The sequence below is a fragment of the Hymenobacter aerophilus DSM 13606 genome, assembly GCF_000382225.1.
GTDB lineage: Bacteria > Bacteroidota > Bacteroidia > Cytophagales > Hymenobacteraceae > Hymenobacter > Hymenobacter aerophilus.
In genome coordinates this window covers 226,105-334,888 of the sequence record NZ_KB907800.1, presented here as the reverse complement: position 1 = coordinate 334,888, position 108,784 = coordinate 226,105, and the positions used below count along the sequence as shown (strand labels likewise).

Sequence of the window (108,784 nt, the reverse complement as noted above, 5' to 3'; positions counted from 1 at the left end):
CGTGCTGGCCCACGTAGGCCACGAGCCAGGCCTGGTCGTCGGCCGAGAGTAGGCGCGCAGGCCCCCCGCTAGCGGGTTTAGGAGCCAGCGAGCCGGTTTCCCGCTCACGTCGTAACAGGTCGCGCACGAACGAGCGGCTCACGCCGAAGCGTTGGGCGACCTGCGTCTGGCGAGCTTTCGGTTCGCGGCAGGCGGCGGCCACCCGGGTGCGTAAATCAAGCGAGTAAGGTTGCATAATAGGGCATACGGCTAGATACCCAGAAAGGCCTAACCGTTCACGAATCCGCTATAAGGCTAGTAGCCGTTAAGCTTCAGAAAAGTAGTACGCTTGAGGATCCACCAAATAAAGTGGCACCCCATCGCTATGAAATACCGCCTCGGCCGTACGCACTGTACGGGGCCGGAGCAAGGTGTAGGCAGTCTACCGGCTCAGCGTAACTACGGGCGTGGTGCCTTCCAGCAGCGTCAGGCCCTCGGCGCTAAGCTGGTAGGTGAGGGTTTTAGAACCCAGCGCCGCCAGCAGGCCGGCCTCGGGGCTGTTGGGCGGGCAGGCCATGCGGGTAGTGGCCAGCGGGCCAAACGTGAGGCCCGCGCCGCTCGTGGCGTAAGTGCCCATCAGGCGGTTGCAGCCCGTCGAGCCCGAAACTTTGTTGGTGGCCGTATCGAAGTTGAGCGAGGCTTCGGCGGCAGCCTCCGGGGGCAGCGCCGTGCCGTTGAGGGTGAGAATCCGCCATTGGCCGGCCAGCGCGGCCGGGTCGGGCGCGGCAGTGGTGGCGGCCTGGGCAGCCGGGTCAGAAGTCATACCGGTATTCGAGTCAGCGCAGCCCGCCAGGAGCAGGGCCGTTAGTAAAGTGCCGAAAGTGGAGCGAATCAGGAACATAACAGAGGGGAAAGGGATGAATGGCTGGCGGCGCCAGGGTCGAACCGGCGGCTTCGGAAGCCTGCTTGGCTAGTACTTTACCGGGCCGCCGGGCGCCATACTACATTTTCTGTACCGGAAACTCGTCGAGAATATCCTTGGCGACGCGGCTGAACTCGCTGCCCAGGCGGGCGGGGTTGTTCACGGCGTCGGCCACCGAGCCGCGCCACACGAGGTTGTTGGTGCGGGCATCGATGAAGTCCAGAATCATGGTGCCTTCCTGATAGGTTTCGGTGCGGTAGCCGGTGCGGTAGCCGGTGCGGTAGTAGGGCGTGGTGTACCAGTAGCCGTAGTTGATGGGCAGGTAGCCGCCGCGGTACGACACGGCGTAGGGAAAGGCGTAGCCGCGAACCGGCGGGTTAGCTACCGTGCGCTCGGCCTCATCAATGTAGAGGTGGTAGGTGAGGTAGAAATCGGGTTTGGTATCGGCCGCCGCCTGGCGAATGCCGCGCTTGGCCAGCTCCGAGCTGATGGCCTGCTGAATCTGGGCATCGTTGAGGGAGCTGCGGTAAATCGGGTTTTGCGAGTCGGCCGACTTTACGTCCGTCTGGGCCCAGTCGTAGGTGCGGTACTGGCTGAAATCGGTGCCGGGTTTCTGCTGCACCGTCACGCTGGGCGAGCAGCCGGCTACCAGGGCCACGAGGGCCAGTAGCAGCGGTAAAAGAGTGGTTTTCATGGTGATTGGTTATTTCGAGAAAGGAAAGCGTATACTCGTTTTACTGCTTCGGGCGCGGGCGGGTTGTTGGTTTTGGTGGGCGACACCCGGCGGCGGCCCCGACCACGGGCGCTGCCGGGACAATTTCTGGCACGAAATCGGCGGCCAAGCCAGCGCTGCGCTGGTTGGCTGGGCTCTCTATTCATTACCTGTTTGTTTATGACTACTCTCCTACGCCTTACGCTGCTGGCGGCCCTGCTGCTGCCCGCCGCCTGCGCCCCGCGCCAGTACGCCGGCCGCACCCTCGATGCACCCGCGCTGGCCGCCCACCGCACGGTGGCTGTGTTGCCCTTCGAAGTCAGCCAGGACCGGATTCGGCTGCGCGACATTCGCTACGGGGGCACCGACACCACCGCGGCCACCGAGCAGCGCATTGTAGGCGAGTGGACCGCCGCACAGCAACGCGAGGCCAAAGCCGTGGCCTACCAGCTCCAGCAGCAGCTGCTCAGCCAGCTGCAGGCCCAGCGGCCCGCCGCCGGCTACTCGGTGCAGTTTCAGCCGGTGGCCGAAACCAACCGCCGCCTGCAGCAGGCCGGCATCCGCTACGAAACCCTGCCCCAGCAGTCGATGGCCGAGCTGCAGCGGGTGCTCGGGGTCGATGCCCTGCTTTCGGGCCAGACTGAGCTGTACCAGCCCCTACCCGCCGGCCTGGGGCTGGCGGCCAAAGTGCTGCTCAACGAGCCCGTGGTAGGCCCCTCGGTGATTCCCAGCAGCCAGTCGACCACCAACCTGACGCTGCACGACTGCCGCACGGGCCAGTTGGTGTGGCGCTTCGACTTTGCCAACTCGGGCCAGGCCGCCCTGCGCCCCGACCGCCTGACCCAGCGCCTGGTGAAAGCCGCCGCCCCCGTTTTCCCCTACCGCAACAAGTAGCCCGTAATACGCCAAAAGCCCCCGGAACTCGCGTAGCGGGGGCTTTTAATGTAGGCGGGTACAAACGGCTTCCCGCGCGGCTGGTAGGGCTAGCAGTTGCTGCCGTCGAGGCGACAGGCGGCACCGTCGGCGCCGGCAATGGCTTCGTGGCGGGGCTGGGTTTCGCCCCAGGCCTTCTCCAGCACCTCGGCAAATAGCTCGGCCGGCTGGGCGCCCGATACGGCATATTTGTCGGCAAACACAAAGTAAGGCACGCCGCGCACGCCAATCTGCCGGGCCTCGTATTCGTCGTGGCGCACCTCCTGCTCAAACTGGTCTGAACTCAACAGGGCGGCTACTTCCGGCTCGGGCAAACCCAAATCGGCGCCGAGGCGGGTCAGAACCGCGTGGTCGTTGATGTCGAGGCCTTGTTCCAGATAGGCTTTAAACAGGCGCTCTTCGGCGGCATCCTGGCGGCCGTGGCGGGTAGCCAGGTGAATGAGGCGGTGGGCATCGAGCGAGTTGGCAGGCACCAGCTTGTCGAAGTCGAAGGCCAGGCCTTCCTCAGCGGCCATCTGGGCCATGTTGGCGCTCATCTGGCGGGCCCAGTCTTCGGTGTTGCCGTATTTGCGGGCCAGGCGCACGTACTGGTTTTCGCCGGGCGTGGGGTCGGCGTTGGGGTCGAGCTCGAAGCTGCGCCACTCCACCTGCACCTGGTCGGCGTGGGCAAACTTAGCCAGCGCCCCCTCGAGGCGGCGCTTACCGATGTAGCAGAAAGGGCAGAGAATGTCGGACCAGATTTCGATTTTCATATCAGCAAAAAGTAAAGCGAGGTAGTCAGCTATAAGCCGCCGCTGCCCCGAAAGGTTTAGGCGCCGCATCTCATCGGGCCGGTGGCGGGCTGCCCGGGCTACTTGCCCAGCAGCCGGATGCTGACCACCTGCCCGGGCTCGCGCACCGTAAACTTGCAGTCGTCGAAGGCGGGCGGGGCCAGGCGGGGGCGCACGTTGTTGGAGAAGGCGAAGGGCTCGGTTGGAATGCCCAGCAGGTTCTTGTCCACCTTGTCGTTGTTGTTCAGGTCCTGGGTGATGACCACGGCCCACTCGCCGGCCGGCAGCTGCACCGGCAGGCGCACTTGCCGCTGCCCGGCGGGCTTCACCACCCGCATAAACGCGTAGCCCTTGGGTACCAGAAAGGTTTCGCGCACATTGTAGAAGTACACCTTCACGGCCGAACTCTCCGAAGCCAGCGCCGACACTACTACCGTAACCGCCAGGGCGTCTGCCGGCAGTCCGGCGGTTTCGCGCACCACCGGCGGTGCAGCAGTCGGCAGCGGCGGGGCGGCGCAGAGTAAGTTCAGGAGCGGCAACAAAAACAGCATAGCGCAACAGGTAAGAAGTGAGGGCACGGAGGGTGCGGCCCTAACACGCGGCCCGGCAAAAACATTCGGGCGGCTCGCCGCCCAGCCCTACGGCTGGCCGGCCACCGTCAGGGTAGCCTCGGCCGTGGCGGGCTGTCCGGCCAGGCTCACGCCTTCCACCGAAGCGCGGAAGGTGCCGGCCTGATCGGCCGTGTAGAAGCTGACGCGGGCCCGGCCCGAGGCAGGTACCGTCAGGCGGGGCTGCCAGTAGAGGGTAGTGGCGCGCGGGTCGGGCTTATCGGCCCGGCGGCTGGTTTCGTAGCGCGGGGCGTAGAACTCGCGGGCCCGGTGGTAGGCCGGCAACTGGCGCACGGCTACCCCGGCGGCGGGCACATCGGCGTAGTCTTGCGGGCCTCGTTTTGTGTACACGGCGATTACGCCCCCGCCGCCGTTCATGCCGTAAATGGCGGCCGAGGCGCCCTTCAGCACGTCGACGCGCTCTACTTCCGTCACCGGAATGCTCAGCAGCGCGTCGGCATCCATCAGCTGCATGCCATCAAGCAAATAAAGCGGCTGGTTGCTGCCCTGAATGGAGGTGGCTCCCCGGATCTGGACGCTGTACGACTGCCCGCTGCCGCTGACCTGCACGCCCGCCACGCGCCCCCGGATCAAGCTCAAACACGTTGAGAAAACTCTGCGAGCCCGAAATCTTGTCCGGGCGCAGCACCGCGTCGGCCGAGTTGCCGTGCAGAGCCCGGGTGGGGTCGTCGGCGGGGCGCTGGCCGGTAATGGTGACGTTGCGCAGCACGATGCCGCTGGTTTTGTCGGGCCGGAACTCCTGCTCGAGCACTTGCTGGCGGCGGCTGCGCTGGCCGTAGGCCACCACCGGGGCCGAGGCCAGTACCAGAGGCGAAAGCGGGGCCGGCGGGCGCCAATCGGCCGGGGTGGGGCGGGGCCACCACTCGTTCAGGCGCAAGAGCGCGTTGCGGCTGCCCTTGGCCCCGCGGGCCTGCAGTAGCACGCTGGTTGTATCGAGGCCAGGAAAGCCCAGAAACAGGAAGTCGCCGTTGGCGTTGGCCTTGCTGATGACCACGTCTTTCTGCTTACCCAGCAGCAGGGTCAGCTCGCCTTCGGGCAGGGGCTTGCCGTTGGGGCGCACCAGCTGCCCGCTCAGCGAAAGGCTGCGCTCAAGTGGAAACTGGTAGTCGGCCGCCATTGCCTCGGAGCCGCCCAGCACCTGCTGCCAGCTGAAGCGGCTCCAGCCCTGGGTGAGCAGCAAATCGTTGAGGGCGCGCTGCTGCTCGGGCGTGTGGGCCGCGAAGTACTGGGCGGGGTTCTCCACGTAGCCGCGCAGCTCGGACGTGAGCAGTAGGTGGGCCCGCACGGTGGTGGCGTCGCCGCCCGCGGTGGGCAGGCCGGCTGCCCCGGCCACGGCCAGCGACAGCTCGGCCGGGGCGGGCTGGCCCTCGGCGGTGCTCACTTCCACCTCCAGCGTTACCAGCTCGTGGGGGCCGTAGGTGGGCTTGTCGGGGCGCAGGCGCACTTGCAGGGGCCGGGCTTCGGGCACGAACACCAGCCGCTCGGCCCGGGCCACCTGCTGGCCGTCGAAGAGCGTGAGGTGCAGCACCCCGGCGGGCAGGCCGGCCTTGGCAATGGTAGCCTGGAAGGTCTGGCCGGGCTGAATCTGGCCCTGGCCGGCGTACACGGGCTGGCCCCGCACGTGGCCCAGCAGCTGCAGCGGGGCGGGCGGGGCGGCCGCCCCGGGGGCGGGCTGGTAGCGCACAAACACCCGGAAATCGTCGCCTACTTCGCGCACGTTCAGCAGCCAGCCGGCGGCCTGCACGGCCGGCAGCGGGTAGCTGGCGGTGGAGTTGTCGGGCAGCGTGACGCGGGCCTGGTACTTCTGCCCGGCCTGGGGCGTAAAGCTGAACGAGGCCATGCCCTGGGCCGGCGTCCGGAAGCGCACCACTTCCTGGCCGGCGCCATCCACCACCACGCCGGCCAGCGCCAGGCCGTGGCCGCCGGCCTCGGCGGCCTTCACGCCCACCGTGGTTTGCAAACCGGCCACGTAGTCGCCGCCCTCGGGGAAGAACTGCACGTCGGGCTGGCTGGCCGCTTCCAGGGCGCGGGCAGTCCGCCGGGCCAGCTGATTGCGGCGGGCCGCCGAAGGCTCGGGGCTGCCGCCGGCCGGGGCTGCCGCCTGCCACACGGGCACCCGGCGCGTGAAAAACAGGCCCTCTGGGCTGTTGCGCATCCAGCTGGTGTAAGCGCGCACAGTGTACACGCCCGAGCTCAGCGTGTCGGGCAGCACAATGTCGCCGGCGGCCAGCCCGTTTCCCAGCCGCAGCGTGCGCCTGAACAGCACCTGCCGGTCGGGGGCCACCACATCCACATACAGCACTCGGCTGAGCGAGTCGGGCTGGTGGGCGCGGGCATCGAGCAGGTAGGCCTTGAACCAGAGGGTTTCGCCGGCGGCGTAGGCGGCCTGATCCAGGTGCAGGTAGCTGACTTCGGGCTGGGCGGCGAGGTAGAACTCGTGGAGGCGGTGGGCCAGCAGAGTCGGGTCGGGCAGGGGGGCGAAACCCAGGGCCACCGCCCCCAGGCCGATAACGGCCACCACGTCGTAGCGGCGGGGGGAAGTAGTTGTTTTCATCGGATAGCAGAATAAGTGCGGTAAAAAAGCACTTCTTTTGGCAATTATCCAGTCGGCCGGGCCCGCCACCGGCGGGACCGATGTAACGCCCGGCCCGGCGGCGGGCTCCTGCCCGTACTTTCCTGCCTTATCCAGCCCGCTGCTATGTCCGTTTTTACTTCCCGTGTCGTGCCTCTGCTGCTGCCCGCGGCCCTGCTATTGGGCAGCTGCTCCAAAGGCCAGGAGCCCATGCCCGCCCCGCTCTACCTGCTCGACCAGACCTGGCAGCTTAGCGAGCAGCAGGGGCAGCCCGTGGAGAAGGCCCCGGCCCCGGATGGCGCTGCTACACTCACGCTTAGCTCTTTGGGCAACGTCGGTACTGGCCAGGCCGGCTGCGCCTCCTACCGCAACACGTTCCTGCTGGTCGCCGGCACCGACAATCTGCTGTTCGCCCCATCCGCCCGCGCTCCGCAGGCCTGCCCGCGCCACGAGCACGAAACCCGCTACCTGAGCCTGCTGCCCCAGGTACGGCACTACACCATCAGCCACCGGCAGTTGCAACTCTTCGATTCGGAGCACGAGCAGCCGCTGCTGGTATTTGAGGCGAAGTAGAAATCAGGATTCAGAGCCAGGGTGGTGCGCTGGCAGAACCGGCCTGTCCGTCATTCAGGCTCTAAATCAGAATCCGATATTTACTACCAGCGGCTGCACCTCCCAGGTGCCATAATACGAGTTATACACCGTGCGCAGGCCCACTTCCAAGGGCGTGCGCAGGCGCAGCGGGTTGAACACGGCCGACACATCGAAACCCGCGGAGTGGTAGGAACGCCGGAGCGGGCCCGATTCACCCCGCACATAATCGAGGAACACATTGGCCTTGAGGCGCTGCACGTAGAGTAGGCGCGTGAGTTGCCAATGCACGTCGGCCAGCGGCAGGCGGTACTCGCCGCTGAGGGTCGTGAGGCGGTCGAAGCTCAGGTAGGGCAGGCCGCGCGGGTAAAACACGGCTGCCCCGAACCGGTACTCGCGCTGCTGCTGATACTGGTAGCCGGCGCGCAGCCGTAGGGCGTGGTGCAGGCCGATGCCGGGCAGAAACAAGCTGCCCTGTGCCGCCAGTTGCCGGGCCCGCAGCCCCGTGCCAAACGGCGTGTCGCGGCCACTCAACAGCAGGCTCTGGCCCCAGCGCGGGGCCACGTCGCGGTATCTCTGGCGCAGCGTGCGGCTGAAGCTGAGCGTGCCCAGCAGCGCGTGCAGCGGCTGGCGGCCCACTTCGTTGGTGTAGCGCGCCGGCAGCTCATAGCCGCTGGTCTGTTCGAGCTGATAAAAAGCGCCCACCGTGAGCGAAGTCAGCATTTTGGAATTGGTGAGCACCAGCGGCAGGCGGCTGCCCACGCTCAGGCGGGTGTAGCGCCACCGGTCCTCGGCTACCCGGCCATCGGGCAGCAGCAGCGCGGCGCGGCGGCCGCCGTGCTCCAGCCCGAAATCGAGCACCGGAACCAGGCCCTGGTAGCTGAGGTCGGCAAACACGCGGCCGGTGCGCTCGGTGCCGTCGTAGCCCAGGCCCGCCACGGCCTGGGTGGTGCTCAGCACGTCCTGGGCGCGCAAACCCAGGCTCAGGCTGCTGCCGCTGGGGCTCTGCACCAGGCCCCAGCCGTAGAGATTGAGCGCGTGGGGCAGGCGGCGGTAGCGGCGCGCAGCCAGCGCCGGCCCGGCCACCGAATCAACCGGCAAAACCGGGCCCACGGTAGCCGCACCGGGCTCGTGGGCCGTCAGCTCGTCGGCGTACAGGTCGGCGGGCGGGGCGGGCGTTGCGCCTGCGGGCGCGGCGGGCGGCCAGTCGGCGGGGCGCAGCGGCATCTCGGCCACCCGACTGCCCTGGGCCCTTATTTCGTGGAAAGCCAGCCGCTGCCCGTCGGGACTGATGGCGGCGTGGTAGCTGCCCACCGGCCGGCTGGTTACCGCCCGCACTTCGCCGGTGCTTAGCTGCAGAGCGTAGATTTCATCCTGCCCGCTGCGGGGCGAGTTGAACAGCACGTAACCGGGGCCGGGCTGGGGGTGCGAGAGGTTGTCGTTGGCGGCCGGCAGCACCGTGCGGGTGGTGCCGGTTTCCACATCGAGCAGCTCCAGGCGCTTGCCGGCCGCTTCGAGCCGCACCACGGCCGTCGTGCGCCCGCCTTCGGGCCCGGCCCCGAAGCGCGGATGCAGGTAGGGCTCGTTGGCGGGGTTTTCGAAAGTGCGCAGCACGCGGCCGGTTTCGGTATCGAGCAGGTGCAGGCGGTGCTGGTAGGCCGAATCGGTGCTCACGGCCAGCAGGCGGCTTCCATCGGGCGAGAGTACGGCCGCCGTGTAGCGGGTGCGGCGGCCGGGCCGGCTCAGGCGGCCGGAGGTCAGATCGAGTACCCGCAGCTCGGAGTACACCTGCTGCTGCCAGCGCGGGCTGTACCGAAACTCCAGCCACGCCGCCTTGCCGCCCCCCACCGACAGCTGCTCGGGGTTGTGGTGCAGGCCCAGCACCAGGCGGGTGCGCTCGGCCCGGCCGCGGCTTAGCTCCACCAGCCGGGGCGTGTGGCCCAGCCCGCTCTTGAGGGCCAGCACCGTGCTGTCGTTTACATACTGCGGGTACTGGTACTCGGTGAAAACTTTGTCGGTGGCCGCCACCGCAAAGTCACGGGCCGGCGTGAGCGTCCGGCCGGTTTGCTGGGCGCGCCAGAGGCTGTCGAGCTCCCGGGTGGTTTGCTGGTAGAGGTCGTCGGTGCGCAGGCCCGTCAGGCGGCGGAGCTTGTCGGAAAACGAGAAGGGGTAAACCGGGAAATCGTAGTAATTATCGAGCACCTGGCCCCAGGCGGCGGGGCCAGCCGTGCGCTTGAGGCGGGTGCTGAGGTAGTAGCCCAGCACGTAGTGGTTGGGCACGTAGTGGCGAAACGAGCCGCCCGTGGCCTCGGCGTAGGAGTAGCGCCGGCCGGCCAGCAAATTGGCCCGGTAGTAGGCCCCAAAGTTCGGAATCCGCCCGCGTCCACTCCGGGTAAGCGCCGTTTCGGTGCCCACGGCGTCGCCCTCGGCAAACCAGTCGGGCACGCCCAATGTCGTCAGGCCCAGCCCGCCGAAGCCGCCGAGCAGGTAGCCCAGCTGCCCCACGCCGCGGTGGGCCTTATCAAACTGCACCACGTGGCGGTACTCGTGCACCGTCAGCTGGTCGAGCCAGTCGAGCGTGCCCGTCAGGTAAGGGCCCTGGGGGAAGGTGGTGAAGAACTCGGAGTGCCGCGGCAGCAGCGTCACGAAGCCGTTGCCGATGGTGGTGTGGGTTTGCAACACCACCGTAACGGGCCGGGCGGCGGCCCCGAGCGAAGCGGCGGCCGGCTCGTGCACCTGTTCCAGCCGGTGGGCCGTGCGCCGGGCGCGGTCGGCAAAGCCCTCGGGGTACAGCACCCGGAAATGGGGCGTGCGCACCTCGTACCAGCGCACCCGCGCGGGAACCTGCTGGGCAACGGGCAGCAGCGTCTGGGCCGCGGCGGGCAGGGCGGCCGGCAAAGCCAGCGCGGCGGTAATCAGGAGGCGCGAGGAAGATGTCACAAGGCGGGCCAGGGAGCGGGGGAGGGATGAGCGGCCCCGAAGAAACCACCGCGCCGGCCCGAATGCAAACGGCGGCTCTACGTCCGGGCCGGCCCCAGCCTGCGTATGTAGGCGCGGCCGGCCGGGCCGCCAAACTTTCCGGCCTCACTTTTTGTCTTAACAAGCATGACTAATCTACTGAAAAACGGCTTTGCTGCCGCCTGCATTCTACTACTGACCGCCTGCTCCGAGCGGCCCGCCGAAGCCCAGAAAACGGCCGCCGCGCAGGGCGCGCCCATCACCCGCTCCACGGCCGGCCCCGCGCCCACCGACATGACCGGCCTGGCCACGGCCGACTTTGCCGGCGGTTGCTTCTGGTGCACCGAAGAAGTATTTGAGGAAGTAAAGGGCGTGAAAGCCGTGGTGTCGGGCTACAGCGGCGGGCCCGAGGCCAACCCGAATTACGAGCAGGTGGGCCGCGGCGAAACCGGCCACGCCGAAGCCATTGAGGTGTATTACGACCCGAAAGTGGTCAGCTATGCCACGCTGGTTGATGTGTTTTTCCGCGGCGCCCACGACCCCACCACCCTCAACCGCCAGGGCCCCGACGCCGGCGCGCAGTACCGCTCCATTGCCTTTTACCGCACCCCCGAGGAGAAAAAAACCATCGATGAGGCCATTGCGCGGGTGAACGCCAGCAAGCAGTACAACGAGCCCATCGTGACGCAGGTGGTGCCGTTCCAGAAGTTCTGGCCCGCCGAGGGCTACCACCAGGGCTACTTCCGCCTGCACCCCGAAGTGGGCTACGTGCAGAGCGTGTCGACGCCTAAAGTGGAGAAGTTCCGCCACAAATTCCCCGAGCTGCTCAAAAGCCCGCTGTAGGGCTCGCAGAGTATAACGCCTGCTGAAAACAACGTCATTCAGAGCATGTGGCGCATCAAGCCAGGGACGAAGAATCGCGCGTGCGCAGTAACTCCTGACATTGGGTTTACTTTGGCACGCGAGCTTCTTCGTCCCTGGCTTGATGCGCCACATGCTCTGAATGACGTTCTGTTTATTGGCCTCTACCAACCCACCCACCAATGCCCACTCCCGCTTTTACCTCTAAACTGCCCGACGTGGGTACGAGTATTTTTTCGGTGATGAGCCAGCTCGCGCAGGAGCACGACGCCATCAACCTGGCCCAGGGGTTTCCTGATTACAACCCGCCGCAGCCGCTGCTGGAGGCGCTGGCCCGCCACGTGCTCACGCCCGGACATCAGCAGTACGCGCCCATGCCCGGCCTGCCGCGGCTGCGCGAGGCCATCAGCCAGCAAACGGCCCGGCGCTACGGCTACACGCCCGACCCGGCCACCGAAATCACCGTCACCAGCGGCGCCACCGAGGCCCTGTACGCCGTAATGGCCGCCGTAGTGCGCCCCGGCGATGAGGTGCTGCTGCTGGAGCCGGCCTACGATTTGTACGCCCCCGCCGTGCGCCTGCAGGGCGGCGTGCCGGTGTACGTGCCGCTGCTGGCGCCCGATTTCCGGCCCGACTGGGACCGGGTGGCGGCGGCCCTCTCGCCCCGCACCCGGCTCGTGCTCATCAACTCGCCCCACAACCCCACCGGCGCCGTGCTCTCGGCCGCCGACCTCGACACGCTGGCCAGCCTGCTGCGCGACACCAACGCGCTGCTGCTCAGCGACGAAGTGTACGAGCACATGGTGTTCGATGGGATGCAGCACACCAGCGTATCGGCCCACCCCGAGCTGCGGGCGCGGGCGTTTGTGCTCTCGTCGTTTGGTAAGACTTACCACGCCACCGGCTGGAAAGTGGGCTACTGCCTGGCCCCGCCGGCCCTCACGGCCGAACTGCGCCGGGTGCACCAGTTCATCACCTTCAGCGTGAGCACGCCCACCCAGCACGCGCTGGCCGACATCGTGCCCGATGCGGCGCTGTATGAAAGCCTGCCCGATTTCTACCAGCAGAAACGCGACTTGCTGCGCGAGCTGCTGGCGCCCACCGGCTTTACGCTGCTGCCTTCCGGGGGCGGCTATTTCCAGGTGGCTGGTTTTGGGGCCCTGGCGCCGGGCCTCGACGACGTGACTTTCAGCCGCCGGCTCACCCAGGAAAGCGGCGTGGCCGTGGTGCCGCTGTCGGCCTTTTACCACGACGGGCACGATGCGCAGCTGGTCCGGTTTTGCTTCGCCAAGCAGGAAAGCACGCTGCGGGCCGCGGCGGCGCGGCTGGCCGGTTTGCGGCAGGCCGATTGGGTAAAATAGGCAGCGGGCTCGTTTATTTATCTTATTTTTAAGGTATACCGCTCTTCTAAACCGCTTTCGCCTTGTCCGACCTCACTGTTTCCTTTATCCAGACCAGCCTGCACTGGCACGAGCCGGAAGCCAACCGGCAGGCCCTGGCGCGCCACGCCGCCACTATTTCGGTGCCCACCGACCTGCTGGTGCTGCCCGAAATGTTCACGACCGGTTTCAGCATGAAACCCCACGAACTGGCCGAGCCCACCGACGGCCCCACGCTGGCCTGGATGCGTGAGCTGGCCCAAGGCCAGGACGCCGTGGTAACCGGCAGCCTGATGGTGCAGGAGGCTGGCCAGTACTTCAACCGGCTGCTGTGGGTGCGCCCCGACGGATCGTACAGCCACTATGATAAGCGCCACCGATTCACGATGGCTGGCGAGCACAAAGTGTACGCGGCCGGCACTCAGCGGCTGATTGAGGAGTGGCGCGGCTGGCGCATCTGCCCGCTGGTGTGCTACGATCTGCGCTTCCCCGTATGGAGCCGCAACGACCCGGCCGCGCCCTACGACCTGCTGCTGTACACCGCCAACTGGCCCGCCGCCCGCCGCACCGCCTGGACGACGCTGCTGCGGGCCCGCGCCATCGAAAACCTGGCCTACACGATGGGCGTCAACCGCATCGGCCGCGACGGCAACGGCCACGATTACGTTGGCGACTCGGCCCTGCTGGATATGCGCGGCGACTACCTCGTCGAAGTCGGCAACCAGGATACCACCATCACCCGCACCCTGCGCCGCGACGAGCTGCTGCAGTTCCGCCAGCGCTTCCCCGCCCTCCAGGACGCCGATGGGTTTGTAGTGAATGGGTGAATGGGTGAATGAGTGAGTTGGTGAATGAGTGAATGCGTAAGAAACTGTCATCCTGAGCGCAGCGAAGGACCTTATCTCGCTAAAACGAGCCGTTGTTGTGACTGCTCAGACGTGATAAGGTCCTTCGCTACGCTCAGGATGACAGTTTCTTACGCATTCACTCATTCACCAACTCACTCATTCACTGTCAGCCGTTGCACACTTACAGCGCCGGCGGCATTCTGGCAGCGCACTACATACACGCCGGGGGCCAAGCCGGCTACTGAAAGCCGGTGCACGCGGGCAGCGGCCGTTTCAGGGTGCACGGTGCGGCCCAGCAGGTCGAACAACGTCAGACGCACGGGCTCGGCTGCTTCTACAGTAACCTGGGCGGTGGCGGGGTTGGGGAACACGCGTACTGCGGGGCCGGAGCTTGGCGCCGTTGGCTGCACGGCCGTCAGTAGGCCGCCGCGACCCACAAAAGAGCTGATGCCACCGGTTTCCTGGCCCAGGAACAACTCCGGCACGCCGTCGCCATTTACGTCGGCGGCGGCCGGCACCAGGCGCATCTCAAACGAGCTGCCCCAGCGGGCCACCTCCAGCTGCTGGCTCAGGGGGTTGAAGATGATGTTGCTGCGGCCCGAAAAGGCGGCCGGTTGGGCGCGCAGGTCGGCAAACAGGCGTAGGTTGCCTTGCGTGTCGGCCGTGAGCAGGTCAAGGCGCCCGTCGCGGTCGAAGTCGGCCACTGCCGGGCTTAGGTAGCCGGGCAGCGAGCCATCGGAGTTGCGCAGCTGGCCGTAGTCGTTGTTTTCGAGCTGAAAGCGCTGGCTAAGCTCGCCAGTGCCCGTGTTGCGGTAGTAGCGTAGCGGCCCGCCCGGAAACGCCGCCGACGCGCCCGTAACGCCCAGCAGCAAATCGGGGTGGCCGTCGCCATCCACATCGGCCACGGCGGGCATGGTGAAGCGCTGGTTGGGCAGGTTGGGCAACTCCACGGCCGCCGCCAGGTTGAAGGCGGCCGGCTGGCCGGCGGCGGCCGTGTTCAGCACGTAGCGTATGGTGCCACCGCCGCCCCGCAGGCTGAACGAGGAGTACAGCAAATCGGGCCGGCCGTCTTCGTTGAGGTCGGCCAGCACCGGCCGCAGCGCCGCCAGCTTCAGGCGGCTCAATTCCAGATAATCAGCATCCATCAGCTGGAAAACGGGTTTCCGGCGGGTGCCCACGTTGCGGTAGTAGCTCAGCGCTGCCCGGAACGGCCCGCCGGCATCGGCCCGATTCAGGCCGCCCACCAGCATATCCACCAGCCCATCACCGTCGAGGTCGGCGAAAGTGGGCGCGGCCTGCTCGCCCACATCCAGCATGTCGGGGTGCAGGAAGCCGGCCGGCTCGCGCACCAGCCTCGGGCCGCTGGCCGCGCCGGTGTTGCGGTAGAGCTGCACCACGCGGCGGGTGTCCACGGTGTCGTTATTGTCGCGGTTGTCGAACAGGTTGGGAGCCAGCAGCAGGTCGGGGCGGCCGTCGAAGTTCACATCGGCCGGGTAGGCGGCGGGCAGGTTGGGCACCCGCGGCGCTTGGCCGCTGAAGGGCGCGGGCGCGTTCAGGCCGGCCGCCGTGAACAGGGCCTGCTGGGCCGTGCCCTCGTTGCGCAGCACCGTCAGCTCGGCGCAGTTGGTGCGGCCGGTCAGCAGGTCGGGGCGGCCGTCGCCATCCACATCAAACAGCGTGAGGTTGTAGCCCGTAGTGTGCAGGGGCCGCAACGGCGCCGGGCGGCACTGGTCGGGGCCGAAGGTGAAGCCGCCGCAGCTGAAGCCGCGGATGCGCACGCCGCCCCAGTTGTCCGATTGCAGCCCGAAACTCAGGCCCCCGCAGGCCGCGGTGCTGGTGTTGCGGTAGAAATACAGGCGGGGCGTGCTGGAATCGAACTCGGTCACCACCACATCGAGCCGTCCGTCGCCGTCCACGTCTTCGATGGCGGGCATGTTGTAGGCGCCCGCCGCAATGTTTACGTTGCCGAAGCCGGGCACGAGATAGGAGAGGGCGTTGGTGATGAGCCGGAACGCCGGCCGGCCCAGCGCGTCGGGCTCGTTGCGGAACACGCGGATGTTGCTGCCCCGCTCGTCGGCCGTGAACAGGTCGGGCCGGCCGTCGCAGTCGTAGTCGCGCAGCAGTACCCAGCTGGTGAGGCCCGCCGGGAACAGGGCCGCGTACTCGGGCGCGAAAAGCCAGCTGCGGCCGCCGCCGCTGGCCGCCACGCTCAGAAACGGCAGCACCCGGTGGCTGATGCGGTCGAACACCACCAGGTCGGGCTGCTGGTCGGCGTTGAGGTCGAGGTTGGAAAACTGGGGCGAGTTGAGGCCGCCCGCCCAGGCCTGGCGCAGCGTATCGCCGGCCTGCACTACTTTTGCCACCGGCCGGAATTCAAACCCGAACCCGGTACTTTGCTGGGCCGCGGCCGGCAGCGCGGCGGCGCCCGGCAGCAAAACCGCCAGGGCCAGCCGCTTGCGCCGGTTGCTCGCAGGAAAAGAAATAGTCATGGGCCGAATTTCGTTTAGCTTTTCAATTTAGGTACAAACCGCATGACCGACCTCGCGGCCCTCTATGCCCGCTTCCAGCAAGCCTCCGCCGTCAGCACCGATTCGCGCCAGGCGCAGGACGGCACGCTGTTTTTCGCCCTCAACGGCCCCAATTTCCGGGGCCGCGACTTCGCGCTGGGAGCCCTGGAAAAAGGCGCCCGCTTTGCCGTGGTGGACGATGCGGCGCTGGCCGCCACCGACCCGGCCCGCTACACCTACGCGCCCGACCCGCTGGTGGCTTTGCAGCAGCTGGCGCAACACCACCGCCGCCAGCTGATACTGCCGGTGCTGGCCATCACGGGCTCCAACGGTAAAACTACCACCAAAGAGCTGGTGCAGGCCGTGCTTAGCCAGCGCCTGCGCGTGCAGTACACCCGCGGCAACCTCAACAACCACATCGGAGTTCCGCTCACGCTGCTCAGCATAAAGCCCGGCGAGCATGAGCTGGCCATCATCGAGATGGGGGCCAACCACCAGGGCGAGATTGAGTTGCTGTGCCAGCTGGCCGAGCCCACCCACGGCCTCATCACCAACATCGGCAAGGCCCACCTCGAAGGTTTCGGCGGGGTGGAGGGCATTGCCAGGGGCAAAGGCGAAATGTTCCGGTTTCTGGCGCAGGTGGGCGGTACGGCCTTCGTAAACACGCTCGATGCCCGCCTGCCGGGCCTGGCCGCGCCGGTGGCCGAGCGCGTCACCTACCCCGGCTCCACGGACACCTACCCGGCCCGCCTGCTCAGCGCCGCGCCCGAAGTCGTGCTGGAGCTATCCGGCGGTCAACTTGTGGATGCGAAGATTACGGGCGCCTACAACTTTGCCAACCTGGCCGCCGCCGCCGCCGTGGGCACCTATTTCGGGGTGCCCGCCGCCGCCATTGCCGAGGCGCTGGCCGCCTACGAACCCAGCAACAACCGCTCGCAGCAACTGCGCACCGGCCGCAACGAGCTGGTACTCGACGCCTACAACGCCAACCCGAGCAGCATGGCCGCCGCCCTGCACAGCTTCGCCGCCCGCCCCGGCGACCCGGCCGCCAAAGTGGTTATTCTGGGCGATATGTTCGAGCTGGGCGACGAGAGTGAAGGCGAGCACCGCTCGCTGGGCCGGCTGGTGCAGGGCCTGCCCTTCGGCACGGTCATCCTCATCGGCCCCGAGCTGGCCCAGGCCGCCGCCCTCGACTCCAGCCTGCTGCACTTCCCCACCAAAGCCGCCGCCGCCGACTGGCTGCGCGAACAAAACCTCACGGCCCGCCAGATCCTCGTAAAAGGCTCCCGCGGCATGGGCCTGGAAACGCTGGTGGAGTTATTATAAGTGGTGAGATGGTGAGTTTGATGTTGTGGGGGCCTAGCTGCGCAAGTAGCACAATAAGGGCTCTCGAACATCAAACTCACCATCTCACCATTTCACTATCTCACCACTTTCAGAAGGGGCTTTTGAAGTCGGCCAGCGTGGGCAGCACCTGGTCTTTGGCCGAGATGGTCGGGCTTTCTACGCCCCAGTCGATGCCCAGTGCGGGGTCGTTCCAGAGCAGGCCGCCCTCGGCGTGCGGAGCGTAGTAATCGGTGCACTTGTAGAGGAAGAGCGTGCCGTCTTCGAGGGCCGTGAAGCCGTGGGCGAAGCCGACGGGCACGTAGAGCATGTTGAACCGCTCGGCATCGAGCACCACCGACAGGTGCTGCCCGTAGGTGGGCGAGTCGCGGCGGATATCCACGATAACGTCGAGGGCGCGGCCGGCGGCTACGCGCACGAGCTTGGCCTGAGCATGGGGCGGCTGCTGGAAATGCAGGCCCCGTACCACGCCCCGGTCGGAGCGCGACTGGTTGTCCTGCACCCAGTTGCCCACGATGCCCGCCGCCGCCATCTTCTCGGCGCTGAACGACTCGAAAAAGGCCCCGCGGGCATCTCCAAACACCCGCGGCCGGATTTCAACAACCCCCGGAATATCAAAGTATATAAACTCCATGCACTGTATAAGTTAGCTGGCGGTGCCCGCATCAGGGCCGCAAGTTAGGCAGATTTACCGGCGCCCGGCGCGGTTTTTCCCGACTTCCTGCACTACGGCCAGGTACTTGTCGAGCACGATTTGCTCGTCGAACTTGGTTTCGGCCAGCTGGCGGCCGGCGCGGCCCATCTGGGCCAGTTCAGCGTCAGAAAGACGCAGCACCTGCAGCATTTTGGCGGCCAGGTCGGCGGCGTCGCGCACCTGGCAGAGCAGGCCGTTGCGGCCATCCACCACGGTTTCGCGGCAGCCGGGTACGTCGGTGGTCACGATGGGCTTGCCCATGGCGGCGGCTTCGAGCAGGGTTTTGGGCGTGCCTTCGCGATAGGAGGGCAGCACGGCGCAGTCGGCCTGGGCCAGTAGCTCGGCCACGTTGTCGGAGGTGCCCAGGTACTCGACGTGGCCGGCGGCCAGCCACTGCTCAAACACGGCCCGCTTCACGCCCACGCCGCCGCTTTCGTCGATGCCGCCCAGCAGCTGCACCCGCGTGCCGGGCACGGCCTCGCGCACCCGCCGGGCCGCCTCGAAGTATTCCTCCACGCCCTTTTCGTAGAGCACCCGCGCAATCATCAGAAACACGAACGGCTGGTTGCGGTGGAACTCGGCAGCGGGCCGGAACCGCTGGATGTCGACGCCGGAGCCGGGCAGCAAATCGGTTTTAGCGGCAGATACCAAGTTGTTGCTGATGAACAGCTGCCGGTCGTCGTCGTTCTGGAAAAACACGCGCTTCGGAAACTGAAACGCGAACTTGTAGAGGCCCAGGGCCACCTTGCTCACCAGGTTTTTTACGATGAACACCGTGCCCAGGCCCGACACGTTGTTCACGCTCGGAATACCGGCCAGCCGGGCCGCCAGCGTACCGTAGATGTTAGGTTTGATGGTGTAGTGCAGCACCACATCGGGCTGCTCGCGCTTGTAGAGCTGGTAAAAGCGGCGCGTCAGGGCGGCGTCCTTGAGGGGGTTGGTGCCCTTGTTTTCCATCAGAATCGGCACGAAGCGGCAACCCAGCTCGGTTTCCAGCCGCTGAGAGTAGGCGTCGGGCGGCGCGATGGCCAGCACCTCGTGGCCGGCGGCCTGCAGGGCCTTCACCAGGCTGCGGCGGAAATTCCAGATGTTCCAGGCGGTATTGATAACGATGGCGACGCGCATTCGGCAAAAAAGGATAGACTTGAGCGGCAAAGGTACGCGGCCGGGGCGCAGGGGCAGCGCCGGCCGTGGGCGCCGTTACGCCGGCGCCGGCCCGGCGGTTGCGGCCCCGGTTTCCGCGCCTGCGTATCTTTGCCTATGCCCCGATTCTATTTTGTACTTACTCGCCCTGCGGCGCTGCTGGTGGCTGCTTTGCTGCTGAACGCCTGCGGCCCGGCCACTGACGCGCCCGAAACCGCCGCTGCCAAGCCGCTACCCCCGATTCCGCCGGCCGCAGCGCCGGGCGATGGCGCGGCGTTGGCGGCCGGGCAGGCGCTGTTTGCCCAAAACTGCGCCCTGTGCCACGGAGCCGACGGTAAGCTGGGCCTCAACGGGGCCCGCGACCTGACCAAAAGCAACCTCAACGCCACCGGCCGCACCTACATGGTGGAGCATGGCTCGGCCTCGGGCGTGATGCCCGCCTTCAAGGGCCAGCTCACCGACGAGCAGATTGCGCAGGTGGTGGCTTACTCGCTCACGCTGAAATAGGTGGCGCCTTTTTGGGCTGAACTGCGTTATAGCCTTGGGCCGGCCGGTTAACCGGGTGGCTTGTTTTACCTTCTGATTCTACTTTACTGATGGCCAATAAATCGAACACCAAGGGCCGCCAAGGCCAGAACAGCACCCGCCACCCCGGCTCGGTGGATGGGGTGAAGGGCCGCGCGGGCCGCATCCTCACCAAAGCCGCCAACAACGGCACCTACGACACCAGCGTGGACGAGGAAACGGCCGTGCTGGTGGCCGTGCCCGAAAAGCGCCAGCCCGAAGCCCAGACCCGCGAGTACCTCGACGAGCTGGAGTTTCTGGCCGAAACGGCCGGCGCTACCGTCGTGCACCGCTTCGTGCAGCGCCTCGATAAGCCCGATATCCGCACGTTTGTGGGTGAAGGCAAGCTGGCCGAAATCAAGGCCTACGTGCAGCACGCTAACGCCAGCATGGTTATCTTCGACGACGACCTCTCGCCCTCGCAGCTGCGCAACCTGGAGGCCGAGCTGAAGGTGAAAATCGTGGACCGCAGCCTGCTGATTATCGACATTTTCGCCCGGCGCGCCAAAACGGCTACCGCCCACGCCCAGGTCGAGCTGGCGCAGTACCAATATCTGCTGCCCCGCCTGACGGGCCTGTGGAGCCACCTCGACAAGCAGCGCGGCGGCGGCGTGGCCCAGCGCGGCCCCGGCGAAACCGAAATCGAAACCGACCGCCGGGTGGTGCGCGACCGGATTGCTTTCCTCAAAGAGCGCCTCAAAGACCTCGACCGCCAGAGCCACACCCAGCGCAAGGCCCGCGGCGGCATGGTGCGCGTGGCGCTGGTGGGTTACACCAACGTGGGCAAAAGCACCATCATGAACCTGCTGAGCCGGGCCGACGTGTTTGCCGAAAACAAGCTCTTCGCCACCGTCGACCCCACGGTGCGCAAGGTGGTGCTCGACACGGTGCCCTTCCTGCTCTCCGACACGGTCGGCTTTATCCGCAAGCTGCCCACCCGCCTCATCGAGAGCTTCAAGAGTACGCTCGACGAAATCCGCGAAGCCGACCTGCTGGTGCACATTGTGGACATCTCGCACCCCACGTTCGAGGAGCACATGGCCGTGGTAGAGGACACGCTCAAGGACATTGGGGCGGGCGACAAGCCGGTGCTGGTGGTATTCAACAAGATTGACCAGTACGACACCGGCGAGGCCGCCTACCACGACGGCTTCGAGGGCATGAACGCCGACGAAAACGCGCCCGCCCCGCGCCCCACCCTGGAGCAGCTGGAAGCCACCTACATGGCCAAGCTGCACAACCAGGTGGTGTTCATCTCGGCCCGCGACCGGACCAACCTCGACGAGCTGCGGGCGCGGCTGGTGAAGCTGGTGACGGCCATCCACAACGAGCGTTACCCCGCCGTGCACCCCGTGCGCGACGAGGAAGGCTGGCAGGAGTAGCCCCCGGGTTACCTGTTGCGCTTGCGTACCCGTTCCGGCTTGCCGGGACGGGTTTTGTGCTTTCAGGGGATTCCCTTTAAAATGCCCATACGCTTTATAAAGCCATATTTTGAATTTATAATAATAAAAATGGTATTTAATTGTAATTACTTTAATAATTTAGCCTCCAAGCACCTTCTTCTACAACCAAAACACCTTTTCTCTTCACTTCTTTTCCTCATCAACGTCATTCTATGAAAAAGAACCTTTACGCCCTGATGCTGGGCTTGCTGGGCCTGAGCGTCGCGCCGGCTGCCTGGGCCCAGCAGGAGCCACTGCCCACCAAGCGCGCCTGCGCCAGCATGGAAGTGCTGGAGCGCCAGCTCGCCACCGACCCCGCCATGGCTGCCCGGCTGGCCAACATCGAAGCCCAGACGCAGTCGTTTGTTGACAACCCGGTAGCCAGCCGCACCACGGCCACGCTCACCATTCCGGTGGTGGTGCACGTGCTCTACAACACGTCGGCGCAGAACATTTCCGACGCGCAGATTGCCTCGCAGCTGGCCGTGCTGAACGAGGATTTCAACAAGCTCAACTCCGATGTAAACAAGGTGCCCTCGGCCTTTGCTTCGCGGGTGGCCGATGTGGGCATTCAGTTCGTGCTGGCCAAGCGCGACCCCAACGGCAACGCCACCACCGGCATTCAGCGCAAGCAAACCTCGGTAACCAGCTGGTCGACCAACGACCGGATTAAGAGCGCCTCGACGGGCGGCCTGAGCGCCTGGCCGGCCGGGCAGTACCTGAACCTGTGGGTAGGCAACCTGGGCGGCGGCATTCTGGGCTACGCGCAGTTTCCGGGCGGCGCCGCCAGCACCGATGGCGTGGTGATTACCACGTCGGGCTTCGGGCGCGGCGGCTCGGCCGGGGCACCTTTCAACCTGGGCCGCACCACCACCCACGAGGTGGGCCACTGGCTGAACCTGCGCCACATCTGGGGCGATGCCAACTGCGGCAACGACCTGGTGAGCGACACGCCCACCCAGCAGACGAGCAACTACGGCTGCCCCTCGTTTCCGCACGTTACCTGCTCCAACGGCTCCAATGGCGACATGTTCATGAACTACATGGACTACGTGGATGATGCCTGCATGTACATGTTCTCCAGCGGCCAGTCGTCGCGCATGAACGCGCTGTTTGGCAGCGGCGGCTCGCGGGCCTCGCTGGCCACCTCGAATGGCGGTACGGCCCCCGGCGGCGGTGGTGGCACCACGCCTCCGCCCCCTCCGCCGACCGGCGTTACGTACTGCGCCAGCAAAGGCAGCAACGTGAGCTACGAGTGGATTGATCTGGTGAAGCTGGGTACCATCAACCGCAGCTCGGGCAAAGACGGCGGCTACTACGACGGCACGGCCCTGAGCACGACCCTGGCCGCCGGCTCGTCGCAGACCATCAACATCTCGACCGGCTTTGCCTCCTCGGCCTACACCGAAAACTGGCGCGTGTACATCGACTACAACCAGGACGGCGACTTCACCGACGCCGGCGAAACGGTGGTATCGGGTTCCTCGTCGAGCAGCGGCACGCTGTCAGCCACCTTCACGGTGCCCTCGTCGGCCAGAACCGGCAAAACCCGCATGCGCGTTACCATGAGCGACAACGCCGCCACTACCAGCTGCGGCAATTTCAGCTACGGCGAAACCGAGGACTACTCCGTTGTTATCAGCGGCGGCAGCAGCGCCCGCCAGATGGCTACCACCGAGCAGGCCGGCTACCGCGTGTACCCCAACCCGGCCACCGACGTGCTCAACATCGAAATTCCGGCCAGCATTGATGCCCGCGCCGTAATGGTGAGCGTGTACGACATGCGCGGCGCCGAGATGAAAACCGCCCGCTTCGAAGGCAGCATGCTACAAGTTGAGCGCCTGGCCAAGGGTATCTACCTGCTGCGCATCTCCGACGGCCAGCAGGTGTCGCACCAGCGCTTCGTGAAAGAGTAAAGTCATAACAATAAGGTCGCTTTAGTGGGCCAACTGCTGCGCCGCCCCCTTTCCTGTACCGGGAAGGGGGCGGTTGCTTTGCTGGCGCCCCGGCCAGCCGCTACGGTCGGGCTTGATGGGGCGGGGGCGGGCATAACCTTTTGCGCCGGCCGTAGTAAAGAGGCCTGCCACCCTAACTGCTGCGCCGCCATGAAAACGCTGTACCTGATGCGCCACGCCAAGTCGAGCTGGAGTTTCGATATGCTCAACGACCAGGAGCGCCCGCTCAACGGCCGGGGGCGCGACGAGGCGCCGCTGATGGGCCAGGCCCTGGCCGAGCGCGAGGTGAAGCTCGATTTACTGGTGTCGTCGCCGGCCGTGCGGGCTATAAGCACGGCCGCGCTGGTGGCCGAGGTGCTGGGCCTGCCGCCCGAAAAGCTGCGGGTAATTGATGCCATCTACGAAGCCGAAGTGTCGGACCTGCTGGCCGTGGTGCAGGGCCTGCCCGACGCGGCCGATGAGGTGCTGCTGGTGGGCCACAACAACACGCTCACCGACTTTGCCAACCTGCTTTCACCCAGTAGCATCCCCTCCATGCCCACTTCCTCCATTGCGTGCCTGAAGTTCAGCGTGGAGCACTGGGCCGATATCGACCGCTCCAAAGCGGAGTACTATTTCTTCGACAAGCCCAAGAACTACTGATGCTTTCAGCTGCCAGCTTATAGCTAGTAGCTGTCAGCTTCCGTTCAACGCCCTACATGCGGCTACTAATTGCTGGAGGCCGCCAGCACAAAAAAAGCTGACAGCTAACAGCCAAAGGCTATAAACTCAAAAGAATGTCCGAAACCGTCCCGCCGCAGCTGCTGAACCGGGAAATCAGCTGGCTCACCTTCAACCGCCGGGTACTGCAGGAAGCCCAGGACCCCGCCGTGCCCTTGCTGGAGCGGCTCAAGTTTCTGGCCATTTTCAGCAGCAACCTCGACGAGTATTTCAAGGTGCGGGTGGCCACGCTGCGCCGGCTCGTTAAGCTCAAGAAGAAAACCCGCGCCAAGCTGGCCGAAGACCCCGCTGAGCAGCTGCACGAATTGCTGGCCGAAGTGGGCCGGCAGCAGCAGGCGTTCGGCGACACGTTTCGCAACCATATTCTGCCCGAGCTGAGCCGCGAGCATATCCACCTGATTTCGGAGCGCGAGCTGACCGCCGAACAGCGTACCTGGGTGCAGCAGTATTTCCAGGACAACGTGCGCGACTTACTCTCGCCCATCATCCTCGATGAGAACCTGCACCACCTGTTTCTGCGCGACCAGAGCGTGTACCTGACCTTCCTGCTGACCCAGCCCCACAACGCCGACAAGCACGACGAGGAGCGCGTGGTGGTGATGGAACTGCCCGCCAAGCGTCACGGCGGCCGGTTTGTGCGCCTGCCCGATGTGGGCGACGAGCACTACGTGATGTTCCTGGACGACGTGATTCGCTGCTGCGCCGACCAGCTGTTCCCGAACTACGGCCGGGTGCAGGTGCACGCGCTCAAGCTCTCGCGCGATGCCGAGCTCGACATCGACGAGGAAGTGTCGGACAACCTGCTGGCCAAAATCAAGAGCAGCCTGCAGAAGCGCGCCACCGGCTTCCCGGCCCGCCTGCTCTACGATCCGGCCATGCCCGCCGAGGTGCTGCGGGCCATCGGCCAGAAAACCGGCATCGGTCAGGAGGAGCTGGTGGAGGGCAGCCGCTACCACAACTTCCGCGACTTTTTCGGCTTCCCCGATTTCGGGCTGACGCACCTGCAGTACCAGCCCATGCCGCCGCTGCCGCACCCCACGCTGCCGCGCACCGGCTCGCTGCTGGCCGCCATGGCCCGGCGCGACCACCTGCTGCACCCGCCCTACCAGTCGTTCGACTACGTGACGCGCCTGCTGAATGAGGCGGCCCGTGACCCGCAGGTGAGCGACATCAGCATTACGCTTTACCGCGTGGGTAGCAAGAGCGCCGTGGCCAAAGCGCTGCTGAAGGCGGCCAAGAACGGCAAGCAGGTAACGGTAGTGGTCGAGTTGAAAGCCCGCTTCGATGAGGAAAGCAACATGTTCTGGGCCGAGAAGCTGCAGAAAGCCGGCGCCAACGTCATCTATGGCATGCCGGGCCTGAAAGTCCACAGCAAGCTGCTGCTCATCACCCGAGCCGAAGAGGGCCACAACCGCCTGTACGCCTACCTGAGCACCGGCAACTTCAACGAAGTAACCAGCCAGGTGTACGCCGATTACGGCCTGTTCACGGCCCACCCCGAGTTGACGCGCGAAGTGGCGGAGGTGTTCACCTACTTCCACGACCACCTCGACAAAACCGGCCAGTTTCAGCACCTGCTGGTGGCCCCGTTCGAGCTACGCGACAAGCTCACGGCCCTAGTCGACCACGAAATTGCGCTGGCCCGGCAGGGTAAGGAGGCCTACATCATTCTCAAGCTGAATGCTTTGCAGGATGAGCGCATGATTGGCAAGCTCTACGAGGCCTCCGAGGCCGGCGTGCGGGTCGAGCTGCTGGTGCGCGGCATTTCGTGCGTGATTCCGGGCCTGCCGGGCCAGAGCAGCAACATTCAGCAACGCGGCATCGTCGACCGGTTTCTGGAGCACGCCCGGGTGTACGTGTTCGGCAACGGGGGCGAGGAGAAGCTGTACGTGGCCTCAGCCGACTGGATGAACCGCAACCTCAACCGGCGCGTAGAGGTGGCCTTCCCCATTCTGCAGGACGACCTGCGGGCCGAGTTGCGCGACCTGCTCGATTTGCAGCGCCGCGACAGTGTGAAGTCGCGCGACTGGCAGAACAACTTCGTCGGGGCCACCGAAATTCCGGCAGCCGAAGCCACCGCCGCAGCCGAGGGCGAGGTGCGGGCCCAGTTTGAAACCTACGCCTACCTCGCGGCCCTGGCCCGCCCGGCCCGCAAGCGCACGGCTCCGGCCGGCAAAAAGGCCGCCGAGTAGCGCCGTAATAAACCCGATTGAACAGGGCGGGCCGGTTATGCAGCTGCATAGCCGGCCCGCCCTGTTTTGTGTGTAGAGCTGCTTACCGCCGCGGTTCGTGGGCGGCCTGCATATCGGCCAGCCACTGCTCGGCGTCGGCGGTCGTGTCGAATACCTGCACTTCGAGGCCCTCGGGCAGCGGCGCGTGGTGCACGGCGGCCGACTCGCCGCCCAGCTCGCCGGGCTGGGCCACGTGGGCCACGTAGCGCAGGCCCAGGGCGGCGGCCCGCGGCATCCACACCCGGCTCAGCCACTCCATCGAATCGAACCAGGGGCCGCGCACGCCGCTGTTGTCGTTGAGCAGGTAGGGGCAGTGCAGCTTCTGCTCGATTTCAAGCAGGCGGCCGGCGCCCAGGTAGGCCTGGTTCACATCTACGTAGCCCAGCCACACGGCCCGCAGCCAGCCCACCAGCTCATCATAGTGCACGGTGCAGGTGCTGTCGTCGGATAAGTCAATATTGCAAGAGATAACCATATTCAGGAGAAAAAGTCGATTGAGTTAGCCTGAACGTAGAAACCGGGTGGCTGGGTTGCTATAGAGGAGCTTTTAAAGTGGGTTTTCCTTTTTCCAAAATGGGGCAAGTTCAGTGTTCCGTCCTGAGTAAATGCTATTTAGCCTTGCCTGGCTCAGCCGTGAATATCGGCCCTGCCAGGCAAGGCAACGCCCCGGGAAACCAACTTTAGGCGGATGCCGGAAGTCAATTCCTCGGGGCGCTGAAGAGCCGTAATGCCTGCGCTGACGGGGCTACTTGGTGAGGTTGCGCAGCAGCTTGCGCGGCGGCACCAGAAACAGCTCTACGCTCACGTAGGGCGCGCCGCCCAGGGTGTTGACCACCGTTTTGTCGCGGTTGCCGCTACCGCCGATGCCGAACAGGTTGCGGCGGTTGCTGTCTTCGTCGAAGGCGTTGAAGGAGTAGTTATAGCGGTAGCCGCCTTCGAGGCCAAACCACAGAAAGTCGTAAATCTCGCGCTCGGCCCGCAGCCGGAATTTGGCCTCGGTCTGGCGCAGAATAAGCGTGCGCAACTCGCCCAGCGGCTCGCGCAGCTTGATGTTGTAGTTGAGGCCGTCGACGGTGTAGCCGCCAAACAGCAGCGTTTTGGGGTTGACGTTGCGGCGTACCGTGACGCGGGCCGGAAACAGCGACTCGACGCCCCAGCGCGGGTTGAAGGTGCGGTTGTAGAGAATGACCGGGTACAAACTCTGGCGGCCGAAGGTGTAGCCCAGCTGCGCGCCCACGCCCCAGGCGTAATAGGGGCTGCGCTTCCAGCCGTAAATAAACTCGCCCGACATCTTCAGGTAGTCCGTCACCGACAGTTCCGAGGAGGTGTAGTCGCCGTTGAGTTCGCCCTTCACCCGGGCCAGGTACCAGCGCGTTTCGTCGATGGGGCGGATGACGGCCAGCTGGGCGCCGATGGTTTTGAGGCCCTTGTCTTCGAGGTTGCGGTAGAGTACCGAGCGGTTGGGGTCTTCGAACTTGAACTCCTCACGGTCGTAGTTGACGCCCAGAATCAGCTTGAGCCGGGGCCGGTTGAGCAGCGGCGCGTAAGCCTTGATGTAGGCCCGGCGGTTCTTGACTACTGTGTTCTCGCTTTTCTCGTTGGGCTCCCGGTCGCGCAGATCCGACTTGATGTTGAAGTTGGCCAGCCCCTCGATGTGGGCCACCACGCCCTTGCTGGGCCCCATCCCGACAACCGAAGGCACGGCGTAGCGCGGCGCTTCACCAACCTGGTTGTCGGCCAGGGTATCGGCGGCCATGGGGGCCGGGGGCGGGTACACAGAAGGGCTGGCGGGCTTTACCTGGGCCCGCGCCGCACTGCCGGCCAGCACGGCGGCCACAGTCAGGAAAGGGAGCAGGTAACGGGTTCGGGCACGAAAAAAGGGCATACAGACGGGGAGCTAGGCGGGTAATATGGGCCTTAACGGGCCGCACCGCCAAAAGGATAGAGCTGAACCGCATTCCGGACGGAAAACCGGCCCCGGGCCCGTCCCAAAGCAAAGGGCCTTACCCCGGTGCGGCACCCCGACAAGCGAGGCGTCCGCCCAGGATAAGGCCCTTACCAGTTGGTCGTTGGCGGCTAGAACAGGAAGTCGAAGCCCACGAAAACCAGCTTTTCCTCGCCCACCGAGTAGGTGGCATTCACGACGGCCTGCTTGAGAATATCCACCCAGACGCCGCCGCCATACGCCGTGTGCAGGGCTTTGAGGCCGGTTTTCACATCGTAGGGCGAGTACACGCGGGCGGCATCGGCCAGGCCCAGGATGCCGAACTTGCCCGGCAGCAGGTAGGCGTTGAACTCGAACAGCTGCACGCGCACCTCGCCGTTGGCAAACACCGACGAGCGGCCGGCAAAGCGGGTGCGGCGGTAGCCGCGCAGGTTGGTGGTGCCGCCCAGCGTGTTGGCCTGGTAGAAGCGGTAGTCGCCCAGGTTGCGGGTGGCCCCGATGCGGCCGGCCCAGGTGAGCTGGAACGGGAAGTTGGGCGAGAGGTAGAAGCGCGCTTCGGTGGCCAGACGGCCATAGTTGAGCTTCTCGCCGCCCAGCTGCCGGTTGTACTCGACCGAGTTGTAGATGCGCAGGCCAATGCGCGGGTTTTTGGGCGAAGAGGCCACATCGAGGTTGAGGTAGGCCTTGCCGCCCAGGTAGCGGTTGAGGCCGAAGTCGGAGCCGCGGATGCCGATGGCCGCCCCGCTTTCCCCGTCGCCGGTGGTGCGGTTAAGGCCCCTGGCAATTTCGCTGCCCACATCATTGCGCGACACCCGGAACTGGTCGTACTGGGGGCCGAAGCCGAGCTTGAGGAAGCTGAAAATTTCCTTTTCCAGCATCGGATTCACATACAGCCGCGAGAAGCGGATGCGGTACGTGTCGTTAATGTCGCGGTTTGAAACCCGGCCCTCTTTGTCGGCCAGTTCGTTTTTGGTGTCGTTGCCCAGGCCGAAGTAGTTGTAGAGCAGCTGCGGGCCGTAGAGCTGGGCGTCTATCCGCAGGTCGAGCTTGCCGATCAGATCCACGTAGTGGCCCTTGTAGCGCACGTTGTAGGCGCTCTGCGAGGGCGAATAGTTGGCCGCCAGGCTCTGCTCGGAGGCGTAGGGCTCCTTGCGGAAACCGTAGGTGCGGTACACCACGCCGCCGCCCAGAAACAGCCGGTCATCGACGTTGTAGCCGAAGTACAGCGTGGGGCCGAAGTAATTGAGCGTGTAGTCTTTGCGGTCGGCGCGGGTGTGCTGGTCGTAGCGACTTACGTCGGTGCCGGGCTCCAGGCGCAGGCGGGCGTCGGGGCCGGCCACAATCACGTTACCCGTATCGGCGTCGAACACCTGCAGGTGGTGGGCCAGCCCGCGCACGTTCGAGCGGTCCAGAATCGAGTCGCGCTCGGTGCCGCCGATGATGCGCACCAGCGGGCCGCTTTTCACGTCGCCTTTCAGCTCGTACTGGTCTTCGCCGGCAAAGCCGTAGAGGCGCAGCTCCTTGGTCACCTTATTATCGAAGGTGCGGTCGAAGAGCATCTTGGTCAGCTGGCCTTCCTTGTTGATTTTCTGGACCGTGACGTGGGTTTTGCCGGGCAGGCGCTCTACCACAAACCGCTCGCGTTTCTTCGAGCCTTTCACTTCCGTCACCTTGCTCAGCAGGCCCGAGTAGTCGGCGGCAATCTGGGGCAGCAGGTCGCGGCGGCTTTTGAGCTTGGCCACAATTTCGGCCCCGTGCAGGGCGTAAATATCAGCCGGGAAGCGACCCTTGATGGCGTCCTCAATCACCTGATCGGTGAGGGCGGCCTTCATTTCCTGGGCCTGCTCCACCCACTGCTCGCGGGTTACTTCGGCCAGGTACACGCGGTCGTTGCTCAGGGCCGTCAGGTTCAGGCCCTTCCAGTCGGCGTAGTCGTAGCCGAAGTTCTGGAAGTTGCGGATGGCCCACTTGCGCGAGGCCAGGTAGGGCAGCAGGCCGTCGCCCTTAAAGAAGGCAATGTCGCGGTCTTCGGGCACGGCCGTGAAAATCCGGTCGCCGTCCTTCTGCTTTTTCTCGGCCCAGCGCCACTGGTCCTCGTGCCGGTCCCAGTCGCCAATCCACATATCAAACAGGCGCGAGCGGGCAAAATCCACCTGCTTCACGCGGTTGTCGTTGTCGTCGGTGATGCGCTCAAACACCTTGTCGGTGCCCACCAGGTTTTCGGCGAAGGCCAGGCTCTCCACGTTGCTCTGGTCGTCCTTGGCATCCTCTTCGAGCGTGCCCGTTACGTTGCCGAAGCGGGGCAGGTACTGGCCCAGCAGCGGGTCCTGGGGCACGTAGCGCAACTCGGGGTTGGTGTGCAGAATGCCGGCCGCCGTGCCCAGCGGGGGCAGGGCAATGGCGGCGTAGGGGTGCTGGGCCGAAATCTGGTCCTGCAGAATATCGGCCGCCGCGCCGGTGCGCAGCGAGGCCGGCAGCACGGCCGCCGGGTCCTTGTCGATGCCGCGCAGACTGAACAGGCGGCCCTCTTCGTTGCGCAGTTTCAGCGAAGCCGTCTGCTTGCCGCCGCCCACTTTGTAGGGCGTCAGGCCGCCTTTCTCGGTGGCCAGGTCGAGCACCGGAAACTTGACCGGCGTGGCCCACTCCTTGCGGTAATGCTCGCCGAACAGAAACTTATGAAACTTGCCGCGGTCGGCGTAGCGCGGGTTTACGGCCACCGTTACGGTCGAGTCGCGGAAGTCGGGGCGGTTGGCCAGGGCGGCGGCATTGGTGCCGGCCGGGCCGTCGGCCACGGCTACCTCGGTCTGGCGGGCATACATGGGCGTGCGGAACACGAGGCGGCCGGTGTCGCCGGTGCCTTCGGGCACGTAGTATTCCACCCACACCTCGCCGTTGTCGTAGTAGTTCACCCGCGAAAAGCCCTTCTCCTTGTCCGAAAACAGGGCGTCGCCGCCGGGGCCGGGCTTTACGTGCTGGGTTTTGCAGCCCGCGCCGCTGATGATGTGGTTGAGGTTGCCGGCCTTGAAATACTGCAGGTTGTGCTCGTGGCCGGCCGCGTACACAATGTTGGGGTACTTCTCAAAAATGTCCATCAGGCCCTTCTTGTAGGCCTGGTAGGCAGGGTGCGGAATGTCCTGGCTCACACCGCCGTACTTGCGGGCAAACGGGTAGATGGAGCCGATGACGGGCAACGGCAGGTAGGCGTACTTGAAAACGATGGACAGCGGGAAAATATGGTCGCCGAGCGTGAAGTAGCCGCCGTGGATGCCGTCGGAGAACAGCGGGTGGTGGGCCACGACCACAATGTTTTTGCCCGCGTTGCGCTGGATAATGTCTTCGAGACGGGTGAAGAAGTCGGTTTCGTTGGCCACGCCGCAGTTGCTGTTGCCGCCCGCGGGCCGCTCGCCGCTGGTTTGCAGAAACCACTGCGAGTTGATGGCAATCATCACCAGATCATCCTGCAGCCGGATTTCGACGGGGCCGGGACAGGCGTCGCGGGGCAGGAAAAAGTCGCCGGTGTAGGGGAAGGCGGCCGAGTCGGAGCGCAGGTAGTCCTCCACGAAGCGCTGCTCGCGGTTGACCTGCTCGACGGCGCCGCGCTGGCCCTGCTTCCAGTCGTGGTTGCCGGGCACCATGTACTTTTCGCCCTGGTAATCGCGCAGGGTTTTCAGCTGATCGACCATGCGCTGCTCCGACACTTTGCGGTCGTAGGCGCCCTCGCGGGGCAGGCCGTACTCGTAAATATTGTCGCCCAGAAACACGGTGGTGCTTTTGGCGCCGGCGGCCAGAATCTGCTTGCGCATGAAGTTGAGCGACGGCTCGCCGCCCTCGGCCTCAATGATGGGCTTGCCCACGTCGCCGATCAGAAACATCGAATAGCGGATGCGCGAGCTGTCGGGCGGGGTTTTCGACTCCCAGTTGACGCCCGCGCCGCGGTAGTTGGGGCGTTCGGGGTGGGGCGTCTGGGTCTTTACTTTTTTCTGAGCGTGAGCCGCCGTTGGAGCGACGCCCAGCAGGGCCAGCAGCAACGTCAGCAGCAGATAATGTCGATTCATACAGAGAAAGAGGGAGTGCGAAGTCGGGGGAGGCGCGCGGCCGGCCGGGCCGGCCACCGGCTGAACAACAAAAAAGATGGTAAACTTACCCAGTGTACCGCATAAACGCGGCCGAAGCCGGGCCGGTGTGCTGCCCTACGCAATTAGCGGAAACACGGTTGGGCCGGCCAACTTCCCGGCCCCGAATAGCGTTGTAAGCCCGATTGGGCCCGGCTACTCTTTCCGTGCCCTGCTTCCCGCCCGTTCCTGCCAATGGAAACTGCTCTTACCCCATCGCCGGCCAAGGCCGAAATTATCCGCAACGCCAAAGCCCACGTACTGGCGCTGCTCGAAGAAAAACTGCCCGGCAAGCTCGTCTACCACTCGCCCCGGCACACTACGCAGGTGGTAAAGGAGGCGCGGGCGCTGGGCGAAGCCGCCAGGCTGGAAGCCCCCGACCTGGAGGCGCTGCTGCTGGCGGCCTGGTTTCATGATGTGGGCTACATTGAGGTGTACGACGGCCACGAGTTTCGCAGCGCCGAGCTGGCGGGCGAGTGGCTGGCGGCCCAGGGCTACCCCACCGAGCGCATAGCGCTGGTGCAGAGCCTCATCAAGGCCACCCACCGCGAGGCCGAGCGCCGCACCCAGCTGGAAAAGCTGATGGTGGACGCCGACATGAGCAGCATGGGCCGCGAAGATTTCTTTGCCAACGGCGAGCTGCTGCGGGCCGAGTGGGAGGCCGCGCTGGGCCGCACCTTCAGCAACACCGAGTGGGCCGAAAGCCAGCTCGATTTCCTGACCAGCGCCCGCTTCTATTCGCCCGAGGGCAAAAAGCGCTACGAGGAGCAGTTCCACGAAAACATCCGTACCCAGCGCGACGCCCTCAAGAAGGCCGAAAAGAAGCGCAAGAAGAAGGAGCAGGAAGCCGAGGGCACCTTCGCCGAGCCCAAGCGCGGCATCGAAACGATGTTCCGCACCATGTACAGCAACCACATGAAGCTCTCGGACATGGCCGACAAAAAGGCGAGCATGATGATTTCGCTCAACGCCGTGCTCATGTCGCTTATCATCACCTACTTCGGCGCCAAGCTGGGCAGCAAAACGGCGGCGCTGTCCAACGTGGGCCTCATCCGCAACCCCATCATTGCCGTGCCGATGGGCATTCTGCTGGCCACGGCCCTGGGCTCGGTGATTACGGCCATCCTGTGCGCCCAACCCGACGTGACGAGCTTCAAGTGGCTCAAGCGCAGCCCCCAGATTGCCACCAACCGCCGCGTGAACCTGCTGTTCTTCGGCAACTTCAGCAAGCTCACCCTCGACGATTTTCAGGACGGCATGCACCAGCTGATGAAGTCGGGCGAATCGGTATACACCAACATGATAACCGACGTCTACTACCTCGGCGACGTGCTCACGCGCAAGTACCGCCTGCTGCGCCTGAGCTACACCATCTTCATGGTTGGCCTGATTCTGACGGCCCTCTCCTTCGGTATCGCGCTGCTGTATAAGGTGTAAAGGTTAGGTTTTAGGGCTTAGGGACTTAGGTATTAGAACGGTTTTCAGTTTACTGTACAGGCTGTAGAGACGCAAATATGCGTCTCTACAGCCTGTACACCGACTCGCAATTTGCTCTAGGTGAAGTGCTGTCATCCTGAGCGGAGCGAAGGACCTTATTACGCCTCAACGGCCGCAAAAATGGCTCGTTCTGCTGTGATAAGGTCCTTCGCTCCGCTCAGGATGACAGCACTTTATTTAAACCCTAAACCCTAATACCTAAGTCCCTAAGCCCTAACCTCCACCAGCCTTGCCAACCGGCGCACCGACTGGGCCAGCCAGCGGTGCAGGCGGCGCAGCTGGCCGAAGCGGATGAGGCGCACGTTACTGGCTACGTGGCCGTAGCGCAGCTCCAGCGTGAGCAGGCAGGCCTGGGCCGTCACGGGTTCGAGGTGGAAGAACAGCAGGGCGTTGGGAAAGAGGCGGAAGTGCGAAATCTTCTCCACGTAGGTGTAGCGGCCGTCGTCGTCGCGCAGCACCTGCACGTTCTGGAAGTCGATCTGACCATTGAGCACGTCTACCTTGTAGCTGGTGCCCAGCCGGCCTGCCTTGCTCTCGTCGAAGTGGCTGGCGGTGGCCCCGGCCAGCCAGCAGTGGCGCAGCCGCAACGCCCCCACCACGCGCAGGGCCCGCTCGGCCGATGCGGGTAGCAGCCGGCGCACCTTCAGGCGGCCGCCGCGGCCGGGCAGCGGCTCGTCGGGGGCGCCGGGCTGCGAGGGGGTGCTCAGCAGCAGGCGCAGCGGCGAGAGGTAGGCGTAGTGGTAGGGTGTGTGGCCCAGGTACTCGTAGTGGGTCGAGCCGGGCAGCAGGCGCGTCCAGGCGAAGGCGCGGGCCAGCTCGGCCGGCGGCTGGGTGCGGGTGTAGCCCTCCGAGAGCAGCACGTACTCGGCGCCCGGAATGGTGTTTTTCAGCAGCCGGTGCACCACAATCACGTCGTGGCCCATCAGCTTGGTGTGCTCCCGGATGCGGGCCACGCTCACGCGGCCGTAGTGCACCACGATTTTCAGCGTGAGCACCAGCTCGCGCAGCGCGGCGGCCAGCTCCGAATCGGTGTCCTGCTCCACCAGCAGCAGGTAGTTCTGGAAATCGAGGTAAATGCGGCGGCACTGCTGCATCAGCTGCTGGGCCGAGGGGGGCGGGCCGAGGCGGTAAAACAGCACGGCGTCGCCCTGAATCTCGTTTACCTGCAGCTCCAGGGTGTTGGCCTCGATGAGGATTTCGAGCAGATCGGCCACCAGAAACGGCGCCTGCGGGCTGCCCGACTGCTCGATGAAGCGCGTGAAGCCGCTGATGTCGGGAATGAACAGCAGGGCCGGCTGCTGCCCGTCGAAGGCCGAGGTGCCGGCCGTGCCAATCTGCCGCCGACGCGCCCGTAAGTCTTCCAGAACACCCATAGTAGTCGGAAAAAGGCACCTACGCAGCGCCCGCCGCCCAAGATACGCGCCATTTGGCCCGCCTGCGCTTTCGGCGTACCTTTGGGCCGGCAACCCGCTGGCTGCGTAGTTTAATGGATAAAACGAGCGTTTCCTAAACGCTTGATATGGGTTCGATTCCCGTCGCGGCTACCACAAACCGCGTCTGCAGCTTGCAGGCGCGGTTTTTTTGTGCGCCCGGCAGTTGCGGTGGTGTACGAATCCGTTGGCGCGGCGGCGGCTTACCCAATCAGCCCGGCGCGCATGGCGTAGCGGATCAGGTCGGCGGTGTTCTTGGTCTGGGTTTTCTCGATGATATTCTGGCGGTGGGTTTCGATGGTGCGCTTGCTGGCGAACAGCTTGTCGGCAATGTCGGCGTTGGTGAAGCCCTCGGCAATCAGCTGCAGCACCTCCAGCTCGCGGCCCGACAGCTCCGCGCGGCCCTCCGCCGGGGCCGCCGCAGAGGCGGGCGCGCCGCCGCGGGGCAGGTAGGGCAGGGCCGTCAGCGGGTCGGGGGCGGGGGTGCGCTCCACGAGGCGGCGCAGCAGGTTCAGCCCGATTTCGGTGCACAGAAACGGCCGGTCGGCGGCCACGGTGCGGATGGCGAAGGCAATTTCGGTGCTGTCGGCGTTCTTGAGTACGTAGCCCTGGGCGCCGGCCTCCAGAATGCGGTGCACGTAGCTTTCGTGTTCGAGCATGGAAAGCACCAGCACCCGCACCCCGGGGAACTGCTCGCGCAGCCGCGGCATCACCTCAAAGCCGTCGAGTATGGGCATATTGATGTCGAGCAGCACCAGATCGGCGGGGGTGTGGGTTAGCAGCTCCAGCAGCGCCTGGCCGTTGGCGGCCTCGCCCACCACCTGCATATCAGGCTCGCGGGCCAGCAGCGCGCTGATGCCGTCGCGCAGGATAGTGTGGTCGTCGGCTAGAATAATTCGGATCATAATGGGAAGGGAAGAAGGACGGCTATACTACGAAATAGGCGCCAGTCGCGTCCAAATTAAATTATCTGCGTAAGCTTGCCCGACCAACCGCCGTGCTTCTATGAACCCAGCTCCCCTCTCGGGCCTCTACGCGCCCTCGCTCAGCCTGCTCACCGACTTGTACCAGGTTACGATGGCCTACGGCTACTGGCAGCAGGGCCTGCAGGACCGCGAAGCCGTGTTTCACCTCTACTTCCGCCGCCCGCCGTTTCAGGGGGGCTACGCCGTGGCCGCGGGCCTGGCCTACGTGGCCGATTTCCTCGAAAGCTTGGCTTTCTCGGAAGACGACCTGACGTATTTAGCCGGTCTGAAAGGCGCCAAGGGCACGCCGCTGTTTCCGCAGGAGTTCCTGGAGTACCTGCGCACGCTGGAGTTCAGCTGCGACGTGGACGCCATGCCCGAGGGCACCGTGGCCTTCGCCAACGAGCCGCTGATTCGGGTGCAGGGGCCGCTGCTGCAGGCCCAGCTCATCGAAACGGCCCTGCTCACGCTCGTCAACTTCCAGACCCTGATTGCCACCAAGGCCGCCCGCATCCGCGAGGCCGCCGGCTCCGATACCGTGCTGGAATTCGGGTTGCGCCGCGCCCAGGGCCCCGATGGCGGCCTGTCGGCCAGCCGCGCCGCCTACCTGGGCGGGGTCGATGCCACGAGCAACGTGCTGGCGGGCCAGCGGTTCGGCATTCCCGTCAAGGGCACCCACGCCCACAGCTGGGTAATGGCCTTCGAGGACGAAGAAACGGCCTTTGCCGCCTACGCCAAGGCCTTCCCCGACGACTCGGTGTTTCTGGTGGACACCTACGACACGCTGGAGGGCGTGCGCAAGGCCATCAAGGTGGCGCGGGCCATGCGCGAGCAGGGGCACGAGCTGGGCGGCATCCGCCTCGACTCGGGCGATTTGGCCTACCTGAGCCGTGAGGCCCGCGAGCTGCTCAATGAGGCCGGCTTCCCCGACGTGCGCATCGTGGCCAGCAACGACCTGGAGGAAAACCTGATTACCAGCCTCAAGCTGCAGGGCGCCATAATCGACACCTGGGGCATCGGCACGCAGCTGGTAACGGCCTACAACCAGCCGGCGCTGGGAGGGGTGTACAAGCTGGCCGCGTTGCGCAAACCCGACGATTCGGGCTGGGACTTCACCATCAAGCTCAGCGAGCAGCTGGCCAAAACCAGCATCCCCGGCATCCTGCAGGTGCGCCGCTACGAAACCGACAAGGGCCAGCCCCGCGCCGACATGCTCTACAACACGGCCACGCCGCCACCCACGGCCCCGCTGGTTATCGTCGACCCGCTCGATGCCACCCGCCGCCGCACCGTGCGCCCCGAAACGCCCTACCGCGAGCTGCTGGAGCCCGTGTTCCGGCGCGGCCGGCTGCTGCAGCCGCTGCCCCCGCTGGCCGAAAGCCGCGCCCGCGCCCACCGCGAAGTGCTGGCCCTCGACCCCAGCATCCGCCGCTTCCTCAATCCCCACACCTACCCCGTGGGCCTCGAAGCCACCCTCTACGACTACCGCAACCACCTGATTCTGGAAAAGCGCGGGCTAGGTGCGGAGTAGGAGAGAGGTAGAGGTAGGAGCAGGGGGGAAGGAAGAAAAAGGAACGTCATTCTGAGCGAAGCCGGAGGCGCAGTCGAAGAATCTCTACCGCTTCGTTGCGGCCGATAGGGTTACCACTCCGGTAGAGATTCTTCGACTTCGCCGCCGGCTTCGCTCAGAATGACGTTCCTTTTCTCACTTCTCACTTCTCACTTCTCACTTCTCACTTCTCACTTCTCACTGCGGGCGGCCGTGTTGATGGTTTGGCGGGCCGACTGGTAGGCGGTATAGAAGGCGGGCTGGGGGCGCTGGTAGCGCAGCAGGTACTTATCGAGGCGGTTGCGGAGCAGGTTGTTGGCCTGGCGCAAGTCGGCGCTGATTTGCTGCTTGAGGGCCTTGCCGGTGGCCACGGCGGTGCGGGGCGTGGTCAGTTCCTGGCGGAAGGCGTCGAGGGCGGCTTGCAGGTCCTGGAGCTCCTGGGGCGTTACGTTTTGCTGGGCCAGGGGCTGGGCGTGCTCGGTGGCGCGGCGGTGCAGGTTGGCCCCGATGCGCAGCAGGTCGTTGTCGGGTTGGCGCTGGAGCTGCTTTTCGGTGTAGTCGGCGTCGGTGTGCAGGCCGATGTCGTCCTGCTCGTCGGCCAGGGCCAGCAGGGCGGCGGCAACTTCGGCGGCGCGCCGGGCCAGCAGCTGCTTGGTTTGCTTTTTCACGGCACCGGGCTGGGCGGGCGTCACGGCGTTGCGCTGGCGGTCGGCGGTGGGGTCGAGGGCCGCGACGAGGGCGGCCAGCTCGTCGTGGGCTTTGCCGAGGGCCTGGTTGGTGGCGTAGAGGGCGGCGTGCTGGTCGAGCACGGCCAGAGTGGCTTGCAGCATGGCCAGCTTCGCCCGTTGGGTATCGTTCATAAGGGAATGAGGGTTAGTGGGTTTGTAGGCGTAATATAGAAACCGCCGCCATACAATGCGCCAGTGAAGCCCAGGAATATTTCGGCCGCCACCCCCGCGACAGACCTACCGGCGCCCGCTACGACCCCACACCGCCCCGCGACGACTTCAACGGCCGCGTTACGGGTTCAACTCGCCACGTTATAAGTTCGAACGGCCGCGCTATGGGTTCGATGAGCCACGTTATAGGTTCAAATGCTCACGTTATGGGTTCAATCGGTCGCGCAACGCCCTCAGCTCGCCGCCGCAGAGGATGTAGCAGCGGCGGCAGTGATTGTGGCGAGTTTGGGAGTAGCGTTGAAAGAGACGGGAGAGGCTTCACCCGGCGCAGTTTCGCCTTCACGCAATACAGTAAGTGAGATATAGCGTTACCATTATCATGAATGATAGCAACAAGCTCATGCCACTTAAGATTGCCCCGAAAGAATGGCTACTATACTGATAATTTGCCTAATTATTATACCTTCGCGCGTCCCCACTCATGTACAGCTAAAATGAAAAAGAAACTCTCAACTAATTCGCGTGTAATAAAAGATATATTTGCGCAATACAGAGACACGTTCGTTGCTTTCTCTGAATTGATAAATAACAGCATACAAGCTGAAGCAACAGAAATACACATAAATATAGAATATGGTGATTCTAATAACATTTTTAGTCCATTTATATCAAATATAGAAGTGATTGATAATGGAATAGGGGTTTCCGTCTCTGATATAGACAACAAATTACTGGAAATAGGTACAAATAATAAAGTAGGTGGCAAAGGAATTGGTCGATTTGCAGCTCTTCAAATTGGTGCCAAAGTTACTATCGAATCTCTTGCATATGATAGAGATAGTGGATTCAAGTCAAAATTAAGTTTTGTGTTAAATGAGCATGATTTTGATGGAAATTCTAATGTTTCGGATATAGATTTAGATATAGATAGTGAATATCTTGCTAATAATGTTGCAAATAACACCTATTACAAGGTCAGAATAGATAATATATATGATTCTGTTGCTGTGAATGAAAATAAGAAAAAGAAATTGTCATTAGATTTTGCATTTGAAAAAATATTTATTTCTTTATTTGAAAAATACATGTTGAAAATTTTTAACAAAGAAATAAATATTTATGTAAATGATATATTAGTTGATCCAAAGTTATTTATTGATGGTGAGCCTGAACGAATAGTTAGAAAATATATTGATAATAAAAAAGATGAATTTGAAATGTATTTCACATATTCTAAATTAAAAATAGGTGAAAAAACAGATCTAAAAGTATTTTTAACTGTAGATAATGCTGGAATACAAACTGTTTCTTATGGATTTAAATTTGATGCGGATTGGCTGAGCCCTGATCTAGGTACATGGATTGTATACGTAAATGCTGAATTCTTTCAAGGTAATATATTTAGAGATATGGATTTGTCAGATATAGATACTGACAAAGCTGATTTGAAGAAATTTATTAGAAATGAAGTTGCTTCATTTTTTAAGATAAAGAATGAAGCTTTTGAAAAGTTCACAACTCGACTACAAGAAGATAAATATTACCCTTCTGAAGACATTGCCTCTGTCGCTCAAGGAGTAATGTTTGATAAACTAGCATATTTAGTTGAGAATAAGTATAAGTTAATAGAAGAGAATAATGATTTGAGGGAGATAATATTTCCATTAATTAATAGGGCACTTGTTACTGATGGAACTTTGCCACTTGTTAGTGAAATATTAAAACTAGATGATGAAACAGTTGAAAAATTTAATTGTCTATTAGAGAAAACAGGTTTAGAGGAGGTTATACATTTTTCCGATAGAGTGTCTAAAAGACTGCATCAATTGGAGCTTTTAGAGTCATTAGTCAGCTCGAAAACATCTAAATATGTTAAAGAAAGAACGCAATTGCATAAAGTAGTTGAGAAAATGTTATGGATATTTGGTGAGGAATATGTCGATACATCAACCCGTTTACTTTCAGATAAAAGTCTTAAAAATAACTTAACTGCTCTGAGAAATAAGTTGTTTAAATTCACGCCGAGTGAAGAAGATGATAATTTTGTTCATATAGAAGATAATGATATTCGCTCTATAACTGATCTTTTTTTGTTTAATGAAAAGATATTAGATGCTTCTAATAGAGAGGTGCTTATTGTTGAATTGAAAGCTCCAGGAGTAAAAATATCAAATAAAGAATTATTGCAAGCTGAAAGATATGCATATGAAATAGATACATTGGCTTTCTTTCCAAAAATAAATTACAAAATTATTCTTGTGTCATCTAGTATTTCCAATATGACAAGTTATAAATTAAAAGGTATATCAAAGCCTGTTGGTAAGCCATATTTTTATTCTCAAAATGAAAGAAAAAATATTGAAATATGGGTTGTTGAATGGCAGGATATTATTGAAATAAACAAAAGAAAGCTAAGTTATCTTTCGACCGAACTACAATTAGAAGATGTTGATGTGTCAGCTGTGTTAAAAGAGGATTTTCCTGAAATTGATTTTAGCAATGTCACAGATAAATTAACAAAAATAGGCGTATAAACGAGAGAAGGCGGCCTCCGCTTGGGGGCTGCCTTCTCTCGTTTATACGCCTATTTTCATTACACCCCCACCGGCTCCTCGCTGCCTAGCTCGCTGAGCAGGCGCTTGGCGGCGGCCACGCTGGGCACGTTGCTGATGCTGAAGACGAGCTGCTGCTTGCGCTCCTTCATGCTGGCCGAGTTGGGGTGGGTCTGCACGTAGGAGAGGATGTTACCGAAGGTGTCGCCCTGGAAGTAGGCCTCGTTGTTTTCGGCCGGGATGTAGCCCTTGAGCACGTTTTTCTTGTAGCTCAGGCGCTCGAAGCCGGCGTGGCGGCCCTGCCAGCGCAGGCGTACAATGTCGGCCAGCTGCTCCACTTCGGGCGGTAGCGGGCCGAAGCGGTCGGTCATGCCGGCCAGCAGCTTGCGCAGCTGCTCGGGGCCTTTGGCGCGGTCGAGCTTGCTGTAGAGTTGCAGCCGCTCCGACACGTTGCTCACGTAGGCGTCGGGAATCAGCACCTGCAGGTCGGTTTCGATATTGCACTGCTGCACGCCGGCCGTTTTGGCGGCTTCCTGCAGGCGCTGGGTGGGGTCGCCGAGGAACAGGTCGCGGAACTCGGTTTCCTTGAGCTCGGTCACGGCCTCGTCCAGAATCTGGTGGTAGGTTTCGAAGCCCAGGTCGTTGATGAAGCCCGACTGCTCGCCGCCCAGCAGGTTGCCCGCGCCCCGGATGTCGAGGTCGCGCATGGCCACCTTGAAGCCGTCGCCGAGGTCGGAGAATTCTTCGAGCGTGCTCAGGCGCTTGCGGGCATCGGAGGGCAGGCCGGCCACCGGGGGCGTGAGCAGGTAACAGTAGGCCTTTTTGTTGGAGCGGCCCACGCGGCCCCGCATCTGGTGCAAATCGCTCAGGCCAAACAGGTGGGCGCGGTTGATGATGATGGTGTTGGCGTTGGGAATGTCGAGGCCGCTTTCGATGAGGTTGGTGCTCACCAGCACGTCGTAGTCGCCGTCCACGAACTTCATCATGCGCTTTTCGAGCTTGTCGCCCTCCATCTGCCCATGAATGTAGGTCACGCGGGCGTCGGGCACGAGGCGCACAATCATGCCGGCCAGCTCCTCGATGTCCTTCACGCGGTTGTGCACGAAAAACACCTGCCCGCCGCGCTTGATTTCGCGGGCCACGGCGTCGCGAATCAGCAGCTCGTCGAACACGTGCAGCTCGGTTTGCACGGGCTGGCGGTTGGGCGGCGGCGTGGCAATCACGCTCAGGTCGCGGGCGCCCATCAGCGAGAAGTGCAGCGTGCGCGGAATGGGCGTGGCCGAGAGCGTGAGCGTGTCCACGTTCACCTTCAGCTCCTTGAGCTTGTCCTTGGTTTTCACGCCGAACTTCTGCTCCTCGTCAATCACGAGCAGGCCCAGGTCCTTGAACTTGATGTCTTTGTTGGTGAGGCGGTGGGTGCCGATGAGGATGTCGGTTTTGCCCTCGGCCACCCGGCCCAGCGTCTCCTTTATCTGCTTGGTTGATTTGAAGCGGTTGACGTACTCCACCGTTACGGGCAGGTTGGCCAGCCGCTCGCGAAACGTTTTGTAGTGCTGCATGGCCAGGATGGTGGTGGGCACCAGCACGGCCACCTGCTTGCCATCGGCCACCGACTTAAACGCGGCCCGGATGGCTACTTCGGTTTTGCCGAAACCCACGTCGCCGCACACCAGCCGGTCCATGGGGTGGGGCTGCTCCATGTCGTGCTTCACGTCTTCGGTGGCCTTGCCCTGGTCGGGGGTGTCTTCGTAGATGAAGCTCGATTCCAGCTCGGCCTGCATAAACGAGTCGGGCGCGAAGGCGTGGCCGGGCGCGGTTTTGCGCTTGGCGTACAGCCGAATCAGCTCGGCGGCAATGTCCTTCACCTTCTTCTTGACGGCCTTTTTCTTGTTTTCCCACTCCGGCGAGCCCAGCTTGCTCATGGTGGGCGGCGTGCCCTCGGCCCCGCTGTACTTGGCAATCTTGTGCAGGGCGTGAATGCTGACGGTCAGCACGTCATCATCCCGGTAAATCAGCCGGATGGCCTCCTGCATCCGGTCGTTGATTTCGACCTGGGTGAGGCCCGCGAACCGGGCAATGCCGTAGTCCTGGTGGGTCACGTAGTCGCCGGGCACCAGGGTGCGCAGCTCCTTGAGGGTGAGGGCCTTTTTCTTGGAGAACTTACGGCCCTCCTGGGCCCGGTAAAACCGCTCGAACAGCTGGTGGTCGGTGTACACGAGCAACTGCAGCGTATCGTCGATGTAGCCCTCGCGCAGCCCCAGCAGCAGGTGCTGAAACTGCACATTGTTGTCGAGCTCATCGAAAATCGTGCGCAGCCGGTCGGCCTGCCGGACGGATTCGGCGGCAATGATGTTGGTGTAGCCGGCCTGCTGGTTTTCGTGCAGGTTCTTCACCAGCCGCCCGAAATCCTTGTTGAAGCTGGGCTGGGGCTTGCTGGTAAACTGGAAATCCTCGCCGCTCTTGAAGTAGAACCGCTTGCCGAACTCGGCGATGGCAAAGCCCTCCAGCAGCTTCTTAAAGCTCTTGCCCGACTCAAAAAGGTCCTCGGGCTTACTCACAATCTGCATGCCCGCGGCCCCGGCCAGCAACTGCTGGAAATCGGCCTCGGCCCGCTCGAACGACTCGGTTACCACGTCCAGCGTCTGGCGCAGGTCCTTGGCCCAAATGGCCGTATCGCCCGGAATGAAGTCGAGAAACGCCTCCCGCGTCTCCTGCAGCAGCTTGGTCTGCACGTTGGGGATGATGCTCACTTGGCTCTTCTTGTCCACCGACAGCTGGCTCTCGGGGTCAAACGTGCGAATCGTCTCCACCTCGTCCCCGAACAGCTCGATGCGGTAAGGCAGCTCGTTGGCGTAGCTGAAGATGTCCACGATGCCGCCGCGCACCGCGAACTGGCCCGCCTCGTACACGAAGTCGCTCCGCTCGAAGTCGTACTCGGCCAGCATCTCGCTGATAAAGTTCACATCAAGCCGGTCGCCCACTTTCACGATAAACGTGTTGGCCACCAGGCTTTTCTTGTTGATAACCTTCTCGAACAGCGCCTCGGGGTAGGTGACGATGAGGGGGCCAGGGGCCTCACCCCCCCGGCCCCCCTCTCCGGGGGGAGAGGGGGGAGCCTGACGACCCGTTGTAGTCACTGGCTTTTTGTCACTTGGCTCCCCCTCTCCCCCTGGAGAGGGGGTTGGGGGGTGAGGCACCGAGGTCCGCGAGTTCAGCCGGTTCAGCACCTCGGCCCGCATAAGCACGTTGGCATTTTCCGTCTCATCGAAGGCGTAGGGGCGCTTGTAGGAGCTGGGGAAGAGGAGGGGCTCCTCGTTGGGCAGCAGGTGCTGGAGGTCGGCCAGGAAGTAGGCGGCCTCCTCGCGGTCGTGGAGGATGAAGAGCTGGGGCTGCTGGGGGTAGCTGTGGTGCAGCGCGGCGGCCAGCACGGCATCCTGGGAGCCTACCAGCCCGCGCAGGTGCAGCCGGGCGGGGGCTTCCGCTTTATCGGCGGCCTTGCCGAGGGTGCGGCGGGTGGCCGGGTTGAGGCGGGCGCCCACGGTGAGCACGGTGGGGTCGAGGAGGTAGAGCTTAAGGAAGTCGGAAACCTGCAAAGGGCGGAGCGGCTAGGGCGAAAATCAGGATAACGGCGCGGCTAAGCTACTGCGGCCGGCAACGGTAGAAGCCCGGCCGGGGGCAAAACCGGTCGGGCAGTACAGGCACACGGCGCGTAGCGCGCTAGTCAATACCAATGGCGGCCCCGGAAAGTTTCCGCGGCTTTTGCCCATTCCCGTCGTACCTTCCCTCTTCACGCGGCACCGGGGCAGCGCCCCGCACCTAAGGCTATGACAGACAAGCAGGCAGCAGCGGACAGCAACAAGCAGTGGGATGGGATGGTGCAGCAGCTGCGCCTCATCTGCGAACACGTGCGCCAGGACGGTCCGCTGCCCCGGCAGCAGCAGTCGGAAGCTGAAGATGCCTTCCGCCAGTGCCTCAACCACCTCGAAAACCAGGTGCAGGACCTGCGCAGTGGTTTGAAAGGCAGCGGCGGCAGCTTTTAGGGGATAGATGAACGACATTTGTCATCCTGAGCTTGCGAAGGACCTATACAGAAGCTGTTATCTGGTGTTAGCTTCTGTATAGGTCCTTCGCTGCGCTCAGGATGACAGACGTTTCCATTCCTTCATTAACCACTGTCTCCTAAAATTGCGCGGTTCTTCTCATTTGGCCATTGGCCTGATTACCGGCGTGGCCGTGGCGGGCCTCGTGCCAGGCGTGCCGTTCTCGCCGGCCGGTATTGCCCTGGCCGGCTTCTCGGCCCTGGCCCCCGACCTCGACCACCCCGCCTCCCGGCTTAGCAAGCGGCTCGGTTTCGCCCAGAGCTACGTGCGCTGGGCCTTTGTAGTGGTGGCCGCCGCGGTAGCCGCCTACGCCCAGTGGCAGCTGGTTCCAGGACCTGACCGGCGGCTGGCCTTCACGGTGGCGCTGGCCTTCGGGCTGGTGGGCGCGGCCATGCAGGGCGACTCGACCCGCAAGCTGGCGCTGCTGTTCACGGGCCTGTGCACGGTGGTGGCGGGCCTGTACACCGGCTTCGTGTGGCTGAGCATGCTGGGCTGCTTCATCTCCCTGGCCCCCTTCACCAGCCACCGCTCCTACACCCACACCATCTGGGCCGCCGCCGCCTGGACCTACATTGGCCACCTGGCTAACCAAAGCCTGGGCTGGCACGGCGTGGCGCTGTTTGCGGGCGGCGGCTACGTGTCGCACCTGCTGGCCGACTCGGTTACCAAGGCCGGCGTGAAGTGGTTTATGCCGCTGCTCGATACCAGCCTGGGCATCCCGCTTATCCGCACGGGCTCGAAGAGTGGCAACATGTTGGAGGTCGTTATCTGCGTTGTGTATGGGGCACTGGTGCTGGGGCTGGTCGTGGGCCGGCTGAAGTTCTAGGCGGCGGCCCCGCCCGATGGTTGGCCCGCTGCAGCCGCCAGTCGGGCCGCGAAATGCGCGGGTTGACCGAATTTTACCAGCAGCAGCCGTGTTGCAGAGTACCTTTCGTACGCTGGTTCCGCAAACCGCTAAGCGGTGCGGTAAAACAACAGGCTAATTGGACTTATGCCGGAAACGCCGGCAGAATCCGGGGACCGGAAAGGTGGCGCATGCGGGCCTCAGCAAGAATATTAAGAAATTAGTATTCTGCCGATTGGCTTAACCGCCGGATATGCTTTAGTATTGCACCGCAATCTGCAACGACTTCCCCGCAGGCCCTTCCGACCAGTTCCCGGCAGGTGCTTCCCAAACCCAATGTGGGGCCGCGGGTAGTCATGCAGTCAGCCACTTACCGGGTTGTGCGGTTCAGCTAGTACTCCGCTCCGCCGCCGCCGGGTTTGGGGCCTACTGGTCCGCTATGGATTATTGCTATACCGGAACCGTTGCAACCTGTATCTTTGCCCCGGCAGCCACGGCTCAGCCGGTTATGTTCGTTCTCCCAACCAGACACTATTACTTTTCTCTTTTTTCGCGCCTAACCAGATTTTTTTATGAACCAGATGAACAGCCCGCTGATCAGGATTGGTATTTTTTATGATGGCAATTATTTCCTGAAAATCAGTGATTACTACTACTTTCAGCACGACCGTAAGGCCCGTATCAGCCTCGAAGGGCTGCACGAGTTTATCCGCCATCAGGTAGCCGAAGAAGAGGATGTGGATGTGCGCCTGAGCCAGATTATCGACTCGCATTTCTTCCGCGGCCGCCTCTCGGCCACCGAAGCCCGCGACAAGGACCGCCTCTTCCACGACCGGCTGCTCGACGATATCCTCATGAACATGGGCATCGCCACGCACTACATGCCCCTGAAAACCCGCGACGGCCGCCTGCAGGAAAAGGGCATCGATGTGTGGCTCTCGCTCGAAGCGCTGGAACTCTCGATCCACAAAAGCCTCGACGTGGTGGTGCTGATTGCCGGCGACTCGGACTACGCGCCCCTCATCAAGAAGCTCAACACCGTGGGCACGCGTGTGATGCTGCTCAACTGGGACTTCAAATACACCGATTTCAAGGGCGAAAACCGCGTTACGCGCGCCTCGCAGCAGCTGCTCGACCAGGCCACCTACCCGGTGCAGATGCACGAAATCATCGACCAGGGCCTCACCGACGGCGACGACCTGATTGAGTCGCTGTTCGTGAACACGCCCGAGCCGGCCGCTTTCCCCAGCACCAAGCCCGTGCGCCCCACCGGCCCCACGGCCGCCGGCCCGGTGGGCACTATCGGCATGAGCACCATCAAAAACCTGAAAAACGGGTTTGGCTTCGTGGTGATGCCGCCCAACAACCTGTTCTTCAGCTACGCCGATATGGCCGAGGGCGACTTCAACGAGCTGCAGGAGGGAGACTGGGTGGAGTTCACCGTCGGCCGCAACCACCGCGACGAGGACTGCGCCCGCAACGTGCGCAAAGTCGACGCCCCCGAAATCATGGACCGCGACGACGATGACGACGACGAGGATGGCTACGGAGACGAGCGTGAGCACGAGTCGGCCAGCTCGCCCGAGCGCATGTAGGTTTTTTGAGCTGTTAGCTGAGAGCTTATAGCTATCAGCTTTCGTTCAGAAAGACCTCTGCTTTCGCCCAAAAACAAGGCCCCGCACTCAACCGAGTACGGGGCCTTCTTCGTTTTCCAGCTAACAGCTAACAGCTAACAGCTAACAGCTAACAGCTAAGAGCTAAGAGCTAAGAGCTCAAATAGTACCTGGAAACAGCAGGTCGCGGAAGTCGCGCTTGGTGGCGGGGTAGCGGTTGAAGGTGCCCAGGCCGCGGGCTACTACGAGGTTGTCGCGGGAGAGGCAGCGGATGGTGGTGGTGCTCACAATCAGGGTTTTGCCGGCGTGTTCGATGCTGCCGTGGGCCTCCAGCTCGTCGTGCAGATGCACCGGATGGAAGTAGTTCATCTTGAACTCGACCGTAGAAACCAGCTCGGCCGCCGTGAAGGCCAGCGACAGGGCCGCCGCACCCAGGGCCGCGTCCATCAGGCCGGCCAGCACGCCGCCGTGGCAGGTATTGGGCGAGGAGAGGTGCTCGTCGAGTACGCGCATAGTGTAGCGGATAGTGCCCGGCTCGTCGACGTGCAGCGTCATGCCGTTGGCGCGGCCGTAGTTGTTGATCTGGTTGTAAGTAGCAATGAGGGTGCTGATATCGAGCGGAAGGTCCATGGGGGCGGAGAAGGGCTGGGATGAGTCGGAAAAGGTAAGTACTTTCCGCTAGCTGTTTACCTGTTTCCCGCTTATGGCCCGTTCGCTCACCTTCGCCGAGTTCTACCCCCGCTACCTGCGCGAGCATAGCCGCCGGGGCACCCGCATCCTGCATTTTGTGGGCACCACGCTGTTTCTGGGGCTGCTGCTGGCGGCCCTGTTACGTCAGCAGCCGTGGCTGGTGCTGGCCGGGGTGGTGGCGGCCTACGGCTTTGCCTGGGTGGGCCACTTCTTTGTGGAGCGCAACCGCCCCGCCACCTTCCAGCACCCCGTGCTTTCGCTGCTCGGTGACTTCCGCCTCTACTGGGACCTGCTCCGCGGCCGGGAGAAGTTTTGATTGTAGAGCTACAAGCTACAGGCTGCAAGCTGATGTTGAACGTCGGCTTGCAGCCTGTAGCTTGAAGCATGCAGCTCTATAAAACCTTGCGCATCAAAAAGTGCGGAATCTGGCCGAAGAGCAGGTGGGAGGGCGCTACCACGGCGTAGCCGGCGCGTTCGTAGAACGGCACGGCTTCGGCGCGGGCGTGGAGGATGATTTCGGCCAGCTGCTGTTGATGGGCGGCGGCTTCGAGGTGGGCCAGCAGCTGCCGGCCCACGCCGCGGCCCTGCCAGGCGGGTGCCACGGCCATAAACCGCAGCTGACCCTGCCCGGGCGCCGCCGCATGCAGCCGCCCGACGCCAATGGCTTCCGGCGGCGTGTCGTCGTCGGGCGCGTCGGGCGCGTTGGGCGCGTTGGGCGCCAGTAGCAGGGCGTGGGTGGTGGTGGGCGCGCCGTCGTCGGGGGCGCGCTCCGAGCCGGGCGGCTGCTGCCAGGGCTGGCGCAGCACTTCGTAGCGGAGGCGGTAGTAGGCGGCCCAGTGGGCGGCCGTCTGAGGCGTGATGATGGGTGTGCTGGTGGACATGGGAAGCGCCAAATTCGGCAATAACGCGGAAACCTTACCTTGGCAGCCCCGCTGTGGCGCCGGCCCTATCTTTAGCGGCCCTTTTTGCGTTAAGGCACTGTTTCCCCATTCTCCATTTTTCCTTTCCGTTATGCCCTCTTTTGACATCGTGAGCAAAGTAGACCCGCAAACCCTCGAAAACGCGGTGAATACGGCCAAAAAAGAACTCCAGACCCGCTACGACCTGCGCGACACCAAGGGCGGCATCGAGCTCGACAAGAAAACCAACGTCATCACCCTCACCTCGGAAAACGACATGCGCATCCGGGCCCTCGAAGACATCGTGCTCACCCGCCTCGTCAAGCAGGGCATTGATGGCACGGCCCTCGATTTCACGGCCGAAGCCCAGGCCAGTGGCACGATGATGAAGAAAACGGTGAAAGTGCGTGCCGGCATCGACAAAGACGCGGGCCGCAAAATCATCAAGACCATCAAGGATGCCAAGGTGAAGGTGGAGGCCCAGATGCAGGACGACCAGGTGCGCGTTTCGGCCAAGAAAATCGACGAGCTGCAGGCCGCCATTGCCGCCCTCCGCGGTGCCGACATCGGCCAGCCCCTGCAGTTCGTGAACATGAAGTAGACAGCCGGTTTTGCGCCGCCAGCCCATTCCAGCAATCAGCCTACCAACCCGATGCACTTCGACTTCTCGGTTTTTTCTCAGGCGCACACCTGGGTGAGTCTGCTCACGCTCACGTTCATGGAAATCGTGCTGGGCATCGACAACATTATCTTCATTTCCATCATCGTCAACCGGTTGCCGCGCGAGCTGCAGCCGCGCGGGCGCACCATCGGGCTGCTGCTGGCGCTGGTGTGCCGCATCGGGCTGCTGCTGAGCATCAGCTGGATTGTGGGGCTGAAAGCTTCGTTGTTTACCCTAAACCTGCCCTGGCTCGATGAGCCGTTTGGCGTGAGCGGGCGCGACCTGATTCTGCTGGCTGGTGGCCTGTTTCTGATTGGCAAGAGCACCACCGAAATCCATACCAAGCTGCAGGGCGAGGAAGAGGACGAAACCCAGGCCGGCCAGGGCCGCGCTAACATGCTCAACATCATCTTCCAAATCATCGTCATCGACATCGTTTTCAGCTTCGATTCCATCCTGACGGCCGTGGGCCTCGTGGACAACGTGCTGATTATGATTCTGGCCGTGATTCTGTCGATGGGCGTGATGATTGCCTTCTCGGGCGTGGTGGCCGATTTCGTCAACCGCAACCCCACCATCAAAATGCTGGCCCTCTCGTTCCTGATTATGATTGGGGTGCTGCTGGTGATGGAGGCTTTCCACAAGGAAATCGAGAAGGGCTACATCTACTTCGCTATGGCCTTCTCGCTGCTGGTGGAGCTGCTGAACATGCGCCTGCGCAAAAAGGCCCCGCCCGTACACCTGCGCGACTCGCCCTATGATTAGCGGTGAGGAGTGAGCTACAGGAATTGCGCTCTGCGCCACTGAGGAACCGGCAAAAAGGCCCGCGGCAACTGTCGTGGGCCTTTTTGCCGGTTCCTCAGTGGCGCAGCATAAGTAGCACAATCAAAACTGCCGTGGCGCTGGCCAGCATCAGCGAGTTGAGCCGCATGGACAGGCTAAGCCACAACCATTGACTTAGCAGCGCCAGCAGAAGCATGAAGTAAACAAAGCCCAGTAAGGTGGATTCCGGGTTTTCTACCACTAGGTGCTGGCCGTTAGGTAGCCGGGCCGAGCGAGTGAATCGGAAGATCGGGGTGTACCGTACCTCCAGCGGAAGCTGAAGCAGGTTGGCCGGTACCGGGCTGTAAACGGGGATGCGCCCCCACGTGGTAACCATAACAGCCGGATAGCTGGATGATACGACATTGAGGGCCAGCACGCGGGTAGAAGTAGTACGATACAAAAAAGCGTAGTCGAGCAGCAGTAGCAATCCAAAAGCCAGCAGCACCCGGCCAGATCCACGAATAAGGTGGGCATAAGGCCGCAGGTCGAAGCTGGCAGTTCGGGGGGTGGTCCGGCCGTGCGGCCGGTTGGGCGGGGGCTGGCGGGCGGAGTGCGGGGGGCGGCCCCTTGGCTGAGCGCCCGGCCGTTGCGCAACCGGCGGGGTAACAGGCTTGGGCCTGGCCGTAGCCCGCCACTCCAGCGCCGCATCGTAGGCGGCGCGGCGGGCAGGGTTGCTCAGCACTTCGTAGGCATCGTTCACGGCCAGGTAGCGGGCGTGGGCGGCCGGATCGGGGGTGCGGTCGGGGTGCGTAATCCACACCAGTTGCCGGTACGCCCGCCGGATATCCGCCTCCGAAGCGCTGGAAGTCAGGCCCAGCGTGGTGTAATGCGTGCTCATGTGGTTAAGCTTAGCGCGGCTACGGTGGCGGCCTGGTCCTGCACCCGGCGGGTGGCCAGTTCCAGCAGCCGGCGGTTCAACTCGGGGCGGTGCTGGCGGTAGAAGGCCGTTTCTTCGGTGCTGAACACGCCGGTTATCAACCCTACTACCGTGTAGCGCAGCTTGGTGTTGCGGCCCAGCAGCTCGGCCAGCAGCCGCACTTGGTCGGCGGGGGCGGCGGTGGCCAGCGGCACGTGGTGGTCGCGCACGAAATCGGCTACTACGGCCAGCAGCAGCGGGTTCTGGAGCTTGAGCACGGGCCGCAGCGTGGCATGCAGGAAGTCGCCGGGCGTGGCGGGCGTGGTAGTGGTTTCGGCGGTTACCACGGGGCGCAGGGCCAGCAGGGCGGCATCGGGGCGGAGGAAGTCAGGCATCGGCGGCAAGATAAAACGAAGCCGCGCATTGCATACGGCGGAGGTAGGTACGGCAACAAAAAACCGCCCGGCAGCCTGCCGGGCGGTTTTACTATGTCGAAGCGGGAGAGGTGCTTAGTGTTGCACTACAAGCTTCTTGGTGAGAGTACCTTCCGAAGTGGTGAGGCGTACTACATACAGGCCCGGGGCTATTGTAGAGGTGTTTACCGTTAAGCCATCCTGCTGCAAGCGGGCCGCCGAAATGGTCTGGTCAAATACGCGCTGGCCCAGGATGGTCAGCAACTCTACCTGTACCGGAACGGCGCTGTTTACCTGCGTACGGATCAGTACCTGCTCGCTAGCAGGGTTAGGATATACGTCGAGCAGGGCGCCACTCAGTTGCTTGCCAACGCCCGTCAATGGAGGCGTATCGAAGGCTGGCGTCTGGTCGGTAACAACATTGCTGCTGCCCTGCTTAGCACTGAAACCCATACCCCGACGAGCGAATACTTTCCAGATCAGGTCGGTGTTTGCTCCATTGTTGTTCAGCATATCAGCCTTCAGGATGGCGTCGCGGCCATCGAGGAAGCCAGGGCTGCAGGGCTGTAGCTTAAGACCATCAATAACCAGCTTAAGCGCAATATTATTGCCTCCGGTAGCAGCGGTGAGGTTCTGCTCGTAGCCGTACTTCTCGATCAGTGCCCAGTTCAGGTCCCACAGAGCAGATGCCCAGACGTAGCCAATGCTGTGCACATATACGCGGGTACGGTTGTCAGCATCCTGATAAGTACCGTAGTTCTCAGTACCTATCAGTTTGTACGTAGAAGGGTTGATTTTGAAGTCGGTGCTATAGCGAGTGGGGCGAATGCCGATGCCATTGGTTTCCTGGAAGGAAGCATAGGTGCCAATGCCGCGGCCGGTAGCACCTATGTCGCCGGGTTTGGTGGTCATCCAGAGCGCAAAGAAGTCGCTCCAGCCTTCACCCATTTGCTCCTGGTTGGTGAGGCAGTTAGACTTGTCAGCGCCGCCAGTCAGGCGGTTGGAGATGCCGTGGCCGTACTCGTGGGCGATGATGCCGTTGTCGAAGTCACCATCCCGATAGAACGTTTTCACTTCACCTGAGAAGCTCATCTGCACCGGTGTACCGGCCGCCAGGGCCTGCTTGATGCGGTTGCCGTCAACCAACCCAATCATAAGACCAGGGATACGGATGCCGGTCGTGTCGCCTACGAAGCCAAAAGGAGCCTGATCGGCGTTGTTGTTGATGATGATGACCATCTTCGCCCCGGCCGCCTGGGCCTGCTGCACCTTGACAAGGAACGTGCAGGTTCCGCGGTCAACCACAGCAATGTTGCCCTTCACGGCCGCGGCGTTAGCGTAGGGTGCGCAACCGAAAGTAGGAGTTGTTGTACCGTCGGCAGCCAGCACCAGTGAACCACTTATGGGCCCTATCTTGGCAATCGGAACCGTAAAGGCACCCTCAGTAGCCTTGATGTCGCCCGCCAAGTTAGCTGGTCCGGTAATTACGGCATCAGCCACCGATTCGTCCCACAGATACATCTGCATCCGCGGCTTCATGCCATCGGCGGGCGTTCCGAAGTTGGCGTTGCCAAGCGTCGGCGGAGTCAGGCCCGACTTGTCCTGCGCTTCCGCCTGCACTTCGTCCTTGCCTAGGCCCTTGGTAGTATAGTTGGTCGTCTGGAAGTTACCGCTTGCCTCGTCAAAGCCCTTGTGGGCCATCACGTCGTGCATCAGGTTATTCCAGTAGAACAGGTTGGTAACGGCCGCGCTCAGGTTGGTATTGGCGAGCGTGGCCCGTTTATCGTCGAAAGGAAAGTCGAAAATCAGGTCTGCTCCACCATCGGGGCTGAAGTTTTTGCCCTTGCTGTTGTTGTCATCGTCGGGGTCATCGTAGGCGTACACGTTGTTGCCCCGCGTAATGGTGTATTCAGCACCGGCGGCACCGTTGGTATCATGCCAGCCGAAGGGCGAAAACTTTTTGTCGGCGGGATTGGTAACGAGTTGCCGGGCCCCGTGCATGGGGCTCTCAACGGTTAGCGGCCATACATTATAGCTGTTAGGCGTAGCCGTCGGACGGGCCGTTGGGGTTGTAGCAACTGCCGCCGCAATGCTCAGGGGCCGAGTCAGGCTCAGCATGCTGAAGTTCTCCGACACGTTGAAGTCGGTTTTGTCGAGCAGGACTCCCGTTGAGGCATCTACCCGGGCGTTCCAGTAATGCACGCCACTGCGCGGGGCCAGCGTAACATCCCATACCAACCGCAACGAGCCGTTTGGCATGGGCAGGTACATGAGTTTTACCGGAATTTTATCGGAGGAAATTCCTCCGTCGCTGAATTCCATGCCCTCAGCGGCCGAACCGGCCTTAAGCACCGTCAGCGCGCCGGGTGCAGGTATATCTAACGCCCGGGCGGCGGCGGCAACCGCCTGCTGGGCCGAAAGTGAAGGGGTCGGAGCCGACCCACGAGCCAGTACCTGTATGCCGGGCAGGAAGCTGCTGTTCATGGTCGCTACCTGACCATTAGCGGTCAAGTGTACGCTGGCCACGGCTCCGTACACCTCAATGCCTTGCACGCGCTGGTTCAGGATACGTGCGTAACGCCATTTTGCGCATCGGTGTGCTGGCTGGAAACAGTTGCGTCGGCTGCATCGGCGGCGCTTATGCCAAAGCTAGCCGCCCGGCTTTGGAGGGCATTCAGGGCCCGGCTGTCGGGAGCAGCGTTCTGGGCCACAGCTAAACCTGGCAGGGCCAGCAACGCCGCGGCAGCCAACATCCGGGCTGCAGGAGTAAAGGTTGGTTTCATTAATAGAGGTTAAGTGAAAGCGGAAAAGGCAACAACCAAACAGCGATGAGCTGTCTACTGATAATTTCAAAACTACGAATAAAACCAAGCCTTTTTGGAATTAAGAACAATATATTATCTGTATTTCGTGATTTTTTCTAAAACATACGCTGTGCGAATGCTAAACTGACTTTTCAAGCTTGCTGATAAACTCCCATAGTACTACGCCGGCCGCCACGCTCACATTCAGGCTGTGCTTGGTACCGAATTGCGGGATTTCCACCGCCGCGTCGCAGAGGGCCAGCACCTCGTCTTCCACCCCGAACACCTCATTGCCCATTACCAACGCGTAGGGCTGATCGGCTGCTATGATGAAGTCGGCCAGCAGTATGCTTTCGGTGGTTTGCTCCACGGCTACCAGCACGTAACCGGCGGCCTTCAACTGGTGTAGTGCCTCCAGGGTAGTAGGCGCGTACTCCCAGGCCACCGACTCGGTGGAGCCCAGGGCCGTTTTGGTGATGTCGCGGTGCGGCGGGCGGCCGGTGATGCCGCAGAGCCAGATTTTCTCCACCGCAAAGGCGTCGGCGGTGCGGAAGGCGGCGCCCACGTTGTGCAGGCTGCGCACGTTGTCGAGCACGAGGGTAAGGGGGAATTTTCGCGTATTTTTGAAGTCGGCCACCGTCAGCCGGTTCAGTTCGTCCATCGAGAGTTTGCGCATCCGGCAAAGGTAGGAACGCCCGCCGGGGCATGGGGTGTTGATGAGCTGCACGCTCTACTTGTCATCCTGAGCGGAGCGAAGGACCTTGTCACGCTCCAACGACTCGCTCCGACGTGATAAGGTCCTTCGCTCCGCTCAGGATGACAAGTAGAGCGCTTTTATCCTTCCGAATTACCGTTACTAAGTGAAAGTCCTGAAAGAGAAAAAGCCCGTCCGCACGCACGGCACGCTGGGGCCGCCCGCCGTGGCCGATACGCCGCTGATGAAGCAGTACCAGCAGCTCAAGCAAACCTACCCCGGCGCGGTGCTGCTGTTTCGGGTGGGCGACTTCTATGAAACCTTTGGCGAGGACGCCGTGACGGCCTCGCGCATCCTCGATATCACGCTCACCAAGCGCGGGGCCGGCACGCCCTCGGAAACCCCGCTGGCCGGCTTCCCCCACCACTCGCTCGATACCTATTTGCCCAAGCTGGTGCGGGCCGGCCAGCGCGTAGCCATCTGCGACCAGCTCGAAGACCCCAAGCAGGCCAAGGGCCTCGTCAAGCGCGGCGTTACGGAGCTGGTGACGCCCGGCGTGAGTTTGCACGACAACGTGCTGGAGCGCCGCAGCAACAACTACCTCTGCGCCGTGCATTTTGGCAAACAGGAAGCCGGCATCAGCTTTCTCGACATCAGTACCGGCGAATTCCTGGTGGCCCAGGGCACGGTGGAGTACCTGGGCAAGCTGCTCCAGAACTTCCAGCCGGCCGAGGTGCTGTTCTGCAAGAAAAGCCGGAGCGAGTTCGAGGGCCACTTCGGGCCCGACTACTGCCACAACGCGCTGGAAGAATGGGTGTTCGGCCACGACTACGGTTACGAGCAGCTCACGCGCCACTTCAACACCACCTCCCTCAAGGGCTTCGGCATTGAAGGACTGCGCGAGGGCATCACGGCCGCCGGCTGCATCCTCCACTACCTGGCCGAAACCAAGCACACCGACGTGGGCCACATCGGCAGCATCGGGCGGCTGGAGGAGGACAAGTACGTGTGGCTGGACCGCTTCACGGTGCGCAACCTGGAGCTGGTGCAGGCCCAGCACCCCGGCGGCGTGCCCTTGATTGACATTCTCGATCAGACCATTACCCCGATGGGCGCCCGGCTGCTGCGCAAATGGGTGGTGCTGCCCCTCAAGGAGCCCGCCCAGATTCAGCGCCGCCTCGATACGGTGGACGCCTTGCTGCAAACCCCCGAGCTACTGGAGAATTTGCAGCAGCACCTGCGCCAGATAAACGACTTGGAGCGGCTGATTTCCAAGGTGGCCGTGCGCCGCATCAACCCCCGCGAGCTGCTGCAACTCGCCCGCGCCCTCGAAGCCATCGGCCCCATCCGCGACGAGCTGGCCGCCTCGGGCGTAAAGGCCCTGCAAAAGCTGGCCGACCAGCTCAACCCCTGCGCCGCGCTGCGCGAGGAAATCCAGACGAAAATCCGGGAAGACGCGCCCATTCTCACCAACCAGGGCGGCGTGCTGCTCGATAACATTGATGCCGAGCTGGACGAGCTGCGCCGCATGGCCGGCTCGGGCAAGGACTACCTGTTCCAGCTCCAGCAGAAAGCCATCCAGGAAACCGACATTTCCTCGCTCAAAGTAGCCTACAACAAGGTGTTCGGCTACTACCTCGAAGTTACCAACGCCCACAAAGACAAGGTGCCGGCTACCTGGATTCGCAAGCAGACGCTGGTGAATGCCGAGCGTTACATTACCGAGGAGCTAAAGGTGTACGAGGAGAAAATCCTCAACGCCGAGGAGCGCCTGTTCATCATCGAGCAGCGCATCTACACTGAGCTGGTGCTAACGGCCGCCGAGTACGTGCCCCAGGTGCAGCAGAACGCCCGCGCCATCGGCGTAGCCGACTGTCTGGCCTCCTTCGCCGCCACCGCCCGCCAGCACCGCTACGTGAAGCCCATGGTGGACGATAGCACGACCCTCGACATCACCGCCGGCCGCCACCCGGTAATCGAGCGCCAGCTGCCTCCCGGCGAGCAGTACATCCCCAACGACCTGCGCCTCGACCAGGACGAGCAGCAAATCGTGGTGATAACCGGCCCCAACATGGCCGGCAAATCGGCCCTGCTGCGCCAAACAGCCCTGATTGTGCTGCTGGCCCAGATAGGCTCCTTCGTGCCCGCCGATGCGGCCCACGTGGGCGTCATCGATAAAATTTTCACCCGCGTCGGCGCTTCCGACAACCTGAGCAAGGGCGAAAGCACCTTCATGGTGGAGATGACCGAAACGGCCAGCATCCTCAATAATTTGTCGGATAGAAGTCTGGTGCTAATGGACGAAATCGGGCGCGGCACGAGCACCTACGACGGCATCAGCATCGCCTGGGCCATCGTAGAGCACCTGCACAACTCGCCGCGGGCGCGGGCCAAAACGCTGTTCGCCACCCACTACCACGAGCTCAACCAGCTAGCCGCCGACTGCCCCCGCGTGCGCAACTACCACGTGGCCGTGAAGGAAGCCGACAACCGCATCCTGTTTCTGCGCAAGCTGCGCGAGGGCGGCTCCGAGCACAGCTTCGGCATCCACGTGGCCCGCATGGCCGGCATGCCCACGGCCGTAGTGCTGCGGGCCAACGAAATCATGCACCACCTGGAGCAGGAGCGGGCCAACACCGGCCTGGAGCCCGACCAGCCCACCGAGTTCGACGACCTGCTGGTGGGCCTGGATGATAACGCCGACGCCGACGCAACCAGCGGCAAGGTAGTGCCCCTGAACAGCCGCGCCGAAACGCCCGAAGCCGTCCGGCCAGCCGGCCCGAAAGCCCAGCCGGCGGCCGCCGTGCACTCGGCCCCGCGCCCCAGCTTACAACTCAGCATGTTCGAGCCCGCCGACCCGGCCCTGGAACATCTGCGCGAACTGCTGACGCAGCTCGATGTGAACACCCTAACGCCGATTGAGGCCCTGCTGAAGCTTAATGAGCTGAAGCTGGCAGTAGGTGGCGGCAAGTAGCGCCCGGAACCGGCGGCCCGGCTCAGCTTCTGGCTGTTCGGGCCGCTGGGTCGGGGCTCGGTTGGGCTGTGGCCAGGCTCGGCGACGAAAAATTTTCTGGCTGACAATCAAAGCAAAAGCCTTTAAATGGACTTAATTAACCGGTTTTTTTACAGGCAGGGCTTGACTTCAGGATTTGCTGTACTACCTTTGTCACACCAAAACGCTCCAGGGCGTTTGAATCTCAAGCGAGAGTAGCTCAGCTGGTAGAGCGCGACCTTGCCAAGGTCGAGGTCGCGAGTTCGAACCTCGTCTCCCGCTCCAACACGAAAAACCTGCCCCATCCGGCAGGTTTTTTCGTTTCTTGCTGGTATGGCTAACACCCGCAAGTGTCTGAGTACCGATGCTGAGTTTCAACAGGCCGTAGCCGAGTGCCTCTCGGTGCGGCAGGTGCTCAGCCGCATCGGGCTGGTGCCGGCCGGCGGCAACTACAAAACGGTGCACGCCCGCGTGGCCCGGTTGGGGCTGGATACGAGCCACTGGACGGGGGCGGGCTGGAATACGGGGGCGCGGTTTCGGGCGTTTGGAACGCCTTTTTCCTGGGACGATATTCTGGTTGAAAACTCGACGTACGCCTCGACCTTTCGTTTGCGTAAGCGGTTGATTGAATATAGATTAAAAGAGCACAAGTGCTAAGGGTGCATGTTATCGGAGTGGGTAGGTGAGCCAATACCACTGGAGTTGCACCATATCAACGGTATAAACAACGACCACCGTTTGGAGAATTTGCAGTTACTTTGCCCAAATTGCCATGCGCTGACCGACAATTACCGCGGTAAGAATCAGAAGCGAAAAACAAGCTAACTGCTTGAGCCGGAGTGGTGAAACTGGTAGACACGCGACACTTAAACTGTCGTTTCCGCGAGGAAGTACGGGTTCGATTCCCGTCTCTGGTACTTTTGAAAAGCAGCCCCCGCCGCGTGGGGCTGCTTTTTTATTGGGGTGTTGCCCGGCTGAAATTGCAATGGTAGGGCGGCGTCAACCGGAGGCAAATTTCTACCTTTAAGCGCCTGACTTCCGCCCGTTGCCCCGCTCTTATATCCGCCCCTATGCTTTCTTCCGACGAATACCAGCAGAAAATAAAGCAGGCATTTGCTGAGATGAGCAAGGTAGTTGTGGGCCAGCAATACATGGTGAACCGGCTGCTGATTGGGCTGTTTACCGGCGGCCACGTACTGCTGGAGGGCGTGCCGGGACTGGCTAAAACACTTACGGTGAGTACGCTGGCCAAGGTGCTGCACCTGCACTTCCAGCGGGTGCAGTTCACGCCCGATTTGCTGCCTTCCGATCTGGTGGGCACCATGATTTACAACCAGAGCCGTTCGGAGTTTGAGGTGAAGCGCGGGCCGATTTTCGCCAACCTCGTGCTGGCCGACGAGGTGAACCGCTCGCCGGCTAAAGTGCAAAGCGCCCTGCTCGAAGCCATGCAGGAGAAGCAGGTGACCATCGGCGAAACCACGTACCCGCTCGATTTGCCGTTTCTGGTGCTGGCCACCCAGAACCCGGTGGAGCAGGAGGGCACCTACCCGCTGCCCGAGGCCCAGGTCGACCGCTTCATGCTGAAAGTGTACGTCGATTACCTTAAGAAAACCGACGAACTGGAAGTGATGCGCCGCATGGCTAACCTGAGCTACGTCGATGATGTGCAGGCGGTGCTTACCCGCGACGATATCTTCGGCATTCGGCAGCAAATCAACCAGGTACAGATTTCGGAAACCCTGGAGAAGTACATTATCGAGCTGGTGTTTGCCACCCGCAAGCCCGCCGAGTACGACTTGCCCGAGTTCCAGCAGTACCTGCAGTTTGGCGTGAGCCCCCGGGCTAGCATTGCCCTGCACCGCGCCGCCAAAGCCGTGGCCTTCTTGGATGAGCGCGACTACGTGCTGCCCGAAGACATCAAGGACGTGGCCGCCGATGTGCTCAACCACCGCATCCTGCTCAACTACGAAGCCGAAGCCGATGGCATCCGCACCCAGGACATGATTGAGGCCATTCTGCGCAAAGTGCCCATCAGTTAAGCAAGCAGGGACAAAAGGACGGGGGGCGCTGGTTTGTCTTTTATGCATAAGCCCTGTACCTGTCACCCAAACATCCGCCGCCAGGCCTGGGCAGCATCGGTGGGGCCAGGCAGAAAGGCGGTGGGACCCAGGCCGGTGGTACGGCGGAACTGCCAGATCAGAAAAGCCGTGGAGGCGGTATAAGAAAGCGTGGAAACCAGGGCGGCCCCGGCAGTATGCAGCCGCGGAATCAGCAGCAGGCCCCCGGTTACCGTAACCAGCAGCCCCACTACCGAAGCCGTATTGTTGAGGCGGTAGTGCGCCCGGCCGCTGAAGTAGCTGGTAATGAGCATCTGCACGGACATAATAACTACGCCTGGGGCCAACCACTGCATCACCGTTTGGGCCGGTCCGAATTCGCGGCCGAACACGGCCGTAAGCAGGGCCGGGGGCACCAGCACCAGCACCAGCACAGCCGCCGCGGTGCCCAGTACCGCCAGCCGCCCCACCCGCAACGCCGACTCGGGCAGCGGACCGTGGCCGGGCGTGTTCACCAAATCGACGTACTGCACCAGGGCCGCGCTGCGCGGAATCAGCCAGATGGCTTCCATGAGCGATACGCCCACCGACAGAATGCCCACGGCCCGCGCATCGGCGAAGTAGGCCACAAAGTAGTAGCCCAAACGGTAGTTGGCGAAGGCCAGAATGTTGGAAAAGTGCGCCCCCCGGCTGTGGCGGGCCAGTTCGCGGGTGGTGGCGCGCAGCCGTCGGCCCTGGCGGTGGCGGCTGTCAGGCAGGCCCAGCAGGGGGTGGAGGCTCAGCAGCCACGGCAGCCCGAAGGCCAGGTAGGCGGCGTAGTAGTACGTTTCTACGGCCACCCAGCGCCCGCCGGCCCCGAAAGCTGCCAGTAGCGTCCCGGCCAGCAGCGCCACCTGGGCCAGCGTGAGCAAGTTGTAGATGCCCTCGCGCCGACGGCCCAGCAGCAGGGCCGTGTTTATCGAGAAAAAGGCTTGCAGCAAGCTCAATAGCCCCAAATGAAGCAGATATAGCGGCTCGGGCTGCCGCAGCAAACCCACCAGGGCGGTGCCCAGCCCGCACACCAGCGCCGCCCAGCCGTAAGCCGGTAGCAGCAGGTGCCAGAGGTTGCGGCGCGGGGCCAGGTAAATCAGCGACGAGCCACCCAACAGTCCGATAAAGAGCAGAATAGCCGCGCAGTCGGTAACGAACAAACTCACCGCACCCCGGCCCGCCGCCCCCAGGTAGCGCGCCGTCAGCCATACTACTCCAAAGCTGAGCAGCGCCGTAGCCAAGCGGGTGCTGAAATTTTGTACGACGCGGCGCAGCATGTAGGCAGGAGACAAGCGAAACCAATGAAAACTAGTGCGAAAACGGTCGGTAGTCCAACAATATGCGCTACCCGCGACTCATCAAGCTGTACACCCGCCGGAAAGCCGCGCCCACGGCCGGGTAACTGAAGCGGGCCTGCGCCGTTTTGCGCATCTGGTGCTCGTTGAAACGGCCAATTGGGGCTTGCAGCACTTCCAGCAGAGCGGCGTAGAGAGCCTGCTCGTCGCCGGGCTCCACTAGCTGGCCGGCCGAACCGTCGGGCGGCAGCAGTTCGGGCACGCCGTTTACGCGGGTGGCCACGGCAGGCAGGCCGCTGGCCTGGGCTTCAATGAGCACGCAGGGCAGGTTTTCGTAATTGGAAAACAGCACGAACGCCTGGGCCCGCCGCATCTCAGTCGCTACTTCCTCCGACGTTAGCTTGCCCAGAAACTCCACTGTGCCATCGGCCAGCAAACCCAGCTCGGCGGCCAGCTGGTGCATCTGCGCCTCGGCCGGACCGTAGCCGGCAATGCGCAGCCGCAGATTCAGCTCGGGGTGGTCGGTGCGTAGCCGGGCCACGGTGCGCAGCGTGCCGCTCAGGTTTTTGGCCTGCTCGTTGAAAGCAGCCACGTTCAGCAGTCCCCGGCGCCGCCCGGCCTCGGTGGGCAGTCCGAACCGGTCAGTGTCGACTACGTTGGGAATGATAACGGTTTGCCGGGCCCGCCCGCCGAGCCGCTCCAGGGCCCGTTTTAGGTCGTCGGAAACGGGCGTGAAGACGGCGGCCCGGCTCACCAGCAGCCCGGCCAGCCGGCCGCGCCACCAGCTCAGGCGATGCGCATTCACCAGCAAAAAGGCTGTCCAGTTCTCGGTAATCAAGTACGGAATCCGGTAGCGCCATTTCAGCACCAACGCCAGCGCCGCAGTACGCAGCATAATGTGGGCGTGCACAATATCGGGCCGCCGGCCCTGCCAGTGTCGGCGTACGGCTCGCCAGCCGCGGATCATGCACACCAGCCACAGGCCCAGCTTCAGCAGCTTATCGAGCGGGGCGAGGCCCGTCAGGTGGGCGCGGTAGTAGTAGCGCCAGGTAGGTACCGGGCCGCGCAGGTCCACTTCGCTTTCAATGATGCCGGACAGCGGCCCCCGGGCCACGGCCGCAAACACCACTGCGCTCCGCAAAGGCTGTTCGGGCGTATCGGTGGCGGCAATGGCGGCTACGTGCCGGGCTACAAAGTCGCCGTCCTGGTCGTCGTAGCGGTGCGGGTACCACTTGGGCAGGTGCAGAACATGCAGGGCAGATGGAGAAGCAGCAGACACGAAGCAAAAGTACACCAAGCCGTGGCTGGAGCCTTTCCGTTTCGGTCTGAACCTAAAAAAAGCTGACTGCCTCAGGGCAGCCAGCTTTTTAAAATACGAAGAATAGAATAGCTGATTCTACAGCTGAAGATGACGGTTTGCAGCTCGTCATCAAGTAGTTAATAGTGCCCGGTCGCGAATAGGACGGAATAGTAGTCAGTAAATACAAGGCAACGGTAGTCGCATCAGCTTCCTACTTCACCACCACAAAGCGCACCGACTGGCTGGTTTCGCTCGTCGTGACGGTGGCCAGGTACACGCCCGCTTGCAGGCCGTCGGGCAGGCGCAGGGCCTGGTCGCCGGCGCTGAGTTTCCCGCTGGCCAGCACCGTGGCTATCGGGCGGCCGGTCAGGTCGAGCACCTGCACGGTAGCGGTGGCCGCGCGGCGCAGGCTGAAGCGTAACTCGGCCGGGCCGGTGCTGGGGTTGGGCACCACGGCCAGCTGCCGGAGCTGCCCGGAAGCCGACTTGGTAGCCGTCGTCACGCCGGGGGAGTTGTAGCAGGTAAGCTGGGGGTTGAAGTTGGTCCAGCCGGCGGCCCAGTTACCGGTGTTGGGCCCGGTGGCACCCTCCGGCGCGAAGGCCCCGCGGTAGCTCACCCTGTCGAAAAACGCGTCGGCTGCCTTGCCCGTGAACCCGGCCCCGGCGCCCAGCTTCGAGCTGGCTTTGGGTTGGAAGAAGGGGTTGGTCAGGTTGAAGTTTTCGGTGGCCAGATTCAGGTCGGCCACGCTGGAAATGAGGTCGTTGCCGTTGTCGGTCAGAAACTTCTTTGCATCAAATGTGCTGCCCGTTACCACGGTGGCCACTTTGCTGTCGGCGAAGCCGGCAAACACGTTGTGGCGCAGCTGCAGCGCGCCGCCGGCGGCGTTGCCCTCCGCGGCCGTGCCATCGAGCAGCAGCCCCACCGGGTAACCCGCCACCACCGAGTTGTAGATGCTCAGGGCCGAGTTGCGCCGCAGGTGCATGGCGCGCTTGTAGTTGTTGTTGAGCGTACCGGTAGCGGGCGCAATGAAGTTGCTGATGTTGGAGAAAACGGCCGCCGTCTGGGGCCCGTTGGCCGAGCCGTTGGCGTCGTTGTCCGACTCGAAGCCGTTGGAGCCCGACACGTCGGCCAGGTTGGGGTCGCGCAGCGAGAGGCCGAACTGCACCTTGCCCGCAAAGCCGTTGTCGGTGTCCCACTCGTCGTCGGTGCCGCGGAAGGCCACCAGGTACCTGGCGTTCACCGTGCCGCCGAACCACTCAAACGAATCGTCGCCGGAGTACGAAACCTGGATGTAGTCAATGGTCGTGCCCGCGCCCACGCCGGCCAGCGTCAGGCCGTTGATTTCGTTGTCGGTGGTGAAGGCAATGCCCGGAAACTCGATGCGCACATATTGCAGCGTGCCCGAGTTGTCGTTGGGGTCGGTGCCGCCGAAGTAGGTGTCGGGCGTCAGGCCGCCTTCCAGCTTGGGCAGCGGCTGGCCGGGGGCCGCCGGAATGTTCTGCGGGGCCCGGCCGGCCAGAATCAGCCCGCCCCAGTCGCCCCGGTCCCGCTCGCCGGGCGCCTGGTTCGAGGTGAACACGATGGGCCGGGCAGCCGTACCGCGGGCCTCAATTTTAGCGCCCTGCTTGATGGTAAGCGTGCCTTTCGACGCCTTATCGCCCTTGATGATGGTGCCCGGCTGAATGGTGAGCGTGGCGCCGCTTTCCACGAACACGAAACCCTTGAGCAGATACACCCGGTCGGCCGTCCAGGTGGTGTTGCTGGTAATCGAGCCCGACACCTCGACCGGGGCCGGGGCTACGGAGCAGCTCGTTTGGGCCCGTAGCGGGGTGAGGGCGCCGGTTACGGCGGCGGCGGCCAGGGCCAGCGAGAGTACGGTCTTTTTCATCGAAAAAAAGAAGAGGAGTGAGGTGGAAAGGAGTGGATTGAGTACCCAACAAAGGTCCGGCACCGGCCGCGCCGGGGCGTTAGCGGGCCGTTATCATTGGGTTACGCCAGCATTATCTTCTGTCAGAAAATGAGCTGCCAGCGAGTAGCGAGCAGCTAAAAGCGCGCTTCCTCAAAACTGGTAGGTCAGACCCACGGTGGAGTACTGGCCGCGGCGGAAGCGGGCAAACGCGCCGCCATCGGCCCCCGTGATTTTACCGTCGCGGTTCGAGTCGTAGTACTGGCGGGTGTACTGGTTGAGCGCGTCCTGAATGCCCACGCGTACGCTCAGGTGCCGGCCCACACTTTTGGTGGCGGCCAGGTCGATGACGTGGCGGGAGAGCTCGAAAATGCTGAAGTTCTGGGTGTTGCTGCTGGCAAACAGAATGCGCGGTCCGATGACGTTGTACTGCGCCGACACCTGCCAGCCCCGGGCGTCATCCTGGTAGAAAACGCCCGTGTTCACCACGTAGGGCGACTGGCCCTGCAACGCCCGCCGGTTGAGGTTGCCGGCCCCCTGCGCATCGTCGCTCAGCGTCACTTGGCTCTTGATTAGCGAGGCGTTCAGCACGAAGGCAAAGTGCTGCAGAAACCGGTTTTCGGTGAGGTCGGCCAGGCCTTTGCGGGCTTCCACCTCCACGCCCACATCGTAGGCGCTGCGGGCATTCACGAAGCCCAGCTCCAGGGCGCTGCCGGTCGTCGAGCCGGTTACCTGCTCGATGGCATCGGTGAACTTCTTGTAGAACACGCCCACCGACAGCAGCTCGGCCTTGGTGGGGTAGAACTCGTAGCGCAGGTCGGCGTTGTAGATTTTGGCCGTCTGCAGGTCGCGGTTGCCCTTTAGCAGGGCGTTGCTGTTGAAATCGTAGTAGGCGTAGCCGGCCACCTCCCGAAACTCGGGGCGGTTGAGCGTGACGCTGCCCGCCAGCCGCAGCAGGCTGCGCAGGCTAAAGTTGTAGGTGCTGTTGAGCGAGGGCAGCAGAAAGGTGCGCTGCTCCTCGTAGGGCGCGGCGCTGGCCAAACCCGAGCGCAAAAACTTGCGGTTGTACTCCAGCCGCACCCCGCCCGACACGCTGAACTTGTCCGACACCGGGGCCACGGCGCTCAGGTAGCCGGCCGCCAGCAGGTTGTCAGCGCGGTAGCTGTCCTCGTCGCCGGTGCCTTCGCGCAGCGTGAAACCCGTGTTGGGGCCGATGTTTTCGGGCGCAAAAATCGTCTCAATCGGCAGCTGCAGCAGCTCGTAGTTGAAGCGCGCCGGCCGGGCCGGCACGAACGAGAAAAAGCGGCTGGCGTAGCTGCGCTCCTTGTATTCGGTGTAGAAGCCGGCGCGCAGCTTGTACTGGCTTTCGCGGGTGGTATCCCGCCGGCCGCTCAGGCGCTGCTCCCACTGCCCGCTGCCCATGTAGGTGTCTTCGCGCAGCCGCGAGTAGTACGACGATACATCCTGCTGCGAGCCAATCTGGCTGATTTCCACCTGAAAAGGCGGGGCCGCGTCGCCGGGCGCCGGCACGTCGCGGCCGGTGCGGTAGCGGCGGTAGTCGGGCTCGTTGCGCAGCACGTAGTTGTAGCCCGTCTGCCAGGTCAGGGTGCTGGTTTTGGCCGCGCCCAGCTCGTGGGTGCCGGCCAGCTGGCCCGAGTAAATCGTGCGGCTCTGGTAGTGCAGCGCGTGGTTGTCGCGGGCCCGGCCGTCGCCGCCCTGGGCAAAATCGACGCCCGTGCGGTGGGTTACTTCGTCGGTGCCATACTGGTTGAGGAAGTTGCGCAGCTCCAGGCGGTGAGCGTCGCTCAGGCGCACCTGCCAGTTATGAATTACGCCCAGCCGGCTGGCGGTCTGGGCCTGCTCGTCGGTGTAGTCGTAAATGAAGTTGCCGGTGCCCGTTTCCAGCCGCTGCCGCTGCACCTGGTACTGCTGGCGCGTGTTCGAGTACGACACCGACGTGACGTTGCTCAGCTGCGCCCGGCCCAGGTCGTAGCGGCGCGTCAGGCCCAGCGAGGCCCGCAGGTCGGGTAAAGCCGTGCTCAGCCGGGGCTTCCAGCTGTTGTCGAGGGCGCGGGCGGCCTGCAGCAGCCGGGCGTCGGAGAGCGGCTGCTGGCTGTTGTAGGGTTCGGCGCCGATGACAGTGGGCATTTTCCGCTCACCGCCGTCGTAGCCGGCCCACTGGGTGCGGCTGCGCTGCGGGCTCTGCTGGTAGCCGCTGCCAAACGTGGTGCCCGCCCGGTGCCAGGCCGATACCGACAGGCTGGTGGTGTTTTCGAGCACCGCGTTTTTGGTGTACACTTTCACGGCGCCGCCGCCAAACTCGCCCGGCAGCTCCGGCGCGCCCGACTTGAAAATCAGCACCCGGTCAATCACCGACGAGGGCAGAATGTCAAACGAAAAGGAGCGCGTATCCACCTCCGACGAGGGCGTGAGGGCATCGTTGAGCAGCACCGTGTTGTAGCGCTCGGCCAGGCCCCGAATCACGATAAACGAGTTGTTCTGGATGGTGACGCCCGGAATGCGCTTCACCACCTCGGCCGCGTCGCGGTCCAGCGTCTTCACAATCTGGTCCGAGCTCATGCCGCTCACCACCACTTCCGATTTCTTCAAGTCCTGAAGCAGGGCCACCTCGGTGCCGGTCTGTTTCTGGCCTGTCACCACCACCTCGCCCAGCGCCTGGCTGCTTTCCTCCAGCGCGCCATTGAGGGTGGTCGTCTGCCCCGCGCGCAACACCGTGCCGAGGAAGGTGAGCGGCTTGTAGCCAATCGACTGCACACTGATGGTGTAGGTGCCGGGCGCGGCCGTGAGCTGGTAGGTGCCGTCGAGGCCCACGGGGGCGGCCTGGGTGGTGCCTGCTATGATGACGGTGGCCCCGATAGCGCCCTCGCCGGTTTTTTTATCCCGAATCGTTCCGCTCAGCGTGGCCTGCTGGGCCCGGGCCAGTGAGCTGGTAAGCAGCAGGATGAGCAGCAGGAAAAACAGCGTAAGTGTGCGTTGCATACGGGGCTTGAAAAGGGTTTGACAAAACTACCCTGGCCCTGTTATGCTAATATTGCGCGGCGGTTATGTTTGCGTTACCCTCGTCGCCCGCCCCGCATCTGCCCGCCGAAAGCGCTACTTTCGCGGCCTCCATCAGCCCTGCCCGCACCCATGCTCCAGTCCATGACCGGCTACGGAATCGCCACCCGCGAAACCGACCACTACGCCGCTACCGTCGAAATCAAGTCGCTTAACTCCAAGAGCTTTGACCTCACTCTGCGCCTGCCCCGCTTCCTGCAGGACAAGGAGCTGGAAATCCGCAACCTGCTGGCTAAAAGCCTGGTGCGTGGCAAGGTCAACCTCAACCTCGATTTCACCCGGCCCCGCGCCACGGCTGCGGGCGGCTCCATTGTAAATGAGGTGGCCCTGACGGCGGCCTGCCAGGAGCTGCAGGCCCTGAGCCTGCGCACCGGCCTGTCGTTCGACCAGGTAACAGCCGTGGCCCACGCCCTGCCCGGCTCCCTGCGCCTGCCCGCCGCCGACCCGGCCGCTGCCGCCGAGCCCCTGGAAACCGAAACCAGCTGGGACGAGCTGCTGCCGCTGCTGCACGAGGCGCTGGAGCGCCTGCACGAGTTCCGCCGGGCCGAGGGCCAGGCCCTGACCGCCGAAATTCTGGGCTACGTGGAGCGCATCAGCCAGCTGCTGGCCGAGGTGGAGCGCCACGACCCCAGCCGCGTGGCGCAGGTGCGCCAGCGCCTGCAAAGCCACCTGGCCGACATCTCAGCCAACGAGCATTTCAACAGCATCCGCTTCGAGCAGGAGATTCTGCACTATATCGAGAAGCTTGACATTGCCGAGGAAAAGGTGCGGTTGGGCAACCATTTGCGCTACTTCATCGAAACGGCCCACCTGCCCGAGCCCACCGGAAAGAAATTAGCGTTTATTTCGCAGGAAATTGGTCGCGAGATAAACACCATCGGGTCCAAAGCCAACGACTCGGCCATGCAACACCTGGTGGTGAGCATGAAGGAGGAACTGGAGAAAATTAAGGAGCAGATCAACAATATTCTCTAAAACCAAAACCAGAATAAGGCGGCCCGCGTAGGTGCCTAATATAACTTTAAGAACATTACTGTGCATAGGCTATTCTTGATATTGCATTGAATATTTTCAGGTGTACCGTTAAACTGCCAAAAAATAATTTTCACCGGTAAAACGGCCATTATGTTGTCAAAATCGACTTTATCGGCCATCTAGATTTCCCTTTCAGGCGTAGAAGGCAGTTGTTTTTCATCAAATGACTTGCGCTTCGGCTTTTTCCTTGTAAATTGTGTTATCCAAGCAGCCCGGCAACTGCCTTACCGCTGGATTTCCTCACTCTGCTTTCCACCTTTTTTCAGCCTACTACTATGAAAAAAGCCCTACTTACCTTACCTGTTCTCTGCCTGATGGTGCTGCTGATGGCGGCCCGTCCGTTCGCCGAAGTTGAGCTGATCAAAAAGCGCGTTCTGAGCGAGCGGGTGGAGATTCTCATCCCCAAAGGCTTCGAGGTGATGAGCGAGCAGCAGATGGATTTCAACTACGCCAAAGCGCAGAGCCGTCCGAGCGTCATCTACACCAACAACAAGGAAGTTAGCCTGGCCTTCTCCTACACCGACAACACGGCGGACCAGGACATGGTGGACATGTACCACGACAACTTCTATAAGATTTACGCCAAGCAGTACAAGGGCGCAACCTGGTTCAGCCACGGCGTGAAGGAAGTAAGCGGCCGCAAAGTGGGCTACCTCGAGCTGATGAAGCCGGAGCTAGGCCGCGAGTCGTACACCTTCATCTTCTTCACCGACGTGGAAGGCAAGCTGCTGATGTGCACCTTCACCTGCGCCGACCGCCAGAAGCCCGAGTGGGAAAACGTCGCCAAGCAGATCATGGGCTCGTTCAAGAGCAACAGCTAATCCAACGCCGCTACGTCAGCGACAATCTCAAAAGCAGTTCACCCGGAGTTTGCCTTGCTGGCAGATTCCGGGTGAACTGCTTTTAGGGAGAAGTGAGAGGTGAGATTTTAGAAGTGAGAAGTGAGAAAAGGAACGTCATTCAGAGCATGTGGCGCATCAAGCCAGGGACGAAGAATCTCGCGTGCTGATGTTGCAGCGACGGTTCAACGATTCACGCGAGATTCTTCGTCCCTGGCTTGATGCGCCACATGCTCTGAATGACGTTCTTCTCACTTCTCGCCTCTCATTTCCCCGAAGCCGCGCCGTTGAGAAAGTCGCGCAGGAGCCCGAATACGGCGCTGAAGGCGGTGAGGGGAAGGGTTTCGGGCCGGTCGAGGACATCGTGGTAGGCCGTGATGCCGCCGCGGGTGTAGAAGAACAGGGCCGGCACGCCGCGCTCCGAAAAGGGGAAGTGGTCGGAGTTGGCGGCCCGGCCGCGGGCGGCCAGCGACGGCACGTAGCCGCCCACCGCATTCAGGCGTTGCAGGCGGGCAAACTGGTTTTCAAACACCCGCCCGTTCACCACCGTCAGGCCCTCGCTGCCGGTTCCCAGCAGGTCGAGGTTAGTTAGCACCCGAATGGCGGGCAGCGGAATGAGCGGGTGCTCGACAAAGTAGCGCGAGCCGACCAGCCCGGCTTCTTCGGCCCCGAACGCCAGAAATGCCACCGAGTAGGCCGGGCGGTTTTCAGGCTGGGCGTAGTAGGCGGCCAGCTCCAGCAGCATCGCCACGCCGCTGGCGTTGTCGTTGGCGCCCGGAAAGTAGGTGTCGCGCCCCAGCCGGCCCAGGTGGTCGTAGTGGGCCGACACCACCACGAACGAGTCGGGGCGGGCGGTGCCGGGCAGGTAGCCGACCACGTTCTGAGTGCGGTAGGCGGGCTCCAGGCGGGCATCGAGGCGCAGGCGCACAGTGCGGGCGGAGGCGGGCCAGGCGGCGGCGCGCACTTCCAGCCGGGGGCGCGGGGCCTGCTCGCCGGCCACGCTGGCCGTGAGCTTGCCGGGCATCAGCGTGAGTTGGGCGGTGGCCGTGGCCAGGTGGGCCTGCACGGCGGGCGGCAGGTCGGCCAGCCGCTTGGCCTGCGCCTGGGTTAGCACCAGCACCGATTTGGCCAGCGGCGTAGCCAGCAGTTTCTGCCGGGCTTGGGACTGGGTGAAAACCAGCGAATCGAGTTGGTATACCGGGCCGTGTACGTTGCCGGGGCCCGAGTCGGGGGCGGCAATGAAATCGAGGCCGGGCTGTAGGGGCTGGTTGTCGGCGCGCAGTTCGGCGCGGCCGGGAAAGGTGTTGACGGGCAGCGTGAAAAACTGGTAGTATTCGGGGGCCAGGGGCTGCAGGCCCAGCGCGCGGAAGCGGCCCTGCAGGTAGGCCGCGGCCCGCTGCTCGCCGCCCTGTACGTAGCCGCGGCCGTGCAGCTCGGGGGCCGTCAGTTGGGTAATCGCCTGCCGGACCCGGGCCATATCCTGCGCCGCGGCCGGCGCAGTTGCGGCCAGTGCGCCCCCGAGCAGCAGCCCGAGTCGTGTCAGGCAACTCAAGGGAAAAGCGCGGGTGCGATTTGATAACAAGCTCATTGCCAGAAACGACGGTTAAACCACATGAAGGCGGTGCCGGCCGCCGCGCCCAGTGCGTCGCTGAGCAGGTCCGACCATTCGCCGTGGCGGCCCAGGGCCAGCAGCATCTGCAGCACTTCAACCAGCGCGCCTAAGCCCACGGCCAGCCCAAACACGCGGCTGAACGCTTGCCAGCGCAGGCCCGCCAACCAGCGCTGCCGCCGCGCCGAAAAGGTGGCCAGCACCGTGAGCACCCCGAACACGAAGGCATGAGCGGCCGTGTCGAAGGAGAGCAGTTGCCAGCGGGGCGTAACGGGCATGTCGGCGGCGGGCGTGAGGGTGCTCACCAAAATAAACGCCGCCCACGCCACCGGCAGGCCCACCAAAGGGCGCCGACGCGGCGGGGGCGGCGTTGCAGCGGGCAAAGCCAACGGCTAAAGCGGCGCTTAAGCGCCTACCAGCTCACCGTAGGTTTCCGACGTGAGCAGGCCCTCCAGCTCCGACGCATCGCTCATCGAGAGCTTGATAATCCAGCCGTCGCCGTAGGGGTCGGAGTTCACCAGCTCGGGGTTGCTGTCGAGCTTGTCGTTTACTTCGAGCACGGTGCCGCTGAGGGGGCTGAACAGGTCGGAAACCGTCTTTACGGCTTCTACGGTGCCAAATACGTCGTTCTGGGCAACGTCCTTGTCAACCGTGTCGATGTCGACGTACACGATGTCGCCGAGTTCTTTCTGGGCGTGGTCGGTGATGCCGATGTAGGCCACGTCGCCCTCAACGCGGACCCACTCGTGCTCTTTGGAATACTTCAGGGAGGCGGGCAGATTCATGGGGTGGTGCTTAGTGAATGGACTAAAAAACGGGGCGCGCCGCACCCCGCTTCAAAAGTACAGGTAATAGGTGAGATGGTGAAATGGTGAGGTGGTGAGTTTGATGTTCGGGGGGCCTGTCATCCTGAGCGCAGCGAAGGACCTATACGGAAGCTATAGTCTGATATCAGCTTCCGTATAGGTCCTTCGCTGCGCTCAGGATGACAGCACGTCAAACTCACCATTTCACCACCTCACCATCTCACCATCTCACCTATTGCGAGAGGCTGTAGCGGAGTTGAATTCCGGCTTCGGTGGAGGTGTTTTTGAAGGCGTTGCCGGTTTTGGGCGTGGTGATGTTCTGGGTGAAGAAGAACTGCAGGTTCAGGCGCTGGTTGAGCACGTAATCGACGGTGGGGCGCAGCTGCACCTGGCGGGTGCCGGCCGTTACCTGGCTGGAGGCCCGGCCGATGCTGGGCTGCCCGCCGGTTTTAACGGCTTCGATGGGGTCTACCACGTCGAGAATGGTGCGCTGGATGGCGTAGTTCTCGCTGATGCTCAGGTCGAGGCGGGCGTTGAGCTCGTTGCGCAGCACCCGCTGCTCACCCCCGATTTTGAAGGGCAGCCGGAACTTGTTGGTGGCGAAGCCGGCTCCAATCACGATGTCGTTGCGGCGCAGCTCCGTTACCTGGGCCACCGTCGAATTCAGGCCGATGGTGCGGTCGACGCGGTACTCCAGGCGCCCGGTGAGGCGGCCGGTGGTCTGGAAATCAACCCCGATAAGCGGGGCCAGCCGGTCGGCAATGGTTACCTGCCCGAGAATGTAGTAAGGCACGAACCGGCCGGCCTGGTTGAGCACCGTCGAAAGGTCGTCGGGCTCCTTCAGGTAATCGACCGTGGTGCTGTAGCCGGCAATGTTGTAGCTGGAGCTGTACACGTGGTTGAGGCGGAACGAGCGGAAGTAGCGCTGCACGAAGGGCAGCTCGGAGAGGCCGTTGTAGCTGATGTTCCAGTTGGGCAGCGGCAGCTGGGCGAAGGGCTTGAACTTCTTGGCCGTGTAGCCATCCGACGATTTGCCTTTGTAGGCGTCGAGGAAGGCGGGCAGCAGCACATCCTGCGAGTTGTAGCCGTAGGTGCCATCCGGGATCCGCTTGGCCGCTTCCAGCCGCTGCTGCACTACCTCGCGGTTCTGCACGAAGCGCTGAAAAGCCTTCGACACCGTGCCCTTGCCGCTTAGGTCGCCGAATACCGTCTGGATGGCGATGAATGAGGTGCTGAACGTGCCGTTGCCCAGCGGATTGCTCTGGCGGGGCGTGGGGTTGCTCGGGTCGGCCACGAAATCATCATTCACCAAACGGCGGTAGAACACCTGGCGGCTGCGCACGAGGTTGCGGCGGGCATCGAGCTGGATGTTGAAGTCGCGGATGGGCTCCAGGGTGGTGCGCAGCGTGAGGGCCTCGGTGAGCAGGGAGCTGAGCGGGGCATTCAGGTACTGGCTCTGGTCGGTGTACCAGCCGTTGTTGTAAGCCTTGCCAAACAGCGCGTCGAGGTCCTGCTGACGGCCCAGAATGAAGGGCAGGCCGGGCGCATCGAAGCCGTTATCAAACCCGAAGAAGCGCGTGCGGGGCAGGTAGCCAGGCAGCAGCGTGCCGTTGGAACGCACGTAGGTGAAGTTGAGCGAGCGGGCCGTCATCAAGGAGCGCAGCACCGCCTTCAGCGCCCGCAGCTCGGGGCCTTTGGCCGAGTCGGCCGTGGCTGTTTCGGGGCCCGTACTGGGGGCTGCGGCTACGCCACCCTTGGCCGTTTTGGGGTCGGTGGGCTGCTGGCCGGGCGGCGGGGCGTTGTTGATGATGTTGAGGAAGCGCACCTTGTTGTAGAGCTTCACCAAATCAATCTTGCCGTTGGCACTCAGCTCGCCGTTGTTTTCAATGGTGTTGCCCAAATTCAGCGGCACGGTGGTCGTATCGGTCGGGTTGCCGGGGTTGAAGGGGCGCCGAAGGGCCGTGGAGGCCGCCTGCCAGCTGTAGGTAGCCGCGTAGCGGGCATCGGCCGACAGCCAGTCGGTGAGCGGGAACTTGTCGAGTGGCAGGCGGTAGGTGAGGGCGACGGTCTGGTTGAAGTTGGTGGTGCGGCCGCCGCGCAGCAGGTTGTCGCGGATTTGCTGACGGTTGTCGCGGGCAATCTGCGATTCGCCGATGGTGCGGCCGGGGCCCTCATCCACCACGGCCCGGTTGGTGGCCGTGTAGTCGAAGGCCAGCGCCTTGGTCAGGTCCCAGCGCAAATCGTAGATGCGGCTGAAGTAGAAAATCTTCTGGAACACGGGCGGGATGCCGGTGGTTACCGGCACCTGACCGGGCTCCAAAGTCCGCTGCAAAAACCGCTCGTTGTAGCGCCGGTCGAGGTCGGCCCTAAACGAGAAGCGCGAGGGCAGGGGCGTGAAGTTGACTTCCTTGAACAAGGCCAGATAAGGCGAGTCGAAGGCTTTCACCTTGGCCAGCGGCGTGTAGTTGCGCGGGTTGGCCTGGTACACGTAGGCCAGCGCACCGGTGTAGGTGCGGGTATAGTCGCGGTCGGTGCGAATATCAGTGTGCTTGCGCTCGGTCAGCGAGTAGCTCAGGGCCAGGTTTTCCACGTCCCAGGGCTGCACCTTTTTCTCGGGGTTGGTGCGCTCCTTGCGCACGTTCAGCAGCGAAATGCTGCGCTGGCTGGTCTGGTCGATAACCTCGCGGCGGTAAGCGGCGCGCTCGTCGGCGTCCTCAAACTTCTCCAGGCTCTGCTCCAGGCGGGTGTCGGGGTCGAGCGGGTCGTACTTGGGCGAGCGGCTCTCGATGCCGGCCTGCAGCAGCACCGGCACGCGCAGGCCCAGCTTCTCCGGGAAAAACTTGTCGGCCGCCACGGTGGCGTTCACATCACCGCGCAGAATATTGTCGATGGAGCGTTGCTGGGGCCGGTCCTGCAGGCCGCCGAAACCGGTGGTCACGTAGCTGCCGGTGGCCGTGATGTTGGCAATGTCGGCCAGCTTGGTGTTGAAGCGGGCGGTGGCAGCCCAGCCGCTCTCGCTCTCAAACTCGGCCACCCGCAGCTCGTCGGCCCACAGCGTGAGCGAGAGGTTGGCGCCGTCGTCGCCGGGGTTCAGCACGCCAATCATAGCGCCCTGCACCGACGACAAATCGGGGTTGCCGACGACCGTAATGGTGGCGCCATTGGGCAGCTGCACCACGTAGGGCGTGTTGTAGTTGACGCCGGCCTTGTTGCGGGCCGATTTGGCATCCACAAACGCCTGCAACGACATATCGATGCGGTTGGCTTCGGGCCACACCTGCTCGACGGTGTAGGCCGTGCCCGTGGCGCCGGGCTGGGGCGTCAGCTCCAGCGGCAGCGAGTACTCGTAGTAGTTCTGGGTGTAGTCGGTGCCCAGGCGCACGAAGCCGCGGGCCTGGCCGTCGCGCAGGTTGCGGTCCTGGGTTTCGGCGTGCAGAAACAGCTTCAGGCGCTTGTAGCGCAGCATGTTTACCGTGAGGTTTTTGTAGGCGGCCTTGGCGAAACCGTCGCGCAGGCCGCCCACTACCAGGCGCAGGCTCTGCTCGTTCTGCAGGCGGCTGGTGGTGCTGGAGCCGTACTCCCGGTCGCGCCGGATGTTGGGCGGCAGCAGGTACGGAATCGAGCCGGCCCCGGCCTGCTCCACGCGGCCGTTTTCCTCAATGCTCACCGTCGAGATGCTGAACTCGTCGGCGTCGGTGTCGGGGTTGAGAATGCCGCCGGGCTCGGCAATTTTGGTGAGGTAGCGGCGCCACTGGTTGGCCACAAACTGGGGTTGCACCAGGCGCAGCACCACCGGCTGCTCCCAGCCCGTGAGGTACACGCGCAGAAACCGGATCGACTTAAAGCCGAACTCCTGGCCGCCGGGCGTGCCCACGGCCCGGTCGTACTGCCGGATGGGAATGCGAAACTGATACCACGTAACGGGCTCGTTGTTGGTGTCGTCGTTGGTATTCGTGACTTTATCAACGATGTAGTTCTGGCCTACTTCGAGCTTGCCGGGCCGCAGGCGCATGCGGTACTCGTAGTAGCGCTCAATCTCCGAAATCACGTTGTCGCGGTTCAGGTCCTCCTTGTCGGGGTAGGCCGTCGAGCTCAGGCGGCTGCCCTCGGGCGAGTTGCCCTCCATGCCGTTGTAGTCCTTGTAGCGGGCCAGCACTTTGGCGTTGGCCTGGTCGTAGCTGGGGTCGAGGTGGTGGCGGAAATTGTCGCCGGCCGGGTCGGGCACGCCGGTGTAGTTGGGGTCGATGGCCTGCTCGGCCACGTCGGCTATGCCGTCGAGGCCCACGTCCTGCAGGGCGCGGGCGCCGGCGGCCGGGTTGAAGGCGTCGGTGAGGAAGGGCTGGCGCGAGGCCCGGCCCCAGGGCGTGGGCACGGCGTCGGGGCTGTTGGGGTCGCCATCCACCGGAATGCCGTTCTCAAACTCGTACTGGTTGTTGTCGGCCAGCACGTCTTCCGATACCGAGCCCAGGTTCACGAACAGGTCGCCGCCGCTGGTATTGTGGGTGTTGTGGCCGTCGTTGTCGGTGATGAGGCCGTTGTCGCCGGGCAGGAAGGGGTCCATGAGCCAGAACTCCAGGTACTCCACGTTGGCGTTGTCGAAGTCGGTATCGAAGGAAATTTCGCGCGAAATGGCCGCGTGCCGGTCCGCGTTGGCCTGTTCCGTCTTATCGGCGAAGAAGGTCGGCCGGGCGCGGTCGAAGTTGGGTGTGTAGTTGTACTGGCCGCGCTGGTCGGGGAAGTAGGCCAGGTCGAAGGTCGTCTCGAACGAGTTGCCGGTGGCGCCCAGGTTGCGGTTCGGAAACACCTCGTCGCGCTTGATGCCGCGCACGTAGTGGTTTTTCAGGTCGGCCGCCCCAATGTTGCCGGGCTTGCTCTGGCCGTTGGTGTAGTAGGTCTGGTCGATGGTGTACCAGGCCAGCTTGGCGCGGCTGTATGCCGTTTCGAGGCCGTTATTCACGCCGTTGCGCAGCGGCTGCGGCGTGGAGCCCAGCCGCCAGGCCACCGCGGCGTTCAGCCCGCCCAGCGTGTAGGGCGTGCGCGCATTCTCGAAATCGTCGAGGTACGACACGCCGTTTTCGCCCCCGCTGTTCTTGTTGCCGAGCTTGCTCTGGCTGGGCAGCAGCTGGGCAAACTCGCCGCTGAACGAGACGGTCGAAATTTCCTTGGTCGAGATAAACGGCAGCGCGTTGAGGTAGCGCGTGAGGGCCCGCGACTCGCGCCGCATGTTCATGTCGAAGCCGTAGATGGTGTTATTGCCCGGCTCGTCGCCGATATTCACGCGGTTGATGCCGGGGGCCTGGTTTTCGCGCAGGTGCAGCACCGTGGCCCCGAAGTACATATCCGACGACACCCGGTAATCGAACCGGGCGCCCAGCAGCTTGCGGGGCTGCACCTGCACCAGCGCGTTTTTCTCGAACTCCACCCGCAGCTCGTTGGCCGAATTGAGGTAAGCCGGGTTCAGGATTTTGACCTTGGCCTGGTCGTAGAACACCTGGTAATCGGTGCCCTCGGTGAGCAGCGTCGAGCCCGAGCGCACCCGCACCGAGCCCTCGGCCACGCCAATGCCGGGCAGGTTAATCTCGTCGGTGCTGGTGGCCTGGTAGCGGCCGCGCAGATAGAACTTGTCCTTTTCCTGGCGCTGCTGGGCGTCGCTCTGCACCTGGTTGTACAGCTCGCGGTAGGCGTACTTGCGGGCCAGCTGCAGCTCCGTGGGCGAGGCCACGGTGTCGAACCTGCCGGCCAAATAGCTGCCAAACGGCTCGATTTCGGGGAAGATGATGCGCCCCAACTCGGTATCGACGGTGATGCCGGGGAAGAAGTCGAAGTTGCCGTCGGGGTTCCGGTCGTTGTTGGGGTTTACGTTGTCGAGGTTGAAGACCTCAATCAGCGGCTTGTTGGCAATGTTCTGGCCCTCTTTCAGCGAAATCAAATCCACGCCCGTCGCGTCGTCCTTGTACACAATCTGCAGCTCGAACCGGTCGCGGCTGAGCTGCTGCGCGTTCAGGGGATAGATGTTTTTCATCATCAAATCCCAGGTCGGCAGGTTGCGCGTGAGCAGGTTTTCGTTCAGCGGGTTCTGCGTGGGGTCGGCCAAACCCACGGCGGGGTTGGTGGCCTTGAGCATCTTCAGGAAAATCACCTGGTCGGTGCCCACCTGCGAGTAGTCGTTCTGAATCTCGCCAACGGTGTAGGTTTTGCCGTTGTAAATGTACTGGTACGACACACCCAGCACCTGCTCGGGCAGCAGCTGGGTATTCAGCGAGAGGTAGCCCAGTTGGGCGTTGTAAGTGTACTCGCGCGGGTCGAGCTTGCGGGCCCGCACGTGCTCAAAGTCGGTGTTCTTGGCCAGCCCGAGGCTAAGCAGGTTGTCGTCGATGGCCAGCTCCTGCCGGAAGTTGGGCAGGGCCCGGATCTGGCTCAACTCGGAGTTGGCCGCGTTATCGGCCAGGGCGTTGGGGTTGGCGCCGTTTAGAAACTGCTGGCGGTACACGCGCCGGGGCTCGGCCACGTCCATGAGCGTTACCACATTGCGCAGGTTGTCGCTCTGGCGGTTGTCGTTGGTCACCCACACTTCGAGGTAGGTGATGTTGATGCCGCTCTGGATGGTGGGCAGGTTGCGCAGCGAGTTGTCGTACCGCTCCCGAAACGCCTGGCTCAGGAAGTAGTGGCGGTCCTTTTCGTACTGGCTGGCCTTGATTTCAAACGGCCGGCTCTGGCCCCCGTTCTGGATGCGCACCTCGTCGGCCTGGCCGCGCAGGGTGCTGGCAATGGTGGTGATGCCGAGGCGGCCGAACTGCAGCTGGGCCTTCACGCCAAACAGGTTCTGGCCCCCGGTAATAAGCGAGTTGTTGAGCGGCAGACTCACGTTGCCCAGCTCCACCTTGCGGATAATATCGGTGTCGAAGCCCGTGTAGTCGAGCTTCATGTTGTTTTCGAAGTCGAAGGCGGCCTTGGTGTCGTAGTTGAAGGTCAGGCGCAGCTTCTGCCCAATCTGCCCGCTCAGATTGAGGTTCATGTTCTGGTCGAACTGAAAGTCGCCGGTTTTGCGCTGGCGCAGCGTCAGGGTGGGGTTTTCGTTGCGGTTGCCGCGGTAGCCCATGCGCAGCGTCACGGCGCCCTGGGGCCGGATATCCACGTAGCTGCCCCCGAAAATGCGGTCGGCCATGGGGCCGAGGTAGATTTTGGGAATCAGGCGGCGGTTGTCGGGCTGGTTGGGGTCGCCGGCCACGCCGCCGCTGCCGCCCGACCGCTCGCGAAAGTAGTCGCGCACGGCTTTCTGCTGCTGCCAGCGCGAGTACTCCTCGAACGTCATCCGGCTGGGGTCGCGGAAATTCAGGTCGGAGCCGATGCCCTCGCGGATGTCGAAGTTCTTGAGGCTGTCGTCGGGCTGCACCTGCAGCTGCACGTTGTCGGGCAGGGGCAGGACCAGCGGCGAGCGGCGGCGCTGGTTGGAAAAGCGCGAGCCGCGGCGGTCGGCGGGCGCCACGCGGGGCCGGGTGCCGGGCTGGTAGCGGGTGGTATCGATGCGGGGCGTGTCGGCGGCGGCCAGGGCAAAACCCCACTTGCCGTCCGGCCGTAAACCAGCCGGCAGCCAGTCGGCCCACAGCTGGCCGAGCGCAAACGGGGCCACCGCGCCATCGGCCAACGGCGAGGCTTCCGACCACCAGGCCACCAAGGAAACCAGAAGCACGAAGGCGCTGGCGGAGAACTTCTTACCAGTAGTCAAGCGTCGATATACTAGGTATTAGGGCTTAGGAACTTAGGTGTTAGGGCATAGGTGGCAGGCCGTTGAGGCAGAAACATCAGCCCTGAACTGATAGCAGTAACTACGCCCTAACACCTAAGTCCCTAAGCCCTAATTAGACTTCAGAGCGAATTTAATCAATTCCTCCACCGTCAGGTCGTTGCCGTGCTTGCGCTGAATCTGGTCGAGTGATTTCTCGGCCGCCGCCCGCGCGAAGCCCAGCGTTACTAAAGCGGCTAACGCCTCGGCGCGGCTGGTATTGTGCGCCTTGGCCAGCGGCACGGTATCAATGCCGGCCTTGGCCAGCAGCTCGTCTTTGCGCAGCTTGTCTTTCAGCTCCAGAATCACGCGCTGGGCCGTTTTGGGCCCCACGCCCTTGATGCTCTGGATGGCGCGCACATCCTCGCTCACAATGGCCTGCCGGATTTCGCCCACCGACATCGACGACACCATCACGATGCCCGTGCCCGGCCCAATGCCCGACACCGAAATCAGCTGCATAAACAGCGCCTTCTCGTTGGGGTCGAGGAAGCCGTAGAGCGCCTGCCCGTCTTCCTTGATGTGCTGGTAAGTGTAGAGCTTGATTTTCTCCTCCTCGGCCGGCAGCTTGGCATAAGTGGCCAGCGAAATGCGGATTTCGTAGCCTAGCCCACCCACGTCGAGAATGGCCTGGGCGGGGTCTTTGTAGGCGAGCTTGCCGTCAACGTAAGCAATCATGCGGGAGCAGAAGAGAAGTAGAAACGGGTGGAAACGGCCGAACGCGACGGTAGCCGCTTTGGTGCCAAGTTAGGGACTTTAGAAGTGAAATGGTGAGATGGTGAAATGGTGAGTTTGATGTTCGACGGTACCTACTTGCGCTGCTTGCGCAGAAAGGACCATTGAACATTAAGCTCACCATTTCACCATTTTACCTCTAAAGCCCCTTATTGCCCGGCTGCTGGGCATCGACGACGGCAATGGCGGCCATGTTCACAATTTCGCGCACCGAGGCGCCGAGCTGCAGAATATGCACCGGCTTGCGCATGCCCATCAGCACCGGCCCGATTACCTCGGCGCCCCCGATTTCCTGGAGCACTTTGTAGGCAATGTTGCCGCTGATAACGTTGGGGAAAATAAGCGTGTTGGCCCCACCCTTGGCCGCGAGGGGCGAGAAGGGATACTGCTCCTGCAGCAGCTCGGGGTTGAGGGCCGTGTTGGCCTGCATCTCGCCGTCGAGCAGTAGTTCGGGGTAGCGGGCTTTGGCCATTTCGGTGGCGCGACGGGCCTTGTCGGGCAGCTCGCCGGGGTTCGAGCCGAAGTTGGAGTAGCTGATAACGGCCACCCGCGGCTCGGCATCGAAGAACTTCACGGCCCGCGCCGTCAGCCCGATAATGTCCACCATTTCCTCGGCCGTGGGGTCGATGTTCACGGTGGTGTCGGCGAAGAAGAACGGGCCTTTGCGGTGCTGAATGATGTACATCGAGGCCACCCGCCGGGCGCCCTCGGCCACCCCAATCACCTGCAGCGCGGGCACGATAGATTTGCCGTAGTCCTTGCTCAGGCCCGTAATCAGGGCGTCGGCGTGGCCGGTTTCCAGCATCATGGCGGCGAAGTAGTTCCGCTCGCGCAGCAGCCGGCGGCCCTCATAGAGCGTGATGCCCCGGCGCTGCCGCTTCTGGTAAAGCAGCTCGGCGTACTCCTCGCGCCGGGCTTCCTCCCGAATGATGTCGATGATTTCGCAGCCCTCCAGGTCGAGCGAGGTTTCGGCCGCAATGCGCTCAATCTTGTTGCGGTTGCCCAGCAGAATGGGGAAGGCAATGCCTTCTTCGCGCAGAATCTGGGCCGCTTTGAGGGTTTTGTAGGTGTCGCCCTCGGCAAATACCACCCGCTTGGGGTTGCTGCGCGCCGCCGACGTGATGCGGTTCATCAGCTTCTGGTTCACGCCCAGCCGCGCCCGGATGTCGTCCTCGTAGGCCGCCCAGTCGGTGATGTGCACGCGGGCCACGCCGCTTTCCATAGCGGCCCGGGCCACGGCCGGACTCACGGTGGTAATCAGGCGCGGGTCGAGGGGCTTGGGGATGAGGTAGGTGCGGCCGAAGCTCAGCGTATTGTCGCCGTAGGCGCGGTTTACCATTTCGGGCACGGCCTCCTTGGCCAGCTCCGAAAGCGCCCGCACGGCCGCCAGCTTCATGGCTTCGTTGATTTCGGTAGCCCGCACGTCCAGCGCCCCCCGGAAAATGTAGGGGAAGCCCAGCACGTTGTTCACCTGGTTGGGGTGGTCGGTGCGGCCGGTGGCCATAATCAGGTCGGGCCGGGTGGCCATGGCCGCTTCGTAGGCCACCTCCGGGTCGGGGTTGGCCAGCGCGAACACGATGGGGTCGGGCCCCATGTTCAGCAGCAGCTCGGGGGCCAGCACGTTGCCGGCCGAGAGGCCCAGGAACACGTCGGCGCCGTGCAGGGCCTCGGCCATTGTGGTAATAGGCCGGTCGGTGGCGAAAAACAGCTGCATGTCGGCCAAATCGGTGCGGGCGGGCGTGATGAGGCCGTCCTTGTCAAACACCACCACGTTTTCGCGCTGCACGCCCAGCGCCAGGCACAGGCGCAGGCACGAAATGGCCGCCGCGCCCGCCCCACTCACCACCACCCGGATGTTCTCAATCTGCTTGCCCACCACTTCCAGCCCGTTCAGCAGCGCCGCCGACGAGATGATGGCCGTGCCGTGCTGGTCGTCGTGCATGAGCGGAATGTTCATCTGCTCGCGCAGCGCCGTCTCAATCCGAAAGCACTCGGGCGCCTTGATATCCTCGAGGTTGATGCCGCCAAACGTGGGCTCCAGCGACTTTACGATGCGGATAAACTCGTCGGGGTCGGTGGCGTCAATCTCGATATCGAAGCAGTCGATGCCCGCGAACTTCTTGAACAGCACGCCTTTGCCTTCCATCACGGGCTTGGAAGCGTCGGGGCCGATGTTGCCCAAACCCAGCACCGCCGTGCCGTTGCTGATAACGCCCACCAGATTGCCCTTGGCGGTGTACTTGTACACGGCGTCCTTGTCGGCGGCAATTTCCTTGCACGGCTCGGCCACGCCCGGCGAGTAAGCCAGGGCCAGATCGAGCTGGGTGCTGACGGGCTTGGTGGGCACCACCTCAATTTTGCCGGCCGGCGTGCGCGAGTGGTATTCGAGGGCGTCCTGTTTGTTTATCTTGAGCATAAAGCGAGGCAGAAGTTGAGCTTCCGGATGAAAAAGCAAGGAAGCAAGATGCGGCAAAATGCGCCGGCTTCAAAGGTACAGCCCCCGCCCGGAACCGAAAAGCCCCGAACCGGGCAGGATTCGGGGCTGAACGGGCCAGTTGAAAGGTAAGAGTTAAGGGCGCAGGCGAAGCTCCGTAAAGCTGCCGTGCACCCGCAAGTCGCCCAGTCGGCGGGCATCGGGGGTGTAATCGGCGTAGTTGCGAAAGGCAAATACATCCCGGAGGTCCGTCGCCTTCACTTCGTAAGTGCCGCTAACGAGCTGCCGGGCCGCGTCGTAGGCCGTAATGGTCAGCGAGCCGCTCAACTGATTCTGATTACCAGACACGGCGTTGTTGGCGGTGTTGGTCGAGGGCGTGAAACGGATAAACATCACCTGCGCGTCGCCCTGGCTGGCATCGGGTTGGGAAGCCAGCGAATAGGTGCCGACCAGCCCGGGTTTCTGCCGGCTCTTGGCCAGTGCAAAGCTTATTCTGTCGGCAGGCCCGCCGTTGCCTAGTCCGCCGTCAAAGGTGATAATGAGGCGGTCGGACAGCAGTTCAGCGCTGGGTTGGTCGGCCACATAGCTCACCGAGCGTGCTTCAGTTGAGCCCGAATACGCGAAATTGACGTTAAGCGTGGCGGCTTGGGCCGGTTCGGCCACGACGGGAGGAGTGGGCGTCGGGTCGCAGTCTTTGCGGCAGGAGGTGCCCAGCAGTGAGGCCGTGAGCAGGGAAGCGAGGAATATAATGCGGGACGACACAAGCGGAGGGCGTGAAGATTAGAGGATGGCAGGCAGTTGGTAACAACCGCGCCAGAGCTGACCGAAAGAGTTCCAACTGAGTCACGTTTTTCTTGCCTATCCAGTATATAAGGCTCTGATTATAGAACGAGGGAGGTTCTAGCGTAATCAGAAGACCATAAAAAAGCGCCCGAAGGCGCTTTTTTACTTTGAATCAGCAACTATAACCAATGAATCAGCCGCCCACCACCAGCTTCTGGCCCGGCTGCACGGCATCCGACTTCAGGTTGTTGAGCTCCCGCAGGCGCTGCACTGTCAGGCCCTGGTAGCGGCGCGAGATGTTGTAGAGCGTATCGCCGGGCTGCACCAGATGCAGGTGCGGCGCCGGCGATACCGGCGCAACCGCGGGGCTGGCAGCCCGACGGGCGGGGGCCTGGGCTACGGCGGCGGTTTCGCGGGTCGTTTCGATGAGGTCGGCTACAGCCTCGCTGGCTACGGCGGCGGGCGGGGCCTTCAGCGTCAGCTCCTGGCCGGGCTGCAGCACGTAGCTGCCGAGCTGGTTCCAGGCTTTGAGCTGGGCCACGGTCAGGCCGTTAGCAGTGGCAATCTTCTCCAGAAAGTCGCCCGGCTTTACCACGTAGCGGCTCGGCATCGAATCATCGTTGGCCGCCGCCGAAACTACGGTGGCCGCCCGCCGCACCTCGGCGGCTTGCTTAACCGGAACGCGGGCCAGCACTTCGGCCGCCGAATCGGGCTCAGTAGCCGCCGGAGCAGCTTTGGAGGCGGCTACCCGTACCGGCACCACCGCCGGCCGCGCGGCCGCTACCACCGCTGCCGGAGTTGGAGCCGGAGCCGGAGCCGCGGAACCAGCCGTTGCGGGCAGCGCCCGGAACAGCACCAGCTGCTGCCGCCCGGCCAGTGAGGCACTGCTGCCCAGCTTGTTCCAGCGGCGCACCTGCGCCGGACTAACCTTATAGCGGGCGGCCACCGAGTTCACCGTTTCGCCCCGTTTCACGGTATGGCGCAGCCGCTCGAAGCGCGGTGCAGCAGTTGCTTCGGGCTTGGCTACCGAAGCCGCAGCGGCCAGGTTGCGGGCGGGCAGCGGCATAGTGCCACTCAGCGCCACCAGCCGCGGGGCCAGGGGCTGCGGTAGTTCGGCCGGCGGGCGGCAGTAATCAAACAGCGCCTCGCGGCTGGCCACGGCCACCAGGCCGGCCCGGGCGGCGGCGGGCAGTTGCAGCGTGTAGTTGCGGTAGCCGGCCGGCAAATAGGGCTTGCGCAGCTCGGGGTTCAGGCGCAGCAAGGCCAGCGAATCGGGGGCGCCGATGGCCTGGGCGAGCCGCATCAGGTCGAAGGGCCGGCCGCCGAGCTGCAGCGTATCCATGGCCTGGGCATACTGGTAGTTCAGCGTGGGCGCGTGCAGGTCGTGCTCCTTGGCGTACTTCATGGTGTACATGATGGCCGTGAAGGTGGGCACGTAGTTGCGCGTTTCGGCGGGCAGGCTGCTGTGTACTTCCCAGTAGGTGCGCTTGCCGGTGCGCTTCATCACGCGCTGCATGTTGCCGGCGCCCCAGTTGTAGGCCGCCAGCACCATTTCCCAGTCGCCGAACACCCGATACAGGTAGCGCAGGTGCTTGCAGGCGGCTTCGGTGGCTTTTTCGGGGTCCATGCGCTCGTCCACCCATTCGTCGCGGCGCAGGCGCAGGTCGTTGGCGGTAGGGCCCATAAACTGCCACAGACCCGTGGCGCCCACCCGCGACTTGGCCGTCGGAATCAAAGCCGACTCTACCACGGCCAGGTACTTAAGGTCGAGGGGCAGATTGTACTTGGCCAGATACTTCTCGAAGAGCGGGAAATACAGGTTTTCGCGCTCCAGCACCCGCTGCGTGTAGCCGCGCTGCCGCTCGGTAAACAGCTTCACGAAGCTCATCACGTGGTTGTTGAACACGTGGGGCACGTCGGTTTCAAAGCAGCTCACCCGGTCGCCCACCAAATCGCGCAGCTCGGGCGGGGTGCGCAGCCAGGCCAGCTTGGCCGAATCGGGTGCCAGGGGCAGGGCGGCCAGCGAATCAGGCAGTAGCGGCAGGGTCGTCAGGGCCGAATCGGGCGGCAGGGCAACCGGGGCGGTGGGGGCGCCGGGCCGCACCTGGGCCCGGGCGGCGGGGGCCAACGCGCAAGCCAGCAGAACGGGAGCGGCAACCCGCAGCAACTTCATCATGCTAACTCACTCAAAAGGACAATGGCCGGCGGGCCCAAACGCAAAACGCTGAGCCACAACCCAGCGTTTTGCCAAAAATAGCACAGTTTCGCAGAACTCCCAGCCTTTTTACTTAAAGCGGTACTTTAAATCTCCGTTGTTAGCTCTTAACTGATAGCCAGTAGCTTCGTTTGGGAATACAAAAGCAGCAGCTTGGTGATTACTGGCCAACGGCTAAATCCAGCGAATTGGCGAAGGCCAGCAGTTGCGACTCGCGGAAGGCGCCGCTCAGGATCTGCAGGCCAATGGGCAGGCCCTGCGAGTCGAGGCCGTTGGGCACCGAAATGGCCGGTACGCCCGCCAGCGAGGCCTGCACCGTGAAAATATCGGCCAGGTACATGGCCAGCGTATCCTTGTTTACGTCGCCAATCTTAAAGGCCGTGGTGGGCGTGGTGGGCAGCACCAGAAAGTCGTAGTCGCGCAGCAGCTCGTCGGTTTTCTCCTTGATGAGCCGGCGCACCCGCTGGGCCTTGGTGTAGTAGGCGTCGTAGTAGCTGGCGCTCAGCACGAAGGTGCCCAGCAGAATCCGGCGCTGCACCTCGGGCCCGAAACCCTGCGAGCGGGTTTTCTTGTAGAGCGACTCCAGATCCGTGACGTCGGGGGCGCGGTAGCCGAACTTCACGCCGTCGTAGCGGCTCAGGTTGGAGCTGGCTTCGGCCGTGGTCAGAATATAGTAGGTGGGCACGATGAAGTCGAGGTAGGGGAATTCCACCGCTTCCACCACGTGGCCCTGGCCGCGCAGCTGCTCCAGCGCGGCTTCGGTGGCCTGCTTGATTTCGGGGTTGAGGCCCGGCCGGTCCAGGCAGTCCTGGATGTAGCCGATGCGGTACTGGGGAGCGGGCGTCAGCTCCTGGCTGTAGGCGGGCACCGGCTGCTGGCTCACGGTGCTGTCGAACTGGTCGGGGCCGGCCATTACTTCGAACAGCAGGGCGGCGTCTTCCACCGAGCGGGTAAGCGTGCCAATCTGGTCGAACGACGAGGCGTAGGCCACCAGCCCGTAGCGCGAAATGCGCGAGTAGGTGGGTTTGAAGCCCACGATGCCGCAGAAGGCCGCCGGCTGGCGCACCGAGCCACCCGTGTCGGAGCCAATCGAAGCCAGGCACATATCGGCCTGCACGGCCACGGCCGAGCCGCCCGACGAGCCACCGGGCACCCGGTCGGGGTCGAGGGCGTTGCGGGCGGGGCCGAAGTACGAGGTTTCGTTGGAGGCGCCCATGGCAAACTCGTCGCAGTTCTGGCGACCAATCAGGATGGCGTCTTCGTCGAGCAGGCGCTGCACGGCCGTGCCCGTGAACAACGACTTGAAGCCGTCGAGGATGTGGCTGCTGCTTTGCAGGGCGTGGCCCTCGTAGGCCAGCACATCTTTCAGGCCGATAACCATGCCGGCGAGCTTGCCGGCCGTGCCGGCGGCCAGCTTGGCATCCACGGCCGCGGCCTGGGCGCGGGCCTCCTCGGGCCACACCTCCAGAAAAGCGTTCAGGTTTTCCTGCCGGGCAATGTTATCGAGGTAGTGCTCAACCAGCTGCTGGCACGACACGGTGCCGGCGGCAAGCTCGCGGCGCACTTCGGAAAGGGAATCGAAACGTCTCAAGACGAAGAAATTAAAGGGGAGGCCCGCCAAGCGGAGCGGAAACGCGAAAATAGCACCCGCCCCGCTAAAAACAGAACCGCCGGCAGATTTTGGCTGCCGGCGGTTCGGATAAGGCTGGGGTAAACGGGGCTGAAACTAGCTCAGCTGGTCGAGGCGGGGGCGCTCCGGCTCGGGCTCGGCTGCCGCCGTGGGCTCGGGCGTTACCACCGGGGCAATGCCACCGTCCATGGGCGGGGCCAGTACGGGCGCGGCCTCGGCCACCGGCGGGGCGGGCTGGTAGCCCTGCTGCTGCGGCTGAAACTGCTGCTGGTAGGGCTGCTGAGCCGGCTGGCCGTAATTCTCCACCTCGCTACGAATCTCGCGCGACGCATCCTTGAACTCGCGGATACCTTTGCCCAGGCCGCGGGCCAGTTCGGGAATCTTGTTGGCGCCGAAGAAAATCAGGATAACCACCATGATGAGCATCAGCTCACCACCACCGAGGTCACCCAAGAACAGAAAAACAGGCGTTTGCATAGTTGAGAGGGGTTATTGACGGGGCGCGGCCGGGTCGTTGGGATTTACCGGGTTTACGGGCCGGTCGCGGTATTCGGGCTTTTCCTCCTTCGAGGCGTCCTTGAACTCGCGGATGCCCTGGCCCATGCCACGGAACAGCTCCGGGATGCGCTTGGCCCCGAAAAGCAGAATGATGGCGAGGCCAATAAGAAGGATTTCGGTTCCACCGAAGTTACCAATTCCGAGCAGGAGGGTGGCGAAGGTCATATGCAGCAGGCCGGCGGGCCAGGGTTAGAAGGTCAAAGCAGAGTATACGCAGCTAGTACGCTACTAGATTGGTAAAGGTACCGCATAATTCGAAAAACAGTTCCGCAGCCGCCCGGGTTATTGGCCCACTCACAGCCGGCCGGCCGTTTTCACGCAGCCTTCATGCCGGGCAGTTAAGTCCGGCCAGAAAAGCGCCCGGTTTATCCGGCAGAAAGGCCCTTTTAACGGTTTGGCCGCGCCAGAATGCGGGTTGTGGTGTTACTTAGTACGTCCGAAAGGCAGTTGCCCTTTTTATCTTTCACCGCAACGCTATGTTATTGCAAGATTCGGTTTTTACCCCCCAAACCAAATCCGGCCTTTCGCGGGCCCAGGAAGTGCGCCGGCTGGCGGCCCTGCAGTCCTACGAGATAATGGACACCCCGCCGGAGGTTGCCTTCGACGACCTGGCCCGCCTGGCCTCTGTCATCTGCGATACACCGATTTCGCTGGTTTCGCTGCTCGATGGCGAGCGGCAGTGGTTCAAGGCCCGCACCGACCAGAGCTGGCCCACCAGCACCCCGCGCGAATTGGCGTTCTGTCAGCAGGCCATCCAGGGCTTTACTTTATATGAAGTGGAGGACGCCTCGTGCCACCCGCTGTTCGAAAACAACGACCTGGTAACCGGCGACCCCAACATCCGCTTTTACGCCGGCTGTCCGCTCATTACGCCCGAGGGCGACGCGCTGGGCACGCTCTGCGCCATCGACACCGTGCCGCGCCGCCTCACCGACGGCCAGCGCGATGCGCTGGGCATTCTGGCCCGTGAGGTGGTAGCCCACCTGGAGCTGCGCCGGGCCCGCCTCGAACTGGACCAGGAGCGCCTGAAGCTGGACGGGCTGCTGCGCCTGGCCAACAACACGGCCGAAAACCTGTACGCCAGCAAAAGCCAGAACGAAATTTTCATCAAGCAGGAACACAAGCTGTTGCGTCTGAGAACCGAGTCCATCCGCTACATTGAGGCGCTCGGCGACTACGTGAACATCTACGCCGGCTCGGAGCGCTTCACCATCTACAGCACCATGAAGGATCTGGAAAGCCGGCTGCCGGCCCGCGACTTCGCCCGGGTGCACCGCAAGTACATTGTGCGCCTCGACCGCATCATCTCCATCGAAAGCGACGCGCTGCTGGTGGAGGCCGACCGCGGCACAGAAGGCGGCGCCAGCCTGCTGCCTGTGCCCATCGGCAACTCCTTCAAGGCCGGGCTGCTAAGCCGGCTCAATCTGGTCTGAGCCGCCCGGCCACGGGCCGGCCAAATCGCACAGATGCCGCCCTTCGCCGAGAGAAAAGCGGGATTGGGCGAAATTGAAGCATGGTGCCTATGCCCTCCAGTATCTTTCGTGTGGTTATCGGGAGTTTGCCCTGTCGGCAGCGGTTAGCAATAATTGCTTGCTGGCGGCGGAGGGATTCCGGTAGCTAAGTTTGTTTTCATAGCTCGGAAAGCCCGGTTCCTTTGGAGCCGGGTTTTTTATTGGTAGCAGGTGGAGAAGGTAAGTTGAGAAGGAAATACAAACGTCATTCAGAGCGAAGCCGGAGGCGTAGCCGAAGAATCTCGCGTGCAGCACTAAACCTATTATCAGGAGTTACTATTGCACGCGAGATTCTTCGACTACGCCTCCGGCTTCGCTCAGAATGACGTTCTTTCCCTAATCCCTAATCCCTAATCCCTAATCCCTAATCCCTAATCCCTACTTCCGGCCGAGCCAGTTTTCGGGGTTCAGGTTGGCGCTGTTGTGCCAGACCTGGAACTGGACTTCGGAGGTGCCCTCGGCGTTGGTGCTCACGGTGCCCAGTGTCTGGCGGGCGTCTACGGTCTGGCCTTCGCTCACGCTCACGTGCCGCAGCTTGGCGTACACCGTGAAGTAGTCGCCATGTTGCACCATCACGATGTTGCCCATGCCCGGCACGCTGGCCACCGTAAGCACCTTACCGCTGAACACGGCCCGCACCGGCTCGCCCGAGTTGGTCTGGATATCAACCCCGCGGTTCTCCACCACCACGTTTTTGAGCACCGGGTGGTTGTGGCGACCGAAGCGCTGGCTGATGAAACCCTTGCCCACCGGCCAGGGCAGCCGGCCCCGGTTGTCGGTGAAGGAGGCGGCCAGCTTGGCCGTTTCGGGCGTCAGCGTTACGCGGTCGACGCGCTCGGCCTTGGCGGCGGCGGCGTCTTCGGCCGCGGCGGTGGCAGACGTGCGCGAGGTGGCGCCGGGGTTGCGGCCCGCGTTGGCGGCCATTTCGGCGGCGCGGGCTTTGGCGGCGGCCTTGCGGGCCGCTTCGCGGGCGGCGCGGGCAATTTCTTCGCGCACGCGCAGCGCAATCAGGTTATCGAGCCGGCTGACGGCCCGCTGGCGGTTGGCCAGCTCCTTGCGCAGCTCTTCTTCCTGCTGCGTGAGCTTCACAATCACCTGGTCCTGCTGCACTTTGAGCGTGGTCAGGGTTTTCTTCTCCGAAAGCTGGGTGTTCAGCAACGAGCCTTTCTGCTGGCGCTGCTGCTGCAGGCCGGTCAGCTGGGTGTCGAGGCGCTGTTGGGCGCGGGTTATCTGGGCGGCCTGGGCCTGGCGCACTTCGGTGTACTGGCGGATGTAGCGCAGGCGCAGCAGAAACTGGTTGAACGACTCGGAAGCAAACAAAAACATGAGCCGGTTGTAGCCGTTGGCCGTTTTCGAGCCCGCGTAAATCAGGCGGGCGTACTCGGCCTTGAGGCGCTCCAGGCGCTGGCGGGTCTGTTGCACCTGCCCCTCGGTCTGCTGCACATCGGTTTCGATGTAGCGCAGCTCCGAACTGATGTTTTTGATGACGCCCTGCTGCACCACCAGCTTTTCCTGGATGGCGTTGAGCTGGCCCACCGAAGCCTGCTTTTTCTGCTGGGTCTGGGCCAGAATGCGGCTGGTTTCCTTGATGCGCTTGAGGTTGGCCCGCCGCTCACGCTCCAGCTGGGCCTTGCTTTTCTTGGCTACCGGGGTCTTTTTCTGCGCCAGCACCACCGAGGGGCCGGCTAGCCCCGCCAGCAGCAGCAGCAACAACAGCAGCGCAGCGGGTTTACTTCTTGCGCGCATAGCCTTTGGGTACGGAAAACGGGAATTGCAGCCGGCCCTTGTCCAGGTCGACGGCCCGGTACGTGAGCGTGAGCAGGGTAGGGGCCTTCTGGGGCTGCTGCACCTGCACTTGGGTTTCGAAGGCGAAGGGCTGCGGGCTGCCTTCAAGCGGACGGAAGTCGGCGTAGTCCACCGTCAGCTGGTGGGCGCGCACCGAATCCTGCACCAGCAGCTGGCGGGGGCGGCCCTGGGCCACATCCACGAGCTGCATAATCAGCAGGCCGGCCTGCTCGTAGCGCACGCGCTGCACGCTGCCCTCGGTGGTGACGGCCGGCTGGGTGGCGGAGCTGAGCGGGGCCAGGTAGTTGCCCAGCAGCAGCGCCTGCAGCATATCGAAGGTGATGGGCACGTTCAGCCGCTCGCTCAGGTAAGCAAAGTCGCCCGAGTAGTATTCGCGGTGCAGCTTGTCGAGCACCTGCACCGAGTCGCGGGTGATGTAGAGCCGGGCGCCCTCAATGCCCAGCAACGACGCCGACAGCCAAATGGCGCTGTCCTTGCGCATACGCACGTTGATGTTGGCGCTCTGGTCGCCGAACTGGGCCTTGCCCTTGGCCGTCATGAACTGAAAGTCGAGGTTGGTCGCCCTCACGGCCTCGGGCACCGGGTTAGCGGCTGAGGGTTGGGAGGCCGTGGGTAGCAGCTTTTTGGTGCAGCTGCCCAGCAGCAGCGGCAGGGTCAGTAATACGCTCAGCAGCAGCGCGGGGCGGTTATTCATAGAGCTTCTTGTCCTTTATTTTGCGGTTGATGAGCGCCGAAGCGCCGCCTTTCTGGCTGGCCCGCTGCCACTCGGCCACGGCCCGGTCCCGGTCGCCGAGCTGAAACAGCACGTCGCCGTAGTGCTCCACCAGGGTGGCGTCGGAGGAGGTGCGCAGGGCCGTTTCCAGGGCCCGGCGGGCGCCGGCGTAGTCTTTGAGCTGGTAAAGCACCCAGGCGTAGGTATCGAGGTAGGTAGGGTTTTCGGGAAACTGTTTCACCAGCCGGCCCGCCATTTCCTTGGCCTTATCCAGCTTTTCGCGCCTTATGGCCAGAAAGTAGCTGTAGTTATTGAGGGCCTGGGCGTTGTTGGCGTCGAAGGTCAGGGCGGCCTCGTAGGCCGCGTCCGACTTAGGGTAGTCCTTCAGCTCGTGGTAGGCGTCGCCCAGCTGGGTGTCGAACTGGGCCAGCAGCTCGGGGTTGTCGGTGGCCAGCTTGCGGCCGTATTCGAGCGACTTTACGGCCTTGGCGGGCTGCTTTTCGAGCTGGTGGCCCACGCCGTTGTAAAACCACAGCGGCGCCTGGTTCGGAAACAGCTCCAGCGCCTGCTCGGTGTGCACCAGCAGCGAATCGGTCTGGTTAAGCTCGGCATCAATCAGCACCACCTGCTGCCAGATCTGGTAGCGCGAGTTGTCGAGCCGGATGGCCCGCAGGTAGCTGGCGCGGGCGGCGGCGCGGTTGCCGGTTACGGTTTCAATGTCGCCGGCAATCGAAAACGCCTTGGCCTCGCGTGGGTGCACCCGCACGGTAATGGCGGCCAGCTCGCGGGCCGTTTCGCTCAGGCCCGGACTGGGCAGCTGCTTGAGGTACTCAATCAGGATGCGCACCTTGTCGTCGATGTCCAGGCTGGGGCTCGCAAACGCCAGTTTCAGCTGGCTTTCCGACTCGGGGCGGTTGTTCTGCAGGCGGTACACCTCGGCCAGAATCATGCGGGCGCGCGGGTTGTCGGGGTCGATGCGCAGGGCCTGGTTGGCCACCCGCACGGCATCGTCGAAGCGGCGGTTGGAGGCGTACAGCTGGGCCTGGGCCAGCACGTAGCGCGGCTCGTCGGGGTTCGATTTGATGAGCGACTCGCCTTCCAGCAAAGCCTGGTCGAGCTTGTTCTGGCGCAGGTAAATCTGCTGCTTCTTGAACGATATTTCGTCGAGCGGCCCGAACTTCTCCTCGGCCTGCCCGAAGGTGGTCAGCGCCTCATCAAGCCGGCCCTGGGCCACGTACAAATCGGCCAGGTTGAAGAGGTAGTAGCCCGAGTTGGGCACCCGCCCGATCAGGTCGGTGTACACCTTCGTCGCCTCCTCGTACTGCTTCTGCGAAGTGTAAATCTGGGCCAGCAGCAGGTAGTAGTAGGGGTTTTCGGGGGCGAGCTTCACGGCGGCCCGGCCAAAGTTGGTGGCGTCCTGCAGGTTGCCGCTGAGCAGGTTGGCCTCGGCAATCTTGTAGTTGACGGCCGCGTTGCCCGGGTTCAGGGCGTAGGCTTTCAGCAGGCGCTCCAGCGCTTTGTTGTAGTCTTCGAGCAGCACGTAGCGCACGCCGTCCACGAAGTAGGCCTCGCTCATTTCGCGCTCCTTGGGCGTCAGCTCGCGCGGCTGCCGGGTGGCCTCGTTGAGGGCGGCGCGGCGGGCCAGTTCACGGCGGTCTTTGCGGCTGAGCTTTTCGGGCGCCGCCGCCGGTTTGGCGTCGGCCGGCCGGGCCGCCGGGGCCGCTTTGCGCTGGGCGTACCCCGGCCCGGCCAGCAGCAGGCTCAACAGCAGGGGTAGCAGCAACGGGCGGAATGAGGGCATAAAGAAAGCAAGGAGGCCGAAGGTAGCGCCCGCCGTGAAGATAAAGAAAAGGACGGCGGCCTGCCTCTTCAAGTGGTTAGCCCTTTTTAAGCTGTTAGCCATTAGCTGCTAACGGTCAGCTTTTCCGTTAAACGAAAGCTAACAGCTAGCAGCTAATGGCTAACAGCTTAAAAAGGGCTAACCGCTGAAAGAATTACATCCGCAGCGTGTTGTAGTCGCCCACGCTCAAATCCAGCGACTTGCCGCTGAGCGTGGCGTGCGAGCCAATCATGGACCCCGCCACGTTGGCGTGCTCCACGGTGGCCGACTGCTGCACGATGCTATTGGCAACCACCGAGTTGGTGATGGTGGTGCCGGCGCCCACCGATACGTGCGGGCCAACTACCGAGTTGGTAATCTGCACGTTCTCGCCCAGGTACACCGGCTCGATAATAACCGAGTTGGTGGTTTTGGCCGAGGCGGCCGTGAGCTTTTCGCCGCGCTCCTGCAGAAATTCCAGGTAGCGCTGGTTGGTGTACACGGTGGCGTCCTTGTTGCCGCAGTCGAGCCACTCAGTTACGCGGCCGGGCACGAACTGGGTGCCCTTGTTTTTCATGTTTTCGAGGGCGTTGGTGAGCTGGAACTCGCCCTTGTCCTTGATGTCGTTGTCGAGCAGGTACTGCAGCTCGCGCTTGAGGTACTCGCCATCCTTGAAGTAGTAGATGCCGATAATGGCCAGGTCCGAAACAAACGTCTGGGGCTTCTCCACGAAGTCGGTAATCTGGCCCGCGTCGTCGAGCTTCACCACGCCGAAGGGCTTGGGGTCGTCCACGCGCTGCACCCAGATGGTGCCGTCAACCGAAGTGTCAAGAGTGAAATCGGCCTTGAAGAGTGTGTCGGCGAAGGCCACCACCACGTGCCCATCGAGGGCCGACTGGGCGCAGAGAATGGCGTGGGCGGTGCCCAGGGCCTCGTCCTGGTAGCAAATCGTGCCCTTGCCGCCCACCGATTCGGCAATCTTGATGAGGTCCTGTTCCACCTCTTTTCCGAAGCTGCGCCCGATAATGAAGGCTACTTCTTCCACCGGCTCGGCGCACACTTTGGCAATGTCTTCTACCAAACGGTGCACAATGGGTTTGCCGGCAATCGGAATCAGGGGCTTGGGAACGGTGAGCGTGTGGGGGCGCATGCGCTTGCCCATACCAGCCATCGGAACGATAATTTTCATGCGGAAAGGAGTTTTTAAGTATGAGTTTTTAAGTAGGAATTTTGAATTGATAATTACGAAATGCAAACCGGCAAATAAGACATATGTCGAGGTATTGCCAATTGAAAATTCATAATTAAAAACTCATAATTCAGGCAGAGCCCGTGCTGCCGATGCCGTCGGTACCGCGGCCGGTTTCCGACAGCTTTTTGACCGGCTCCCAATCCACTACTTCGTGACGGGCTACTATCAGTTGGGCAATCCGTTCGCCGTCCTGCACTACAAAGTCCTGGTCGGAGAAGTTGATGAGCAACACCTGCAGCTCGCCACGGAAGTCGGCATCAATGGTACCGGGGCTGTTGACCAGGCCGATGCCGTGCTTGTAGGCCAGGCCGCTACGGGGGCGCACCTGCATCTCGTAGCCCACCGGAATGGCCATAAACAGGCCCGTTGGAATGAGCGCGCGTTGCATAGGCCCTAACGTAACCGGCGCGTCGAGGTTGGCCCGCACGTCGAGGCCGGCCGCGTGGGCCGTCTGGCGCGCCGGTAACGGATGGCGCGAGCGGTTGATGATGGGAATCTGCATGGGGCAAAGGTAGGAACTTGCCGTTGCATGACCCGGCCGATTTTTGCCTTGCTAAGCAGGCCGTTTAGTGTTGTACTGCTTTCGAAAGCAGGTTCATAACCAGAACGCCCATAATAATAAGCGTCATTCCGACGATGGATGGCATATCCAGGTGCTGCTTAAAGAACACAACGCCCACGGCAGCTACCATAACTGTACCCACGCCCGACCAGATGGCGTAGGCAATGCCAGTTGGCATGGTGCGAAGCGTGAGGCCCAGAAAGTATAGGGCCAGGCCGTAACCAACGATGGTCAGGAAGCTTAAGAAGGGTTTAGTGAACTGAGCGGAGGCCTCCAAAGCAACGGTGCCTGCCACTTCCGAGAGGATGGCAAGAAGTAAAAACACATACTTCATAAAGGGTGGGTGGGGCGTGGGACGGCACAAGCTACGCATTACGCGCGAATGCGCGTTGCGGCTTTTCCACCACCACAACCAACCCGACAAAGCCCAGGGTCAGAAGTGCATGGAACGCATAGGCGCCTGGTGTGCCCGACAGTGGTACGTACCAGCCAACGGCCACTACGCCCACGGCCACCAGCAGCCACCCCAGCAGCCGGGCCACCGGGTAGGGCACCGGGAAGTGCCGCTCGCCCAGCCACCAGCACAGCGCGGCCATCATAAAGTAGCAGGCCAGCGTGGCCAGCGCCGAACCCATGTAGCCCAGCACCGGTATCAGCAGGAAGTTGAGGGCCACGGTGAGCACGGCCCCGCCAAAGCTGATGTATGTGCCGTAATACGTTTTGTCGGTGAGCTTGAACCACACCGATAGGTTCCAGTAGACGCCCAGAAACAGGTTGGCCAGCAGCAGCACCGGCACCACGGCTAGTCCCTGCAAGTACTCGCGCCCGTGCAGGAACACCTTGGCCACGAGGTCAAGGTTCACGCTTACGCCCACAAACAGTATGGCGCAGCATAGCGTGAACCACTTGAGCACCAGGGCGAACGTGCGGGGCGAGTTCTGGTCGGTGCTCTGGGCGAAGAAGAACGGCTCGGCGGCGTACTTGAAGGCCTGAATGACGAGGCTCATCAAGATGCTGAGCTTGTAACAGGCCCCGTAGATGCCCACCGCCGTCAGGCTGCTCTGGCCGGGGTAGAAGTTCTCGGGCAGCCACATGGGCAGCAGAATCCGGTCGAGCGTTTCGTTGACCATGCCGGCCAGACCCATCAGCATAATGGGGTAGGCGTACTTCAGCAGGGGCCGCAACGGCGCCAGGTTCAGACGGAAACGGAAGTCGGTCAGCTCGCGGCCCAGCAGCAGGAGCGTGAAGGCGCTGGCCGCCACGTTCGAGATGAACACGTAGCCCACCCCGATGCCGGAATTGTACACCGCCCGCACCAGCGGCTGCAGCGCCGACAGGTACTTGCCGGCCAGAATATCGGGGCAGACAACGATAAAAAACAGGTTCAGCCCCACGTTGAGGGCAATATTGGCCAGCCGGATGGCGGCAAACTTACGGGCTTTGTTTTCGAGGCGCAGGCGGGCGAAGGGCAGGGCTGCCAGTGCATCGAGGCCCAGAATGGCAGCAATCCAGTAAGCGTACTGCTCGTGGCCGGGCGGCAAACCCAGCAGGCCCATCAGCGGGCGGGCCAGCAGCAGCAGCAGCAGCGTCAGGCCCACGCTGCTGATGAGCAACATGGTCAGCGAGCGGTCGTAGAGCTCCCGCGGGTCGGTGCCGGGGCGGTTGGCGAAGCGGAAATACGTGGTTTCCATCCCGTAGGTGAACACCACGTTCAGAAACGACACGTAAGCAAACAGCCCCGTCACGATGCCGTATTCGGCTGCCGCGAAACGGGCCGTGTACACGGGCACCAGCAGAAAGTTGACCACCCGGCCCACAATGCTGCTCACCCCATAAATAGCCGTCTGGGATGCCAGCTTCTTCGCTAAACCCATCTGTTTTTAATTAGTAATTGATAATTAGTAATTAAAAATTACCGCACGATTCCGGGAGGTGGGAATTTGCACTACTGCCCCTCAGCTCCTGAGAATTATTAATTCTTAATTATCAATTACTAATTCCCTGTAAAGGCCGCGGGGCGTTTTTCGAGGAAAGCGGTGGTGCCTTCTTTGAAGTCGTCGGAGGCGAAGCAGCGGGCGAAACCCTGGGCTTCGGTCTGGTAGCCGTGGCGCTGCTGGTCGTAGTAGGCATTCACCGAATCGAGGCACAGGCCCACGGCCAGCGGGGCCTTGCCCAGAATGCGCGTCAGCAGCTGGCGGCAGAAATCGAGCAGCTCGGCCTGGGGCACCACGTGGTTGACGAGGCCCAGGCGCAAAGCCTCGTCGGCCTTCACCATGTCGGCCGTCAGCAGCAGTTCGATGGCCTTGCCCTTGCCCACCAGCTGGGCCAGGCGCTGGGTGCCGCCGTAGCCCGGAATCAGGCCCAGGTTCACTTCGGGCTGGCCGAAGCGGGCATTCTCGGAGGCTACCCGCAGGTGGCAGGCCATGGCCAGTTCGCAGCCGCCGCCCAGCGCAAAGCCATTTACGGCGGCCAGCACGGGCTTGTGGCTTTCCTCGATGCGGCAGAAGATTTCCTGGCCCCGCTCGGCGGCTTTGCGGGCCGCCAGCACGTCGAGCTTCGAGAGTTCAGCAATGTCGGCACCGGCCACGAAAGCCTTTTCGCCACTGCCCGTCAGCAGAATGCCGCGCACCTGCTTGTCGTCCTGGGCCTGGCGGAAGGCGTGGCCGATATCCTCGATGGTGGCCGCGTTGAGGGCGTTGAGCTTGTCGGGGCGGTTGACGGTGATGGTGGCAATGCCGGAGGCGGCATCAAGGTCGTAGAGCAGAGTGGCGAAGGAAGTCGGCATGGCGGTGGGAGGGAAAAAAGGGCTGATACAGGGGCCAAAGATAGAACGAAATGGCCCGCTCCGTTGGGCAGGTGGGCCGGCCCAACGCCTCAGAGACGCCATTGAGCGAAAAGGCCCGCGCACTGCGGCCGCAAAACCAGACCTTCGGGTGGCCGCCACGCCGCGGCGGGCTTGTAAATAGAGAAAGTTCTATCTTCCGGCCGCATCTCTTCTCTTCACCCTCAACCCCTTGCGCGTATGGGCTTCGTCTCCGAATTCAAAGAGTTTATCTCCAAAGGCAATGTGCTCGACCTGGCTGTCGGCGTTATCATCGGCGGGGCCTTCGGCAAAATCGTCACGTCCCTCACCGACGACATCCTGATGCCCATCCTGACGCTGCTCACCGGCGGCCTCGACTTCAAGGAGTGGTACCTCTCGCTCGACGGCAAAACCTACCCCACGCTCGAAGCGGCCAAGGCGGCGCAGGCGGCCACCATCAACTACGGCCTGTTCATGAACGCCGTCATTACCTTCCTGCTGATGGCCTTCGCCATCTTCTGGCTCGTGAAAATTGCCAACCGCTACAAGAAGCCCCAGGAAGTGGTGCCCGTAGCCGACCCGCTGCCCACCAAAGACCAGCAGCTGCTGGCCGAAATCCGCGACGCGCTGCGCAACCGGGCTTAAGCCCCGCGTGCGCCCAGGCACCCCAAAGCCGGCGCTGGCTGCCCACGGGCAACCGGCGCCGGCTTTGGGGTGCCCGCGGGTTGGACTGACGCGCTGGTTTTTATGGGCTTTGAACTAACTTAGTTGGTGGCCAGTTCGTTTGACACACTCCCACCACCGCCGTTTTTGCTCCTTTAATGAAGAAACTGTTTTCCGTATTGGCTCTGGCTGCCGCCAGCTGGGCCACTGCCCCGGCCGCCCACGCCCAAACCGCCGTGCTCGACGGCCAGACCCGCGAAGAGGCGCAGGCCCGGCAGGCAACCCAGAAGCAGGCCCGCAAGCGCGGCAAAGCCTCGGTCGACGATGTGGCCAACATGCAGCGCCGCATGAGTATGAACGCCGAGGAAAGCAAACTCGATCAGCAGCAGGAACTGCTGGAAGCCCGTTCGGGCGGGGGCAACTCCAGCCTGAGCCGCGGCGCCGGCCCCGACCGGCAGTACGACCGGGGCACGGGGGGCTTCACGGTGCGCAAATACCGCGACAAGCGCGTGGGGGCCAAGCCGCCCAAGCGCGGCGCCACCCGGCCGGCCGGCTACGTCAACCCCAAAGGCAAGCCCATGACCGATAAGCAGCGCCACAACCGCGGCCGCAAAAAGCACTTCCTATTCTTCTGAGCTGCAAGCCGTAAGCTACAAGCTGCAAGCCTGACCGCTAGAGCAAAGCGAAAGCCCTTAGAACATTAGAACGAGTCGTTGCTACGGTCGTTCTAATGTTCTAAGGGCTTTCGCTTTGCTCTAGCGGTCAGGCTTGCAGCTTGTAGCTTACGGCTTGCAGCTTCCTTAGAGCGTCCGCTTGATTTCCTGCTCCTCGAAGCCTTCGATGTTGTCGCCCTCCTGGAGGTCGTCGAAGTCCTTGAGCGAGATACCGCACTCGTAACCCTGGCGCACTTCCGACACGTCGTCTTTGTAGCGCTTGAGGTCCTTGATGCCGCCCGAGTACACCACGATGCCGTTGCGCACGAGGCGCACCTTGGTTTTGCGGGTAAACGTGCCGTCGGTTACCATACAGCCGGCAATGGCGCCCACCTTGGTGATGTTGAACACCTGGCGGATTTCGGCGTTGGCCACCACCACTTCCTTCACCGTTGGGGCCAGCATGCCTTCCATGGCATCCTTCACCTCGTTGATGGCGTTGTAAATGATGGAGTAGAGGCGGATATCAATCTGCTCCTGCTCGGCCAGCTTGCGGGCACTGATGGAAGGCCGCACCTGGAAGCCGATGATGATGGCGTCGGAAGCCGAAGCCAGCAGTACATCGGACTCGGAAATGGCACCCACGCCCTTGTTGAGGATGTTGATGGCAATTTCCGGGGTGCTGAGCTTGAGCAGCGAGTCGGCCAAAGCTTCCACCGAACCGTCCACGTCGCCCTTTACAATCACGTTCAGCTCCTTGAACGAGCCGATAGCCAGACGGCGACCAATCTCGTCGAGGGTGATGTGCTTCTTGGTGCGCATGCTCTGCTCGCGGGCCAGCTGCTGACGCTGGGTGGCCAGCTCGCGGGCTTCGCGCTCGGTTTCCATCACCTGGATTTTGTCGCCAGCCTGGGGCGCGCCCGTCAGACCAAGTACCTGCACCGGGGTGGCCGGGCCGGCTTTCTTCATCTTCTTGCCGCGGTGGTCGGTCATGGCTTTCACGCGGCCAAAGTGCGGACCAGCCAGCACGATGTCGCCTACTTCCATGGTGCCGGTTTGCACCAGAATGGTGGTTACGTAGCCACGGCCCTTGTCGAGTGAGGCTTCGATAACCGTACCCACAGCCTTGCGGTCGGGGTTGGCGGTGAGCTCCAGAATCTCGGCTTCGAGCAGCACTTTCTCCAGCAGATCGTCGATGCCAACACCGGTTTTGGCCGATACTTCCTGGCTCTGATACTTGCCGCCCCACTCTTCCACGAGCACGTTCATGGCCGACAGCTCCTCACGGACCTTATCGGGGTTGGCGCCGGGCTTGTCAATCTTGTTGAGGGCAATAACAATCGGCACACCAGCCGCTTGTGCGTGGTTGATGGCCTCGCGGGTCTGGGGCATTACCGAGTCGTCGGCCGCTACCACGATAATGGCAATGTCGGTGACTTTGGCACCCCGGGCTCGCATAGCGGTAAACGCTTCGTGACCCGGCGTGTCGAGGAACGTCACGCGCTTGTCCGACTTGGTCATCACGTCGTAGGCGCCGATGTGCTGGGTGATGCCGCCGGCCTCGCCCTTAGCCACCGTGGCGTTGCGGATGTAGTCGAGCAGCGAGGTTTTGCCGTGGTCGACGTGGCCCATGATGGTCACGATGGGGGCGCGGGGCTGCAGGTCAGCCTCATCGTCCTCAATCTCCACTACGGTGTCTTCTTCCTCGGCCGTCAGGAACTCAATATCGTAGCCGAACTCGTCGGCAATTACGGTAATGGCTTCGGCGTCGAGACGCTGGTTGATGGAGACGAACATGCCCATGTTCAGGCACACCTTAATCACCTCGTTCACCGACACGTCCATGAGCGACGCCAAATCGTTGGCCGAGATGAACTCGGTTACTTTCAGCGTCTTGGCATCGAGCTCGTTCTGCGCGCGCATGGCCTCGCGGTCCTCGGCGGCGTTGCTACGCTTGTCGCGGCGGTATTTAGCGCGGTTCTGCTGGTTGCCTTTGCCGCCGCTGAGCTTGGCCAGCGTGGCCTTGATCTGCTCCTGAATCTGCTTGTCGTTCTGCTCGGGCGTGAGCGGCGCGGCGTTGGCCCGGGGGGCACCAGCGCGGCCACCGGCTCCGCGGTTGGCAGCCGGACCGGTACCCGTAGGGCGCGGACCCTGACCGGGGCCGCCCGGACGCGCACCACCCGTCTGGCCGGGGCCATTCATCGGGATGCGCTGGCGCTTCTTCTTATCGGCGCTCAGGCCGCTCTTGCGCACATCGGACGAGGCCACCGGGCGGGCACCTCGGCCGCCGCGGCGCGACGAGTCGGTGGGCAGCTCGATTTTGCCCAGTACCGTCAGGCCCTTGAGCTGGTCGGCTTTGGCCACAATGGTATTGTCTTCAGCGGGCGCATCGGCGGCCGGCGGAGTTGCAGCCGGGGTAGCCGCGGGTGCAGCAGCCGGAGCGGGGGGCGATGGCGTAGCGGCCGGCTTGGCTTCGGTGGCGGGCTTCGCGGTTTCGGCGGGCTTGGCAGCCGGAGCCTCGGGCGCCTTGGCGGCCGGCGCTTTCACCTCAGGAGCCTTTGCCTCCGGCGCTTTCGTTTCAGCGGGCTTAGGCTGCGAAGCTTTGGCATCGGCCGGCTTAGATTCGGCCGGCTTGGTTTCAGCGGGCTTTTCAGCGGCGGCAGCGGGCTTGTCGGCCTTGGGGCGCACGGGGCGGCCCTTCGAGTCGAGCTCAATCTTGCCCAACACCTTCAGGCCGGGCACGCGGTTGGTGTCGGCTTCGGGGGTTGGGGCAGGAGCGGGGGCCGGCTCGGGCTTGGCGGTTTCGGCGGGCTTGGGGGCCGGAGCTTCAGCAGCAGCTGCGGGGGCAGCGGGCTTGGCCTCGGCGGCGGGGGCCGGAGCGGCAGCAACCGGAGCGGGCTTGGCGGGCGCCGGCTCGGGCTTAGGCTCGGGCTTAGGCTCGGGAGCCGGGGCAGGCGCGGGCTTGGCCGCTTCGGCCGCACGGGCCTGGGCCGCTGCTGCTTCCAACTCGCTCTGGCGCTTGGCCTGGCTGACTTTCTCGGCCTCCTTCTTATCCTGCACCGACGACGCGAAGGCCTTGTTGAGCTGGCTTACCTGCTCGGCCGTTAGCTTGGTCGTGGGTTTGTTGTCGATGGAGTGCCCTTTTTCCGTCAGAAAGTCCACAATCGTGGAGGTGCCAACGTTCAGGTCTTTGGCCGCCTGATTAAGCCGTTTAGTTGATGCTTCCGCCATTCTGTGCTCGCGAACGATGCTCTTATTCAGTTGCAAAGGTACTACATTAAATCTTGCCGGGCGACGTTGAAATCAGGCCACCCGGCCCGATTTCAGCGTCCTTGCCGTACCGGCCGCCGCGCACTCATTGCGCGGCGCCGGAATTTGGTGAATCGTCGTTTTTCTGCGGCTCGGTTTCCGCCTCGGTGGCCGTTGCCGGCTGCTCCGCGGTGGTTTCCGTTACGGCTACGCCCGCGTCCGTGGCCTCAACGTTGGCTACGGTTGCGTCGGTGGTGTCGGCGCCGGCCTCCGCTACCGGAGTTTCAGTTACAGCCTCGTCGTTGTTAGCGTCGGTGCTGCCGTTCTCGTCGTCGGCGAAACGGGGCTTGGGGGCCGCTTCGGTTTCTGCCTCGTCTTCGAACTCGTTGCGGATAACACGGAACAGGTCCTCAACGGTTTCCTCTTCCAGCTCGGTGCGGCGCACAATGTCTTCTTTATTTACCGCCAATACGGCGCGGCCGGTGTCGAGGCCGATTTTCTTCAGCTCATCGATAATCCAGGCTTCCACTTCGTCGCTGAACTCGTCGAGGGCAATGTCCTCCTCGAAGTCGCCGGCGTCGCGGAACACGTCGATTTCCATGCCCACCAGCCGCGAGGCCAGCTTGATGTTGGCGCCGCCGCGGCCGATGGCCAGGCTCACCTGGTCGGGCCGCAGGAACACCGATACGCGGCCGGTCTGCTCGTTGATTTTCATCGACGTGAGCTTGGCCGGCGACAAAGCCCGGGCGATGTACAGCTCCAGATTGTCGGTGTAGTTAATGATGTCGATGTTCTCGTTTTCCAGCTCCCGCACTACGGCGTGGATGCGCGAACCTTTCATGCCCACGCAGGCGCCAACGGGGTCGATACGCTCGTCGTAGCTTTCCACGGCCACTTTGGCCCGCTCGCCGGGCTCGCGCACGATGTTTTTGATGGTGATGAGGCCGTCGAAAATCTCGGGTACTTCCTGCTCCATCAGGCGCTCAAGGAAGGCCGGCGCGGCGCGCGAAAGGATGATTTTAGGCGTGCCGTTGAGCACATCCACGCGGTGCACCACGGCGCGGATGTTGTCGCCCTTGCGGTAGCGGTCCTTCGGAATCTGCTCGCCTTTGGGCAGGCTCAGCTCGTTGTCGTCCTTGTCCAGAATCAGCGCCTCGCGGCCCCACACCTGGTACACTTCACCCACCACAATCTCGCCCACCTGGTCTTTGTAGGCCTGGTAGAGGTTGTCGCGCTCCAGGTCCTTCACGCGCTGAATCAGCGTCTGGCGGGCCATGAGCACGGCGCGGCGGCCGAACTCCTCGAACTTCACTTCCTCGGCCACTTCCTCGCCTACCTCGAAATCGGGCTCAATCTTCTGGGCCTCGGCCAGCGGAATCTTGTCGAAATCCCAGATGTCCTCCGAGTTATCGTCCACGATTTCGCGGTTGCGCCAGATTTCCAGGTCGCCGTTGTCGGGGTTGATGATGACGTCGAAGTTCGAGTCGTCCTCGTACTTCTTGCGAATCATCGTGCGGAACACGTCGTCCAGAATGGACATCATGGTAGGCCGGTCGATGTTCTTCGAGCGGGCGAATTCGGCAAACGATTCAATCAGGACGTTGCTGTTCATTTTTTAAGCTTTTAGCTGTCAGCTTTTGGCTGTTAGCTTTCCTGTGAGGAGAGCTAGCGGCCACTGCCAAAAGGTGAATAACTTAGAAACAGGGCTATCAGCTAATGGCTACTAGCTAACAGCTCGAAAACTTATTTAAACGAAATAACCACTGTCGCCTCGGCAATGTCGCGGAACGGCACCGTGATGGCGGGCAGGGTTTTCTCCTTGTGTTTTTCTTTCACGATTTCGGCCAGCTCGATACCGGCGCCCTCGGGCAGCAGGCTTTCGAACTTGCCGGTAATTTCGGAGCCGTTCTGCAGTTTCAGGTGCAGCGTGCGGCCCACGTGCCGCACGTACTGGCGCGGGTCGCGCAGGGGCTGGTCGGCGCCGGGCGAGGTTACTTCGAGCGTGTAGCTGAGCTCGTCGCCGTAGTGCTCCTCGATGCGGCGGGCCAGCCGGCGGCTCACCTGCGCGCACTCGTCAATACCGAGGCCTTCTTCCCCGTCGAGGGTAACGGTTACTTTGGGCCGCACGGAATCCGAAACGGTTAAATCCACGGCGAACAGGTTGCCATCGGTGGGCAGACTGTCGCGCAGCATTTCCAGCAGCAGGTTACGGTCGAGGGTCATAGGCGGCGGGCCCCGGAAGGGGCGGTAAAAAGAAAGAGGGGACGATACGTCCCCTCTGGTCTTGCGTCAACTTGTGGGGCAAAGGTACAACAAGAAAGTGCTATAAGCAAGATGGGGTGATGAGGCCCTCAAACCCAACCTTACCGCATCACCGTCAGCCAGCCCTTGGCGGTGCGGCCGTCGATGTCCTTGAGCTGGTAGTAGTACAGGCCGTCGGGCAGGCCGGTCGCCTGCCAGTCGTCGTGGTAGTCGGCCGTTTCGTACACCTTGGTGCCCCAGCGGTTGAACAGGCTCAGGTGCGTGGTGCGGCAGCTGAAGTACGGAATGAAGGTTTGGTTGGTCTGGTCGCGGTTGGGCGTGATGATGTTGGGCACGAAGGTGCGCTGGACAACCACTGGCACGAAGCTGGTTTCGACGGTACAGTTGGTGTAGCGGGCCACCAGGCGCACGGTGTACTGGCCGGGCTGCGTGAATACGTGCTCCGGGTTTTCCTCGGTTGAAGTCGGGCTGCCGTCGCCGAAGTCCCACTCGTAGGTGCCGCCCGTCAGCACGGGTTGCATGGTGAGCGTGAGCGGGGCCAGGCCGGTAAACTGCGGGTACCGCTCGCATACCGGCAGGGCCAGCGGCGTGTTGGTGGTAGGCGAGGGGGCCAGCAGCACCCGCCGGGTGGCGGTGGTGGTGCAGCTGTTTTCGGTTACGGAGTAGGTGAGCGTGAAAATGCCGCCCCGCAGCTTGGTGTCGGGCGGTGTGAACAGGCCGGCGGCCGTAACGCCCGTACCGCTCCAGGTGCCGCCGGCGGGCGTGGCCCCGGTTAGCTGCAGCGGCGCGGTTTCGTAGGCGCACAGCGTCAGGTCGGGGCCGGCCTGAACGCTAGGCGGGGCGTTGACGGTAATGGTGGTAGTGGACAGCCCGCAGGATACCGTGTCGCTGATGGTGTAGGTGAGCGTGAAGGTGCCGGGCCCCGACAGGCGCGGGTCGAAGGTGTTGCCGCTCAGGCCCCGCGGGCCGCTCCAGGTGCCGCCGGCGGGCGTGGCCTGCAGCGTGATGGGGCTGGCCGTGGCGCACAACGGCGGCAGCGGCGCCAGCAGCGTAGACACCGGGCGGGTGACGGTCATGGCCAGCGGGCGGGTGCTTACGCAGGTGCCGGTGGCCAGCACCGAATACTGCAGCAGGTTGCGGCCAACCAGTGCCTCCGAGGGCCGGAACTCGTAGCGGCCATCGGGCCGCCGGAACACGCCCGGGCCGCTCCAGGTGCCGCCGGCCGGCTGGCCGCCCAGCAGCACCGGGCCGTCGGAGGCGCAGGCGTAGCGGGCCGAACCGGGGTCGGCCGTGATGATTTCGAAGTTGATGGCAAACGCCGCGTTGTTGCAGTTGCTGCTGGCGTTGCGGGTGGTGTAGGAGTTGGCGCCCGGCGGCACCGGGAAGTTTTGGGTGCCTCCGCAGCCCCCGCAAACGGCCTGGTACACGATGCCCTTCTTGCTGAAGCGCGAGGTGCCGCCGTCTACGTGCTCGCCCCGGCCGCCCGCCTCGCCGTAGAAAGTGGCGTATTCGAGCCCGGTGAGGCCGGCCGCAAACTGGGCCAGGTAGAAGTCGTTGCCGTCGGTGGTTTTCTGGGCGGCGTTGGGCGTAACGGGCAGCCTGGTGGTAGTGCCCGAGCTGTAGCCCCGGTTGGTCGAGCCGCCCCAGCCCGCCACGTACACCCGCTCGCAGTCATCCACCAGAAAGGCCGTGGGCGACAGCTCGTGCTCCGATTGGGCCGAGCCGAACGTGGTGCTGAACATGGTGCGGCTGAGCGTGGCATCGAGCTTATGAATGAACTGCTTGGCGCCGGACGTGCCGTACAGGCCGGGCGTTTTGGGGTAGGCCGGCGAGCTGGTCTGCCCCAGCACGTACACGTCGCCGCTGTTGTCGAGCTGCACAAAGAAGGCCAGGTCGTCGGCCGAGGTGCCCAGATAAGTGCCGTAGCGCAGGCGGCCGGCGTCGGCCGTCAGGCCCACTACAAATCCCTCGCGCCCACCCGCCGACTGCGGGTGCAGGCTGCCGGCCACCGTGGGGAAGCCCGTGCCGTTGCTGGTGCCGCCCACGTACAGCGTGCGGTCGGGGGCGAGCTGCAGCGAAAAGGCCGCGTCGGCGCTGGTGCCGCCCAGGTAGGTGCTCCAGTTGAGGCGGTCGAGCAGGCGCGGCAGCTGGCACACCACCGCATCGGCGGCGCCGCGCAGGGCGGGCTGCTGAGCGCCGCTGCTCACCGGAAAGTCGGGGCTGCTGCTGGTAGAGGCGATGTACACGTTGTTGTCCCCGTCGGTCAGCACATCGCCCCGAAACTGGTCGCCGTAGTTGTTGGTCAGGCTCAGGTTGAGGCCGTCGTTGGCTTTGCCGCCCAGGTAGGTGGCCGCCACCAGCCTGGCGCCATCGGAGCTGAGCGTGGCCACGAAGATGTCGGCGCCCTGCGGGTAATCCATGCCGCTGAGCGGCGTAACGCCCGGGCCGCCCTGAAACGTGCGCTGGGCCGCGGCGGCGCCAACCGGGAAGTTGCCGGAGCCGGTGCTGCCCATAATCACCAGCTCGTCGCGGCCATTCACTACCAGGCTGTGGGGCGCATCGGTGTAGGTTCCGCCCAGGTAGGTGGCGTAGAGGCGGGCCCGCGGCCCGCTGGTCGTTACCTTATATTTGATGATGGCCACATCGCCCAGGCCGGCAAAGTTGGCCTGAAACGCGCCCGGCGACACCGGGTAGCCCGGTCCGAAGGCCACCCCGCCCGAGTACATATTGCCCTCGGCATCGTAGGTGGCCGTGAAGCCCCAGTTGTCGGCCAGCGAGCCGGTGAAGCTCGAAAACAGCACGGTCGGGTCGATGGTCAGCGGCAGCCTGGCGTCGTAGGCGCCCAGCCGAAACCGCACGGTGCTGCCCTGCAGCTCGAAGCGGCAGCTTACCGGCAGCCGGCGGCCGGCCGCCGTGGTCTGCCAGGCCTGGGGCGCCTGCTCGGTCACCGTGCCCACGCTGGTTTCAATCAGCAATTGCCCTTCAGAAGTAAGCCGCAGAGCGCTGGGGCCGGCGTAGCGCAGCCGGATGTTGTCGGGCTTGGCACCGGGGGCCAGCTCGAAGTCGTATTCGAGGTGCTGGCCGGCGTTTTCGTACACCCGCACATCGATGCCGGCGTACACGCCCTGGTAGCGCACCTGCCGGTAGCCGAGCACGCCGCTGGCCCACTCGCGCGGGTTGCTGCCCACAAAGTAGTTGCGCGTGCCACTGGTTGCCTGCTCGGGCACGAGCGGCGCCCGGGAATTCCCCCCCTCAAACGACACCGTGTAGGCGTGCCCGCGGCCCGCGGCGGGCGCAGCGTTGGC

Annotated in this window: 80 protein-coding genes, 3 tRNA genes and 1 pseudogene (1 of these 84 cut by a window edge); 32 read left to right on the top strand and 52 right to left on the bottom strand. The window is 62.9% G+C overall.

Features of this window, described 5'->3' with window-relative positions:
- From H145_RS23585 to H145_RS0101505, 3 genes are all read right to left on the bottom strand, one after another.
- Positions 1–235, bottom strand: a 235-nt coding sequence (locus tag H145_RS23585; RefSeq protein ID WP_019946075.1) for a helix-turn-helix domain-containing protein, incomplete at its 3' end; no start/stop codon positions are given.
- Positions 236–421: 186 nt separating this feature from the next.
- A complete protein-coding gene (locus tag H145_RS23580; protein ID WP_019946364.1) occupies positions 422–880 on the bottom strand; it encodes an META domain-containing protein in 459 nt (152 codons plus the stop codon).
- A 100-nt stretch (positions 881–980) separates the two neighbouring features.
- The gene (locus H145_RS0101505; protein ID WP_019946363.1) at positions 981–1,595 is read right to left on the bottom strand and encodes a DUF4136 domain-containing protein; all 615 of its coding nucleotides are present in this window, start codon (positions 1,593–1,595) and stop codon (positions 981–983) included.
- 198 nt (positions 1,596–1,793) lie between these two features.
- Here H145_RS0101505 and H145_RS0101500 point away from each other — a divergent pair, with 198 nt between their 5' ends.
- The gene (locus H145_RS0101500) at positions 1,794–2,507 is read left to right on the top strand and encodes a hypothetical protein (RefSeq protein WP_019946362.1); all 714 of its coding nucleotides are present in this window, start codon (positions 1,794–1,796) and stop codon (positions 2,505–2,507) included.
- An 89-nt stretch (positions 2,508–2,596) separates the two neighbouring features.
- Here the strand turns inward: H145_RS0101500 and H145_RS0101495 are convergent, their stop codons facing one another.
- The 4 genes from H145_RS0101495 to H145_RS24680 all read right to left on the bottom strand — a co-directional run bounded on the left by H145_RS0101495 (position 2,597) and on the right by H145_RS24680 (position 6,499).
- On the bottom strand, positions 2,597–3,298 hold the full coding sequence (locus H145_RS0101495; protein WP_019946361.1) for a DsbA family oxidoreductase: 702 nt from the start codon (positions 3,296–3,298) through the stop codon (positions 2,597–2,599).
- Positions 3,299–3,396: 98 nt separating this feature from the next.
- Positions 3,397–3,867, bottom strand: coding sequence for a DUF2141 domain-containing protein (locus tag H145_RS22380; protein WP_019946360.1), 471 nt, complete (start codon positions 3,865–3,867; stop codon positions 3,397–3,399).
- A gap of 87 nt (positions 3,868–3,954) precedes the next feature.
- A complete protein-coding gene (locus H145_RS0101485) occupies positions 3,955–4,494 on the bottom strand; it encodes a TonB-dependent receptor plug domain-containing protein (RefSeq protein WP_240471641.1) in 540 nt (179 codons plus the stop codon).
- Entirely contained in the window at positions 4,403–6,499 is a 2,097-nt protein-coding gene (locus tag H145_RS24680) for a hypothetical protein (protein ID WP_026351180.1), read from the bottom strand. The genes H145_RS0101485 and H145_RS24680 overlap by 92 nt, the downstream gene beginning before the upstream one ends.
- A 168-nt stretch (positions 6,500–6,667) precedes the next feature.
- Between H145_RS24680 and H145_RS0101475 the strand changes: the two genes are divergently transcribed.
- Positions 6,668–7,090, top strand: a complete 423-nt coding sequence (locus H145_RS0101475; RefSeq protein ID WP_019946359.1) for an META domain-containing protein — start codon at positions 6,668–6,670, stop codon at positions 7,088–7,090.
- A gap of 66 nt (positions 7,091–7,156) precedes the next feature.
- Here H145_RS0101475 and H145_RS0101470 read toward each other — a convergent pair whose 3' ends face one another.
- Positions 7,157–10,048: a TolB-like translocation protein gene (locus H145_RS0101470; RefSeq protein ID WP_051102961.1), complete on the bottom strand. Its 2,892-nt coding sequence runs from the start codon at positions 10,046–10,048 to the stop codon at positions 7,157–7,159.
- Between the two features lie 165 nt (positions 10,049–10,213).
- On the opposite strand from H145_RS0101470, the gene msrA reads away from it, so the two are divergent.
- The 3 genes from msrA (at position 10,214) to H145_RS0101455 (ending at position 13,133) form a co-directional block, all read left to right on the top strand.
- Positions 10,214–10,909, top strand: coding sequence for a peptide-methionine (S)-S-oxide reductase MsrA (gene msrA, locus H145_RS0101465; RefSeq protein ID WP_019946357.1), 696 nt, complete (start codon positions 10,214–10,216; stop codon positions 10,907–10,909).
- 200 nt (positions 10,910–11,109) lie between these two features.
- Complete coding sequence (locus H145_RS0101460) at positions 11,110–12,288, top strand: methionine aminotransferase (protein WP_019946356.1); 1,179 nt, start codon at positions 11,110–11,112, stop codon at positions 12,286–12,288.
- A gap of 62 nt (positions 12,289–12,350) precedes the next feature.
- A complete protein-coding gene (locus tag H145_RS0101455; RefSeq protein WP_019946355.1) occupies positions 12,351–13,133 on the top strand; it encodes an amidohydrolase in 783 nt (260 codons plus the stop codon).
- Positions 13,134–13,306: 173 nt separating this feature from the next.
- On the opposite strand, the gene H145_RS0101450 is transcribed toward H145_RS0101455, so the two are convergent.
- Positions 13,307–15,643, bottom strand: a complete 2,337-nt coding sequence (locus H145_RS0101450; RefSeq protein WP_019946354.1) for a T9SS type A sorting domain-containing protein — start codon at positions 15,641–15,643, stop codon at positions 13,307–13,309.
- A gap of 42 nt (positions 15,644–15,685) precedes the next feature.
- On the opposite strand from H145_RS0101450, the gene H145_RS0101445 reads away from it, so the two are divergent.
- Positions 15,686–16,987 (top strand): UDP-N-acetylmuramoyl-tripeptide--D-alanyl-D-alanine ligase, encoded by a 1,302-nt coding sequence (locus H145_RS0101445; RefSeq protein WP_019946353.1) that lies wholly within the window; start codon positions 15,686–15,688, stop codon positions 16,985–16,987.
- A 109-nt stretch (positions 16,988–17,096) separates the two neighbouring features.
- On the opposite strand, the gene rfbC is transcribed toward H145_RS0101445, so the two are convergent.
- A complete protein-coding gene (rfbC, locus tag H145_RS0101440; RefSeq protein WP_019946352.1) occupies positions 17,097–17,639 on the bottom strand; it encodes a dTDP-4-dehydrorhamnose 3,5-epimerase in 543 nt (180 codons plus the stop codon).
- 54 nt (positions 17,640–17,693) lie between these two features.
- Positions 17,694–18,824 (bottom strand): glycosyltransferase family 4 protein, encoded by a 1,131-nt coding sequence (locus H145_RS0101435; protein WP_019946351.1) that lies wholly within the window; start codon positions 18,822–18,824, stop codon positions 17,694–17,696.
- Between the two features lie 135 nt (positions 18,825–18,959).
- Here H145_RS0101435 and H145_RS23575 point away from each other — a divergent pair, with 135 nt between their 5' ends.
- The 5 genes from H145_RS23575 to ppk1 all read left to right on the top strand — a co-directional run bounded on the left by H145_RS23575 (position 18,960) and on the right by ppk1 (position 25,715).
- A complete protein-coding gene (locus tag H145_RS23575) occupies positions 18,960–19,349 on the top strand; it encodes a c-type cytochrome (protein WP_019946350.1) in 390 nt (129 codons plus the stop codon).
- Between the two features lie 89 nt (positions 19,350–19,438).
- Entirely contained in the window at positions 19,439–20,788 is a 1,350-nt protein-coding gene (gene hflX / locus H145_RS0101425) for a GTPase HflX (RefSeq protein ID WP_019946349.1), read from the top strand.
- Between the two features lie 233 nt (positions 20,789–21,021).
- Positions 21,022–22,764, top strand: a complete 1,743-nt coding sequence (locus H145_RS23135) for a GEVED domain-containing protein (protein ID WP_019946348.1) — start codon at positions 21,022–21,024, stop codon at positions 22,762–22,764.
- 189 nt (positions 22,765–22,953) lie between these two features.
- Entirely contained in the window at positions 22,954–23,445 is a 492-nt protein-coding gene (locus H145_RS0101415; RefSeq protein ID WP_019946347.1) for a SixA phosphatase family protein, read from the top strand.
- Between the two features lie 134 nt (positions 23,446–23,579).
- Positions 23,580–25,715 (top strand): polyphosphate kinase 1, encoded by a 2,136-nt coding sequence (gene ppk1, locus H145_RS0101410; protein ID WP_019946346.1) that lies wholly within the window; start codon positions 23,580–23,582, stop codon positions 25,713–25,715.
- 82 nt (positions 25,716–25,797) lie between these two features.
- Here the strand turns inward: ppk1 and H145_RS22370 are convergent, their stop codons facing one another.
- From H145_RS22370 to H145_RS0101395, 3 genes are all read right to left on the bottom strand, one after another.
- Positions 25,798–26,229, bottom strand: a complete 432-nt coding sequence (locus tag H145_RS22370) for a hypothetical protein (RefSeq protein ID WP_019946345.1) — start codon at positions 26,227–26,229, stop codon at positions 25,798–25,800.
- Positions 26,230–26,499: 270 nt separating this feature from the next.
- Entirely contained in the window at positions 26,500–27,639 is a 1,140-nt protein-coding gene (locus H145_RS0101400) for a DUF6268 family outer membrane beta-barrel protein (protein ID WP_019946344.1), read from the bottom strand.
- Positions 27,640–27,830: 191 nt separating this feature from the next.
- The gene (locus tag H145_RS0101395; protein ID WP_157540959.1) at positions 27,831–31,754 is read right to left on the bottom strand and encodes a metallophosphoesterase; all 3,924 of its coding nucleotides are present in this window, start codon (positions 31,752–31,754) and stop codon (positions 27,831–27,833) included.
- A 252-nt stretch (positions 31,755–32,006) separates the two neighbouring features.
- On the opposite strand from H145_RS0101395, the gene H145_RS0101390 reads away from it, so the two are divergent.
- The gene (locus H145_RS0101390) at positions 32,007–33,248 is read left to right on the top strand and encodes a Pycsar system effector family protein (RefSeq protein ID WP_019946342.1); all 1,242 of its coding nucleotides are present in this window, start codon (positions 32,007–32,009) and stop codon (positions 33,246–33,248) included.
- A 266-nt stretch (positions 33,249–33,514) separates the two neighbouring features.
- On the opposite strand, the gene H145_RS22365 is transcribed toward H145_RS0101390, so the two are convergent.
- Positions 33,515–34,681 (bottom strand): DUF2652 domain-containing protein, encoded by a 1,167-nt coding sequence (locus H145_RS22365; RefSeq protein WP_019946341.1) that lies wholly within the window; start codon positions 34,679–34,681, stop codon positions 33,515–33,517.
- A gap of 99 nt (positions 34,682–34,780) precedes the next feature.
- Between H145_RS22365 and H145_RS0101380 the strand changes: the two genes are divergently transcribed.
- Positions 34,781–34,855: transfer RNA gene (locus H145_RS0101380), tRNA-Arg, on the top strand.
- 86 nt (positions 34,856–34,941) lie between these two features.
- Here H145_RS0101380 and H145_RS0101375 read toward each other — a convergent pair.
- Positions 34,942–35,643 (bottom strand): response regulator, encoded by a 702-nt coding sequence (locus H145_RS0101375; RefSeq protein WP_019946340.1) that lies wholly within the window; start codon positions 35,641–35,643, stop codon positions 34,942–34,944.
- Between the two features lie 100 nt (positions 35,644–35,743).
- Between H145_RS0101375 and H145_RS0101370 the strand changes: the two genes are divergently transcribed.
- Complete coding sequence (locus H145_RS0101370; protein WP_019946339.1) at positions 35,744–37,234, top strand: nicotinate phosphoribosyltransferase; 1,491 nt, start codon at positions 35,744–35,746, stop codon at positions 37,232–37,234.
- Between the two features lie 209 nt (positions 37,235–37,443).
- On the opposite strand, the gene H145_RS19450 is transcribed toward H145_RS0101370, so the two are convergent.
- Complete coding sequence (locus H145_RS19450) at positions 37,444–38,112, bottom strand: hypothetical protein (RefSeq protein ID WP_019946338.1); 669 nt, start codon at positions 38,110–38,112, stop codon at positions 37,444–37,446.
- 533 nt (positions 38,113–38,645) lie between these two features.
- Here H145_RS19450 and H145_RS23130 point away from each other — a divergent pair.
- Positions 38,646–40,685 (top strand): ATP-binding protein, encoded by a 2,040-nt coding sequence (locus H145_RS23130; RefSeq protein ID WP_071595097.1) that lies wholly within the window; start codon positions 38,646–38,648, stop codon positions 40,683–40,685.
- A 59-nt stretch (positions 40,686–40,744) separates the two neighbouring features.
- Here the strand turns inward: H145_RS23130 and mfd are convergent, their stop codons facing one another.
- The gene (mfd, locus tag H145_RS0101355; protein WP_019946337.1) at positions 40,745–44,296 is read right to left on the bottom strand and encodes a transcription-repair coupling factor; all 3,552 of its coding nucleotides are present in this window, start codon (positions 44,294–44,296) and stop codon (positions 40,745–40,747) included.
- 231 nt (positions 44,297–44,527) lie between these two features.
- On the opposite strand from mfd, the gene H145_RS23860 reads away from it, so the two are divergent.
- From H145_RS23860 to H145_RS0101340, 3 genes are all read left to right on the top strand, one after another.
- Complete coding sequence (locus tag H145_RS23860) at positions 44,528–44,743, top strand: hypothetical protein (RefSeq protein ID WP_157540956.1); 216 nt, start codon at positions 44,528–44,530, stop codon at positions 44,741–44,743.
- Between the two features lie 145 nt (positions 44,744–44,888).
- Positions 44,889–45,629 (top strand): metal-dependent hydrolase, encoded by a 741-nt coding sequence (locus H145_RS0101345; protein ID WP_169513147.1) that lies wholly within the window; start codon positions 44,889–44,891, stop codon positions 45,627–45,629.
- Between the two features lie 599 nt (positions 45,630–46,228).
- Entirely contained in the window at positions 46,229–47,242 is a 1,014-nt protein-coding gene (locus tag H145_RS0101340; RefSeq protein WP_316929455.1) for an NYN domain-containing protein, read from the top strand.
- Positions 47,243–47,419: 177 nt separating this feature from the next.
- On the opposite strand, the gene H145_RS0101335 is transcribed toward H145_RS0101340, so the two are convergent.
- Positions 47,420–47,890 (bottom strand): PaaI family thioesterase, encoded by a 471-nt coding sequence (locus H145_RS0101335; protein ID WP_019946333.1) that lies wholly within the window; start codon positions 47,888–47,890, stop codon positions 47,420–47,422.
- A gap of 73 nt (positions 47,891–47,963) precedes the next feature.
- On the opposite strand from H145_RS0101335, the gene H145_RS0101330 reads away from it, so the two are divergent.
- Complete coding sequence (locus H145_RS0101330) at positions 47,964–48,266, top strand: DUF962 domain-containing protein (RefSeq protein WP_019946332.1); 303 nt, start codon at positions 47,964–47,966, stop codon at positions 48,264–48,266.
- Positions 48,267–48,342: 76 nt separating this feature from the next.
- On the opposite strand, the gene H145_RS0101325 is transcribed toward H145_RS0101330, so the two are convergent.
- On the bottom strand, positions 48,343–48,831 hold the full coding sequence (locus tag H145_RS0101325; RefSeq protein WP_019946331.1) for a GNAT family N-acetyltransferase: 489 nt from the start codon (positions 48,829–48,831) through the stop codon (positions 48,343–48,345).
- Between the two features lie 130 nt (positions 48,832–48,961).
- Here H145_RS0101325 and H145_RS0101320 point away from each other — a divergent pair, with 130 nt between their 5' ends.
- Both H145_RS0101320 and H145_RS0101315 read left to right on the top strand, forming a co-directional pair.
- Positions 48,962–49,450 (top strand): YajQ family cyclic di-GMP-binding protein, encoded by a 489-nt coding sequence (locus H145_RS0101320; protein ID WP_019946330.1) that lies wholly within the window; start codon positions 48,962–48,964, stop codon positions 49,448–49,450.
- A gap of 51 nt (positions 49,451–49,501) precedes the next feature.
- Positions 49,502–50,275: a TerC family protein gene (locus tag H145_RS0101315; RefSeq protein ID WP_019946329.1), complete on the top strand. Its 774-nt coding sequence runs from the start codon at positions 49,502–49,504 to the stop codon at positions 50,273–50,275.
- A gap of 94 nt (positions 50,276–50,369) precedes the next feature.
- Here the strand turns inward: H145_RS0101315 and H145_RS22360 are convergent, their stop codons facing one another.
- From H145_RS22360 to H145_RS0101295, 5 genes are all read right to left on the bottom strand, one after another.
- The gene (locus H145_RS22360; RefSeq protein WP_019946328.1) at positions 50,370–51,173 is read right to left on the bottom strand and encodes a J domain-containing protein; all 804 of its coding nucleotides are present in this window, start codon (positions 51,171–51,173) and stop codon (positions 50,370–50,372) included.
- On the bottom strand, positions 51,170–51,586 hold the full coding sequence (locus tag H145_RS0101305; RefSeq protein WP_019946327.1) for a hypothetical protein: 417 nt from the start codon (positions 51,584–51,586) through the stop codon (positions 51,170–51,172). Before H145_RS0101305 ends, H145_RS22360 begins: the two co-directional genes overlap by 4 nt.
- 114 nt (positions 51,587–51,700) lie before the next feature.
- Entirely contained in the window at positions 51,701–54,157 is a 2,457-nt protein-coding gene (locus H145_RS22220; protein WP_071595096.1) for a T9SS-dependent M36 family metallopeptidase, read from the bottom strand.
- A gap of 8 nt (positions 54,158–54,165) precedes the next feature.
- On the bottom strand, positions 54,166–54,387 hold the full coding sequence (locus H145_RS22355) for a hypothetical protein (RefSeq protein ID WP_157540953.1): 222 nt from the start codon (positions 54,385–54,387) through the stop codon (positions 54,166–54,168).
- Between the two features lie 160 nt (positions 54,388–54,547).
- The gene (locus H145_RS0101295) at positions 54,548–55,084 is read right to left on the bottom strand and encodes an RNA methyltransferase (protein ID WP_019946324.1); all 537 of its coding nucleotides are present in this window, start codon (positions 55,082–55,084) and stop codon (positions 54,548–54,550) included.
- 262 nt (positions 55,085–55,346) lie between these two features.
- On the opposite strand from H145_RS0101295, the gene mutS reads away from it, so the two are divergent.
- From mutS to H145_RS0101270, 6 genes are all read left to right on the top strand, one after another.
- Positions 55,347–58,076, top strand: coding sequence for a DNA mismatch repair protein MutS (gene mutS / locus H145_RS0101290; RefSeq protein ID WP_026351178.1), 2,730 nt, complete (start codon positions 55,347–55,349; stop codon positions 58,074–58,076).
- A gap of 227 nt (positions 58,077–58,303) precedes the next feature.
- Positions 58,304–58,379 (top strand) — tRNA-Gly (locus tag H145_RS0101285).
- A 48-nt stretch (positions 58,380–58,427) separates the two neighbouring features.
- Positions 58,428–58,751, top strand: coding sequence for a hypothetical protein (locus H145_RS22350; RefSeq protein WP_019946322.1), 324 nt, complete (start codon positions 58,428–58,430; stop codon positions 58,749–58,751).
- Between the two features lie 6 nt (positions 58,752–58,757).
- On the top strand, positions 58,758–58,919 hold the full coding sequence (locus H145_RS24990) for an HNH endonuclease (RefSeq protein WP_083937631.1): 162 nt from the start codon (positions 58,758–58,760) through the stop codon (positions 58,917–58,919).
- Positions 58,920–58,927: 8 nt separating this feature from the next.
- Positions 58,928–59,011: transfer RNA gene (locus H145_RS0101275), tRNA-Leu, on the top strand.
- 153 nt (positions 59,012–59,164) lie between these two features.
- A complete protein-coding gene (locus tag H145_RS0101270) occupies positions 59,165–60,133 on the top strand; it encodes an AAA family ATPase (protein WP_019946321.1) in 969 nt (322 codons plus the stop codon).
- Between the two features lie 62 nt (positions 60,134–60,195).
- Here the strand turns inward: H145_RS0101270 and H145_RS0101265 are convergent, their stop codons facing one another.
- The 4 genes from H145_RS0101265 to H145_RS0101250 form a co-directional block, all read right to left on the bottom strand.
- The gene (locus H145_RS0101265) at positions 60,196–61,473 is read right to left on the bottom strand and encodes a lipopolysaccharide biosynthesis protein (RefSeq protein WP_157540950.1); all 1,278 of its coding nucleotides are present in this window, start codon (positions 61,471–61,473) and stop codon (positions 60,196–60,198) included.
- A gap of 52 nt (positions 61,474–61,525) precedes the next feature.
- On the bottom strand, positions 61,526–62,755 hold the full coding sequence (locus tag H145_RS0101260) for a glycosyltransferase (RefSeq protein ID WP_026351177.1): 1,230 nt from the start codon (positions 62,753–62,755) through the stop codon (positions 61,526–61,528).
- Positions 62,756–62,987: 232 nt separating this feature from the next.
- Positions 62,988–64,664, bottom strand: a complete 1,677-nt coding sequence (locus H145_RS0101255; protein WP_019946318.1) for a T9SS type A sorting domain-containing protein — start codon at positions 64,662–64,664, stop codon at positions 62,988–62,990.
- A 171-nt stretch (positions 64,665–64,835) separates the two neighbouring features.
- Complete coding sequence (locus tag H145_RS0101250) at positions 64,836–67,682, bottom strand: TonB-dependent receptor (protein WP_019946317.1); 2,847 nt, start codon at positions 67,680–67,682, stop codon at positions 64,836–64,838.
- Positions 67,683–67,832: 150 nt separating this feature from the next.
- On the opposite strand from H145_RS0101250, the gene H145_RS0101245 reads away from it, so the two are divergent.
- Both H145_RS0101245 and H145_RS0101240 read left to right on the top strand, forming a co-directional pair.
- Positions 67,833–68,735: a YicC/YloC family endoribonuclease gene (locus H145_RS0101245; RefSeq protein WP_019946316.1), complete on the top strand. Its 903-nt coding sequence runs from the start codon at positions 67,833–67,835 to the stop codon at positions 68,733–68,735.
- Positions 68,736–69,070: 335 nt separating this feature from the next.
- Positions 69,071–69,616 carry a hypothetical protein gene (locus H145_RS0101240; RefSeq protein WP_157540946.1) on the top strand — a complete coding sequence of 182 codons (546 nt, stop codon included), beginning with the start codon at positions 69,071–69,073 and terminating at the stop codon, positions 69,614–69,616.
- A gap of 283 nt (positions 69,617–69,899) precedes the next feature.
- Here the strand turns inward: H145_RS0101240 and H145_RS19430 are convergent, their stop codons facing one another.
- The 11 genes from H145_RS19430 to H145_RS0101185 all read right to left on the bottom strand — a co-directional run bounded on the left by H145_RS19430 (position 69,900) and on the right by H145_RS0101185 (position 88,352).
- Positions 69,900–71,186 (bottom strand): M28 family metallopeptidase, encoded by a 1,287-nt coding sequence (locus H145_RS19430; RefSeq protein WP_169513145.1) that lies wholly within the window; start codon positions 71,184–71,186, stop codon positions 69,900–69,902.
- A 32-nt stretch (positions 71,187–71,218) separates the two neighbouring features.
- A complete protein-coding gene (locus tag H145_RS19425) occupies positions 71,219–71,626 on the bottom strand; it encodes a VanZ family protein (RefSeq protein WP_157540939.1) in 408 nt (135 codons plus the stop codon).
- Between the two features lie 21 nt (positions 71,627–71,647).
- A complete protein-coding gene (gene gcvH, locus H145_RS0101225; protein WP_019946312.1) occupies positions 71,648–72,028 on the bottom strand; it encodes a glycine cleavage system protein GcvH in 381 nt (126 codons plus the stop codon).
- 253 nt (positions 72,029–72,281) lie between these two features.
- A complete protein-coding gene (gene sov, locus H145_RS0101220; RefSeq protein WP_205619286.1) occupies positions 72,282–79,739 on the bottom strand; it encodes a T9SS outer membrane translocon Sov/SprA in 7,458 nt (2,485 codons plus the stop codon).
- 165 nt (positions 79,740–79,904) lie between these two features.
- Complete coding sequence (gene ruvA / locus H145_RS0101215; protein ID WP_019946310.1) at positions 79,905–80,510, bottom strand: Holliday junction branch migration protein RuvA; 606 nt, start codon at positions 80,508–80,510, stop codon at positions 79,905–79,907.
- Between the two features lie 196 nt (positions 80,511–80,706).
- Entirely contained in the window at positions 80,707–82,983 is a 2,277-nt protein-coding gene (locus H145_RS0101210; protein ID WP_019946309.1) for an NADP-dependent malic enzyme, read from the bottom strand.
- Between the two features lie 153 nt (positions 82,984–83,136).
- Positions 83,137–83,763: a hypothetical protein gene (locus H145_RS0101205; protein WP_019946308.1), complete on the bottom strand. Its 627-nt coding sequence runs from the start codon at positions 83,761–83,763 to the stop codon at positions 83,137–83,139.
- Positions 83,764–83,977: 214 nt separating this feature from the next.
- Entirely contained in the window at positions 83,978–85,960 is a 1,983-nt protein-coding gene (locus H145_RS22345; protein ID WP_019946307.1) for a lytic transglycosylase domain-containing protein, read from the bottom strand.
- A 199-nt stretch (positions 85,961–86,159) separates the two neighbouring features.
- Complete coding sequence (gatA, locus tag H145_RS0101195; protein ID WP_026351176.1) at positions 86,160–87,590, bottom strand: Asp-tRNA(Asn)/Glu-tRNA(Gln) amidotransferase subunit GatA; 1,431 nt, start codon at positions 87,588–87,590, stop codon at positions 86,160–86,162.
- A gap of 135 nt (positions 87,591–87,725) precedes the next feature.
- Positions 87,726–88,106 (bottom strand): Sec-independent protein translocase subunit TatA/TatB, encoded by a 381-nt coding sequence (locus tag H145_RS24915; protein WP_083937630.1) that lies wholly within the window; start codon positions 88,104–88,106, stop codon positions 87,726–87,728.
- A gap of 12 nt (positions 88,107–88,118) precedes the next feature.
- On the bottom strand, positions 88,119–88,352 hold the full coding sequence (locus tag H145_RS0101185; protein WP_019946304.1) for a twin-arginine translocase TatA/TatE family subunit: 234 nt from the start codon (positions 88,350–88,352) through the stop codon (positions 88,119–88,121).
- A 311-nt stretch (positions 88,353–88,663) separates the two neighbouring features.
- Between H145_RS0101185 and H145_RS22340 the strand changes: the two genes are divergently transcribed.
- A complete protein-coding gene (locus tag H145_RS22340; protein ID WP_019946303.1) occupies positions 88,664–89,620 on the top strand; it encodes a GAF domain-containing DNA-binding protein in 957 nt (318 codons plus the stop codon).
- A gap of 456 nt (positions 89,621–90,076) precedes the next feature.
- Here H145_RS22340 and H145_RS0101175 read toward each other — a convergent pair whose 3' ends face one another.
- The 8 genes from H145_RS0101175 to H145_RS0101140 form a co-directional block, all read right to left on the bottom strand.
- Positions 90,077–91,444, bottom strand: a complete 1,368-nt coding sequence (locus tag H145_RS0101175; protein ID WP_026351174.1) for a murein hydrolase activator EnvC family protein — start codon at positions 91,442–91,444, stop codon at positions 90,077–90,079.
- Positions 91,428–92,198, bottom strand: coding sequence for a DUF4292 domain-containing protein (locus H145_RS0101170; RefSeq protein ID WP_019946301.1), 771 nt, complete (start codon positions 92,196–92,198; stop codon positions 91,428–91,430). The genes H145_RS0101175 and H145_RS0101170 overlap by 17 nt, the downstream gene beginning before the upstream one ends.
- Positions 92,191–94,017 (bottom strand): tetratricopeptide repeat protein, encoded by a 1,827-nt coding sequence (locus tag H145_RS0101165; RefSeq protein ID WP_169513144.1) that lies wholly within the window; start codon positions 94,015–94,017, stop codon positions 92,191–92,193. The genes H145_RS0101170 and H145_RS0101165 overlap by 8 nt, the downstream gene beginning before the upstream one ends.
- Positions 94,018–94,210: 193 nt before the next feature.
- Positions 94,211–95,224 carry a sugar phosphate nucleotidyltransferase gene (locus H145_RS0101160; RefSeq protein ID WP_019946299.1) on the bottom strand — a complete coding sequence of 338 codons (1,014 nt, stop codon included), beginning with the start codon at positions 95,222–95,224 and terminating at the stop codon, positions 94,211–94,213.
- Between the two features lie 130 nt (positions 95,225–95,354).
- Positions 95,355–95,789: a dUTP diphosphatase gene (dut, locus tag H145_RS0101155; RefSeq protein WP_019946298.1), complete on the bottom strand. Its 435-nt coding sequence runs from the start codon at positions 95,787–95,789 to the stop codon at positions 95,355–95,357.
- Positions 95,790–95,853: 64 nt separating this feature from the next.
- Positions 95,854–96,183 (bottom strand): DMT family transporter, encoded by a 330-nt coding sequence (locus H145_RS0101150; RefSeq protein WP_019946297.1) that lies wholly within the window; start codon positions 96,181–96,183, stop codon positions 95,854–95,856.
- Between the two features lie 31 nt (positions 96,184–96,214).
- Positions 96,215–97,723, bottom strand: coding sequence for a lipopolysaccharide biosynthesis protein (locus tag H145_RS0101145; RefSeq protein ID WP_019946296.1), 1,509 nt, complete (start codon positions 97,721–97,723; stop codon positions 96,215–96,217).
- 119 nt (positions 97,724–97,842) lie between these two features.
- Entirely contained in the window at positions 97,843–98,634 is a 792-nt protein-coding gene (locus tag H145_RS0101140; RefSeq protein ID WP_019946295.1) for an enoyl-CoA hydratase-related protein, read from the bottom strand.
- Positions 98,635–98,871: 237 nt separating this feature from the next.
- Between H145_RS0101140 and mscL the strand changes: the two genes are divergently transcribed.
- A complete protein-coding gene (gene mscL, locus H145_RS0101135) occupies positions 98,872–99,297 on the top strand; it encodes a large conductance mechanosensitive channel protein MscL (RefSeq protein ID WP_019946294.1) in 426 nt (141 codons plus the stop codon).
- 176 nt (positions 99,298–99,473) lie between these two features.
- Positions 99,474–99,950: a hypothetical protein gene (locus H145_RS0101130; RefSeq protein ID WP_019946293.1), complete on the top strand. Its 477-nt coding sequence runs from the start codon at positions 99,474–99,476 to the stop codon at positions 99,948–99,950.
- Between the two features lie 165 nt (positions 99,951–100,115).
- Here the strand turns inward: H145_RS0101130 and infB are convergent, their stop codons facing one another.
- The 4 genes and pseudogenes from infB to H145_RS0101110 form a co-directional block, all read right to left on the bottom strand.
- Positions 100,116–103,199, bottom strand: a complete 3,084-nt coding sequence (gene infB / locus H145_RS0101125; protein ID WP_019946292.1) for a translation initiation factor IF-2 — start codon at positions 103,197–103,199, stop codon at positions 100,116–100,118.
- A gap of 394 nt (positions 103,200–103,593) precedes the next feature.
- Positions 103,594–104,829 (bottom strand): annotated as a pseudogene (nusA, locus tag H145_RS0101120) (transcription termination factor NusA); the annotation flags it as partial.
- Positions 104,830–104,960: 131 nt separating this feature from the next.
- Positions 104,961–105,440, bottom strand: coding sequence for a ribosome maturation factor RimP (locus H145_RS0101115; RefSeq protein WP_019946290.1), 480 nt, complete (start codon positions 105,438–105,440; stop codon positions 104,961–104,963).
- A 140-nt stretch (positions 105,441–105,580) separates the two neighbouring features.
- Positions 105,581–108,784 carry the 3' portion of a DUF7948 domain-containing protein gene (locus tag H145_RS0101110; protein WP_157540928.1) on the bottom strand. 282 nt of this gene lie beyond the right edge of the window, so 3,204 of the gene's 3,486 nt are visible here — the last part of the coding sequence; the start codon falls outside the window, past its right edge; the stop codon is at positions 105,581–105,583.

Bases quoted from the DNA above. Each gene is read 5' to 3' on its own strand.
- H145_RS23580 (WP_019946364.1), bottom strand. From the start codon at position 880: ATGTTCCTGATTCGCTCCACTTTCGGCACTTTACTAACGGCCCTGCTC.
- H145_RS0101505 (WP_019946363.1), bottom strand. From the start codon at position 1,595: ATGAAAACCACTCTTTTACCGCTGCTACTGGCCCTCGTGGCCCTGGTA.
- H145_RS0101500 (WP_019946362.1), top strand. From the start codon at position 1,794: ATGACTACTCTCCTACGCCTTACGCTGCTGGCGGCCCTGCTGCTGCCC.
- H145_RS0101495 (WP_019946361.1), bottom strand. From the start codon at position 3,298: ATGAAAATCGAAATCTGGTCCGACATTCTCTGCCCTTTCTGCTACATC.
- H145_RS22380 (WP_019946360.1), bottom strand. From the start codon at position 3,867: ATGCTGTTTTTGTTGCCGCTCCTGAACTTACTCTGCGCCGCCCCGCCG.
- H145_RS24680 (WP_026351180.1), bottom strand. From the start codon at position 6,499: ATGAAAACAACTACTTCCCCCCGCCGCTACGACGTGGTGGCCGTTATC.
- msrA (WP_019946357.1), top strand. From the start codon at position 10,214: ATGACTAATCTACTGAAAAACGGCTTTGCTGCCGCCTGCATTCTACTA.
- H145_RS0101460 (WP_019946356.1), top strand. From the start codon at position 11,110: ATGCCCACTCCCGCTTTTACCTCTAAACTGCCCGACGTGGGTACGAGT.
- H145_RS0101450 (WP_019946354.1), bottom strand. From the start codon at position 15,643: ATGACTATTTCTTTTCCTGCGAGCAACCGGCGCAAGCGGCTGGCCCTG.
- H145_RS0101445 (WP_019946353.1), top strand. From the start codon at position 15,686: ATGACCGACCTCGCGGCCCTCTATGCCCGCTTCCAGCAAGCCTCCGCC.
- rfbC (WP_019946352.1), bottom strand. From the start codon at position 17,639: ATGGAGTTTATATACTTTGATATTCCGGGGGTTGTTGAAATCCGGCCG.
- H145_RS0101435 (WP_019946351.1), bottom strand. From the start codon at position 18,824: ATGCGCGTCGCCATCGTTATCAATACCGCCTGGAACATCTGGAATTTC.
- H145_RS23575 (WP_019946350.1), top strand. From the start codon at position 18,960: ATGCCCCGATTCTATTTTGTACTTACTCGCCCTGCGGCGCTGCTGGTG.
- hflX (WP_019946349.1), top strand. From the start codon at position 19,439: ATGGCCAATAAATCGAACACCAAGGGCCGCCAAGGCCAGAACAGCACC.
- H145_RS23135 (WP_019946348.1), top strand. From the start codon at position 21,022: ATGAAAAAGAACCTTTACGCCCTGATGCTGGGCTTGCTGGGCCTGAGC.
- H145_RS0101415 (WP_019946347.1), top strand. From the start codon at position 22,954: ATGAAAACGCTGTACCTGATGCGCCACGCCAAGTCGAGCTGGAGTTTC.
- ppk1 (WP_019946346.1), top strand. From the start codon at position 23,580: ATGTCCGAAACCGTCCCGCCGCAGCTGCTGAACCGGGAAATCAGCTGG.
- H145_RS22370 (WP_019946345.1), bottom strand. From the start codon at position 26,229: ATGGTTATCTCTTGCAATATTGACTTATCCGACGACAGCACCTGCACC.
- H145_RS0101400 (WP_019946344.1), bottom strand. From the start codon at position 27,639: ATGCCCTTTTTTCGTGCCCGAACCCGTTACCTGCTCCCTTTCCTGACT.
- H145_RS0101395 (WP_157540959.1), bottom strand. From the start codon at position 31,754: ATGAATCGACATTATCTGCTGCTGACGTTGCTGCTGGCCCTGCTGGGC.
- H145_RS0101390 (WP_019946342.1), top strand. From the start codon at position 32,007: ATGGAAACTGCTCTTACCCCATCGCCGGCCAAGGCCGAAATTATCCGC.
- H145_RS22365 (WP_019946341.1), bottom strand. From the start codon at position 34,681: ATGGGTGTTCTGGAAGACTTACGGGCGCGTCGGCGGCAGATTGGCACG.
- H145_RS0101375 (WP_019946340.1), bottom strand. From the start codon at position 35,643: ATGATCCGAATTATTCTAGCCGACGACCACACTATCCTGCGCGACGGC.
- H145_RS0101370 (WP_019946339.1), top strand. From the start codon at position 35,744: ATGAACCCAGCTCCCCTCTCGGGCCTCTACGCGCCCTCGCTCAGCCTG.
- H145_RS19450 (WP_019946338.1), bottom strand. From the start codon at position 38,112: ATGAACGATACCCAACGGGCGAAGCTGGCCATGCTGCAAGCCACTCTG.
- H145_RS23130 (WP_071595097.1), top strand. From the start codon at position 38,646: ATGAAAAAGAAACTCTCAACTAATTCGCGTGTAATAAAAGATATATTT.
- H145_RS23860 (WP_157540956.1), top strand. From the start codon at position 44,528: ATGACAGACAAGCAGGCAGCAGCGGACAGCAACAAGCAGTGGGATGGG.
- H145_RS0101340 (WP_316929455.1), top strand. From the start codon at position 46,229: ATGAACAGCCCGCTGATCAGGATTGGTATTTTTTATGATGGCAATTAT.
- H145_RS0101335 (WP_019946333.1), bottom strand. From the start codon at position 47,890: ATGGACCTTCCGCTCGATATCAGCACCCTCATTGCTACTTACAACCAG.
- H145_RS0101330 (WP_019946332.1), top strand. From the start codon at position 47,964: ATGGCCCGTTCGCTCACCTTCGCCGAGTTCTACCCCCGCTACCTGCGC.
- H145_RS0101325 (WP_019946331.1), bottom strand. From the start codon at position 48,831: ATGTCCACCAGCACACCCATCATCACGCCTCAGACGGCCGCCCACTGG.
- H145_RS0101320 (WP_019946330.1), top strand. From the start codon at position 48,962: ATGCCCTCTTTTGACATCGTGAGCAAAGTAGACCCGCAAACCCTCGAA.
- H145_RS0101315 (WP_019946329.1), top strand. From the start codon at position 49,502: ATGCACTTCGACTTCTCGGTTTTTTCTCAGGCGCACACCTGGGTGAGT.
- H145_RS22360 (WP_019946328.1), bottom strand. From the start codon at position 51,173: ATGAGCACGCATTACACCACGCTGGGCCTGACTTCCAGCGCTTCGGAG.
- H145_RS0101305 (WP_019946327.1), bottom strand. From the start codon at position 51,586: ATGCCTGACTTCCTCCGCCCCGATGCCGCCCTGCTGGCCCTGCGCCCC.
- H145_RS22355 (WP_157540953.1), bottom strand. From the start codon at position 54,387: ATGAAACCAACCTTTACTCCTGCAGCCCGGATGTTGGCTGCCGCGGCG.
- H145_RS0101295 (WP_019946324.1), bottom strand. From the start codon at position 55,084: ATGCGCAAACTCTCGATGGACGAACTGAACCGGCTGACGGTGGCCGAC.
- mutS (WP_026351178.1), top strand. From the start codon at position 55,347: ATGAAGCAGTACCAGCAGCTCAAGCAAACCTACCCCGGCGCGGTGCTG.
- H145_RS22350 (WP_019946322.1), top strand. From the start codon at position 58,428: ATGGCTAACACCCGCAAGTGTCTGAGTACCGATGCTGAGTTTCAACAG.
- H145_RS24990 (WP_083937631.1), top strand. From the start codon at position 58,758: ATGTTATCGGAGTGGGTAGGTGAGCCAATACCACTGGAGTTGCACCAT.
- H145_RS0101270 (WP_019946321.1), top strand. From the start codon at position 59,165: ATGCTTTCTTCCGACGAATACCAGCAGAAAATAAAGCAGGCATTTGCT.
- H145_RS0101255 (WP_019946318.1), bottom strand. From the start codon at position 64,664: ATGAAAAAGACCGTACTCTCGCTGGCCCTGGCCGCCGCCGCCGTAACC.
- H145_RS0101250 (WP_019946317.1), bottom strand. From the start codon at position 67,682: ATGCAACGCACACTTACGCTGTTTTTCCTGCTGCTCATCCTGCTGCTT.
- H145_RS0101245 (WP_019946316.1), top strand. From the start codon at position 67,833: ATGCTCCAGTCCATGACCGGCTACGGAATCGCCACCCGCGAAACCGAC.
- H145_RS0101240 (WP_157540946.1), top strand. From the start codon at position 69,071: ATGAAAAAAGCCCTACTTACCTTACCTGTTCTCTGCCTGATGGTGCTG.
- gcvH (WP_019946312.1), bottom strand. From the start codon at position 72,028: ATGAATCTGCCCGCCTCCCTGAAGTATTCCAAAGAGCACGAGTGGGTC.
- ruvA (WP_019946310.1), bottom strand. From the start codon at position 80,510: ATGATTGCTTACGTTGACGGCAAGCTCGCCTACAAAGACCCCGCCCAG.
- H145_RS0101210 (WP_019946309.1), bottom strand. From the start codon at position 82,983: ATGCTCAAGATAAACAAACAGGACGCCCTCGAATACCACTCGCGCACG.
- H145_RS22345 (WP_019946307.1), bottom strand. From the start codon at position 85,960: ATGATGAAGTTGCTGCGGGTTGCCGCTCCCGTTCTGCTGGCTTGCGCG.
- H145_RS24915 (WP_083937630.1), bottom strand. From the start codon at position 88,106: ATGCAAACGCCTGTTTTTCTGTTCTTGGGTGACCTCGGTGGTGGTGAG.
- H145_RS0101185 (WP_019946304.1), bottom strand. From the start codon at position 88,352: ATGACCTTCGCCACCCTCCTGCTCGGAATTGGTAACTTCGGTGGAACC.
- H145_RS22340 (WP_019946303.1), top strand. From the start codon at position 88,664: ATGTTATTGCAAGATTCGGTTTTTACCCCCCAAACCAAATCCGGCCTT.
- H145_RS0101175 (WP_026351174.1), bottom strand. From the start codon at position 91,444: ATGCGCGCAAGAAGTAAACCCGCTGCGCTGCTGTTGTTGCTGCTGCTG.
- H145_RS0101170 (WP_019946301.1), bottom strand. From the start codon at position 92,198: ATGAATAACCGCCCCGCGCTGCTGCTGAGCGTATTACTGACCCTGCCG.
- H145_RS0101165 (WP_169513144.1), bottom strand. From the start codon at position 94,017: ATGCCCTCATTCCGCCCGTTGCTGCTACCCCTGCTGTTGAGCCTGCTG.
- H145_RS0101160 (WP_019946299.1), bottom strand. From the start codon at position 95,224: ATGAAAATTATCGTTCCGATGGCTGGTATGGGCAAGCGCATGCGCCCC.
- dut (WP_019946298.1), bottom strand. From the start codon at position 95,789: ATGCAGATTCCCATCATCAACCGCTCGCGCCATCCGTTACCGGCGCGC.
- H145_RS0101150 (WP_019946297.1), bottom strand. From the start codon at position 96,183: ATGAAGTATGTGTTTTTACTTCTTGCCATCCTCTCGGAAGTGGCAGGC.
- H145_RS0101145 (WP_019946296.1), bottom strand. From the start codon at position 97,723: ATGGGTTTAGCGAAGAAGCTGGCATCCCAGACGGCTATTTATGGGGTG.
- H145_RS0101140 (WP_019946295.1), bottom strand. From the start codon at position 98,634: ATGCCGACTTCCTTCGCCACTCTGCTCTACGACCTTGATGCCGCCTCC.
- mscL (WP_019946294.1), top strand. From the start codon at position 98,872: ATGGGCTTCGTCTCCGAATTCAAAGAGTTTATCTCCAAAGGCAATGTG.
- H145_RS0101130 (WP_019946293.1), top strand. From the start codon at position 99,474: ATGAAGAAACTGTTTTCCGTATTGGCTCTGGCTGCCGCCAGCTGGGCC.
- infB (WP_019946292.1), bottom strand. From the start codon at position 103,199: ATGGCGGAAGCATCAACTAAACGGCTTAATCAGGCGGCCAAAGACCTG.
- H145_RS0101115 (WP_019946290.1), bottom strand. From the start codon at position 105,440: ATGACCCTCGACCGTAACCTGCTGCTGGAAATGCTGCGCGACAGTCTG.